This is a genomic window from Azospirillum griseum, from assembly GCF_003966125.1.
In the GTDB taxonomy this organism is placed as follows: Bacteria; Pseudomonadota; Alphaproteobacteria; order Azospirillales; family Azospirillaceae; genus Azospirillum; species Azospirillum griseum.
The window spans coordinates 1-112,059 of the sequence record NZ_RXMA01000002.1 but is presented as its reverse complement, the minus strand read 5'-3'; the positions used below and the strand labels follow the sequence as shown (position 1 = coordinate 112,059).

Below are 112,059 nucleotides of genomic sequence, written 5' to 3'. Positions count from 1 at the left end.
CCTGGGGTCTGCATCCCGTGCCTTTGGCTCGGGGAAATGGCATTTTTTCCAGAATTATTAAGATGATTGGCGACGAATGATCGGTTAATCTGGCCTTAAGGTTCCGGTCACGTCCTTGCGCGGGGATCGGCCGGATCGAGCCAAAGGAGACCGCGGTGCGCAAACCCTATTACGAAAGCATCCTGCTGATTGAGCGGCTTCACCGCCATTTCCTCGAGGTGCTTAAGACCGAACTGGATCGCTTGGGGATCCAGGACATCAACAACGTCCAGAGCCTGATTCTCTACAACATCGGCGAAGACGAGATGACGGTCGGTGAATTGACCGCGCGCGGCTACTATCTCGGCTCCAACGTGTCCTACAATGTGAAGAAGATGGTCGAGAACGGCTATCTTGGGCAGGAGCGTTCGCCGCACGACCGTCGGTCGGTGCGCGTCCGCCTGTCGGAAAAGGGTTTGGATCTGCGCGAAAAGATCAGCCAGATGTTCGAGCGTCAGTTGACCGCCCTGGAAAAGGCCGGTTTCAGCGACGAGGAACTGAACAAGGCCAACGAGACGATGCGCAAGCTGGAGCGTTTCTGGTCGGCGTCGCTGGATTACAGCGGTTTTCCGATGACGTCGGCGGCCTGACAGGTTCAGGCGTGGATCGGCCAGCCTCCGGCTCAGGCGGTGATGCGATCCAAAGGGCCTAGGCCCAATGATGGCTCGATTGAGAACGCCCCCGTGCACCCCGGTGCCGGGGGTGTTTTCGTTTCCGCGCCTTTTGCGACAGCGGGCATGGCGAAAGCCGTTCACCATACACCTGCGGATGCAAAAGGACAGGGGCGATGATTGGCTGAATGAATTTTGTTGTGATGACTGAAATTCCGCTTCGCTTACAAGGCGATACCCCTGCATAGTGATGTGTGGAAGGGGGGCGCGCCGGGCTGAACCCGTTTCGTCTGAAACCGGTTCGCCGCGTCGGATGCCCTCCCGGTGTTTTCGAAGTTTGCCGTCAACGGTTGCCCAGGAATCACACCCAAGAATCGCGAAGGGGGAGAACACGTCCATGAACGCACGTCTTTTGGCCGGAGCCGCTTTGACCGCCCTGACCATCGGGACCGCGCTGTCCGCCGGATCGGCGTCGGCCCAAGGGGTCTCTGGTGATGCGGTCAAGATCGGTGTGTTGAACGACCGCTCCGGTCTCTACACCGACCTTGGTGGCGAGGGGTCGGCCGTGGCCGCCCGCATGGCGGCGGAGGAGTTCGGCGGCAAGATCCTCGGCAAGCCCATCCAGGTCATCACCGCCGACCACCAGAACAAGCCGGACATCGGCTCCAACATCGCCCGTCAATGGATCGATCAGGACGGCGTCGATGTGATCGTGGACGTCCCCAACTCCGGCGTGGCGCTGGCGGTGCAGGAGGTGACGCGCGACAAGAAAAAGATCTTCCTGATGGAAGGCCCGGCCACCTCGCGCCTGACCGGCGACGCCTGCTCCCCGACCGGCTTCCACTGGGCCTATGACACCCGCGCTCTGGCCGTCGGCACCGGGCGCGCCATGGTCAAACAGGGCGGCAGCAGCTGGTATTTCCTGACCGCCGACTACGCCTTTGGTCATCAGCTTGAGGCCGACACCGCCGCCGAGGTCAAGAAGGCGGGCGGGCAGGTGATGGGGGCGGTGCGCCACCCGCTCAACACCTCGGACTTTTCGTCCTTCCTGCTGCAGGCGCAATCGTCGGGGGCCAAGATCGTCGCGTTGGCCAACGCGGGCGGCGACACCATCACCTCGATCAAGCAGGCGTCGGAATTCGGCCTGACCCAGAGCGGTCAGCAAAAGCTCGCCGGTCTGCTGCTGTTCATCTCCGACGTCCACGCGCTCGGCCTGTCGGTGGCGCAGGATCTTGTCCTGACCACCGGCTTCTATTGGGACATGGACGACGAGAAGCGCGCCTGGTCGAAGAAGTTCTTCGACAAGTTCGGCAAGATGCCGACCATGGTCCAGGCGGGCAGCTACTCCGCCGTTCGCCATTATCTGAAGGCGATCGAGGCGGCCGGGACCGACGACGGCCCGACCGTGGCCGCGAAGATGAAGGAGATGCCGGTCAACGACATGTTCGCCAAGAACGGCAAGATCCTGGCGAACGGCCGCATGGTGCATGACATGTATCTGGCCCGCGTCAAGAAGCCGTCCGAATCGAAGGGGCCGTGGGATTATTACCAGATCCTGGCCACCATTCCCGGCAACGAGGCCTTTGCGACCGTCGAGGAAAGCGGCTGCAAGCTCGCGAAGTAACCGCCGCAGTCTGGCTGTGACGAGGCGCGATCCGCCCGGTGGCCCGCACAACAGCGGCACCGGGCGGATCCGCGCGGGGGAGATCGACGGTGATGATGGGAACCATATTCGGCATTCCGCCACAGGCGCTGTTTGGCCAGCTTTTGCTGGGGTTGATCAACGGATCCTTTTACGCGCTGCTCAGCCTGGGGCTGGCGGTGATCTTCGGGATGTTGAACGTCATCAATTTTGCGCATGGCGCGCTGTACATGATGGGGGCCTTCGTCTCCTGGCTGCTGCTGACCCAGCTTGGTGTCGGCTATTGGTGGGCGTTGCTGATCGCGCCGATCATCGTCGGGCTGTTTGGCATCGCGCTGGAAAAGACGCTGCTGTCGCGGCTGTACAAGCTTGACCACCTCTATGGGCTGCTGCTGACCTTCGGCTGCGCGCTGATGATCGAGGGTGGGTTCCGGCATTTTTACGGCGTGTCCGGTCAGCCCTATCCGATTCCGGAGGCGCTGCGCGGCGGTCAAAATCTCGGCTTCATGTTCCTGCCGAATTATCGCGGCTGGGTGGTGGTCGCCTCGCTGATCGTTTGCCTCAGCACATGGTTGGCGATTGAGAAAACCAAGCTGGGGGCCTACCTGCGCGCCGCCACGGAAAACCCGGTGCTGGTCCAGGCCTTTGGCATCAACGTGCCGGTGATGGTGTCGCTGACCTACGCGTTCGGCGTGGCGCTGGCCGGGTTGGCCGGGGTGCTGGCGGCACCGATCTATCAGGTCAGCCCGCTGATGGGATCCAACCTGATCATCGTGGTGTTCGCCGTGGTGGTCATCGGCGGCATGGGGTCGATCCTGGGCGCGGTGCTGACCGGCTATGGCCTGGGCCTGCTGGAAGGCTTGACCAAGGTCTTCTACCCCGAGGCGTCCAACATCGTGGTGTTCGTGATTATGGCGGTGGTGCTGATGATCAAGCCCGCCGGTCTGTTCGGACGGGAGAGGTAAGCCATGAGCGTTCCTACGCAAGGTGCCGCGACCGTGGCGGTTCAGGCCGGTGGCTCATCGCTGGCCCGGATCGTCGGGCTGGTGGCGTTGGCGGTGCTGCTGGTCGCGCCTTACGCGCTGTACCCGGTCTTTTTGATGAAGGTGCTGTGCTTCGCGCTGTTCGCCTGCGCCTTCAACCTGCTGATTGGCTTTGGCGGGTTGTTGAGCTTCGGCCACGCCGCCTTTTTCGGCAGCGCTGCCTATGTCACCGCCCACACGGTGAAGGTCTGGGGGCTGTCACCGGAGTTGGGCATTCTGCTGGGGACCGTTGCGGCGGCGGGCATGGGCGTTCTGTTCGGGTCCATCGCCATCCGGCGGCAGGGGATCTATTTCTCCATGATCACGCTGGCGCTGTCGCAGATGGTCTATTTCCTGGCCCTGCAATTGCCCTTCACCCACGGCGAGGATGGGATCCAGGCGGTCCCGCGCGGTGTTCTGCTGGGCGTCATCGACCTCAACCAGCCCTTTGCCATGTATTACTTTGTGCTGGTGGTTTTCCTGTTCGGTTACGCGGTGATCTGGCGCACGGTGCATTCCCCCTTCGGGCAGGTTCTGAAGGCGATCCGCGAGAACGAGCCGCGCGCGATTTCGTTGGGCTACCGCACCGACCGTTACAAGCTGATGGCCTTTACGCTGTCGGCGGCGCTGGCGGGCATGGCGGGCGGCACCAAGGCCATCGTTTTCCAGCTCGCCACCCTGACCGACGTGCAATGGCAGATGTCGGGCGAGGTGGTGTTGATGACCCTTCTGGGCGGCATGGGGACCCTGTCCGGTCCGGTGGTCGGCGCGGCGCTGGTCGTTGCTTTGGAAAATTATCTGGCGGCGACCAACCTGCCGGTTCCCGTGGTCATCGGCGCGATTTTTGTGGCCTGCGTGCTGCTGTTCCGGCGCGGCATCGCCGGCGAAATCCTGGCCCGCTTTGGTGGCGGCGGCCGGTAAACGGTTCGCCTTTCGATTCACAACAAAACGGCGCGGCGGTGATGTCACCCCGCGCCGTTGCTGTTTGATCGTCCCGCAGACGGGGCGCGTCAGGCCTCTGGGACCAGCCAGGACACGGACACGCCGCCGCCGGAGGTCGGCAAGGCGTCGTGCAGGGTGTGCAGAAGGTCGCGCGCCGTCTCGTCCAGCTTCCAGGGCGGGTTGACGATCAGCAGGCCGGAGCCGTTCAGGCGCAGATGGGTGTCTTCCGGGTGCCAGGTCAGTTCCGCCAACAGGATTTTGCGGATGCCGGTTTTCTCCACCGCGTCCTGAAAACGCCAGACCGCCGCCCGTTCCTTGATCGGGTACCACAGGGCGTAGACGCCCGTCGGCCAGCGCCGGTGCGCGGCGGCGAGACCGTCGGCCATGCGCGCGAACTCATCGGGCTGTTCAAAGGGCGGGTCGATCAGGACCAGCCCGCGCTTTTCCTTGGGCGGCAAATGGGCCTTGAGCGCGACATAGGCGTCGGTCTCGTGAACGGCCACCTGCGGGTCGTCGCGGAACTCCCGGCGCAGGGTGCGAACGTCCTCCGGGTGCAACTCGCTCAACACAAGCCGATCCTGTGGGCGCAGCGCGGCGCGGGCGATGCGGGGGGAGCCGGGATAGGCGCGCAGCACCCCATCGGGGTTGATCGCCGCCACCGCCTCCAGATAGGGCGTCAAGGCCGGGTGGGGGGCGGGCGCACCGAACAGCCGTGCGATGCCGTCCTCATGCTCCAGCGTCTTTTGCGCAGCCTCGCTGGTCAGGTCGTAGCGGCCGATTCCGGCGTGGGTGTCCAGCACGCAAAAGGGGGCGGGCTTGACGCGCAGATGGTCCAGGATCAACGCCATGATGGCGTGCTTCATCACGTCGGCCGGGTTGCCCGCGTGAAAGATGTGACGGTAATTCATGAACCGGGATCTACCCGATCACGCCGATCCGCGCCAGATGGGATGATGGTTGCGCGGTTGTCGTGCCTGATGTGTTGGCCCCTGATTGTCAAAAGACAGGCCGCAACCGTCGGCCTCAATCGATCGACGCCACTTGCTGGGCGTTGCGGAAGCTGCGGCGGGTCTTGGGCGACACGCTGACCGGTTCGCTGTCCTCGCACCGGGTGGAGGCGAGCAGCTTGGCGCTCTGCGGGTCAAGGCCGCTCAGATTCTGCCAGATTTTGCAGACATAGGCCTGGGAACTGCGGGTCGAACCGCCGTTGTAGCGGGCCACGGCGGATTTCCAGTTGCCTTCCTCGCCGTGCAGACGGACCAGCAGACGACCCGCGTAAAAGACGTTGTCGCGCGGCTCGACGATGCGTTCCATCGGCTGGAACTGGCTGCGGTGCGACGCCAGCGACAATTGCATGCAACCGACATAGACGTTGGAGCGGATTTGCCCCTTGCGGTCGCGGAGTTGTTTGGCGGCGTCGTTGACACCGCGGGCGAAATAAGCGCGGCCCTGAAGGCTCATCGCGAAGGGGTGGGGGGCACCGTCCTGCCCGCTTTCCACCAGGGCTATCGCCACCAACAGACCCGAGGGGATGTCCAGTTGCTGTTCAGCGTCGACCGCGTGGGTCACGCAGCTTTCTTGCGCCTGGGCTGACGTTGCGGTCAGCGGAGCCATCAAGAGTCCGGTTGCCAGTGCGAGTGCGCCACCAAGCGTGACGTGTACGCGCTGTTTTCGTCCTCGCATCTCCGACCTCCTCAGTCTGGTGCCCCGTGTGTGACGGTGGCTGTTGACCCCCCGCGCGGGGTCCAAGTTCCGGTCGCCGAGTCGCTTACGGCAACCGCCTCCTCACCAAAATTCGACGTCTCCCAATCGGACGCCGGGGCAACATTTCCAAAAATTTGAGGCATCGTCAACCCAATTACGCCCCGGTAATACCCCGCCCCGCCGTCACGGGTGGCCAAAAGCGGAATGCGCTGGGACCGTTGCCCTTGGGTCAAGACACGCTAAATTATTGCAAATAATGAAATATTCAAAATGAGCACAAGGGCGTGCAACCCCTTAATTTTTCCCTGATAAAAATCCCCCGGCTGCGACGGTGTGTCGCCTGAATCACACGGCGGATTCATTTTCAGGCCCCTCTTGCGCGTTGCAGCACGATGGGGCAGTAAGCTGAGCCGCTTTTTTTGCGGCGTTTGAGGTGCGGACGCCACCGGTTCCATCGCCTGCGGATCGGGCGTTCCACTCCGGCGCTCCGCTCTCCCTGATTGCTTCCACGAACGAGGAACCCGGTCTTGTCCACGCCACCGTCCAACGGCGGAACACCGCCATTTGCCGCGCTGGACAGGATGATTGAGGTCCTGTTTGAACGCGGGTACGAGCGCCTTTACGCCGCCGATCCGACGGGCGCGGTGGGCGCCTTTGTCCGGGTGGTTCTGCTCGATCCCGGGCATGGGGAGGCCTGGGCGGTGCTGGCGGACGCCCTGAGCGACTCGACCATCGACTCGACCGAAAATTTTCGCAGTGCGAAAGAAACACCCACCTCATCCCCTGTGCTGGCCTATGCGCGGGCTGTTGCGGTCGATCCGCAACAATGGATGTGGCGTTTGGGATGGGCAGAGGCGCTGCGCCGGTCCGGCGACCTTCCGCGCGCGCTGGCGCTGTTCGCCGATCTGGCGCGGGACCGCGCCGATTCAGCACCGGTCCGGCTGGGCCACGCCCGCGCGCTCAACGCCGCCGGGAAGAGTGACGCCGCTCTGGCCGAATACCGCGAAGCGGTGTCCCTGCGGCCCGATGACACCGAGGCCGCCTTGGAGTTGGCGGACGCGCTGATCGCCAGCGGCGACGCCCTGGCGGCGGTGGAGTTGCTGCAACCCCTGGCGCGGCGGCACGCCGAGGACGCGGCCCTGCACCACGCCATCGGTCAAGGCTGGATCGCCCTGCGCGAGCCGGACAAGGCGCTGGTTGCGCTGCGCCGCGCCCGCGATCTCGACCCCGACGACCGGCTGGGCAGCGCGGCCGCCATCCAGGCGTTGGAAGCCGGGGAGGGGGCCGATCTGTCGGCGGCCTATGTCCGCGCCCTGTTTGATCGCTACGCCGACCGCTTCGACCGGGATTTGCTCGGCAAGTTGGGCTACGCCGCCCCGGACCTGCTGCGCGCGGCGGTGGATCGGGTGTCTCAACCCACCTCAGAGGCGGGGTTGCGGATCCTGGATCTGGGCTGTGGCACCGGCTTGGCGGGCGTGACCTTCCGGCCACTCGCCGGATTTCTCGCCGGGGTCGATCTGTCGCCGCGCATGGTGGACAAGGCGCGCGACCGGCGGATTTATGACGAGCTGGCGGTGGGTGACGTGGTGGCGGCGATGGACGCGGCTCCGGCGGCCTGGGATTTGCTGGTCGCGGCCGACGTGCTGGTCTACATCGGCGATCTGGCCCCCGTGTTCCAGGCGGCGGCGCGCGCGTTGGTTCCGGGCGGGCGGTTCGCCGCCACGGTCGAGCGCGCGGCGGAGGGAGAGGGGTTTGTCCTGGGGCCGACGCGGCGCTACGCCCACGCCGAATCCCACCTTTGCGCCCTGGCCGAGGCCGTCGGCCTGACGATCCGTCTGCTGGAACCCTGCACCCCACGCCGGGAAAAGGGTGTGGGCGTTCCCGGCCTGCTGTTCATCGTGGAACGTTGAGGGCGCATCCCCTCAAATCGCTTGCTCATAGCGTCGGGAATCGGCTTCGGCGAACCACCGCGCGTGCAATTGGTCCTTCTCGTCCAGGGCCAGCGTCACCCAGCCGCGCCGGGCGATGGTTCGCTGCCCGCTGTCGCGAAAGCGCGGCATGTCCAGCCAATGGCCGGGCAGGGGCTGTTCGCGTTGGGCGGCCAGGCGCTCCGTCGCGAAGCGGCGCAGGCCGGTGGGGGGTGGGCTGGTCAGGGACGGGGCCAGCACCTGCCACAGCTCCACCCCCTCGCCGCGCAAAACGCCGCGCGCGCCGACACCGGCCCCGTTCGACAGCACGGTGACGCGGCAGCCGGAACGGCGGGAGAAGTCGCCCAGCGCGCCGATCAGGCGTTCCCATTCGGCCACATGGCTGCGGCTGCGCCATTGATCGCCCAGGCGCTTGGTCAGATCGGTCAGTCCGGGAATCCAACCGGTCACGCGCTCCAGCCCCGCCGTGGCGGGAATCAGCAGCGGCGTTCCGGTCATGACGATGAGATGGCGGGAGTCCTCAAAGCGCGCCAGCCAGTCCGGCAGCAGCGCCCAACTGCGGTCGGACAGCACGCGCCGCCGCGTCCGTTCGCTGCGCAGATCGAGCGCCAGAAGGCCGACATTCCCCAGATGAAAGCCTTGCGTCATGGTGGCGCGCGGTGCCCCCCACACGCAATCGGGCGGCGATTCGGCCAGCGCGCCCAACTGGAACAGGGCGTAATTGCGCCGCGCGGTCATGAACACCCCGCGCATCACCTTGCTGGTTGCCTCGCTGTCCGTTCCGGTTCCCCAACCGTCGGCGATGTCGGCGTCGTCCCACATCATGACCGACGGGATGCGGGCCAGCGCCTCCGCCACCTCCGCCCGCCGCCACTGGCGCAGATGCTGGTCGATGGCGGCGTCCATCAACTCTTCGGCCAGCGCCGGGGAAAAGGGCTGTGCGGCGCGGGTTGCGGCGGTTCCCGTGCGCCATGCGCTCATCAGGGGGGACGCGGCGAGCACCGCCTCGCCGTCGATCTGACCGCCGCCCTGGACCAGCAGGTGATATCGATCCTGGTCGTGCTGGCGCAACAGATCCGGCCACAGGCTGGACGCGGGTGGGGCGCTGTCTTTCTGGGAGGCTTGGCTTGGCGGCGGTGTCAATCCGCCTCCGCAGACGAAGGCGATGCGCGGTCGGGAAAAACGCCCGGGAACGACCAGGCTCCAGGACGGGCCGTCGGCGAAGCCATAGGACGCATCGGTGTCCTGGACACCGCGCGGCACGGCGAAATCAAAGCGCCAGAGATGGCGGCGACGCCAGACGGTGACGTGACGCGGCGGGACGGGCAGGGTGACGCCATCCACGCGCAGGTCGTCCGGCTCCACCTCCCCATCCAGAACGAACAGAGCTGACAGCCACCAGCGATCCCGCTGCTCCCCCCGGAAATAGAGAACCGGCCCCAGCAGCAGGCTCGGTTCCGCCCGATTGCGCGCCATGCCCGTCCGTCTTGCCCCATGCTCGTCCGCGACGACCGGATCCGATACCCGATACGCTGTTGCGGCGCATTCAAAATCTGACCAAACCGGATTTGGTTGAACCGTTGTCCGTCCGTCATGTCGATGTGACAACGACACACTCTATATATGGGATCAGACGCAAGTCGGAACGATGGCCGGAACGGTGTCACGCAACGGAAAACGCCGCTCCAACCGCAGGGCCGCCATGCCGTCCTCGTAATAATCCTCATACAGCCCGAATGGCGTGTAGCCGCTGCGCAGATACAGCGCCAACGCGGCGGTGTTGTCACGCCGCACCTCCAACCGCACACGGTCGCACCCCAACGCCTGCGCAGCCTCTTCCAACGCGGTGAGCAGGGCGCGGGCGACGCCGAAACGCCGATGATCCGGGTGGACCGCCAGCGAGGTCAACCGCCCGATGGGCGTGCGCGCGTGCGTGGCCACCTGACCATAGCCGACGACCACCGCGTCCCGCAGCGCGACCAGACAGACCCCCTTGGCCTTGGTGATGGCGTGGCGGAACTGGCGCGCGGTCATCTGGTCGGTGGGGAAGCATGCGGCCTCAATCGCCAGCAGATCGGGGAGATCGGGCAACACCGCACGACGAAACGCGCGGGCTGTTGCAGCGCAGTAGACAGGAGCGATCAAGTGACGCATCGTTGTGACATCGAAAGCGGGACACGGCTGCAACCTTACTCCCTTTGCGTCAGAGGGGAAGAGCCGCCGTTTCCGGTTTTGGAAAGCATTGGTTAACCAACATCACCCGCTCGTTTCACCCACTCGTGTCACCGTCAAGGAGCGTCGTCCCGCAGCCGTTCGCTCCGGTTGGCCTTTCAACGCAGAAAGTCAAGACATGGACGCTCGGTACAAATCCCGTGACATCGAACGCCGCAGTCTGGATGTCGACAGCCTGAAGCGGTCTTTCTTGGAATGGTTGGTCTATTCCGTCGGCAAGGACGCCCGCGCCGCCACCCGGCGTGACTGGTTCCACACCTGCGCGCTGGCTGTGCGCGACCGGGTGGTCGATCGCTGGATGGACACGACCCGCACCTATTATCACGAGGACGCCAAGCGCGTATATTATCTTTCTCTTGAATTCCTGATCGGTCGCCTGCTGACCAACAGCCTGTCCAACCTGGGCATCATCGACGAATGCCGCCAGGCGCTCGACCGGCTGGGCCTGTCGATGGACGATGTGGTGGATTCCGAACCGGACGCGGCGCTGGGCAACGGCGGCCTTGGCCGTCTGGCCGCCTGCTTCCTCGACAGCATGGCCTCGCAAGGGCTGCCGGGCTACGGCTATGGCATCCGGTACGAGTTCGGCCTGTTCGAACAGCGTTTTGAAAACGGGTGGCAGATCGAGCATCCCGAACAGTGGCTGCAATTCGGCAACCCGTGGGAGTTCGCCCGGCCGGAGGTGCTGTACCCCGTCCAGTTCTATGGCCGGGTCGAAGAGTTCCGCGACAGCGTGGGCGAGCGCGCCTATCGCTGGGTGGACACCGAACGGGTGCTGGCGATGGCCTACGACACCCCGGTCGTCGGCTATGGCGGCGACACCATCAACACGCTGCGCCTGTGGTCGGCGCGCGCCACCAGCGATTTCAACTTCGGGCACTTCAACGAAGGCGCCTATATGAAGGCGGTGGAGCAGAAGATCCTGTCGGAAAACCTCAGCCGCGTCCTCTACCCCAACGACGCGACGGAGATCGGCAAGGAGTTGCGCTTCAAGCAGGAGTATTTCTTCACGTCCGCGTCCTTGCAGGACATCCTGCGCCGCTACCTGCAACACCACACCACCTTTGACAATCTGCCCAGCAAGGCGGCGATCCAGCTCAACGACACCCATCCGGCCATCGGCATCGCCGAGCTGATGCGTCTGCTGGTCGATCACCATGGCCTGCGCTGGGACAAGGCGTGGGAACTGACGCAGGCGACCTTCGCCTACACCAACCACACCCTGCTGCCCGAGGCGCTGGAAGCCTGGCCGGTGCGGATGGTGGAGCGGATTTTGCCGCGCCACATGCAGATCATCTACGAAATCAACGCCAAGTTCCTGAACCGGTCGAAGGCGCGGGCGGCGGGCGACAACACCCGTCTGTCGCATCTGTCCTTGATCGACGAGCGCGGCGACCGCCGCGTGCGCATGGGCAACCTCGCTTTCCTTGGCTCGCACAAGATCAACGGCGTGTCGGCCCTGCACACGGAGCTGATGAAGGAAACGGTCTTCGCCGACCTGCACGCCGAATTCCCCGACCGCATCAACAACAAGACCAACGGCATCACCCCGCGCCGCTGGCTGAAGCAGGCCAACCCGGCCCTGTCGGAGTTGATCTCCACGCGCATCGGTGAAGGGTGGATTTCCGACCTTCAGCAGATCAGTGCGCTGAAGGAGAAGGCCGACGACGTGGTGTTCCGCGAGGAGTTCCGCCGGGCCAAGCGCAAGAACAAGAAGCGTCTGGCCGCCTACATCGCCCGTCAGACCGGTGAAGAGGTGCAGGTGGACAGCCTGTTCGACGTGCAGGTCAAGCGCATGCACGAGTACAAGCGCCAGCTTCTGAACGTTCTGCACACCGTCGCCCTCTACAACGAGATGCGCGACAACCCGACCGTGTCGTGGGTGCCCGTGACCAAGATTTTCGCGGGCAAGGCGGCACCCTCCTACCACATGGCCAAGCTCATCATCAAACTCATCAACGATGTGGCCAAGGTGGTGAATCACGACCCGTCGGTGCACGACAATCTGAAGGTCGTCTATCTGCCCAACTACAACGTCACGGCGGCGGAAATCATCATTCCGGCGGCCGATCTGTCCGAACAGATCTCCACCGCCGGGATGGAGGCGTCGGGTACGGGCAACATGAAGCTCGCCTTGAACGGTGCCCTGACCATCGGCACGCTGGACGGGGCCAACGTTGAAATCCGCGAGCATGTCGGGGCCGACAACATCTTCATCTTCGGCCTGACCGCCGAGGAGGTGAACGATCTGCGCGCCAACGGCGGTTTCAACCCGCGCGAGGTCATCGCCTCCAACCCCGCGCTGAAGCGGGCGTTGGACATGATTTCGACCGGGGCCTTCTCGCCGGACGACCGCAACCGCTACCACCCGATCCTCCAGGCGCTGACCGACGGCGGCGACCATTTCCTGGTGACGGCGGATTTCGCCGATTACTGCCGGGCGCAGGACGCGGCGATGCAGCTCTACCGCGATCCGGAGGAATGGACCCGCCGGGCCATCCTCAACACCGCCAACATGGGCTGGTTCTCGTCCGACCGCACGGTCAACGAGTACGCGACGGAGATCTGGGACGTTCATCCGGTGAAGCCGACCCACGACGGGGAGGGGTTCCGGTAAACCGGCCCCCTGCAAAAGACAGACCCGGCAAAAAAGACAAAAAACGACCGCGCGGGCGCTTTACAAGCCCCGCGCGTTTCGTTATCACAGCATCATGATCCGCATCGCGACCACCACCATGACTACGAAAAAAGCGACTCGCTTCGGCGGGCTGCCTCGTGGCATGGGCTGATCGGTTCGACCAGCGTTTCACCCACGAGCAAGGCCCCGCCGGACACGGACGGGGCCTCGTCGTTTCGGGGTCTGCGGTCCGGTCCCACACCTGGACAGATGAAAGACGGAACCCCGAGATGAGCAACAGCAGCAACCCCGCCTCCCGTCGCGTCGCCATCGTTGGCGCCACCGGTGCCGTTGGCCGCGAAATGGTCAATGTTCTGCATGACCGCAAGTTCCCGGTCAGCGAACTGGGCCTGTTCGCCTCTGAACGCAGCGCGGGCAAGGTGCAGGACACCCCTTATGGCCCCAAGACGCTCCAGGCCTTCGACGCCGAGGTCGTGAAGGGCTATGACGTCGTGCTGCTGGCCGTGTCGGGCGATTTCGCCAAGGCGCACGCCCCGGCGCTGGCCTCGGCGGGCGCGCTGGTCATCGACAACAGCTCCGCCTTCCGTTACGACGACAACATCCCGCTGATCGTGCCGGAGATCAACGCCCATGCCTTCCAGGGCGGCGGCCGTCTGATCGCCAACCCGAACTGCACCACGGCCATCGCGGTGGTGGCGCTCGGCCCGCTGCACAAGGCGTTCGGCCTGAAGCGCGTCATCGTCTCCACCTATCAGGCCACCAGCGGGGCCGGGGCCGAGGGCATGGCCGAGCTGGAAGAGCAGACGCGCAACCGTCTGGAAGGCCGCCCGGTGACGAACAGCGTGTTCCGTCACCCGATCCCCTTCAACCTCATCCCGCAGATCGACGCCTTCCAGGAGAACGGCTACACCAAGGAAGAGATGAAGGTGACGTGGGAGACGCGCAAGATCCTGGGCGTGCCCGATCTGGCGCTGAGCTGCACCGCCGTCCGCATCCCGACCTACCGCGCCCATTCCGAAGCCATCACCATCGAAACGATCCAGCCGGTCACGCCCGACGCCGCCCGCGCGGTGCTGGCCGACGCCCCTGGTGTGAAGGTGGTGGACGATCCGGCCAACGGTGCCTACCCGATGCCGCTGAACGCCACCGCCCAGTACGATGTCGAGGTGGGCCGCATCCGCACCAATCTGGTGTTCGGCGACCATGGCCTTGACCTGTTCGTCTGCGGCGACCAGCTGCTGAAGGGCGCGGCCCTGAACGCGGTGCAGATCGCCGAGTTGGATCTCTGATTGATCGGCAACCGATCCCGGCGGGTGAGAAAATTCACCCACCGGGATCGGTTGTGTTGAAATGTCGTTTATTGTCGCTTGTTGTTGGTTGATTGTGCGCATCCAACGTGCGTGAATCGCGCGGGTAGAAAATTATTTCTGCCAAACAAAAAACAAGGATTCCGATTAATGCTTGATAGCTTTTTTGGTCAAATTGCACTTCTTGCCTTTGATCGTGTTCCGAAAGGTTTTATGAAGTGCGAAGGTCAGGTGCTTAATTATTCAATCGATAAAAAATTTATTCCTCTTTATTCTCTTATAGGGAACAGGTTTGGCGGAAATTCTGCACGACACGAGTTCAATCTTCCGGATCTGCGCGGGAAATCTCCTGTTCCTGAAATGTGCTACATGATCTGCGTAGATGGCATCTACCCGGAATTCGACCACTAAACAGGCATGAAAGGGCGCTTGCTCCGGCCTCGATCCGATGGAACCAGCGCCAAAGCTCTGGAAAGCCGGTGCGTCCGCTGCTATGAAGAACGCCAAGGGGCCAGACGGGCGCGTACCGCCTGTCGGCCCCTTTCGTTCGTTTGCCTCTTCAGTTATGGGAATCGCGCATGTCCGAGCTTCAGGACGCTGTTTCCCGGCGTCGGACCTTCGCCATCATCGCGCACCCCGACGCCGGTAAGACCACGTTGACCGAAAAGCTGCTGCTGTTCGGCGGTGCCATTCAGATGGCCGGCGCGGTGAAGGCGCGTGGTGAGCAGCGCCGCGCCAAGTCGGACTGGATGAAGGTGGAGCGCGAACGCGGCATCTCCGTGACCGCGTCGGTCATGACCTTCGATTACGATGGCCGCACCTTCAATCTGCTCGACACGCCGGGCCACGAGGATTTCTCGGAGGACACCTACCGGACGCTGACCGCTGTCGACAGCGCGGTGATGGTGATCGACGGCGCGAAGGGCATCGAAGCCCAGACCCTGAAGCTGTTCGAGGTCTGCCGCCTGCGCGACGTGCCGATCATCACCTTCTGCAACAAGATGGACCGCGAGGCCCGCGATCCGTTCGAACTGATTTCGGAGATCGAAAGCTCCCTGGCGCTGGAGGTGACTCCGGCGAGCTGGCCCATCGGCATGGGCCGCGATTTCCTGGGCTGCTACGACCTGATCCGCGACCGGCTGATCCTGATGGACCGCAGCAAGGGCGACGAGATCGACGACGGCATCGAGTGCAACGGCCTGGACGACCCGCGCCTGGACGAGCTGCTGCCCGCCCACGCGGTGGCCAAGCTGCGCGAAGAGGTCGAGATGGCGCGCGGCCTGATGCCGGAATTCGATCTGGAGGCCTACCGCGCCGGTCACTTGACCCCGATCTATTTCGGATCGGCGATCAACAATTTCGGCGTGCGCGAGCTGCTGTCCGGTCTGGCCGAAAACGCCCCGCCGCCGCGCCCGCAACCGGCGGATCCCCGCGTGGTTCAACCGGACGAGGACAAGGTCACGGGCTTCGTGTTCAAGGTTCAGGCCAACATGGACCCGAACCACCGCGACCGGATTGCCTTCGTCCGCCTGTGTTCGGGCCGCTACAAGCGCGGGGCCAAGCTGAAGCATGTCCGTTCGGGCAAGCTGATGGCGGTCAACAACGCCGTGCTGTTCCTGGCCCGTGACCGCGAGGTGGCGGAAGAGGCGTGGCCCGGCGACATCATGGGCATTCCCAACCACGGCAGCCTGCGCATCGGCGACACGCTGACCGAGGGCGAGGATCTGCGCTTCACCGGCGTGCCCAGCTTCGCGCCGGAACTGTTGCAACGCGTGCGCCCGGAAGACCCGATGCGGGTGAAGCATCTGCGCAAGGCGCTGGAGCATTTCGCCGAAGAGGGGGCCTCCCAGGTGTTCAAGCCCCTGACCGGGGCCGATTGGGTGGTCGGCGTCGTCGGCCAGCTTCAGTTCGAGGTGCTCGCCGCCCGCATCGAGGCCGAATACAGCATCTCCGCCCGGTTCGAAGGGGCGGGGCTGGACGCGGCCCGATGGGTGGAGACCGACGACGAGGAGCAGTTGAAGAAGTTCATCGATCTGAACCGGTCGGCCCTGGCCGAGGATCACGACGGTGCGCTGGTCTTCCTGGCCCGCAACGCCTGGCACCTGAACCGCTCGCAGGAGGATTATCCGGCGCTGCGCTTCCTGAAGACGCGCGAGCAGAACAAGAAGGTTCACACCGGGGCGTGAATCGGCTGGACCAATCAAGACCCAGGCAAGGCCCAGGCAAGGCCCAGGGCATCGCGCGCAATTCTGTGTTGAGCGCGCGGTGCTCTGTCGGGTTGCGTGTGTTGGGTCCCGCATGAAAACGCCCCGCCGACGGTCTGTCGGCGGGGCGTTTTCCATCTCTGCCGTGACGACACATCCCGATGTGGCGGTCAACGCCTCAACGCTCAGGCCCCTGTTGCAAGCGCTCGGGCGGCCAACCTCTGGCGGAAATCAGGCGTGCCCGGCCTCGCCCGACAGCATGGAGACGCTGACGCCGAGCTTGCCGATGGCGCGTTCCCATTTGGCGTCCAGGTCGGTGTCGAACAGCAGCTTTTCGTCGCACGGCACGTTCAGCCAGCCGTTGGCCTGGAACTCCGCGTCCAATTGCCCCGGTCCCCACCCGGCGTAGCCCAGCAGCAGCAGGTTGCGGCGTGGTCCCCGGTTTTCGGAAATGGCGCGCAGGATGTCGATGGTGGCGGTCAGCGCCACCTCGTCGTTCACCACCAGCGTGCCGTCGCGCACGTAATCGGTGGAGTGCAGCACGAAGCCGCGCCCCGATTCCACCGGGCCGCCGTAATGGACCGGCGGGTTTTGCGCCGGGTGGTCGATGTTCATGTCGAGCTGGTCAATCAGATCCTCGAACGTGATGGATCCGAACAGCCGGTTGACCACCAGCCCCATCGCCCCATCCTCGTTGTGCGCGCACATGTAGATGACCGTGCGCTGGAAACGGGGATCCTCCATTCCGGGCATGGCGATCAGGAGCTGGCCGGTCAGCGAATCCGTGGACGTGGTCAGTCTCGGCATGGGCGTCTATCCTTGATCGTCGATCCAGGATGGGCGGTGATGACCATGCCTGTCCGAACGTTCGGTTGTTTGTGTGTTCGTGCGACGCTATCACCGGATTGTGACAGCACAGGGCGAAGTTTGTCACCTATATATGGGTTGCCGCGCCCGCTTGGTGCAATAGGCCGGTTGCCGGATGCCCTCGCCCCACTGGGGAGAGGGAGGGGACCCGCCGCAGGCGGGGAGGGTGAGGGGGCGGTCGTGGAGGGATGTGATCCTGTGGTCACGGAACGGACGGCGGAACGGCGTAACCAGAGAACCGTCGCAAACAGCCCGAATGTTCGCCCCGCCATTGCCCCGTCGCACCGCAGGCGATAGGATTTTTCACCGTTCCGTCGGAGTCTTCGGATGCCACCCGCTGTTTGCTCATCCCGCCCGATCCTGTCAGTCGGCCGTTGCGGTCATCCGGTCGGTGGTCTTCGCGCGTCCGGTGGCGGTGGTGAAACCGGTGAACAGGCTCCTCAAAACTGTTTCACGGTGTTTCAAACGTTCCACGCGCCCGGTTGCGCCGCGCGCCCGGTGGTCGTCATGACACCGGTGAACAGGTCTCTGAAAAGCGTTTCACGGTGTTTCAAACGTTCCATTCGCCCGCTGGCGCGCGCTCACCGCGCGGCTGGTTCACGAGTGGATTTTCCACGCGGTGACGGGAATTTTTCCCGCTCCGTCAGCGTCTTGCAGAGACAGCGGCGGAGCGGATCGGGGTTTTTCGGCGGGGTGTCGCGGTGAACGGGAAACGGAACGGCGTGCGGACGATGAACGGCCTGATCGGGCGGATGGGCGCAGCGGTTGCGCTGGTGGCGGCCTCGCTGGTTGGCGGCGCATCGTCCGCGCGGGCGCAGGACGCCGGGCAAGGCGCCTGGGCCAAGGCCGGGCCGCTGGAGGCGCGCTTGGTGTCGTCGGTGCGCGCGGTCGGCGATCTGGCGACCGTCCCCTTGGGCCTGGAACTGCGGCTGGAGCCGGGGTGGAAGACCTATTGGCGCTCCCCCGGCGATGCGGGCTATCCGCCGCGTCTGGACTGGTCCGGGTCCCGCAATCTGAAGGAGGCCACGCTCGCCTATCCCGCCCCGCACCGCTTCTCCGTCCTGGGGTTCGAAAGCGCGGGGTATGATGTGGAGGCGCTGTTCCCCCTGCGCGTCCAGCCGGTCGCGCCGGGTCAACCGCTCGACCTGTCCTTGACCGCCGATCTGCTGGTCTGCTCCGACATTTGCGTGCCGCAGATCGTCACGCTGTCGCTGGCGCTGCCGACCGGTCCGGCGCTGCCGGGGGACTCGGCCAACAACATCGCCCGCGCGCAATCGCTGGTCCCGCGCGTGGGGGCGTTGGGCGGGGAGGGGCTGGTCAGCGTTGCCGCCGTGCGCGGCAGCGGCGACGCGCTGGAGGTGGAGGCGACGGCCCCGGATGGCTTTGTTTCCCCTGATGTGTTCATCGAGACCGACCCGCCCCTGAGCTTCAGCGCGCCCAAGGCGGTGTTCTCCGACAGTGACCGGCGGGTGCGCCTGTCGCTGAAGGTCCCCGACGCACCAAAGGACCTCGACCTGTCGGGCCGGGCCGTCACCGTCACGCTGGTGGACGGCGCGCGGGCGGTGGAAACCCCGGCCACGGTCGCGCCCCTGGTGGGCGCAGGTGCATCGGGTAATGGCTTGGTTGCCATGCTGGGGGTGGCGCTGCTGGGCGGCCTGATCCTGAATCTGATGCCCTGCGTGCTGCCGGTCCTGTCGCTGAAGCTGCTGTCGGTGATCGCCCATGGCGGGCGGGCGACCGGGGCGGTGCGCGCCGGATTCCTGGCCAGCGCCGCTGGAATCGTCACCTCCTTCCTGGCGCTGGCCGCCGCGCTGCTGGCGGTGAAGGCGGCGGGCGGGGCGGTGGGCTGGGGCATCCAGTTCCAACAGCCGCTGTTCCTGGTCTTCATGGTGGTGCTGGTGACGCTGTTCTCGGCCAACCTGTGGGGGCTGTTCGAGGTGCCGTTGCCCCGCGCGCTGGCCGACCGGCTGGAGGGCGATGGGTTGGCCGGTCCCTTTGCCACCGGGGCCTTTGCCACCCTGCTCGCCACCCCCTGCTCGGCCCCCTTCCTTGGCACGGCGGTCGGCTTTGCGCTGGCGCGCGGGCCGGTCGAGATTCTGGCGATCTTCGCCGCGTTGGGCGTTGGTTTGGCCGCCCCCTATCTGCTGGTGGCGGCGTGGCCGCGCGTGGCGGCGTGGCTGCCGCGCCCGGGCCGCTGGATGCTGCGCCTGCGGGCGTTGATGGGGGTGGCGCTGGCGGGGACCGCGCTGTGGCTGTTGTCGGTGCTGGTGGTGCAGGTCGGGCCGGTGGCGGCGGGCGGCATCGGCGCGCTGATGGTGGGTTTGGTGCTGGCCCTGTGGGCCGGGCGGCGTTTGCCGTCCCGCTCCGGTTGGGCCGGTCCGGCTCTGGCCGCCGGGTTGGCCTTTGCCGCCTTCGCCTTGCCGTCGGTGGTGGGGCCGACCATGGGGGTGGCGTCTGCCACGGGAGTGGCCACGGATGGGGCGGGCAAGCCGGTGGCCGACCGCTGGGTTCGCTTCGACCCGACGGCGATTCGCGAGCGGGTGGCGGCGGGCCAGCTGGTCTTCGTCGATGTCACCGCCGACTGGTGCATCACCTGCCAGGCGAACAAGAAACTGGTGCTGACGCGCGGCGCGGTGGCCGATCGCTTCACCGACCCCGCCCTGATCGCCATGCGGGCGGATTGGACGCGGCCCGACGACTCCATCGCCCGTTTCCTGGCCGATCATGGCCGCTACGGCATCCCGTTCAACATCGTGTACGGCCCCGGCGCGCCGCAGGGCATCGCCCTGCCGGAGCTGTTGAGCGAGGCGGCGGTGATCGACGCCTTGAACCGGGCGTCGAATCGGGCGTCGGGGCGGTCCTAATCCGCTGATTTTTCAACGGAGCGTCGGGGCGGGCTTGCGATTGTCATGGTGGGGCGCTAGGTCTTTCCCACTGGAACGCGGGGCCACCACGCCGCGCCACAAAAACCCGGAAAGGTTTAGAGACATGAGCATCCAAGTTGGCGATCGCATCCCGTCGGTTGCGCTGAAGCACCTGACCGACAACGGCATGCAGGAGGTCACGACCGACGCGCTGTTCGCCGGCAAGACCGTCGTCCTGTTCTCGGTCCCCGGTGCCTTCACCCCGACCTGCTCGGCCAAGCATCTGCCCGGCTTCATCCAGAACGCCGAGGCGCTGAAGGCCAAGGGCGTCGACAGCATCGTCTGCGTCGCCGTCAACGACCCGTTCGTGATGCGCGCCTGGGGCGAAAAGGCCGGGGCCGGTGACGCCGTGTTCCTGCTGCCCGACGGCAACGCCACCTTCTCGACCGCGCTGGGCCTGACCATGGACGGGTCGGGCTATGGCCTGGGCACCCGTGGCCAGCGCTTCGCCCTGGTCGCCAAGGACGGCGTCGTCTCGCACGTCGCCGTCGAAGCGCCGGGCCAGTTCGAGGTCTCCTCGGCGGAAGCGATCCTGGCGGCTCTCTGAGCCTCGCCAACGGTTTGGAACGCGCGATGAGGGGCTGGGAGCGATCCCGGTCCCTTTTTGCGTCAATGTGTCAAAAAGGGGAGAAGCGCTGAGCCTACGCCCGTCCCTCGCGGATGTCGGCCACGCCCCGGCGGGCCAACGCGTCGGCCCGTTCGTTTTCCGGGTGGCCGTCATGGCCGCGCACCCAATGGAATTCAACGGTGTGAGGCTTGCGCGCCGCCTCCAGCCGCTGCCACAGGTCGGTGTTCTTCACCGGCTTGTTGTCGGCGGTTTTCCAGCCCTTGGCCTTCCAGCCATGGATCCATTTGGTGATGCCGTTCTTCACATACTCGCTGTCGGTGTAGAGCCGCACCGTCACCGGGCGTTTCAGCGCCTCCAGCGCCTGGATCGCCGCCATCAGCTCCATGCGGTTGTTGGTGGTGTCGGCCTCGCCGCCATACAGTTCCTTTTCCACCGTGCCAAAGCGCAGGATCGCCCCCCAGCCGCCTGGGCCGGGGTTGCCGCTGCACGCGCCATCGGTGAAGATCTCCACCGCCTTGGCGGCGGCGGGGGCCGACTCGTCGCTCATGCCGGGTCCGCCGCGCTGGCCGTGCCGTCCTCATCATCGATGAAGTAATCGCGCAGGCTGCGGGTGGATTGGTGGAAGCGCAGCTTGCGCAGATACTCCACCGGATCCTTGGGCTGCACGAAGGCCCCCGGCGGGCGGTTCAGCCAGTCATACAGGCGGGTCAACAGGAAGCGGGTGGCGCTGCCCCGGCACAGCCAGGGCAGGGCGTCCAACTCGGCGCGCGACAGCGGGCGGACCTTGCGGTAATTGGCCAGCAGCAGCCGGGCCTTGGTCGCGTTGAACGAGCCGTCGATCTCGAAGCACCAGGCGTTGATGCAGATGGCGACGTCGTAGGCAAGGAAATCGTTGCAGGCGAAATAAAAGTCGATCAGCCCGGACAGAGTCTCGCCACGGAAGAACACGTTGTCGGGGAACAGGTCGGCGTGGATGACCCCGGTCGGCAGATCGGTCGGCCAATGGGCTTCCAGCGCGTCCAACTCCGCCCGCAGCGTGTCGCGCAGGCCGACGGCCACCTCGTCCGCCCGGTCGGCGGATTTGGCGAACAGCTCGTGCCAGCCCTTGAGCGACAAGGCGTTCGGGCGGGTCATGGTGAAGTCGGCGACGGCCAGATGCAGCCGGGCCAGCGCCTCCCCCAATTGGGCGCAATGCATCGGTTGAACCCGGCGCGGCCACATGCCCGCCAGGAAGGTGACGATGACCGCCGGACGCCCGCACAGCTCCCGCAGCGCCACCCCGTCGCGCCCCGCCACCGGCAGGGGAGAGGCCACGCCCTTGACCGCCAGATGCTCCATCAGCCCCAGGAAGAAGGGCAGATCCTCGCGCTTCGTCCGCTTTTCGTACAAAGTCAGGATGTAGGGGCCGCGTTCCGTCACCAGCAGGAAGTTGGAGTTTTCCACCCCTTCCGCGATGCCTTTGCACGACAGCACCGCGCCCAAATCATATTGGGCGACGAACGCGCTGAGATCCTCGTCGGAGACTTCGGTGTATACGGCCATGATGTCCTGGGCCTTAACGGGTTTCGGGCTGCCGGTCAACCGGCGGGCGGGCGGGACGGGGTGGCAAGACCGGGGTGATCGGCTCGTAATATTCCGGCCCGAACCCGGCGAGCGTCCGGCTTTCGGTGTTGAAGGGCCGCTTCAGCCCACCCCGGAAATGGCGCGTCACCAGTTCCTGCCACAGCGCCACCGGTTCAACTCCCCGTTGGGCGCAGAGGTGGTTGAACCAGCGCCGACCGGCGGCGACGTGGTGGATTTCCTCGTCGTGGATGGTTTGGAGCAGGTCGGCGCTGTCGTCGTCGCCAAAGGCGCGCAGGCGGCGCACCGTGTCGGGGGTGACGTCGAGGCCGCGCGCCTCCAGCACCATCGGGACCACGGCCAGACGGGCGGCGAGGTCGTGGGCGGTTTCCGTCGCCGCCTGCCACAAGCCATCGTGCGCGGGAAGGTCGCCGTAGGAGGCCCCCAGCGCGTTCAACCGCTCCTCCAGCATCTGGAAATGCCGGGCCTCGTCGTCGGCCACCCGCACCCAATCGTCGGTGAAGCCCTTGGGCAGGCCAGCCCCGGCGAAGCGGCTGACCAGATCCCAGGCCAGATCGATGGCGTTGAGTTCGATGTGGGCCAAGGCGTGCAGCAGGGCGACGCGGTTTTGCGCGTTGCCGCCGCGCCCGCGCTTGGGCATGTCGCGCGGCAACAGCAGCTCCGGCCGGTCGGGCCGGGCCGGGCGGTCGGGCGGCATCACCGGCACATCCGGGCTGAGCCGACCTTCGGCCCAGGCGGCGGCGTGGGCGCGGGTCAGCCGCACCTTGTCCATCGGCGCGGCGGTGGTCAGCACCGCGCGCGCCGCGTCACCCAAACACGTCACCATCCCGCCATCACCAGCCATAGGCCACGAAGTGCGGGTTGCGAATGTCGGCCTTGCCATAGACCAGTGGGGAGCCGTCGGGCTGTTCCACTCGGCCGCCGGCCCCGATCAGCACGGCGTGACCGGCGGCGGTGTCCCATTCGCTGGTCGGGCCAAAACGCGGGTAGAGGTCGGCCTTGCCGCTCGCCACCGTGCAGAATTTCAGCGAGCTGCCGCAGGACACCCGCTCCTTGACCGGGTAGGCGGCCAGAAACTCATCGAGCGTCGAACCGTTGCCGTGGGAGCGGCTGGCGACGACGGTCAAGCCATCGGCGGGGCGCGGGCGGACGGCGATGGCATGGTCGTGCCGCCCCTCGGCCCAATGGATCGCCGTGCCCGACCCGGCGGCGGCGTAGAGATCGCCGGTGGCCGGAGCGTAGACGACGCCCAAAACCGGAACGCCCTGGTCGATCAGGGCGATGTTGACGGTGAACTCCCCGTTGCGGGAGATGAACTCCTTGGTCCCGTCGAGCGGATCGACCAGCCAGAACCGCCCACCGGAGATGTCCGGGCGATGACCGGCGGCACTCGCCTCCTCCGACACCACCGGGATCGAGGGGGTCAGATGGTGCAGGGCGGGGAGGATCACCGCCTCCGCCGCGTTGTCGGCCAGCGTCACCGGGCTGCCGTCAGCCTTGGTGGAGACATCCACGCCGCTGTTGTAATAACGCAGGATGACCTGACCCGCTTCGTGGGCGATGGTGCGGACGAACGGCAGCAAGGTCGCCGCAGCGGTGTCGGGCATGATGATGGCTCCTCCAACATGGGGGACTCACCATAGCGCGCGGAACGGGCAAACCGGAAGCAGCAGAACGAAAAAAGGGCGGAGGGAAAGCATGGTGGCGCGGTGGCGACCGATGACGGACACGGATTTGGACGCGGTGATGCGCATCGCCGATGTGGTTCACCCCGATTACCCGGAGGATCGTGCGGTGTTTGCCGAGCGTCTGGCGCTGTTTCCCGACGGCTGCCGCTTGGCCGAGCGGGACGGGGTGGCGGTTGGGTATGGCGTCATGCATCCGGGGCGGTTGGGCGTGCCGCCGACGCTCGACGCGCCGTTGGGGGCGCTGCCGGTGGGGGCGGATTGCCTGTATCTGCACGACATCGCGCTGTTGCCCGCCACGCGTGGCCTGGGGTTGGGGGCCAGCGTTCTGGATTACGCCCACGGTCTGGCGGCGCGTTGCGGCTTTGCAGCGCTGGCGCTGACCTCGACGCCGGGAGCGCGAAGCTATTGGCACCGCACCGGATTCCGGCCCTATGAGGGTGGCGGGGCGGCGTTGGCGGCCAAGCTGGCGAGCTATGGCGTGGGCATGGCCTACATGATCGCTCCGGTGCACCCGGTGCCGGTGGGGGCGTGAGCGGTCAGGTCAGGGCGGGCATGACGGGGTCGTTGCAGACGCTGCGGAAGGCGGGCTTGGCGAACAGGTAGCCCTGCATCAGCTCAACGCCCAGATCGCGCAGCGCCTTGGCTTCGCCCACCGTTTCCACCCCTTCGGCCAGCGGGACGATGCCCAGATCGGTGCAGATCGACAGGATGCCCTTGACGATGCCGCGCCGAACCCGGTCCTGGTCGATGTTGCGGGTCAATTCCATGTCGAGCTTCAGAATGTCGGGCTGGAACTGGGCCAACAGATTGAGGCCGGAATAGCCCGCGCCGAAATCATCGATGGCGGTCATGAAGCCCTGGCGGCGGTATTCCACGAAGATGGCGGTCAGATGCTGCTGGTTCAGCACCCGCTCGCCTTCCGTCACCTCGAAAATGATGCGGTTGGTGGGAAAGCCGGTGCGGGCGGCGGCGGCCAGGGTCGTGCGGATGCAGGCTTCCGGCTTGTAGACCGCGTTGGGCAGGAAGTTGATCGACAACCGGGCGTCCTGAAAGGGCAGGGCGGCGGCCAGTTCGATGGCCTTCACCCGGCAAGCCTGATCGAAGGCGTAGCGGTTGCCGTCGTTGACCTGATCGAGAATCCACCCGGCCCCCTGACCCTCCACCCCGCGCACCAGGGCCTCATGCGCCCAGATCGCGCCGGTCTGGACGTTCACGATGGGTTGGAACGCCATGGTGAAATCCAGGGCGAAACGCTCCGCGCATTGGCCGCCGCAGGGTGTTTTGTCCGTCATGCCGGTCGCTCCTTCTCCCCAAACCATCCGCTGACGCGAACAGCATCGGGAGCATTGCACAGTTTGGGCGCTGCGGCGACGGGTTGCGCCGCCGCACGCGTCGTCACCCTCACGCCGCCGCTTGCGCCTTGGCCGCCTGGATCGCCGACCACACCGCGTGCGGGGTGGCGGGCATGTCGATGTGGGTGATGCCATACTCCGACAAGGCATCAACGAGCGCGTTGATGATGGCGGGCGGCGCGCCGATGGCCCCGGCCTCGCCCGCGCCCTTCATGCCCAGCATGTTGGTGGTGCTGGGCACGCAGTTGAGCTTCACCGAAATCGGCGGCATGTCGGCGGCGCGCGGCAGTTGGTAATCCATCAGCGAGCCGGTCAGCAACTGGCCGCTGTCGGGGTCGAACACCACCCGTTCCTGCAACGCCTGCCCCAGCCCCTGGGCAACGCCGCCGTGGATCTGGCCCATGACGAGCATCGGGTTGATGACCGTGCCAAAATCATCGACGACGCTGTAGCGCAGCACCTCGACCACCCCGGTGTCGGGATCGACCTCCAGTTCGGCGACGTGGCAGCCGTTGGGGAAGGTGCTGGCGGGTGGGGTCCAGCGCGCCATTTCGGAAAAGGCGATCACGGCACCGCCATCACCGACCGCGTTCGTGGTGGCGGCGGCCTTGGCCGCGACCTCCTTCAGCGAGACGCTGCGGTCGGTGCCGACCACGGTGAAGCGGCCCTGGTCGAACTCCACATCGACGGCGGCGGTTTCCAGCAGGTCGGCGGCGATGGGGGTGGCGGCCTTCACCACCTTGGCCGCCCCCTCCGCCAACGCCGATCCGCCGACCGGGACGGAGCGCGACCCGCCGGTGCCCGATCCCCAGGTGACGCGGTCGCTGTCGCCCTGCACGACCTCGACATCCTCCGGGGCGACGCCCAGACGGTCGGCGAGGATCTGCTTGTAGGCGGTTTCGTGGCCCTGGCCGTTGGTTTGGGTCCCGATCAGCAGCACGACCCGCCCGTCGGCGTTGACCTGGACGGTCGCCTGTTCGGGGCCACCGCCGGAGCACGCCTCGATGTAGGTGGACAGGCCCAGGCCGCGCCGCTTGCCGCGCGCCTTCGAGTCGGCCTTGCGCGCGGCCAGCCCGGCGACGTCGGCCAACACCAGACCGTCTTCCAGATTCTGCACGAAATCGCCGGTGTCATAGACCTGCCCCAGGGGGGTGGCGTAGGGCATGGCGCTGCTGGGGATGAAGTTGCGGCGGCGGATTTCGGCGGCCCCCAGCCCGGTGACGCGCCCGGCATGGTCGATCAGCCGTTCCAGCAGATAGGCGGCTTCCGGCCGGCCGGCCCCGCGATAGGCGTCCACCGGCTGGGTGTTGGTGAACACGCCCTTGACCCGGACATAGAGCGCCGGAGTCGTGTAGGAGCCGACCAGCATGGCCGACCCGGCGTCGGTCGGGATGAAAGGGCCGTAGTTGGACAGATAGGCCCCGAGATTGGCCACCGTGTCCACCCGCAGACCGAGGAAACGGCCATCGGCGTCGAGCGCCAAGCGGGCTTGGCTGACATGGTCGCGGCCATGATCGTCGGTGAGGAACGCCTCCGTCCGTTCCGACGTCCATTTCACCGGGCGGTTCAGGCGGCGGGCGGCGAACAGGCAGGCGACGTATTCGGGGTAGTTGAACAGCTTCATGCCGAAACCGCCGCCGACGTCGGTGGTCAGGACGTGGAACTGGCTTTCCGGCAGGTTGAAGATTTTGGCGAACTGCTTGCGCAGGGAATGGACGCCCTGGCTGGTCACGTAAATTTGCAGGCGACCGCTGTCGGCGTCCACCGCCGCCAGACAGGCGCGGCCCTCCATCGGGGTGGCGACGACGCGGTTGTTGACGATCTCCAGATCGACGATGCGGTCGGCCTTGGCGAAGGCGACCTCCACGGCGGCCTCGTCGCCGGTGTCCCAATCAAAGCACAGGTTGTTCGGCGCGGTGTCCCAGACCAGCGGCCGGCCCGGTTCCAGCGCGGCGGTGGTTCCGGTGACGGAGTCGCGCTCGCTGTAATCGACCATCACCCGTTCGGCCCCGTCGCGCGCGGCCTCCGGCGTTTCGGCCACCACCATCGCCACCGGATCGCCGACATGGCGGGCAAAGCCCTTGCACAGCGCCGGGTGCGGCGTGCCGACATAGGGGGAGCCGTCGCGCTGCTTCAGGCCGGACAGGCAGGGCAGCAACCCCAAACCATCGGCGTCGAGATCCGCGACGGTGTAGACGGCCAGCACCCCCGGCACGGCCAGCGCGTCGGCGCTGTCGATGGCACCGATGGCGGCGAACGCGTAGGGCGAACGCACAAAGGCGGCGTGGGTCTGGCCGGGCAGCGACACATCATCGGTGTAGCGGCCGCCCCCGGTGAGAAGGCGCGCGTCTTCGGTGCGCGGAACCGCTTGGCCAATGCCGAACTTCATGGTCGAACTCCCGCTGTCCGCGTTGGTTTGTTGGCAACCCCCGCGAAGATAGAGCGCGATCCGCCAAAGGGAAACCCCGTGGCTGCGAATGGCAGGGCACCGAACTCAGGCTCATGCGAGACGGAATCCGCAGCGAAAAGCCCTCTACCCCCCGGGGAGAGGGTTGGGTGAGGGGGCGAAACGCCCGGCAGGGCGGAGACCGAGTCCTGCACAGCGCACGTGGTGTGCCTTCGGCACCCCCTCATCCTAACCTTCTCCCCAGGGGGGAGAAGGGATGGGCTTCGCTTCCGAAGCGGCATCGGGGGGCAAGTGGAACGTTTGAAACACCGTGAAACGGTTTCAAGCCCCCTGTTCCACGGCGGCCGGCTGTGGGAGGCGGCTGGGAGTGGAACGTTTGAAACACCGTGAAACGGTTTTTGGCGCGCTGTTCACCGATGACCACGCCGCAAGAGCGTGGGCGCGGGGGTTCCGCTTGGGTGGTGGTGGGGACGGATGCTGTGGGGGCGGACCGGTGGGGGAGCATCGGCGACGGGGTTGGGATGGTTGTAGGTATTTTTACCTATAATATACGCAAGGGTCCTGGCAACGCCAGGGTGGGCGAAGAACCAACGCTTGTCGCTGGCGCGGGGGCGGCAAGCTCGCCATAGTGCGGGCATGTGCGGACGAACGATGCTCACCAGCCCGGTCAGTGCCCTGCAACGGATCTTCGGCGTGCCGGAGCGGCCGAACCTGAAACCGCGTTGGAACATTGCGCCAACGCAGGAGATCGCGGTGGTTCGGCGCAATGGGGATGGGCGGCGCGGCAGGGATGGCTGGTCGCTGGCCCTGCCGCGTTGGGGGTTGGTGCCGGGATGGGCGCGGGCGCTGCCGACCGGCGCGCCGCTGGTCAACGCGCGGTCGGAATCCGCCGCCGAGAAGCCCGCCTTCCGTGACGCGTTGCGGGCGCGCCGTTGCCTGATTCCAGTGGACGGCTTTTACGAATGGACCGGCACAGGCGGGCGCAAGCAGGGCCACGTCATCCGCCGCCGCGACCGCGCGCTGTTCGCGCTGGCCGGGCTGTGGGACCGCTGGAACGGACCCGCCGACGGACCGCCGCTCGCCGCCCCGCTGGAGAGCGCTGCCGTGTTGACCACCGCCGCGAACGGCTCCCTGTCGGCGCTGCATCATCGGATGCCGGTGGTGCTTGATCCCGCCGATTGGGCGGCGTGGCTGGATCCCGCCACGCCGATGCCGGACATCGCGGCGCTGATGCGCCCCGCCCCCGACGAGTGGCTGGATCACACCCCGGTCGGGCCGCGCGTGAACGCGGTCGCCAACGACGATCCGTCCTGTCTGGATCCGCCCACTCTGGATCCGTCCACTCTGGATCCGTCGGCGCGCACCGACCTGCGCGCCGACGCGCCCCCGGAACCGCCCCATGCGCAACTCAGCCTGTTCTGAGCGGCCTTACGCTGTGCGGCACCGTTTCGGTGAGACGGTTGGTGCCGCGCTGCTCACCCTTGCCGTGATGATGGGCGGTGCGGGCGATGCCTTGGCGCAGACCGCCGGGAAGGCCGCACCCAACGGCAAAATGCCGGGCATGCCCAATGAATCGATCAAAGGCCGCGCCACAGCGCCCGAAGGCGATCTGTTGGTCATCGACGGCACACCGATCCGCCTGATGGGCATCGACGCCCCCGATCCCGGTCAGAAATGCAAGAACCGCTACGGTCACGAGCTGGATTGCTTCAAGGTCGCCACCGCCGTGCTCGCCAACATGGTGAAGGATGAGGAGGTGAGCTGCACCATCGCCGACAAGGACCGCAACGGCGAAAAGAAGGGCGAATGCCGGGTGCGTGGCGTCGATCTGGGCATGAACATGGTGGCCATGGGCTGGGCCTTTCATTACGCCGGTCTGTCGATGGCCTATCAGCGGGCCGAAACCTACGCGCAAAGCAAGAAAATGGGCCTGTGGGCCGGGCAGGTGGAAAAGCCCTGGCAATGGCGGTCCCGGATGCAGCGCGAGAAGGGGCGTTGAGGGATCGGGACTTGCGTTCCGCCGCCGGTCGTCAGCCGCGTGCGGCGTTGCGGAAGGCGGCGGCCAGCGCCGCCAGCGCGGCGCGCGAGCGGTCGTCGCGCACCCGGCTGTGCAGCAGAACCGGAAGGCGCGGCAGCAGCGGCAGGCGCAGCCGCTCCCCGACCTCCACCGCGCCGAAGGGCAGCATGCGCGGGGCCAGCGCCGACACCCCCATCCCGGCCATCACCGCCGCCGCCACGGCGGTGACGCCACCGCCGACGAAGATCTCGGTCCAGGGGATGCCCGCCGCGTCCAACAAGCGCCCGGCCATCACCCGCACGCCGCAGGGTTCGGCCAGCGTGGCCAGCGGCAGCGGTTCGTCGGGGCGGTGCTGCCAACCCGGACCGGCGAACCAGCCGAACGGCTCGTCCACCAGCAACTCCCCATCGCTGCGCCCGGATTGCAGGCGGACGATCACGCTGTCGAGTTCGCGCCGGTCGTAGCTGTTCAGCAACGGGCCGGAGGAGCCGATGCGGATTTCGATGACCAGTTCGGGATCCTGCGCGTTCATCCGGGCGATCAGAGCGGGCAGTTCCGGCCCGGCCACATGATCGCTGATGCCGATGGTCATCCGCCGCCGGGCGGTGGTGACGGCGCTGATGGCGCGGTCGTGCGCGGCCAGCAGCTCCCGCGCGTGGTCCAGGAACGCCGCCCCGCGCGCCGACAGTTCGACCGAACGCGGTGTGCGTTCGATCAGGCGGCAGCCCAAACGCTCCTCCAACCGCTTCAGCTTCAGGCTGACAGCGGCCTGGGTCGTGCGCGTCGCCTCCGCCGCGCGGGTGAAGCTGCCCAATTCGGCGATGTGGAGAAAGGCGCGCACCGCGTCGAGGTCGAGGGGGCGTTCAGCCATTTCCAACCCTTATCACTGAAATGAACATTCATAGCGTACCAGAATGATTCGCCGCTGCGTAGGGTGGAGCGCGCCGGGCCTCGCGCGTCGATCCAACCCACACCGACAGGACACGCCAATGCCGCTTGTTCACATTTCCATGCGTGCCGGAAAGCCGGACAGCCACCGTCAGGCGATTTGCGACGGGCTGTACCGGGCCATGCACGAGACGTTCAACGTGCCGGAGGACGACCAGTTCATGGCGGTGACGGAGCATGAGGCCGCCAGCTTCCGCTACAGCCCGTCCTATCTGGGGGTGGCGCGCAGCGACGATCTGCTGTTCATCCAGATCACCGCCAACAACACGCGGACGCTGGAGCAGAAAAAGGCGCTGTACCGCCGGATCGTCGAACTGCTGGGTGAGTCCCCGGGCGTGCGGCCGGAGGATGTCTTCATCAATCTGGTCGAGGTCGCCAAGGAAAACTGGTCGCTCGGCAACGGGGTGGCGCAGTACGCGTGAGGACAGGCTGCCCGGACGGCCCCCGCGCAGGCGGTGGGGCCGTCCGGGCGGTGGTGATCAGCGCAGGGCGCGGATGTTGGCGGCGTAATGGTCCGGGCCGCCGGTGAAGGTGGCGGTTCCGGCGACCAGCACGTCGGCCCCGGCGTCGATGGCCAGACGGGCGGTTTCGGCGTTGATGCCGCCATCGACCTCCAAGTCAATCGTCTTGCCCAGCGCGTCGATGCGGGCGCGCAGGTCGCGGATCTTCGGCAACTGGTTCATGATGAAGCTCTGGCCGCCGAAACCGGGGTTGACGGTCATCACCAGCACCAGATCGACGTCGTCCAGCACATGTTGGATCGCGTCCACCGGGGTGGCGGGGTTCAGCGCCACACCGGCCTTTTTGCCCAGCGACTTGATGAGCTGGATGGTGCGGTGCAGGTGGGGACCGGCCTCCGGGTGGACGGTGATGATGTCGGCACCGGCCTTGGCGAACTCCGCGACGAAGGCGTCGATGGGGGAAATCATCAGATGGACGTCAAACAGCTTGGCGCTGTGCGGGCGCAGGGCCTTCACCACGCCGGGGCCGATGGTGATGTTCGGCACGAAATGGCCGTCCATCACATCGATGTGGATGTAATCGGCACCCGCCGCGTCCACGGCGCGCACCTCCTCGCCCAGCCGGGCGAAATCGGCGGAAAGAATGGACGGGGAGATTTTGACGGCGCGCATGACGTGGGTTCCCTGGCAAACGGATGAAACGGGGGCTTGGGCGACGCGAATCGACGGTGCGAAACCGGCGGGGCGAAACGCGCCCTCCCATAGCACGCCCGCCCGCGCGCGGCCATGCCCGCTTCGGCGGAGTGGCGATGCGGCATTTGCGCTTTGACCGTCGCCATCCTGCGCTGTATCTGTTTGGATATAGAGTGACGGAGCGGATGGAGAACGCGATGGCGGTCAAACGGTGGGTGTCGGCGCTGGTGGTCGGGGTTGGCTTGCTGGCCGCCGCCCCGGCGGCGATGGCGCAGGATGTGCTGGTGCTGGCCGCCGCCTCCACCAAGAACGCGGTGGACCTGCTGGCGGCCCAGTTCAAGGCCAAGTCCGGCGTGGGCGTGACCAGTTCCTTTGCCGCGTCCTCGGCGCTGGCCAAGCAGATCGAGAACGGCGCGCCCGCCGATCTCTTCCTCTCCGCCGATCTCGATTGGATGGACTATCTGCACAAACGCAACCTGATCAAAACTGACAGCCGCATCAACCTGTTGGGCAACGCGTTGGTGGTGATCGCGCCCAAGGGATCGACGCTGAAACCGGAGCTGACGCCCGGCGGCAATCTGCCCGCCTTGATCGGCGACGGGCGGCTGGCGACCGGCGACCCCAGCAACGTGCCGGTCGGCAAATACGCGCAAGCCGCGCTGCAATCCCTCGGCCAATGGGCGCAGGTGGAACCGAAGCTGGCCCGCGCCGACAACGTGCGCGCGGCGCTGGCGCTGGTCAGCCGGGGCGAAGCGCCGCTTGGCATCGTCTACAGCACCGACGCGGCGGTGGACCCGGGCGTGACCGTGGTCGGCGTGTTCCCGGCGGATTCGCACCCGGCCATCGTCTATCCCGCCGCGCTGACGGCGACCACGACCAACCCCAACGCCGCCAAGTTCCTGGAATACCTGACGTCCGCCGAAGGGCAGGCGGTGTTCCAGCAATTCGGCTTCGTGCCGATGACCAAGACGCCGTAAGCTGACGGCCATGGACCTGTTGTCTCCGATGGAATGGACCGCCCTGCTGCTCAGCCTGCGGGTTGCCGGCTGGGCGATTGCGTGCAGCCTGCCGTTGGCGGTGCTGACCGCCTGGGCGCTGGGGCGTTATTCCTTTCCGGGAAAGACGCTGGTCGATGGGCTGGTGCATTTGCCGCTGGTCCTGCCGCCGGTGGTGGTCGGCTACATCCTGCTTGTCACCATGGGAACCAAGGGGGTGATCGGCGGCTGGCTGTTCCAGACCTTCGGCATCCGCCTGATCTTCACGGCGGAGGGGGCCTCGCTGGCCGTCGCCGTCACCTCCTTTCCGCTGATGGTGCGGGCGATCCGCCTGTCGGTGGAGGCCATCGACGGCGGGCTGGAGGCGGCGGCGCGCACGCTGGGGGCCGGGCCGGTGGACCGGTTTTTCACCATCCTGCTGCCGCTGATGGCGCCGGGCATCCTGTCCGGGGCCATCGTCGCCTTCGCCGCCGCGATGGGGGAGTTTGGCGCGGTCATCACCTTCGTGTCGAACATTCCCGGCCAGACGCAGACGCTGCCGCTGGCGATCTACGCCGCCACCCAGCAGCCCGACGGCGACGCGGTGGCCGCGCGGCTGGCGGTGATCTCCTTTTCGGTGGCGCTGGTGGCGCTGATGGCCTCGGAAATCGGCGCGCGTCGCCTGCGCCGCCTGATCGGGCAAGGGTAGGGGGGGCGTCATGCCGGAAACCGCGACTCTGGATGTGGCGATCCGCCGCCGCCTGGGCGATTTCACCCTGGATGTGGCGTTCCAGGCGGACGGGCGCGGCGTCACCGCGCTGTTTGGCCGGTCGGGGTCGGGCAAGACCTCCGTCATCAACGCCATCGCCGGGCTGTCGCGGCCGGACGAAGGGCGCGTTCAGGTCGGCGACACCGTCTTTTTTGACAGCGCCCGCCGCATCGATGTGCCGACGGAGCGTCGGCGGGTCGGCTATGTCTTTCAGGATTCCCGCCTGTTTCCCCACATGTCGGTGCGCAGCAATCTGGAATACGGCCTGCGCCGGGTTCCGGCGGCGGATCGGCGGATCGCGCTGGAGCCGGTGGTGGAGCTGTTGGGGCTGGGCGGCCTGCTGGAGCGGCGGCCGCGCGGCCTGTCGGGCGGAGAAACCCAGCGGGTGGCGCTGGGCCGCGCGTTGCTGGCGCAACCGCGCCTGCTGCTGATGGACGAGCCGATGGCCTCGCTCGACGCCGCGCGCAAGGCCGACATCCTGCCCTACATCGAACGGCTGCGCGACGAAATGAACATCCCCATCGTGCTGGTCAGCCACGCGGTGGACGAGGTGGTGCGGCTGGCCACCACCATGGTGCTGATCGCCGAGGGGCGGGTGGTGGCGAGCGGGCCGGTGGGCGCGGTGATGGGGCGGCTCGACCTGTCGGCGCAAAGCGGGATGCAGGACGCGGGCGCGGTGCTGGATTTGACCGTGAGCGAGCATTGCGAATTGGACGGCCTGAGCGTGCTGGCCTTCGATGGCGGGCGGTTGACCGTGCCGCGAGTCGCGCGCCCGGTCGGCGCGGCGGTGCGGTTGCACATCCACGCCCGCGACGTCATCGTCGCTCTGTCGCCGCCGAGTGGGATGAGCGTGCGCAACGCCCTGTCGGGGGTGGTGACGGCGGTGGCCGAGTCGGGACCTTCCTCGGCGGACGTGCAGATCGCCGTCGGCGGCTCCGTCCTGATCGCCCGCATCACCCGAGCGGCGGTGCGCGAGCTGGATTTGAGGCCGGGCCGCCCGGTGACGGCGCTGGTCAAGGGCGTGGCCTTCGAGTCCGCCGACGCGGCGGCGGCGGGACGCTCGCGGGTGGTGGATGTCTAGAAACCGATGGGTTTTTAGTGGCGTTTTTCCCAGACGGCACAACCGCTTGCGGTGCGACGACGCTGCAGGTCGGAGAAACCGAATCGGCTGTCTTTTTGTTTGACCGGCGGACGGCCTCTGTGGCTCCATCGACTCACCATGACGATGATGACCTCGCTCGCCGACTCCCTCGCCCGCGCCGCGAAAAGCGCGCTCCGCCAGGCCATTTTGCCGGGCGTGTGCGCCTGCATCACGGCGTATTTCGCCTATTACGCGGTGCATGGGGATCGCGGTCTGGTCGCCATGAAACAGATCAAGAGCGAGATCGCCCAGGCCGAAGCGGTGCTGCAACAGCTCCGCAACGAGCGGGAACGCATGGAACGACGCGCCCAACTGCTGCGCGGCGACAACCTGGACCGCGACATGCTGGACGAGCGGGCGCGCACGATGTTGAACCTGTCGAACCCGCGCGACGTGGTTGTGACGCTGCCCAAGCTGTACGACGCCGACGAGACGGCGGTGGAGAAGCGGCCCAAATCAGTCAATTAACCGAATATCGGTTAATCAGAAATCCGCCTTAAAAAACAGATGTTTGCGCGAGCGCCCAAGCTCGTGTACTGTGCGCGCCATAGCCGCTTCCGGTGCGGGATTTTGCACGCCCGCAACGTTACGGCGACGACGGTTGGTTCAAGACCGTCGCCGCGTGAACCCTGGGGAGGAAACATGGCCGCGTCCCGACGCCGTCCGAAGGCGCAAACCGAGTCTGCGCCCGCTCAAGCCGTCTCATCCGAAGAGCTGCTTCATTATTATCGTGAGATGCTGCTCATCCGCCGTTTCGAAGAAAAGGCGGGCCAGCTGTATGGCATGGGCCTGATCGGCGGTTTCTGCCATCTCTACATCGGCCAGGAAGCCGTCGTCGTCGGCATCCAATCCGCGCTGAACGAAGGCGACAGCGTCATCACCAGCTACCGTGACCACGGCCACATGCTGGCCTGCGGCATGGACGCCAAGGGCGTGATGGCCGAGCTGACCGGCCGCCGTGGCGGTTATTCGCACGGCAAGGGCGGCTCGATGCACATGTTCAGCCGCGAGAAGAATTTCTACGGCGGCCACGGCATCGTCGGCGGCCAGGTGCCGCTGGGGACCGGTCTGGCCTTCGCGCACAAGTACCTGAAGGATGGCGGCATCTCGGCGGTCTATTGCGGCGACGGCGCGATCAACCAGGGTCAGGTTTACGAGAGCTTCAACATGGCGGCGCTGTGGAAGCTGCCGGTGCTCTTCGTCATCGAAAACAACAAGTACGCCATGGGCACCTCGCAGGAGCGCGCCTCGGCCGGTGAACTGCATCAGCGCGGGGCCTCCTACGGGATCCCCGGCTATCAGGTGAACGGCATGGACGTTCTTGAGGTCAAGGCCGCCGCCGACCAGTGGGTGAACTACATCCGCGAAGGCAACGGCCCGGTCATCCTGGAAATGAAGACCTACCGCTACCGTGGTCACTCGATGTCCGATCCGGCCAAGTATCGGACGAAGGAAGAGGTCGAGAAGATGCGGTCGGAATCCGATCCCATCGACCAGCTCAAGGCCAAGCTTCTCGCCGGTGGCCACGCCGACGAGGACAAGCTGAAGGAAATCGACCGCGAGGTGAAAGCCATCGTGATCGAATCGGCGGAATTCGCCCAGCAAAGCCCTGAGCCGGACGCGTCGGAACTCTGGACCGACGTCCTCCTCTAATCCCAACGATCAACGAACAGCGGACGCGGCGTTTGAGGGACGGGAAACCGGAGACCCCACGCCGCCGGAGGTTGAGGAATGCCGATCGAAGTGCTGATGCCGGCCCTGTCCCCCACCATGACCGAGGGGAAGCTGGCGAAGTGGCTGAAGAAGGAAGGTGACTCGGTGAAGTCCGGCGAGGTTCTCGCCGAGATCGAAACCGACAAGGCGACGATGGAAGTCGAGGCGGTGGACGAAGGCCGCATCGGCAAGATCCTGATCGCCGAGGGCACCGACAACGTCGCGGTGAACACCCCCATCGCCGTTCTGCTGGAAGAGGGCGAGGACGCCAGCGCGCTGACCGCCGCCCCGGCTCCGGCCCCGGCTCCGGCCCCGGTTGCGGCTCCGGTTGCGGCCCCGGTTGCGGTTGAGGCTCCGGTCTCGGCTCCGACCGTTCCGGCCGCCCCGGTCGCCGAAGCGGACGCCGAGGAGGAGAAGTTCTTCGCCAAGACCACCAAGCGCACGGTGCGTGAAGCGCTGCGCGACGCCATGGCCGAGGAAATGCGCCGTGACGACAAGGTGTTCGTCATGGGCGAAGAGGTTGCCCAGTATCAGGGTGCCTACAAGGTCACGCAGGGCCTGTTGCAGGAATTCGGTGACGCGCGCGTCATCGACACCCCGATCACCGAAATCGGCTTCGCCGGTCTGGGTGTCGGTGCGTCCTTCAAGGGTCTGCGCCCGGTTGTCGAGTTCATGACGTTCAACTTCGCCATGCAGGCGATTGACCACATCATCAACTCCGCCGCCAAGACGCTGTACATGTCGGGCGGCCAGATGGGCAGCCCCATCGTGTTCCGTGGCCCGAACGGTGCCGCCGCCCGTGTGGGCGCGCAGCACTCCCAGTGCTACGCCTCCTGGTACGCCCATTGCCCGGGCCTGAAGGTCATTGCCCCGTGGTCGGCGGCGGACGCCAAGGGCCTGCTGAAGGCGGCGATCCGCGACCCGAACCCGGTCGTGTTCCTGGAAAACGAAATCCTCTACGGCCAGAGCTTCGAGGTTCCGGACGACGAGGAATTCGTGCTGCCGATCGGCAAGGCCAAGATCGAGCGCAAGGGCAAGGACGTCACCATCACCGCCTTCTCGATCATGGTCGGCCACGCGCTGGCCGCCGCCGAGATCCTGGCGCAGGAGGGCATCGACGCGGAGGTCATCAACCTGCGCACGATCCGTCCGCTCGACACCGCCACCATCGTCAACAGCGTCAAGAAGACCAACCGTCTGGTGTCGGTCGAAGAAGGCTGGCCGTTCGCCGGCATCGGCTCCGAAATGGCCGCGCTGATGATGGAAGAGGCCTTTGACTATCTCGACGCGCCGGTGATCCGCGTGGCGGGCGTTGACGTGCCGATGCCCTACGCCGCCAATCTGGAAAAGCTGGCGCTGCCGCAGGTGGACGACATCGTCAAGGCCGCCAAGCGCGCCTGCTACCGTTGAGAGGAGGGCTGACACGATGACCGTTCAGATTCTGATGCCCGCCCTCTCTCCGACCATGACCGAGGGCAACCTCGCCAAGTGGCTGAAGAAGGAAGGCGACACGGTGAAGTCCGGCGAGGTTCTCGCCGAGATCGAAACCGACAAGGCGACGATGGAAGTCGAAGCCGTGGACGAAGGCCGCATCGGCAAGATCCTGATCCCCGCCGGGACGCAGGGCGTGGCGGTGAACACCCCCATCGCCATCCTGCTGGAAGAGGGCGAGGACGAGAGCGCGCTGTCGGCTCCGGTGGCGGCTCCCGCCGCTGCCGCCGCTCCGGCCCCGGTTGCCGCCGCCGCTCCCGCCGCTGCCGCTCCGGCGGCGGTGGCTCCGGCGTCGGCCCCGCAGGCCGGTGGTGCGCGTCTGTTCGCCAGCCCGCTGGCCCGCCGCATCGCCGAACAGGCTGGAATTGACCTGAAGTCGGTTAAGGGGACCGGCCCGAACGGCCGGATCGTCAAGGCCGACGTGGAGGCCGCCAAGGCCGCCGGTCCGGCCAAGGCCGCTCCGGCCCCGGTTGCGGCGGCCGCCGCGCCGGTCGCCGCCGCCCCGGCTCCGGCCCCCGTCGCCGCCCCGGCCCCGAAGGCCGCCGGTGTGGACGCCAAGGAGCTGTCGGACAAGCTCGGCATGACCTACACGGCCATTCCGAACAGCGGCATGCGCAAGGTCATAGCCCGCCGTCTGGGCGAGGCCAAGCAGACCGTTCCGCATTTCTACCTGACCGTCGACATCGAACTCGACGCGCTGTTGAAGACGCGGACGGAGCTGAACAGCCGGTCGGACGCCTACAAGCTGTCGGTCAACGACTTCGTCATCCGCGCGGTCGCGCTGGCGCTGAAGAAGGTTCCGGCGGCCAACGCCGCCTGGACCGATGAAGCGATCCTGCAATACGACCACGCCGACGTGTCGGTGGCGGTCGCCACCCCGACCGGCCTGATCACCCCGATCATCAAGAAGGCCGAGGGCAAGGGTCTGGCCCAAATCTCGTCCGAGATGAAGGATCTGGCCAAGCGCGCCCGCGATGGCAAGCTGAAGCCGGAAGAGTTCCAGGGCGGCACCTTCTCCATCTCCAACCTCGGCATGTTCGGGGTGAAGGAGTTCGCGGCGATCATCAACCCGCCGCAGGGCTGCATCCTGGCGGTTGGTGCGGGCGAACAGCGTCCGGTGGTGAAGAACGGCGCGTTGGCCGTCGCCACCGTGATGAGCTGCACGCTGTCGGTGGATCACCGTGTGGTCGATGGCGCGGTCGGCGCGGAATTCCTTGCGGCTTTCAAGAAGCTGATCGAGGATCCGTTGTCGATGCTGCTCTGACCCGACCAAGGGAGCCGGATTGTGTCCACCAGCCTTGCCCCACTGCGCGCCGAAATCGACGCCATCGACGACGAGATCATCGCGCTGTTGGGAAAACGTCTGTCCGTCGTCCACCGGGTGGCGCGGGTGAAGCAGGCCGAAGGCCTGCCCGCCGTGTTGCCCGACCGCATCGAAGCGGTGAAGGCGCGGGCGGCGGAGCAGGGACGGGCTTATGGGCTGGATCCGGCTTTCATGGCCACCCTGTACCAGACGATCATCGACGAGGCGTGCCGGGTCGAAGAGGGCATCTTTGCCGCCGGAACCCAGGACGCGCCTCGCTCCTGAATGGGGAGAACACCCTTGGCCGACATGAATTACGACGTCATCGTCATCGGCGGCGGGCCGGGCGGTTACGTGGCGGCGATCCGCGCCGCGCAATTGGGCCTGCACACCGCCGTCATCGAGCGTGAAAACCTGGGCGGCATCTGCCTGAACTGGGGCTGCATCCCGACCAAGGCGCTGCTGCGCTCGGCCGAAGTGCTGCATCTGGCCAAGCACGCCGCCGATTATGGCCTGGTCGTGCAGAACCCGACCTTCGACCTGGAAAAGGTCGTGGCGCGCTCGCGCAAGGTCGCGGGTCAGCTCAACGGCGGTGTCAAGCACCTGCTGAAGAAGAACAAGGTCACGGTCATCGAAGGCTCCGCCAAGCTGGCGGGCAAGGGCGTGGTTGCGGTGTCGAAGGGCAACGCGCCGGTCGGCACCTTTGGGGCCAAGCACATCATCATCGCCACCGGTGCCCGCGCCCGCACGCTGCCCGGCCTGGAAGACGATGGCAAGCTGGTCTGGACCTACCGCAAGGCGATGACGCCCGACGTCATGCCCAAGTCGCTGCTGGTCATCGGCTCTGGCGCCATCGGCATCGAGTTCGCCAGCTTCTACAACGCGCTGGGTGCGAAGGTCACGGTCGTCGAGGTGATGGACCGCATCCTGCCGGTCGAGGACGAGGAAATCTCCGGCCTCGCCCGCAAGGCGTTAGAAAAGCAGGGCATGCGCATCATCACCGGCGGCAAGGCCGGGAACCTGCGCAAGGGGGCCGACAGCGTCACCGTGGCGGTCGAGCATGGCGGCAAGACGGAAGACATCACCGTTGACCGCGTGATCGTCGCCGTCGGCATCTCGCCGAACACGGAAAATCTCGGGCTGGAGAACACCAAGGTCAAGACCGACCGTGGTCACATCCAGACCAACCCCTATTGCGAGACCGACGAGCCGGGCGTGTACGCCATCGGCGACGTCACCGGCGCGCCCTGGTTGGCCCACAAGGCCAGCCACGAGGGCGTGATCGTGGCGGAGCACATCGCGGGCAAGCACCCGCACCCGCTGAACGTCCGCAACATCCCGGGCTGCACCTATTCCCACCCGCAGGTCGCTTCGGTCGGCCTGACGGAGAAGAAGGCCAAGGAGTTGGGGCATGAGGTGAAGGTCGGCCGTTTCCCCTTCGTGGGCAACGGCAAGGCCATCGCGCTGGGCGAGCCGGAGGGTCTGGTCAAGACCGTGTTCGACGCCAAGACCGGCGAACTGCTGGGCGCGCACATGATCGGAGCCGAGGTGACGGAGCTGATCCAGGGTTACGGCGTCGCCAAGACCATGGAAACCACCGAAGCCGAACTGATGCACACGGTGTTCCCGCACCCGACCCTGTCGGAAATGATGCATGAGTCGGTGCTTGATGCCTATGGGCGCGCGATCCATTTCTAATCCGGATCGCCGTTCCTGATCCTGTGATGCGTCATGCCCGGCCCCACAGCCGGGCATGACCGCATCGCGGGGTGCGTTTCAGCTTGACCGGGCGCGCGATCCGGCCTATCCGCCGGGGGCTGTCCGCCAATGTGGGCGGGCGCGCCGCTGTCACCGTTCCTTTCTTCGGGGCCGCCACGCGTCGGCGGTCGGGAGTCGTTCCGCCATGTCCCTCGTCGACCAGACCGATAAGCTGCGCCATCCCGAAAAGGCCCACAAGCCGGACAACCCGATCCAGCGCAAACCCGCCTGGATCCGCGTCAAGGCCCCGATGAGCCAGGAGTACAACGAGACGCGCAGCCTGATGCGCGGCTTGAAGCTCAACACGGTGTGCGAAGAGGCGGCGTGCCCCAACATCGGCGAATGCTGGAAGCAGAAGCACGCGACCTTCATGATTCTGGGGTCGATCTGCACGCGCGGTTGTGCGTTCTGCAACGTGGAAACCGGCCGCCCGGACAAGCTGGACCCGCATGAGCCGGAGAAGGTGGCGGAGGCCGTCGGGCAGTTGAAGCTGCACCACGTCGTCATCACCTCCGTCGACCGCGACGATCTGGAGGATGGCGGGGCGGAGCATTTCGCCCGCACCATCCGCGCGGTGCGCGCGGCCTCGCCCAGCACCACCATCGAAATCCTGACCCCCGACTTCCAGAAGAAGAAGGGCGCGGTTGAGGTCGTGGTCGAGTCCCGCCCCGACGTGTTCAACCACAATCTGGAAACCGTGCCGCGCCTGTACCCGACCATCCGTCCGGGTGCCCGCTATTTCACCTCGCTGCAACTGCTGGCGCGGGTGAAGGAACTGGATCCGACCATCTTCACCAAGTCCGGCATGATGGCCGGGCTGGGCGAGACGAAGGAGGAGGTCGGGCAGGTGATGGACGATCTCCGCGCCGCCGATGTGGACTTTTTGACGATTGGGCAGTATCTCCAGCCGACGCCCAAGCACGCGGCGGTCGATCGCTTCGTGACGCCGGAGGAGTTCGACGGCTATTCGACGATGGGCCGGGGCAAGGGCTTCCTGCTGGTGGCGTCGTCGCCGTTGACGCGCTCGTCCTACCACGCGGGCGACGATTTTGCGAAACTGCGGGAGGCGCGCCTGCGCAAGCTGGGGGCCACCGTCGGCTGATCGCAGCCGGACTGAGGGATTGGACAGGGTACGGGTATGCCGACGCACGCGGAAAAGAAGACACTTCCCTACACGCCGGAGCAGATGTACGCGCTGGTCGCCGATGTGGAGAAGTACCCGGAATTTCTGCCCTGGTGTCTGGCCGCCCGCATCCGCAAGCGCGAAGGCGCTGTGATGTTCGCGGACCTCATCATCGGATTCAAGATGGTCCGCGAACGCTTCACCTCGCGGGTGGAGCTGAACGAGGCCGAGCGGCGGATCAACGTCCAATACACCGACGGGCCGTTCCAGTATCTCAACAATCACTGGATTTTCCTGGATCATCCGGGCGGTTGCTGCGTCGATTTCTACGTCGATTTCGAATTCCGCTCCAAGATGCTCCAATCCATCATGGGCCTGCTGTTCAACGAGGCGGTGCGCCGGATGGTCCACGCCTTTGAAACGCGGGCGGAAAAGCTGTACGGCCCTGCCGCCGCGTCCAAGGTGTGAAGCTTGACGGCGTAACGGTTAGCGGAAACTGCCGGTCGGGCGGGCCAGACGCAGACGTTCCAGCGCGGCCTGCACCGTCGCCATGCGCACGGCGCTGCGGTCGCCGCTGAAGGTGTATTCCTTGGCCCGCGCGTCCGCCCCGCGCACGGCGGTGGCGATGTAGACGCGGCCAACCGGCTTTTCATCGCTGCCACCGTCCGGCCCGGCGATGCCGGTGACGGCCACCGTCACATCGGCGCGCGATCGCGCCAGCGCACCAACCGCCATCGCCACCGCCACCTCCGGGCTGACCGCGCCATGGGCGTGCAGCAGGCTGGCGGGGACGCGCAGCATCTCCGTCTTGGCGATGTTGGTGTAGGTGACGAAGCCACGATCCACCACCTTGGACGATCCGGCGATGTCGGTCAGCGCCCCGGCGATCAGGCCGCCGGTGCAGGATTCCGCCGTCGCGATCATGTAACCGGCCAATCCATACTCGGCGAGCGTCTGCGCGGCGAGATCACGGATGAGATCGGGGAACATCGGCACATTTCTCCCGGTGCAGGGTCGGACGCTGGCGCAGCTTAACCCGTTAACCCTTTCGGTTGGAAGAGATCCCGCGCGGGACTCCGGCGTCAACCGGGCAGGCGGACGGTGGCGGCGGCCTGGGCGGCGATGCCCTCGCCACGCCCGGTGAAGCCCAGCCGTTCGGTGGTGGTTGCCTTCACGCTGACCCTGTCCAGGGCGATGCCCAATATTTCGGCAATCCGTGCGGCCATGGCGGCGCGGTGCGGGCCGACCTTCGGGCGTTCGCAAACGATGGTCACATCGACATGGGCGATGATTCCGCCGCGTTCGGCCACCAGATCGGCGGCGTGGCGCAGAAAGCGGGCGCTGTCCGCGCCGCGCCATTGCGGATCGCTGGGGGGGAAATGGCTGCCGATGTCCCCGGCGGCGATGGCCCCCAGCAGCGCGTCGGTCAGCGCGTGCAGGCCGACATCGGCGTCGGAATGGCCGTCCAGCCCCTTGTCGTGCGGAACCCGCAGCCCGCAGAGGGTGACGAAATCCCCGTCGGTGAAGCGGTGGACGTCAAAGCCGGTGCCGGTGCGGACGTCGCCCAACCCGGCCATCAGAACACGGGCGGCGCGGGTCAGATCGTCGGGCGTGGTCACTTTGAAATTGTCCTCGGTGGCGGGAATGAGGCGGACGGACAACCCGGCCTGTTCGGCCACCGCCGCGTCGTCGGTCAAACCCAGACCGGCCGCCGCGCGGTGAGCGTGGAGGATGGCGTCAAAACGGAAGCCCTGGGGGGTCTGCGCCCGCCACAACCCGGTCCGCTCCACCGTGCTGGCGACCAGCCCGTCCGCGCCGCGCTTGAGCGTGTCGGTGACCGGAACGGCGGCAATCGCCCCCGGCGCGTCGTCGAGCGCGGCGATGACGGCGGTGATGGTCGCCGGATCGATCAGCGGGCGGGCGGCGTCGTGAATCAGCACGCGGGCGGGGGTGGGGATGGGAGTGGGCGAGTCGGCGGCCAGCGCCTCCAACCCGTTGCGCACCGAATCCTGACGGGTCGCGCCACCGGCCACCGGCTCCGGCAGGTCCAGACCGGCAACGGCGCGGTCATACTCGGCCCGCCACGCCGGATCGATCACCACACGGACGCCGCTGATTTGGGGATGACGCAGAAAGGCCAGCACCGTCCGTCGCAGGATCGGCGCGCCCAGCACATCCAGATACTGCTTGGGCCGCTCCGCCCCGAATCGTTGCCCGGACCCACCGGCGACGATCAGGGCGACGCAGGGGGAGGCCGGGACAGGCGGGGTGGAGCGGGGCAGGGGCGCGCCGGAGGGCATGGACATGACTCGTATGACCGAATGAAACGGTGAAAGACCGTCAAGGACCCTTGACGGGATCGCGGCGGAGCCTAGCCTGTCGCCGTGGTTCCGCCAAGACCCGCGTCCGGCCCTGTCAATGGATGGTGCAGCCGGGGCGCGGCGGCGGGGGACAGGAGCGCGGTCGGCCTGATGTCGCAGAATTTTCTTTTGAGTGTCACGGCGTTGCTGGCCCTGCTGCCCGCATCGGTCTACCCCTATCGCCGTGTGGCGGGCCGGGGGGAGGATGGGCGCGGCTGGGCCTTTTGGGGGGCGCTGCTGCTGGCCGCCGCCGGGCCGGGCATGTGGGCCATCCTCCAGGTGGCCGGGCAATGGCAAACCGGCTTTTCGACCGCGCTGTGGGTGACGGTCGCCGCCTGCATGGCGCTGTTCCTGCCGCTGAGCCGCCTGCACCGGGTGGCGTGGCGGCTGGCCCCGCTGCTGCTGCCCTATCTGTTCGTCGTCGGCGCGCTGGCGACGCTGACCGAGGACGCGCGCGCGCCGATCATGCGCGGCAACGCGCCGGGGCTGTGGATCGACCTGCACATCGCCGTGTCGGTCTTCACCTACGCCCTGCTGACGTTGAGCGCGGTCGCCTCGCTCGCCGCGTTTCTGCAGGAGCGGGCGTTGAAGCGCAAAAGCCCCACCCCCTTGACCCGCTTCCTGCCGCCGGTGGCCGAAAGCGAGCGGCTGCAACTGCGCCTGTTGATCGCGTCCGAAGCGGTGCTGGGCATCGGGCTGGCCACCGGGATGGCGGTGCTGCATTTCGAACAGGGAACCACGCTGCGTCTGGATCACAAGACGCTGCTGTCGCTGGCGACCTTCGTGGTGGTGGGGGCGCTGCTGATCGCCCAGCACCTCACCGGCATGCGCGGGCGCAGGGCGGCGCGGCTGGTGCTGATCGCCTATCTGTTGCTGACGTTGGCCTATCCGGGGGTCAAGTTCGTGTCCACCATCCTGTTGGGACATCCGGCCTGGAGCTGACGCGCGGGGCTGAAGCGGCCCGAAACGCGTTGAAGCGTCACCGGAATTCCTTGAAACGCCAATGCGACTCGGGCTTCGCACTTGCACAATGATGCATATTCGTGCTAGGGTGCCTAATTCCTCATCATACACCCGTTTTGCCCATCACACGGGCAGGTGCGAATGACCCTTCAAATCGGCCCCATCACGCTCGCCGGTCCCGTCATCCTGGCCCCCATGTCGGGCGTCACCGATCTGCCCTTTCGCCGGTTGGTGAAGCGCGCGGGCTGCGGCCTTGTGGTGTCGGAGATGGTCGCCAGCCAGGCGATGATCCGCGAGAATCGCGAAACCCTGCGCATGGTCCAGACCGAACCGGAAGAATTTCCGATGGCGGTCCAACTCGCCGGGTGCGAGCCGGAGGTGATGGCCGAGGCGGCCAAGCTGAACGAGGATCGCGGGGCCGCGCTGATCGACCTGAATTTCGGCTGCCCGGTCAAGAAGGTGGTGAACGGCAACGCCGGGTCGTCGCTGATGCGCGATGAAGTCCACGCCGCCCGCATTCTGGAGGCGACGGTCAAGGCCGTGCGCATCCCCGTCACCCTGAAGATGCGCACCGGCTGGGACGAAAGCAACCGCAACGCCCCGACGCTGGCCCGCATCGCGCAGGACTGCGGGATCAAAATGATCACGGTGCATGGCCGCACCCGCAACCAGTTCTACACCGGCTCCGCCGACTGGTCCTTTGTCCGCCGGGTGAAAGAGGCGGTGTCGCTGCCGGTCATCGTCAACGGTGACATCACGTCGTTGGAGGCGGTGGACGCGGCGCTGGCGCAATCCGGGGCCGATGGGGTGATGATCGGGCGCGGGGCCTATGGCCGCCCCTGGTTCCCCGCGCAGGTGATGCGCCATCTGGAGGGCGGCACGCCGCTGCCCGATCCGTCTTTGCCGGAGCGGATGGACACGCTGCTGGAGCATTTCGACGCCATGCTGACCCATTACGGGGTGGAGGGCGGCGTGCGCGTCGCCCGCAAGCATGTGGCCTGGTACACCACCGGCATCCGCGATTCCAACGAGTTCCGCCAGGAGGTCAACCGGTTGGGCGATCCCGAGGCGGTGCGCCGCTGCATCCGTGATTTCTTCCTGCCGGCAATCGAAAGGATGGCCGCCTGATGGACCCCCTGCCGACCGATGATCCGCCGCCGCGCGGCCGCAGCCGGAGCCGTTCCTCCGCCGCCCGTCCAACCAGCATAGACCCGTCGGTGGTTCTCAACGCGCTGCCCGACCCGGTGCTGGTGATTGATGGAGCCAACGAGATCCGCTTCGTCAATCTGGAGGCGCAGGAGTTTTTCGACCTGTCCTTCAATTCCATGGCCGGAATGGCTCTCACCGAACTGCTGCCGCCCGACAGCCCGGTTCTGGGCCTGATCGCGCAGGTGCGGCGCGGCAGCCGCCGGGTGTCGCAGGAAGGGGTGGTGATCGACACCCCGCGCATCGGCCCGCACCATGTGACGGTGCAGGTGGCGACCATGGGCGAACCATCGGACCATCTGTTGCTGACGGTGCATGAGCGGTCCATCGCCCGCAAGATCGACAATTCGCTGACCCACCGCCACGCCGCCCGCTCCGTCACCGCCATGGCGGCGATGCTGGCGCATGAGGTGAAAAACCCGCTGTCCGGCATCCGGGGCGCGGCCCAGCTTCTGGAAGAGAACGCGCACGAGCAGGACCGCGTGTTGACCCGGCTGATCTGCGATGAGGCCGACCGCATCGTCGCCCTGGTCAACCGGATGGAGGTGTTTTCCGACGAGCGCCCGCTGGAGCGCGCCGATGTGAACATTCACACCGTGCTGGAGCATGTCCGCACCATCGCCCAAAGCGGGTTTGCCCGAAAAATACGCTTTATTGAGCGCTATGACCCGTCTTTGCCCCCGGTTTATGGGAATCGCGACCAACTTGTGCAGGTTTTCCTAAACCTGATTAAAAATGCGGCAGAAGCTGCCCCCGAAACAGGCGGTGAGATCACGCTCAGCACATCCTATCAGCAGGGTGTGCGCATGGCGCTTCCGGGCGGCGACACCCGGTTGCATCTGCCGTTGCTGGTCTCCGTTCAGGATAATGGCGACGGCATCCCGGAAGACCTGCGCTCCAACCTGTTCGACCCGTTCGTGACCAGCAAGGTGAACGGAACTGGCCTTGGTCTTGCATTGGTGGCGAAACTCATTGGCGATCATGGCGGAACCATCGAGTTCGACAGCCAGCCGCGCCGAACCGTCTTCAAGGTGTCGCTGCCCATGTATGATGATTCGCAGATGTCCCAGGGTGTTTCGATGGTCCGGGGCGGTCGGGGGAGTCGTTGATGACTGCGGCGACCATCCTCATCGCGGACGACGACCGCGCCATCCGCACCGTTCTCACCCAGGCGTTGGGCCGGTTGGGGCACGAGGTGCGCACCACCGGCAACGCCGCCACCCTGTGGCGCTGGGTGGCCGACGGCCAGGGCGATCTGGTCATCACCGACGTGGTGATGCCCGATGAAAACGGCCTGGACCTGATTCCGCGCATCAAGAAGCTGCGGCCCGAATTGCGCGTCATCGTGATGAGCGCGCAAAACACGTTGATCACCGCGCTGAAGGCGGCTGAACGTGGCGCGTTCGAATATCTGCCCAAACCCTTCGACCTGAAGGAGCTGGTGTCGGTGGTGGAGCGGGCGCTGAACGCCAACACCCCCGCCGCGCCGATGGCGGGCGATCCGAACGACGGCGACGAGCAATTGCCGCTGATTGGCCGCTCCCCGGCGATGCAGGAAATCTACCGGGTGCTCGCCCGCCTGATGGGGACCGACCTGACGGTGATGATCACCGGCGAGTCCGGGACCGGCAAGGAGCTGGTGGCCCGTGCCCTGCACGATTACGGCAAGCGGCGCAACGGGGCCTTTGTCGCCATCAACATGGCGGCCATCCCGCGCGAATTGATCGAATCCGAACTGTTCGGCCACGAGAAGGGGGCCTTCACCGGGGCGACCAACCGGTCGACCGGGCGGTTTGAACAGGCCCAGGGCGGGACCCTGTTCCTCGACGAAATCGGCGACATGCCGCTGGAGGCGCAAACCCGCCTGCTGCGCGTGTTGCAGGAGGGCGAATACACGACGGTCGGCGGGCGCACCCCGATCAAGACCGACGTGCGCATCATCGCCGCCACCCACCGCGATCTGCGGACGCTGATCCGCCAGGGCCTGTTCCGCGAGGATCTGTTCTACCGGCTGTGCGTGGTCCCCATCCGTCTGCCGCCGCTGCGCGAGCGGACGGAGGATGTGCCGCTGCTGGTCCGCCATTTCCTGAATCTCGGCATCAGCCAGGGGCTGCCCGCCAAGAGCATCGACCAGGGGGCGATGGACCGGTTGAAGCGCTATCGCTGGCCGGGCAACGTCCGCGAGTTGGAAAATCTGGTCCGTCGTCTGGCCGCGCTCTATTCCCAGGAGGTCATCAGCCTGGATGTGGTTGAGGCCGAACTGGCCGACGCCACCCCCGCCGCCCAGCCGGTGGAGGAAACCCAGAGCGAGGGCCTGTCGGCGGCGGTCGAACGCCATCTGAAGGATTATTTCGCCGCGCACAAGGACGGCATCCCGTCCAACGGTCTGTATGACCGGGTGCTGCGCGAGATCGAGCGGCCCCTGATCTCGCTCAGCCTGTCGGCGACGCGCGGCAACCAGATCAAGGCGGCGCAGATGCTGGGGTTGAACCGCAACACCCTGCGCAAGAAGATCCGGGACCTCGACATCCAGGTGATGCGCGGCATCAAGTGAGCGGTCGTTGGCGGGCGCGCTTGTGACTTTTCTGCGACAGCGCTTCTGCCCCTTCGCCGCAACGGCGGGAAAGGGGCAGAATCCGCTTGAAAACGGGCTTGCGGTTGTCGCTTGGCAATGCGGCAACAGAGGTGTATCATTCCGGCAACAGAGTCGCGCCGGATCATGACCTCCACGACAGACAGTCAAACCCCTTTGTGGCAACGCGTTCTCCGCTGGTCGGCCCGCATGGGGTTGACCAAGCGTCTGGCGGTCGCGCTGTCGCTGGCAGCGCTCGCCGCCGGTTTTGCCACCTACGCGGCGATGACGGAAAGCGCGCCGTTCGGTCAATCCAACCCGCGCACTGTCACCCTGCTGCTGACGCTGGATCTGGCGCTGCTGCTGACGCTGGGCGTGTTGATTTCCCGCCGGATCGTCGGAATCTGGATGGGGCGGCGGCGTGGACTGGCCGGATCGCGGCTGCACACCCGGCTCGTTCTGGTGTTCAGCCTGCTGGCGGTGGCCCCGGCCATCATCATGGCGGTGTTTTCCACCATCTTCTTTTACGTGGGTGTGCAAAGCTGGTTCAGCGACCGGGTCCGCACGGCGGTGAATGAATCGTTGGTGGTCGCCAGCGCCTATCTGCACGAACATCAGCAGAACATCCGCGCCGACGCGCTGGCCATGGCCAACGATCTGTCGCAGGAAGCCCGGCTGTCGAGCGACCCGCAGCGGTTCGAGCAGATCGTCGCCACCCAATCCATGCTGCGCGCGCTTTCCGAAGCCATCGTGTTCAACGGGACCACCGGGGCGATCATCGCGCGGTCGGGATACACCTTCACCCTGGAGTTCGATCCGATTTCCGAAGAAAAGCTCCAGATCGCCCGGCGTGGCGACGTGGTGCTCATCATCAGCCAGAACGACGACCGCGTCCGCGCGCTGGTGTCGCTGGAACGGGGATCGGACACCTTCCTCTATGTCGGGCGGATGGTGGAACCGCGCGTGCTGTCGCACATGGCCGCCGCGCAAGGCGCGGTGCGCGAGTATGACGACCTGGAAAACCAGCGCGGCAGCCTGCAAATCACCTTCACCCTGATTTTCCTGGTGGTGGCGCTGCTGCTGCTGCTGGCGGCGGTGTGGGCCGGGCTGAATTTCGCGACGCGGTTGGCCCGCCCGATCAGCGCCTTGATCGGCGCGGCGGAACGGGTGCGCGCCGGTGATCTGACCGTGCGCGTTTCCGAACCGCCGGGGGATGACGAGTTCGTCCTGCTGTCCCGCGCCTTCAACCGCATGACGACGGAAATCGAGGGGCAGCGGCGTGAACTGCTGTCGGCCAACCGGCTGCTGGACGAGCGGCGGCGCTTCACCGAAACCGTGCTGTCGGGCGTGTCCGCCGGGGTGCTCGGCCTGGACGGCAACGGCTGCATCAACCTGCCCAACCGGTCGGCCGCGCGCCTGCTGGGGGTGGAGGATCCCGAAACCCTGATCGGCGTCGCGCTGACCGATCTGTCGCCGGACATGGCCGATCTGCTGGACAACGCGCCCAAGCGACCGGGCCGGGTGGTCCAGGATCAAATCCAGCTCCGCCGCCCCGGCTCGCCCACCCTGACCCTGCTGGTCCGCATCGCGGCGGAGGGGCGCAGCGGCGAGGTGCGCGGCTATGTCGTCACCTTCGACGACATCACCGAACTGGTGTCCGCCCAGCGCAAGGCGGCCTGGGCCGATGTGGCCCGGCGCATCGCCCACGAGATCAAGAATCCGCTGACGCCGATCCAATTGTCGGCGGAACGGCTGCGGCGGAAATATTTGAAGGAAATAACCAGCGACACCGAGGTGTTCACCCTGTGCACGGACACCATCGTCCGGCAGGTGGACGACATCCGTCGCATGGTCGATGAGTTTTCCGCCTTCGCCCGCATGCCCCAGCCGGTGATGAAACCCTGCAACCTCAACGATCTGGTGCGGCAGGCGGTGTTCCTGCAATCCAACGCCCACAGCGGCAGCATCCGGTTCGACACCCGGCTGTCCAACGGGCCGCTGACCGTGGTGTGCGACAGCCGCCAGATCTCGCAGGTGCTGACCAACCTGTTGCAGAACGCCGCCGACGCCATCGAAGGCCGCAGCCCATCGGCCGACGGCAGCCCGCTGCCCGGCGGGGAGGTGTCGATCAGCGTAGCGAACGACGAGGACAAGGTCACGCTGACCATCGAGGACAACGGCAAGGGTCTGCCGACCGACGAGCAGCGCGACCGGTTGACCGAACCCTATGTGACGACGCGGGCCAAAGGGACCGGCCTGGGGCTGGCGATCGTCAAGAAGATCATGGAGGACCATGGCGGCGTGCTGAGCCTGAACGACCGCGACAGCGGTGTCGGCGCGCGCGTCACCCTGGTCATCCCACACCCGGTTGCGGCCATGGCGGACGCCGCCGGACGCGACGACAGGCCGGCGGAGACCGGCGGAGAGACGAGGCAAGCGGCCCATGGCGCATGACATTCTGATCGTCGATGACGAAGCCGACATTCGGATGCTGATCGCGGGCATCCTGAACGACGAAGGCATCAAAACGCGCGAGGCCGCCGACGCCGATCAGGCCTTTGCCCAGGTGTCGGCGCGGCGGCCCAGCCTGGTGGTGCTCGACATCTGGCTTCAGGGCAGCCGTCTGGACGGTTTGCAGATCCTGGAACAGTTGATGCGCGACCACGCCAACCTGCCGGTCATCATGATGTCGGGCCATGGCAACATCGAAACCGCCGTCCAGGCGATCAAGATCGGGGCCTATGACTTTGTCGAAAAGCCGTTCAAGGCTGACCGCCTGCTGCTGATGGTCGAGCGCGCCATCGAGGCGTCGCGGCTGAAGCGGGAGAACCAGGAACTGAAGCTGCGGGCGGGCGGCGACCTGGAGATGATCGGCCGCTCCCCCGCCGTCAATCAGGTGCGCCAGAGCATCGACAAGGTGGCCCCCACCGGCAGCCGCGTGCTGATCACCGGCCCGGCCGGGTCGGGCAAGGAGGTGGTGGCCCGCCTAATCCACGCCCGTTCCCGCCGCAACGACGGCCCCTTTGTCGGCCTGAACTGCGCCACCATGCGGCCCGAGCGGCTGGAGATGGAGCTGTTCGGGACCGAGTCCGGAGTGGATGGCCATGGCCGCAAGATCGGCACCTTCGAACAAGCCCATGGCGGCACGCTGCTGCTGGACGAGGTCGCCGACATGCCGCTGGAAACCCAAGGCAAGATCGTGCGCGCCCTGCAGGAACAGGTGTTCGAGCGGGTCGGCGGCGGCCACCGGGTCGAGGTCGATGTCCGGGTGATCGCCACTTCGAACCGCGATCTGCAAGCGGAGATCGAGCAAGGCCGATTTCGCCAGGATCTGTTCTACCGTCTGTCGGTGGTTCCGATCCGCGTTCCGTCCCTGACCGAACGGCGGGAGGACATCCCGCATCTGGCCCGCCACTTCATGCAGCGGTCGGCCGAAGCCGCCGGTCTGCCGGTGCGCGAGTTCGGCGAGGACGCGATGGCGGCCCTCCAGGCCTATGACTGGCCGGGCAACGTGCGCCAACTGCGCAACGTGGTGGATTGGCTGCTGATCATGGCGCAGGGCGACCCGAAGGAACCGATCCGCGCCGACACCCTGCCGCCGGAAATCGGCGCGATCACCCCGACCGTGCTGAAATGGGACAAGGGCGGCGAGATCATGGGCCTGCCCCTGCGCGAAGCCCGCGAGGTGTTCGAGCGGGAGTATCTGTTGGCCCAGGTCACGCGCTTTGGCGGCAACATCTCCCGCACCGCGTCCTTTGTCGGCATGGAACGCTCCGCCCTGCACCGCAAGCTGAAGTCGCTGGGCGTGCACGGCAGCGAAAAGGGCAAGCTGTTTCTGGAATGAGGGAAACGGGGGTGGTGTTTGCCACCCCGCTTCCTTGCCTTTCAGCCGTCCGCCAGCGCCATATCTGGCACCGAATGACGTTGTCGTTGTGGCTGGGGCTGTTCACACCAATCATGCGGTCGCCCGTTGTGTTGAGACGGCGGAACGCGGGCCATGAACGACCAGTCGTCAAGCTCGCTCAGGTGATAGTCGAAATTGATGCTGTGGAAGGCCGCTTGCAAATCCATGGTTGGTGACGGGAACCGGTCGCCGAAGGCCTTATGGTATTTGCCGGTGAAGGTTTTAAAGTCATTCACCAACGATGTGGATTTGTGGGTGGATTCCGTCTCCGGGTCCTCGGCTGGATTTTGAAGCAACCGATGCCCCGGCATCAGTTCGCACCGGCCACCCGCCGCCCAGACACGCAGAGCCAGATCGGAATCGCCGAAATGGGCGCGGTAGTCGGTTGAAAACCATCCCCCCACCGCTTCGACGCTGCGGCGGGACATCACAGGAAAGTAAGCGTAGTACAGGCCGTACACTGTCCCGAAATACGGGCAGTATGGGCGATGAATACCACCGAGAAACGGAAAATCAAGAGACTCTTTCTCGTTAATAATGTTCTCAACTCCATCCAACCAACCTGGCATTGGAAGGTGGTCGTCGGTCATTGCAACGATGATGTCTCCGGTTGCGCGATTGTATCCGCTGGCGTGCGCGGTGCAGTTTCCCTTTTGCTCAAACTCCAGAACATTGACGATGTCATCACCGTCCGTCTCAAACGGGGATACAACAACCATTTCAATTTTGTGAGATCCACTGCTCTCCCGGATGCAATGGATGGTTTGCGCCAATAACTCACGCCGAAGCGTCGGAAGTATGATTGAAAATTTTGCCATTTCTGATCCACCATCGAAGAATTTACTTCGAAAATGAATGGTTCGAAATCTAATGATTTTGATTTTCTTAGTTCTCGAACCATTTTTCGACAGCATTGATGGGAGAATTTTACAGCAATTAATAAGACTAATGAAAGGTTGAAACTCTCATTTTTGGATCTTAAACTTTAAATGATTATTGTTTGCAAAAAATCTGGACAAGCACAGGCTGTATCAGAGCGACGCTGTGGACAGGCGACGGTGTTTCCTCAGGTCACGGGACCAGAAGATCGACGCCATCAGGCTGGAGAAAGGAGGGAGTGACGATGTCCGACGCCGCGTTACCACACGACGCGCGGGACCGACGCCACCTTCAGCGGGCCGAGAAACAGGGCGTGGTCCTGCACCTTCACCGGGGTGGTGATGACTGGCGCGCCGCCGGGGCCGGTCGGGCGGGACAGCATGGCGACCACGGTGCGGGCCATCGCCGCTTCGTTCGGGCGCATCATCGGTTTGGCGGCGTTCAAGGCCGCTGGCGCGCCGTGAATCTCCGCTGTCAGATCGGCCAAGGGCTGCAGCTCCGGATCCAGCGACAGGGTTCCGTTCAGCGCGATGGCCAGCGGCCCCCAATCCAGCGCCAGACGATCCACCTGCACCGTCCCGCCCTCCCGGCTCCAACTGGACAGGCTGACCGGTTCGGGTTGAGGCAGGCGGCCCATCACACGGGCGGAAAACTCGGCCCGCTTCACGTCGCGCCCCAGGGAGGGCGGGGCGTTGTCGGGCAGGGTCAGGCCGTTTGCCGTCACGCCGATCGTCAAAGCGGTGTCGGTGGCGGCTCCCGGCGGTTGGCTGGGCTGGGCGGCGCTGAGGTCGAGCGAGGCGATGGGCAGCGGTTGGTTGAGCGCCTGGGCGGTCAGATCGGTGAAGGTCAGGCGCAGCGTCTCCAGCGTGCCGTTCAACGCCCACACCGCCCGCCCGCCGCCGCCGCCGTGGGCGGTCACGTCCAGCGGCGGTTGACCAGCCTGAACCAGGGTCAGGCGCTGTTCGCCCGGCAGGCTCAGATTCACCTCGGTCGGATTCCACGGGGTGGCTTCGGCCACCAGTCGGGTGCCACGCCATTCCGCACCGCGTGTGGCGAGGTGCGGCTGTTCCAGCGCGGCGCGCAGGGCAAAGGGGAATCCCTCCACCGACAGGCCGGCGTGGTTGGCCAGGCCACCGTTTGCCCGTTGCTGCTCGATCCAGGTCAACACCCCGCGTTCGACGGCGCGCGCGGCCTGCCACCACCACAGCCCATAACCAACGGGTGGCAGGGCGACGAGAAGGGCAAGACCGGCGATCAGGCGATTGCGGAGTTTGGGAAAGCGCATCGGTGGCATGTCCGTTCCGTGTCGGTCCATTTATAGCGACGCTCCCGCCACCATGCTAGGCTTGCCCCTGGGATTCTTTGCAACATCCGTTGGTTTTCAACGAGTCGGATCCGTTTTCAGCCCAACCATGCCCCTTCAACCGTTCGCCCCCCCGCCCGATTGGTCGCAGGACATCACGCTGCATCCTGGTGCGGATCTGTGGGTGTTCGCCTATGGCTCGCTGATGTGGAATCCCGGCTTTCCGTTCGTCGAGCGCCATTTGGCGCTGCTGAACGGGTATCATCGGCGATTTTGCGTGGCCTCCCACCGCTATCGCGGCACGCCGGAGCGGCCCGGTCTGGTGTTGGGGCTGGACCATGGCGGCTCCTGTCGGGGCATTGTCTTCCGCATCGCAGCGGCGGAGGTTCCCGGCGCGCTCGATTACCTGTGGGACCGGGAGATGACCAACCGGGTCTACCGCCCGCTGCTCCGCCGTCTGCGTTTGCAGGATGGCCGACGGGTGGAGGCTTGCTGCTTTGTGGTGGATCGACGGCACCAGCAATATTGCGGCGGGTTGGATGAGGCGTCGGTGATCCAGCGCATTGCCCGTTGCTGCGGCCAACGCGGCCCGAACGTCGAGTATCTCGCCAACACGGTCCAGCAGCTTGACGCGCTTGGCATTCCCGACGCGCGGTTGCACCGGATTTACGCCGGGGTCCGGCGCAACCTCGGTTGACCACGCGAGGGGAGCCGGTCGGGTGCGATCACCGCCGCAATCCAAATCGCTGATGACGTCGACAGGTAGCCTCGGGGGCCTGGAGTCTCGGGCAACAACACTGGACCGGCGGTGGGGCCGCCGGTCCAGTGTTGTGGACGCCGTGTAAGGGGGGACGGCGTCCGGGGGAGCCACTGTCGTGATGCTTCGTATGCCCAACTCAAAGCCAGAAGTCGTTAATGCATCCTAAATGCCATCTTTTGTGGGCGTCAGTGATGGCCGTCACACCGGTGGGGGCGGAGTTTCATTCGGTTGAAACACTGGACTGCGACGCTTGATCGCAGACGACGAAGGCTTGACGGAGGTCTTGCGGAGTGGAGTGATGGACCGGCTGTCATAACCGTGCATCGACGGCCAAACTCAGGCGACCCGACAGGTCGCAAACGACAATCAGGCCAGGCCCATCGGGGGAGGATCGTTATGTCTTACAAACACATCCTGGTTCATCTGGATTCCAGCCCGCACGTGGGCGCCCGGCTTGATGCCGCCATCACCTTGGCGCAGCGCCACGGTGCCTTTTTGCGCGGGCTGTTCGCCCAGAACGACCGCAACGCCACCAGCGTGATCGCCCGCCGGTCGAGCGATCATCTGGCCGAGGCGGCGGTGCGCAGCCAGGCCCTGTTCAGCGAAAAGCTGGCGGCGGCGGGCGTGAACGGCCAATGGCACGGCCTGACCCACGGCGAGCACAATCATGTGATTCGCGAGGCCATCATCTGGTCGCGCTTCGCCGACCTCACCATCCTGGGCCAGTATGACCGCGAGGTCGGGTCCGATGGCGCGCCGGAGGAGTTGAACGAACAGGTTGTGCTGAATTCGGGCCGCCCGGTTCTGGTGATTCCCTACGCGGGCAGCTTCCCAGTGATCGGCAAGCGGGTTGCCGTCGCCTGGAACGCGGAGCGGGAGGCGGCGCGTGCGTTGGCTGATTCGTTGCCGCTGCTGGAAAAAGCGGATGAGGTGACGGTCATCACCGTGCTGACCCAGGCTGCCGCCGGTGCGCCCGAATCGCCGCGTGTCGGCCTGCTCGACCATCTGGCCTTCCACGGCATCACGGCGGAGCAGACCCACTTCACCGTGTCGGACATCGGGGCGATGGACGCGCTGCTGGCCCGCACGATGGACACCGGGGCCGATCTGCTGGTGATGGGCGCGCACGGCCATTACGGCTTCCCCTTCCTGCACCGGGGCAGCGGGACCCGCCATGTCCTGCGCACCTGCCCGGTGCCGATCCTGCTGTCGCACTGAGTCTTGCCATGCAAAAGGCCCCGCCACCGGGTTGCGATCCGGTGGCGGGGCCTTTTTGCGTCTGCGACTGTGCGTCTGTGAACGGTCAGATGCTGTAGTTGTCGGCGATTTCCAGCCGCAGTTTTTCCACCTGATCGCGGAAGACCGCGCCGTCGCGTCCGGCGTCGTTCTTCACGTCGCGCACCACCCGCGCCGGGGTTCCGCCCAGCACGATGATGCGGTCGGCCAGATGCACCGCCTCTTCCAGATCATGGGTGACGAACAGGATGGTCTTGCCGGTTTCCCGGTGGATCCGCCGCAACTCGTCCTGAAGGTTGTTGCGGGTGATGGCGTCGAGCGCGCCGAACGGCTCGTCCATCAGCAGGATGTCGGGATCGACCGCCATGGCGCGGGCGATGCCCACGCGCTGGCGCTGCCCGCCCGACAACTCATAGGGCCAGCGGCGGGCGTAGCCGTCCAGACGGACCAGCTTCAACGCGTCTTCGGCCCGGCGCAGCCGGTCGGCGGCGCTGATCGGCAGACCTTCCAGGCCCAGTTGGACGTTCTTCACCACCTTGCGCCAGGGCAACAGGCGGGCGTCCTGGAACACCAGACCGACCGGGCGATGGGCCGGGCGCTGGTCCTGGTGGATGGTGACGCCGCCGGTCCGGGCCTTGTGCAGACCGGCCACCACCCGCAGCAGGGTGGATTTGCCCACGCCCGACGGGCCAACGATGGCGACGAAGCTGCCGCGTTCAACCGACAGGGTGACGTCCACCAGCACCGGCGGCGCGCTGTCGCCGTAGCCGATGGAGACGCCGTTGAGATCAATCACCGCTGCCATGACAACACCCGTGCTTGCACCTGCATGAACAGGAAATCCGACACGCCGTAGAGCAGCGCGATCGTGACCATGTAGAGAACGACGATGTTGGTCGCCAGCAGGCCCGAGGCCTCCATCATCCGCATGCCCAGGCCGGAGATGCCGAACAGCTCCGCCGCCACCACGGTCATCCAGCCTTGCCCCAGACCGGCGCGCAGGCCCGACAGGATGCCGGGCAGGGCACCCGGCAGGATGATCTTGAACAGGCGGGGGATCAAACCGCCCTGGCCAAAGGCGTGCCCCAGCTCGATCAAATCCTTGTCCACCCCGCGCACGGCGGAATAGCTGGCGTAATAGTTGATCCAGAACACCGTCAGCGCGATCAGGAAGGACGCCGCCCCCTCGCTGACCCCGAACCAGATGATGGCGAAGGGGATCCAGGCGATGGCCGGAATCGGGCGCAGCATGCGCACGACCCAGGATTGGAAGGCGTCCCACACCCGCCACAGCGCCGCCGCCGTGCCGAAGGCCACGCCGAGGAAGGTCCCCAGGGCCAGGCCGACCGCGTAGTGCGACAGGCTGGCCACGACCATTTTTTGCCAAATCCCGCGTTGGACCTCGGCCAGGAAGGCGGTGGGGACCGCGCTGGGGGAGGGCAGCAGCCCGGCGGGAACGACGCCGCTGCGCGCCACCGCCTCCCACCCGAGCAGGAAGGCGACGACGCCCAGCGCCGACAAGGACAGAGAGGTGCGGGTGTTCATCGCGGGGCCGTGTCCGGGTTACTTGGCGACGGCGGCGTCGTAGAAGCGGAAGTCAAAGGCCTCCGCCACCGGGATCACCCCTTCGGCGGAGCCGATTTCCTTGGCGAAGCCCATCATCTTTTCCACCGCCGGAACCACGCCGTGCGGGTCGGCGACGAATTTGGATCCCGGACCCCGGAAGGCGGCCTCCAGCGTCTTCGGTTCCATCAGGCCCTTGCCGAGATACTCGTTGACGATCTTGGACGCGGCGGCCGGATCCTTGGCGATCAGATCGACCGCGCGCAGATGGGCCTTGACCAGCGCCTGGATGGCGTCGGGGTGCTTCTTCAGCACCTCCGCACGGGCGGACACCACGGTGCCGGGCTGGTCGGGGAACATCTGCGCCCCGGTGGCGAGCAGGGTCACGTTCGGGTCGAGCTGCTGAGTCACCGTCACCGTCGGTTCACGGATGGTCGCGGCGTCGAGCGCGCCCGCCAACAGGGCCTGTTGGGTCTTTTCGATGCCCATCGGCACCAGCTCGACATCGGCGGGATCGACCTTGATGACCTTGAACAACCAGTGCTTCAGCACCGTGTCGGGAACCGAGCCGGGCGGCTGGGTGCCGATCTTCGGCTTGCGACCGGTGTCGGCGAAGAATTTCTTGAAGGTGTCCGGCGTCGGGTTGGCCCCCAGCGCCTTGGCGAAGGCCCCGCGCCCGGCGACGACCATCTCCTCGACCGCCGAATTGGCGATCACGGCCACATCCACACCCTTGGTGCGGGCGACCAGAACCGGGGCGACACCGGCGTAGAGCAGATCAATCTGCCCGGCGGCCATCGCCTGGATGGCGTGCGGGCCGGATTCAAAGCGGGTCAGCTTCAGCGCGATGCCCGCATCCTTCGCCCAGCCCTGGCCATCGACGATGAACAGCGGCGAGGCGGCGAGAATGGGGATGTAGCCGATTTCCAGCTTCACCGGATCGGCGGCGCGCGAGACACCGGGGGTCAGGGTGGCCAAGGACGCGAAGGCGGCCATCGCAACGACGGCGGCGCGGCGGGACATGCGGAGCATCGGATCATCCTCAACAGGGTTCTGCTGTTATTTAGCACAGAATCTCCGAAGTGGAAGACCCATTTCAACAGTAGGAGACGAGGGAATTGTGAATTTCACACATTGATCCGTTGATTGACCGGGTGGTTTCCGCACATCGCTCGCGGCGCGGTCCCGTGTGTTTCCCACGAAAGGCTCCGCAGAAAAACACAGCAGGGGAGCGTGAAAACGCTCCCCCGCTGCGCAACGGTCGGATGGGGTTGGATCACACCCGGCCAGATCACACCCGGCTGGATCAGATCACGTAGGTCAGTTCCTTGCCGGACTTCAGGCTGTTCTTGCCAAAGGTCTCGTCCACGTAATCCAGCAGTTGGGCCAATGCCTCGCTGCGGTCCAGGTTGCCGGTGTCGACGACCAGTTCCGCCGCTTCCGGCGACTCGTAGGGGGCGGACACCCCGGTGAAGTCGGGAATGTCACCGGCGCGCGCCTTTTTGTAGAGGCCCTTGGGGTCGCGCTCCTCGCACACCGCCAGATCGGCGGCGACGTGGATTTCGTGGAAGCGGTCGCCACCGATCACGCGCGCCCGCGCCCGGTCGGCCCGCAGCGGCGAAATCAGCGAGGCGATGACCAGAACACCGGCGTCGGCGAACAGCTTGGCGGTTTCAGCCACCCGGCGGATGTTCTCCGCCCGGTCATCCGGCGAGAAGCCCAGACCGGCGTTCAGGCCGTTGCGCACGTTGTCGCCGTCCAGAACGAAGGTCTGCCAGCCGCGATCGAACAGCGCGCGTTCCAGCGCCATCGCCAGGGTGGATTTGCCCGCGCCCGACAGGCCGGTCAGCCACAGGATGCCGCCCTTGTGGCCGTTGGCCGCCGCGCGTTCGTCCAACGAGACGGTGTGCGACACCTCGGTCAGGTTGCTGGCGGCGGAATCCTCCGCCTCGATCACCAGGCAGCCGCCGACGACGTCGTTGCCGTCGATCAGCACGCCGCGCCCGGTGCGGGGCAGGTCGCCCGCCAGATCCACCGCGATGGGCGAGCGGGAGCGCAGAACGACCTCCGCCACCTCGTTGCGGTGCACCGCCTTGCCCGGCGTGCTGGACAGATCCTCCACGTCGATGACCGCCGTCACCTGCTCCACCGTCACCCGGTGTTCGGCGGTGGCGATCTTCAGCGTGTAGGTCTTGCCCAGGGCCATCGGCTCCGACACCAGCCAGAACAGGCGGACGCTGAGCTTGTGGGTCAGGGTCGGCGCGCTGTCCGCGTGGTGGGCGATGTGGCCGCGTTCGGCGAAGATGCGCTTGTCGAGTGTGATGCCGATGCTCTGGCCCGCCTGGGCGTCCAGCACCGTGTCCGGGTTGTTCCACGCCTCGATGCTGACCACGGTGGCGCTGGCCCCGCCGGGGGCAAAGCGCAGGGTGTCGCCGACCTTCAGACGGCCGCTTTCGATGCGGCCGGCCAGGATGCGGCGGTCGCCCGGCTTGTAGACGTCCTGCAGGGGGAAGCGCAGCGGCTGGTCGGGGGAGACCTGCTGACGGCGGAAGCTGTCCAACTGCTCGATCACCGTCGGGCCGAGGTACCACGGGGCCTGATCGGTGCGGGTGACGATGTTGTCGCCGTGGCGGGCGGAAATCGGGATCACCGCCTTGGGGAACAGCCCCAACTCGGCCAGATACTCCTTGATCTCGTGCGCGACGGTTTCGTAGCGGGATTGCGAGAAATCGACGCGGTCCATCTTGTTGATGACCACGGCGACCTGACGAACCCCCAGCAGATGCAGCAGGAAGGCGTGGCGGCGCGATTGCTCCAGCGCGCCTTCCCCGGCGTCGATCACCAGCAGGGCGGCGTCGGCCTGCGAGGCCCCCGTCACCATGTTCTTGAGGAACTCGGTGTGGCCGGGGGCGTCGATGATGACGTAGGGGCGCTGCGTGGTCTTGAAATGGATCTGGGTGGTGTCGATGGTGATGCCCTGGTCACGCTCGGCCTGGAGCGCGTCCATGACGAAGGCCCATTCGAACGGCATGCCGCGCTTGCGGCTCATCTCCTGGACCTGTTCGACCTTGCCGTCGGGCAGGCTGCCGGTGTCGTTCAGCAGACGGCCGATCAGGGTGGATTTGCCGTGGTCGACGTGACCGACGATGACGATGCGAAGCTGTGAATTCGGCATGTTACATGTACCCCACGCTGCGCAGGCGTTCGAAGCTGTCCTCGGATTCGTTGTCCATCGCCCGGCCGGCGCGTTCAGGAACGCGCGTGACCTGCAACTCCTCGATGATTTCATCAATGGTCGAGGCGGTCGAATCCACCGGGAAGGTGATGTTCTTTTCCCCCAGTGAGCGATAGCGCTTGCCGTCGCGGGCAAAATACAGCGGAACGATGGGAATCCCCTCGCGCTTGGAATAGCGCCAGATGTCCAGCTCGGTCCAGGCCAGCAGCGGATGGATGCGGACGTGGACGCCCTCCGGGAAGCGGGTCTTGTAATGGTCCCAGAACTCGGCGGGCTGGTCCTTCACGTCCCAATCGCCTTCCAGCGAGCGGGGGGAGAACACGCGCTCCTTGGCGCGGGTCGCCTGCTCGTCGCGGCGGATGCCGACCATGATCCCCTGATAGGCGTTGCCACGCAGGAGGTTTTTCAGACCTTCGGTCTTGCGGGCGGCCGCGCGGGTCAGCGGCGGCAGGGTCTGGTCCATCTCCTCTTCCGGCGGGCATTGCTCGACGATCAGGTCGAGATCCCATTCCTTGGTGATGCGGTCGCGGAACTCATAGACCTCCGGCAACTCCATCGCGGTGTCGAGCTGGACGACGGGGAAGGGGATGCGGCCAAAGAACGCCTTGCGGCAGAGCCACAGCAACGCGTTGCTGTCCTTGCCGATCGACCACAGCATGGCGAGCTTGTCGATGCGGTTGTAGGCTTCGCGAAGGATGTAGATGCTCTGGCTCTCAAGTTGGTCGAGATCGGCGCTCATCGGGCGGTTCCAATCATGGTCATGTGTATGCCGCATTCGGTTTTGTCGGTTCCGGCCCAACGGCCGGACCGTGGATCGGCACCGGCCGCCACGCGTTCGGTGCAGGTGTAACAGCCGATCGACAGGAACCCGTCGGCTTCCAGCGGGTGGCGCGGCAGATCGCGCCGGGTGAACTCTTCCTCCAGCCGGTCCTTGTCCCAGTTGGCCAGCGGGTTGACCTTGATGCGGTCGCCATCGGCTTCGAACAGGGGCAGGGCGGCGCGGGTCGCGGCCTGGAAACGCTTGCGCCCCGTCACCCAGCCGTCAAACCCCTCGAGGGCACGGTTGAGCGGGATGGTCTTGCGCAGGTTGCAACAGGCGTCGTAATTTTTGGTAAAGAGCAGGCCGTCGGGATCGTCGGCGGCCAGATCGGCGGCGGTCGGGCCGACCTCCCGCAGATTGGTCAGTCCAAGTCGGGCGACCAGCGTGTCGCGGTAGCGCAGGGTTTCACCGAACAGCTTGCCGGTGTTGACCAGGATCACCGGGAAATCCGGGGTCACTTCAGCGGCCAGCGCCAGAAGCACAGCGGATTCGGTGCCAAACGAAGACACCAGCGCCAGCCGTCCATCCAAGGCCTCGCGAACGGCGGCGAGCAGCGTCGCGCCTTCCAGCGAGCCGTAACGGTCGGTCAGCTCCTTGATCTGTGTCGTTCTGTCCATGGGGAATGCTGTCCTCAACCGGTTTGCGTCGCCGCTTTATCTCTACTTATTAAGTAGATTAAATGATCTGATTTGCACATTATCACCGGTTCTGCCGGGGCGCAACGGAAATACATTATCTATCTGTTTAATAGGATTGTGTGGTTAGTGTGAAATGTGTTGATTGTCTCCTTCATGCGCGGCTAAATACGGCCATGGACGTGAACACCATCATTTTCCGTGGAAATCCGTGCGGCTCCGCTTTGCGGGGGACGCCGTGATTCCGCTGGCGCTCGATCCCGCGCGGGTTCCCATCGCGCTGGCTGGAAACGGCCCGCTGGCGGTGCGTCGCCTCACGCAACTGCGCGAGGGTGGCGGGGATCCGGTGGTCTATTCACCCGAACCGGATGGGGAATTGATCGATCTGGCGGGCGAGCGTCTGGTGCGCGCGCTGCCCTTCACCAGTGATTTGGACGCGGTGCGCGTGTTGTTTGTCATGGGTCTGGAACCGGCTGTGGAAAAGACGCTGGCGGAAATGGCGCGGGCGCGCGGCGTTCTGGTGAATGTGGAAGACGTCGTTCCCTTGTGTGATTTCCATTCGCCATCGGTGGTGCGGCGCGGCGATCTGCTGCTGACCGTGTCGACCGGCGGGCGCAGCCCGACGCTGGCCAGTCTGGTCCGCCAACGGCTGGAAACCCTGTTTCCCGAGGCGTGGGCGGAGCGGGTGAGCGCGATTGCGACGCTGCGCGACCGGCTGCGCGGGGAAAAGGCGTCGATGTCCGCCATCGCCAAGGCCACCAAGGAGCTGATTGCGCGGGAGGGATGGCTGCCATGACCCCCGAGATGATCCCGGAGATGATTCCGGTGTTGGGCGGGGCCGGGCGTCTGGCCCTGCCGGATTTCACTCCCGGCACGGTGTGGTTGGTCGGGGCCGGGCCGGGCGATCCCGGCCTGTTGACCCTGCTGGCGGCCAAGGCGCTGGCCGACGCCGACGCGGTGGTTTACGACGCGCTGGTCGATCCGGCGATCCTGGATCTCGCCAACCCGGCGGCCCGCCTGATCGATCTGGGCAAACGCGCCGGGCGGCCGTCGCCGACGCAGGAGGCGATCAACGACCGCTTGGTGGCCCTGGCGCGTGAGGGGTTGCGGGTGCTGCGGCTGAAGGGCGGCGATCCGTTCGTGTTCGGGCGCGGCGGCGAGGAATGCCTTGCGCTGGCCGACGCGGGCATCGCCTTCCGCGTGGTGCCGGGCATCACCGCCGGGATCGGCGGGATGGCCTATGCCGGGATCCCGGTCACGCATCGCGGGATGGCGACGACCGCAACCTTCGTCACCGGCCATGACAAATCCGGCGCGCTGCCGGACAATCTGGATTTCGGCGTGCTGGCGGCCTTGCCGGGCGCGCTGGTGTTTTACATGGCGCTTGGCACGCTGGACGAGATCGCGCGCCGTCTGGTTGCGGCGGGCAAGCCGCCGATGACGCCGGTGGCCATCGTGTCGAGCGCCTCGACCGCCGCGCAAACGGTGATCGAAAGCAATCTTGCCCGTTGCGCGGAGGACGCCGCCCGGTCACAACCCAAACGCCCGGCCATCATCGTGGTGGGCGAGGTGGTGCGGCTGCGCGGTTGGATCGCGTCGCTGCAACAGACCGGACCCGTTCAGACCGGATGCGGGTCCAAGGCGGCGCAATCATTGTGCGCCTGATGTGTGTGTGACGCCGTTGTTTGTTTTGAGATTGATGCACCGCTGATGCGAGGAGAGCCAGACATGCCGTCCCCCGATGGAACGCTGCACGCCATCACCGCCAACCGCCTGCGGGACGGCGTCGTCGTCTTTCTGGCGGCGGGCGGCGCGTGGGTGGAATCCTTCGCCGACGCCGCCCTGCTGACCAAGGCCGAGGCCGAACCCGCGCTGGCCGCCGCCAAGGCCCAGGCCGACGGCGATCAGTTCGGCGTTGATGTCTACGCCTTTGAGGTGGAGCGCGCCGACGGAACCGCCCAGCCGGTGAAGATGCGCGAGCGCATCCGCGCCCTTGGCCCGTCCGTCCGCCTCGATCTCGGCAAGCAGGCGGCGGCCTGACCGGCCCCGCCGCGCTTCTTGTTGTGTTCGCGCCCTGACAGCCCCCCGCCCTTGGGAACCGTGATATGAACCACATCGCGCCCGGCGCCCGCGCCGGGATCTACCATTACGACGCGATCGACCGCCGTTTCGTTGGCGAGCGTGTCGAGCAATTCCGCAAGCAGGTTGACCGCCGTCTGGCGGGCGAACTGACGGAGGAGGAGTTCAAGCCGATCCGGCTGATGAACGGTCTCTACCTCCAGCTTCACGCCTACATGCTGCGCATCGCCGTTCCCTATGGCGTGATGAGCGCGGTGCAGCTGCGCAAGCTGGCCGAAATCGGGCGCACCTACGACAAGGGCTATGGCCATTTCACCACGCGCCAGAACCTGCAATACAACTGGATCAAGCTGGAAGACACCCCGGCGATCCTGAACGCGCTGGCCGATGTGGACATGCACGCGCTGCAAACCAGCGGCAATTGCGTGCGCAACGTCACCACCGACCAGTTCGTTGGTGCCGCCAAGGACGAGGTGGTGGACGGCCGCGTCTACGCCGAAATCCTGCGGCAATGGACGACGCTGCACCCGGAATTCACCTATCTGCCGCGCAAGTTCAAGATCGCCATCTCCGGTGCCGTCAGCGACCGCGCGGCGGTGCGCGTCCACGACGTCGGCCTGCTGGCGCGCCGCAACGAGGCGGGCGAGGCGGGCTTCACCTTCTACGTCGGCGGCGGGCTGGGGCGCTCGCCCTTCATCGGCAAGCTGGTGCGCGAGTGGGTGGCCGAAGAGGATTTCGTCGCCTATCTGGAAGCCATCCTGCGCGTCTACAACCAGTATGGCCGCCGCGACAACATCTACAAGGCGCGCATCAAGATCCTGGTGCACGAGCTTGGCCTTGAGAAGTTCAAGGCGGAGGTCGAGGAGGAGTTCGCCCGGCTGCGCGGCCCGAAATACCGCCTGGATCCGGCCATCGTCGCCGAGATCCGCACGCATTTCGCTCCACCTCCGTTCGAGGAGCTGCCGGAGACGTCCGAGGCGCTGGCGCGCGCCAAGGCCGAAAACCCGGCCTTCGCCAATTGGGTCGCGGTGAATGTGGCGGAGCACAAGGCCCCCGGCTACGCCATCGCCACCATCTCGCTGAAGCCGCCCGGCGGCATCCCCGGCGACGCGACCTGCGACCAGATGGATCTGATCGCCGATCTGGCCGAGCGCTACAGCTTTGGCGAACTGCGCGTCAGCCATGTGCAGAACATCGTTCTGGCCCACGTCAAACAGGATGATCTGTTCGCGCTGTGGCAACAGCTTGACGCCGCCGGTCTGGGCACCGCCAACGCCGGGTTGATCGGCGACATCATCGCCTGCCCCGGTCTGGATTATTGCGCGCTGGCCAACGCCCGTTCCATCCCGCTGGCGCAAGCGCTGTCGGCCCGCTTCGCCGACCCGGTGCGCCAGCGCACCATCGGTGAGCTGGGCATCAAGATCAGCGGCTGCATCAACGCCTGTGGCCATCACCATGTCGGGGCCATCGGCATCCTGGGCGTGGACAAGAAGGGGACGGAGTTCTACCAGATCACCGTCGGCGGCGACCCGACCCTGACCACCGCCATCGGCGACATCCTCGGCCCGGCGCTGACGGAAGAGGAAACGGTGGACGCCATCGAAGCCATCGTCGAGGTCTATCTTGCCCACCGGACGGAGGGCGAACGCTTCCTCGACACGCTGGCCCGCGTTGGCCACGGCCCGTTCAAGGAGAGAATCTATGCCGCTGATTGAGAATGGCCGCATCGGCGAGGACGCCTGGAGCTTCATCCCCGATGGGGAGCCGGTCCCCAACGACCGCCCGGTCATCATCAGCTATGAACGCTGGCAGTCCGACCGCGCCAGCTTCGACGGGCGGAACGCCAGGCTGGGCGTGCGGCTGAAGAGCGGCACGCTGGCCGGGGCGATCGCGCCCGATCTCGACCGCTTCGCGCTGGTGGCGTTGGAATTCCCCAAATTCCGCGACGGGCGCGGCTTTTCCACCGCGCGCGAATTGCGGGAGCGCTATGGCTACACCGGCGAGATCCGCGCGGTCGGCCATGTGATTCCCGACCAGTATCAGTTTCTGGTCCGCACCGGCTTCACCTCGGTCGAAGCGCCGGAGGGAACCAACCCGACGAGCTGGGCCAACGCGCTGAGCGAAATCACAGTGGCGTTTCAACCCAGCCTGGACGAGACGGAGCCGCTGTCGCTGCTGCGCCGCAACCTGGGGTTGGCCGGGTAAAGCCTCTCCCCGAGAGGACGCACGAAAAAGCCCCGCGCGCCGGTGAAACGGCGCGCGGGGCTTTTTTTTGACTGCTTTTTTCGTCGACCGGGTGGCTTACGACACGTCGGTCATCAGCGCCGTCGGGAAACCGGCCTCGCGCATGCGGGCCATCAGGCTTTGGACGTGGGTCTGATCGCGGGTTTCCAGCACCACATCGACCTCTGCCATCTTCACCGGCACATTGTGGAACAGGCGCTGGTGATAGACCTCGACGATGTTGGCCCCAGCCTCGCCCAGCAGGCGGGTGACGCGGGACAGGGCACCGGGGGCGTCGGTGATGCCGATGCGCAGGCGGACGATCCGCCCCTCATAGACCAGACCGCGCATCAGCACTTGCGCCAGGATGCGGGAGTCGATGTTGCCGCCCGACACGACGATGCCGACCTTGCGCCCGGCGTAGCGGGCGGGATCGTCGAGCAGCGCGGCCAGCCCCGCCCCGCCAGCGCCCTCCGCCACCAGCTTCTGCATGGTGGACAGGCGGTAGACCGCCTCCTCCAGCCGGGTTTCACCGACCTCGACCACCTCATCGACCAGGGAGCGGACGATGGGCAGGGTCAGGCCGCCGGGGGCCTTCACCGCGATGCCTTCGGCGATGGTCGCCCCGCCGCAGTCGATGGATTGCCCGGCCAGCGCCTGGATCATCGCCGGGTAGAGCGCGCATTGCACGCCGACGATGCGGATGGCCGGGTTCAGCGCCTTGGCCGCCGTCGCCATGCCTGCAATCAGGCCACCGCCGCCGATGGGGATCAGCAGCGTGTCGAGATCGGGCACCTCGGCCAGAAACTCCAGCGCCGCCGTGCCTTGCCCGGCGGCGACGAAGGGATCGTCGTAGGGGTGGACGAAGGTCAACCCCTCCCGCGCCGCCAGATCATGGGCGAAGCTGGCGGCGTCGCTCAGGGTGTCGCCGTGCAGAACCACCCGCGCGCCCAGGCTTTCCGTCCGCTCCACCTTGGTGAAGGGGGTGAAGCTGGGCATGACGATGGTCGAGCGGATGCCCAGCCGCGTGGCGTGGCAGGCCACCGCCTGGGCGTGGTTGCCCGCCGACATGGCGATGACGCCCGCCGTTTTTTCCGCGTCGGCCAGCGACAGCAGCTTGTTCAGCGCCCCCCGCTCCTTGAAGGAGCCGGTCGTGTGCTGGTTTTCGAGCTTCAGGTGTATGCGGCAGCCCGCCATGTCCCCCAGGCGGGTGGCCGCAACCACCGGAGTGCGTGCCAGATGGCCTTCGATGCGCGCCGCTGCGGCGCGCACGTCCTCCAAACCAATGGTCATTGTTGTTGTGCCCCGGTGTTGCGTGGTGTGAGTGTCAGCACCTCCGCCCCTGCCGCGAGCAACGTGCCACGGTCGCCGGTCAGACGCAACGAACCGCCGTCGCGCCAGGTGGAAACAAGGTCGCCCCAATGCGGCGACAGCGGATTCCCGGATTGTCCGGTGGCAATCACAAATCTAGAGTTGTCCAAATCCGCCAGATCATACACCCCTCGGTAGCCAGCGCCGTGCACATGGGCAAAGGGTGCGGCGGAATCGCGCAGGCGGGTGGAGCCGCGATTGACGGTGAAATACCCGCCATCGGTCTCGATGGACAGATCGGTCATCGACCCCAGCAACGGCACCTTGGACAGGATGCGGTGGCTGAGAACGGCGCGGTGCTCGTCGCCCCAGCGCCAGCGGCTGGGGGTGCTGCCGTTGCGCTTGGACAGATCGTCGAGCGCGGTGGTCAGCGCCTTGGCCACGATGTCGGCGCAGCTTTCGGTTTCCGGTGTCGTGGCGTCGTCGCACCAGCGCGGGGCGTGGGCGAAGACATGGCGCAGCGCGCGGCTGCGCAGCTCCCAATAATGGGTGAAATCGGGGCCGAGTTCGTCGGCGAAGACGGCGCGGGTCAATTCGCGCAGCCACGCTTCGAAGATCAGCGGTTCGGGCCGGTCGCGCGCCATGCTGCCATCCCACCCGCGCAACAGCGCCGTGGCGTCGGTGGCGATGCCCTTGGGCACGGGGTATTTCAGCAGCTCCGGCAGGAGATCGCGGGCGGGCAGGGACACGATGTCCATCTGCTGGCGCGCGGCGTCCTCCACCGAATGGCGGCGGTCGCCCAGCATGTCGATGATGCGCTGGGCGCGCGCGGGGTCCGTCCAATCCATCGCCAGACGGTAGGGGTAATCGCGCCCGACGATGGCGTTGTTGGCGTTGACGAACTGGCCGTTGGGCGGGTTCACCGCCTGGGGCAGGGTGTAGCTGGGCAGGAAGCCGGTCCAATCATACTCGCCGGTCCAGCCCGGCACCGGCACGCGCCCGTCGCCCTTGCGGCGGATCGGCACCCGGCCGGGGGAGATGATGCCCACCTCGCCCGCGCGGTCGGCGTAGACGATGTTCTGCTGCGGGGCGACGTGCAGGCGGACGGCGCTGCGCACCGCCTCGGCGTTGTCGGCGTGGTTCAGGCGGTAGAGCGCCTCGGGCGTGTGGTCATCGGCGGCCAGACCGGGGAAGGCCAGCGCCAGAACGTGACCGGCGGGCGGGACGTCAGCGCCCTCCAGATCGGAGATCACCGGGCCGTGGCGGGTTTCGCGCACGGTCAGCGTCTCGTCGGACTGTCCGGCGACGCGGATGGTCTCGTTCCGGCTGTCGAAGGGTTGGAATCCGTCCGGCGCGGCGTAGCGCTTGGCATCCTGGCCGTCGATCTTCTCGACGAACAGGTCCTGGGTGTCGCTGTGGGTGGTGGTGAAACCCCAGGCGACCTTTCCGTTGTGCCCCAGAATGTGCAGCGGAACCCCCGGCACCGTCGCCCCGGCGATGGTCCCCTCCGGCGTGACGATGCGGGCGAGGTACCACAGGATCGGCGCGTCCAACGCCAGATGCGGATCGTTGGCGATGATCGGCTTGCCGGTGGTGGTGCGGGCACCGGTCAAGGCCCATTCGTTCGACGCGGTGTCGGGGCCAAGGTCGGGCAGGGCGGCCAGCAGCCGCCCGACGCCCGGCCCGAGATCGAGGTCGCGCAGCTCGGCGGCCAGCGTCACCGGGGCGTTGGGCGGGTCGGCGGGGAACAGATCCTCCACCTGCTGCGACGACAGGCGTTTCAGCAGGCGGGCGCGCAACAGCTCGTCCCGGTAATTGCCGGACAGTTGCAGCGCCATCAGCTTGCCCCACACCAGGGAGTCGGCGATGGTCCAGGGTTCTGGCCGGTGGCCGAGAAGCTGGAATTCGATGGGCAGCGCCTCGCGCCGCCGCTCCAGATAGCTGTTCACCCCGTCGGCGTAGGCGTCGAAGGCGGCGCGGGCGTCGGGCGAGAGCAGGACGGTCATCTGCTCGGCGGCGCGGTAGAGGCCCAGCGTGCGCATCAGCCGGTCGCTTTTCAGCGCGGCGTCGCCATAGCGGGTGCCGACGACCTCCGCCAACCGCCCGGCCCCCAGGCGGCGCATCATCTCCATCTGCCACAGCCGGTCCTGCGCGTGGACGAAGCCCAGGGCGCGGTAGCCGTCGCGTTCGTTGGCGGTGAAGATGTGCGGCACGCCCTTGGCGTCGCGCAGCACCTCCACCTTGGCCTCCAGGCCGGGCAAGGTCAGCTCGCCGGTGGTTTGCGGCTGCTGGCCGCGCATCCAGCCATACCAGCCGCCCACCAGCAGGGGCGGGGTGGCCAGCACGACCGCCAGGGCGATCCCGACCCGAACCAGAACCGGGCGCGACAAGGGAATTCGTTGAAGAAGCATCACGATCCGTACAACCCGAAACGAAGGCAAACCGACGACGGCGGCACCATTACGCCGCTGTGCAAAAAAAGTCGCGTGCGATCCACCGCATCGCTGAACTGCACCGTTGCCAGCGGCGGCGTGCCATGGGGTTGGTGGCCGCGCGTGGCGTTTTCATGGTAGGAACCGATCCGATTGTTGCGTGCAAAGGCGACCATGATGAGCGAATCATCCAACACCCCCGACATTCCACCCGGTGCGCCCCGGTCCTGGATCGGGCGGCTGTTGCGCCCGGTGGTGACGCTCGCGGCGCTGGTCTATTTCCTGATCGACGCGCTGGTCTATTGGATCGTACGACCCTTGGCCCGCTGGGTCGGGGCGTTGCCGGTCTTTGCCGGTTTTGCCCGCTGGCTGTCCGGTCTGGCCCCCTATCCAGCCTTGCTGGTGGTGCTGTTGCCGCTGGTCCTGCTGGAACCGGCCAAATGGGCGGGGGCGTGGCTGCTGGCCAGCGGCCAGACCACCACCGGGCTGGTGGTGCTGACCGTGGCCGAATTGCTGAAAATCACCCTGGTCGAGCGGCTGTTCCACCTGACCCGCGACCGGTTGATGACCATCGGCTGGGTGGCCTGGATCCTCAACCGGGTGTCGGGCTGGCTGGCGTGGTTCAAGGATCTGCCGCCCTGCCGCGCCGCGCGGCGCTTGGTCGTGCGGATCAAGGACACCGCCCGCACCGCCGCCGGGGCGGTGCGCCGGTGGGCGCGCGCGGTTCTGGGCTGACAAGGGAGACGGAGCGGGTTACGCCACCACCGGCGCATCCCACTCCGGCGCGCGCCAGGACAGGCGGGTGGTCCCGACGGTGAGCGGGGCCGTGGCGTCCTCCAGATCGGCCAGCCGCAACAGGGCGAGCGCGTGGCCGTCCACGCCGCCGCGCAACTCCCCAACCTCCTTGTCGCCCAGCGTCACCGGGGTTCCGGGTTCGGGCAGCGGGCCGTCGAGCGTCACCGGGAACAGCTTTTTCTTGATGAGCGCGCGGTATTTGGTGCGTGCGGTCAACTCCTGCCCCATGTAGCAGCCCTTGGTCCAGGACACGGCGTTGAGCGCGTCCAGCCGGTTTTCCAGGGGAATGGCCTTGTCGGGGATCATGTCGGCGCTGCCGTCCGGCACGCCCAGCGTCACGCGGAGACGGTCGTAATCGGTGACCGTGCGGCGGGCCAGCCCGGCGGCGTCGAGCGCGGCCAGGGCGTCGTCAAAGCCATCCACCGGCAGGATCAGGCGGGCACCCAGGGCGGGCAGGCGCGGATCGGTGATCGCCACCCCGCCCGCGAAGGGGCGGGCGGCCCCGGCCTCCTCCGGCAGGCCCAGCGCGGCGAGCGCTCCGGAGCCGAAGGCAACGACGATGCGCAGCGACTCGGCGCGGTCCTCCAGCGCGATCTTGGAGCGCAGCTTGTACATCTTCAGCCGCTTGAGCAGATCGGCCCGGCGCTCCGTCTCGGGGTCGAGCAGCAGGGCACCGCCGAACCCGATCAGGATAAAATCATGCAGGAATTTGCCCTGCGGGGTCAGGAACAGGCTGTAGGCGGCGCGCTGGTCGGTGACGGCGGTGACGTCGTTCGACACCAACCCTTGCAGGAAGACCGCGCGGTCTTCGCCCGACACCGCCACCACGCCGCGCCGTTCCAGCACCGCATACCCCGCCGCGTCCACCGTCATGATCGTCCCTGCTCCCTCGTTCGTGTGCGGGTGAATCCTGTGCGGGTGAAAAATGGTGTGGGGTGGGTGGGCTGGCAAGGCTTTGCGCGGTCCGCAGGCGGCGATGGCCCATGCGCCGGGTGAATTGGGGGGCGTTATGTGGCATCTCTGACATTGCCGCGCCGGTGTGGCACGGTGGAGGAGGACGCATGACCCCTACGATCACCGTCACCGACATCCCCGCTGGCAGCGCCCTTCGCGCCGGGCTGGAGCGTGCCGATTTCTGGGACGCGTATGAAGCGCCCTTGCGCGATCCGGCGCTGATGCCGTTGGAAATCGCCTTGAAAAGCTTTGGCACGACACCGGGCTGGGTGTCGGCGCTGATGGCGCTGCGCAACGGGCTGGTGCGGTTGGTCGGGTTGAAATCGGTGGGCGCGATCCGGGTGGTCGGTGGCAAGCCCGCCGCCGCCTATCGCGTGGGGGATCGGCTGGGCATTTTCACCATCCGCGCCATGGACGACCATGAAATCCTGATGGGCATCGACGACCGCCATCTGAACGTCCAGGTGTCCATCGTCAAACCCATGGTCCAATCGGGGGAGGATGCGCCGCGCTATGTGGTGTCGACCATGGTCCACATCCACAACGCGCTTGGCCGTCTTTACATGCTGCCGGTCGGGCGCATCCATCCGCTGGTGGTGCGGGCGGTGATGCGGCGGGCGGCCCCCTGAAGTGGTGGCCTCCTGATGCGGTAGTGTGTGCCGCAAATTTCAGCACCTGCATTCGCTTTGGGCGGTTGATCGGCTGTTGACGGGTGGTGTGCCCGCCGCGTTACTCTGTTGACCGGTGTGGCATGGCTTTGGCATTGCCGCTTGGCTCTTCACTTTTTCGGATCCGCGCCCCTTGGAGTCCTCCCCCCCTGCCGATGCGCCGCCGCCCCGCCTGGAGCTGCGCGGCATCACCAAGCGGTTTCCCGGCTGTCTGGCCAACGATCACGTGAATCTCGTCCTGCAAGGGGGCGAGATCCACGCGCTGTTGGGGGAGAACGGGGCCGGCAAATCGACCCTGGTGAAGATGATCTATGGGGTGCTGCACCCCGATTCCGGCTCCATGCTGTGGCAGGGGCAGGAGGTGCGCGTGCCCGATCCCGCCGGTGCCCGCCGCCTGGGAATCGGCATGGTGTTTCAGCATTTCTCGCTGTTCGACACGCTGACGGTGACGGAGAACATCGCGCTGGGCCTGGACAATCCGGGACCGATGGCGGCGTTGGCCAACCGGATCCGCACGGTGTCGGAACGCTATGGGCTGGCGCTCGACCCCGACCGCCACGTCTTCCATCTGTCGGTCGGCGAGCGGCAGCGGGTGGAGATCGTCCGCTGCCTGCTTCAGGATCCCAAGCTGCTGATCATGGACGAGCCGACCTCCGTCCTGACCCCGCAGGAGGCGACCAAGCTGTTTGAAACCCTGCGCCGTCTGGCGGCGGAGGGCTGCACCATCCTCTACATCTCGCACAAGCTGGAGGAGATCCGCGCCCTGTGCAGCCGTGCCACCGTGCTGCGCGGCGGCCGGGTGGTCGGGGCCTGCGATCCCCGGCAGGAAACCGCGCGCGGTCTGGCCGAGATGATGATCGGCAGCGAGCTGTCCACGCCGGAACGCCCGCCGCAGGGGGCCGCCGGGGCGGCGCGCCTGTCGGTGCGCAACCTGTCCACCAGCTCCGACAACCCGTTCGCCACCAACCTGAAGGACGTGACGTTCGAGGTCCGCGCCGGGGAGATTCTGGGAATCGCCGGGGTGGCGGGCAACGGACAGGCCGAACTGATGGCCGCCCTGAGCGGGGAGGCGTTGATCGCCGACCCCGCCGCCGTGCAGATCGAAGGCTTGCCGTCCGGCCATCTCGGCCCGCGCGCGCGCCGGGCGCTGGGGCTGGCCTTCGTGCCGGAGGAGCGGTTGGGGCGCGGGACCGTGCCGGAACTCAGCCTGTCCGACAACGCGCTGCTGTCCGGTTACGCCAGCGAAACGCTGGTGACGGGCGGCATGGTGCGCTTTGCCAAGGCGCGGGCCTACGCCGAGACGATCATCAAGGGATTCAACGTCGTCACCCACGGGCACAAGGCCGAAGCGCGGTCGCTGTCCGGCGGCAATCTGCAAAAATTCATCATCGGTCGCGAGATCCTGCAACGGCCCAAGCTGCTGATCGTCGGGCAACCGACCTGGGGCGTGGACGCGGGCGCGGCGGCGGCGATCCATCAGGCCCTGATCGGGCTGGCGCGCTCCGGTGCCGCCGTTCTGGTCATCAGCCAGGATTTGGACGAGCTGTTCGTGTTGAGCGACCGGATTTCCGTGCTGTTCCATGGGCGGTTGTCCGACAGCCGACCGACCCATGAAACCAGCGTGGAACGGATCGGGCTGTTGATGGGCGGGCTGTTCGCCACGCCGCCGGACGAAGACGGGGAGATTGCGCGTGCGCTGTGACGATGCGAAGGGGTGCAACGCATGAGCCTCATCCGACTGGAACCGCGCGGTCAGGCCTCGCAGGCCATGGTCTATCTGACCCCGCCGCTGGCGGTGGTTTTGACCCTGATGAGCGGCTTTGTCCTGTTCCTGCTGCTGGGCTTTGACCCGATGAAGGCGCTGCACGCCTTTTTCATCGACCCGGTGTCGTCCAAGCGCGGGATCGGGGAGCTGATCGTCAAGGCCACGCCGTTGACGCTGTGCGCCATCGGCCTGTCCATCGGCTTCCGCGCCAATGTGTGGAACATCGGGGCGGAGGGGCAATTGACCGTCGGGGCGATTGTCGGCGGCGGTCTGGCCCTGGCCTTTTACGGGCATGGCGGCTGGTGGCTGCTGCCGCTGATGGTGATCGGCGGGGCGGTGGGCGGCATGGCCTGGGCGGCGATCCCGGCCTATCTGCGCCTGCGCTTCAACGCCAGCGAGATTTTGACCAGCCTGATGCTGACCTATGTCGCGCTGCTGCTGCTGAATTTCCTGGTGCATGGGCCGTACCGCGACCCGGACGGCTTCGCCTTTCCCGAATCCCGGCTGTTCGAGGCTGACGCGGTGATGCCGATCCTGTGGTTGGGAACCCGCGTGCATCTGGGGGCTGCCCTGGCCCTGCTGGCGGTGGCCGGTGGCTGGGTGTTGATCGCCCGGACCTTCATCGGCTTCCAGATCAAGGTGATCGGGCTGACTCCGGCGGCGGCGGGCTATGCCGGGTTCGACCAGAAGCGCATCGTCTGGCTGGCCTTGCTGCTGTCGGGCGGGTTGGCAGGGATCGCCGGGATGGGTGAAGTCGCCGGACCCATCGGCCAGATCACGCCGAACGTGTCGCCGGGTTATGGCTTCACCGCCATCATCGTCGCCTTTCTCGGCCGTTTGCACCCGGTGGGCATTCTGCTGGCCGCACTGCTGATGGCGTTGTCCTTCATCGGGGGCGAGGCCGCGCAGATCGCGATGGGCCTGCCCAAGGCGATCACCGGGGTGTTTCAAGGGATGCTGCTGTTCTTCCTGTTGGCGAGCGACGTGCTGATTCGCTACCGGGTCCGATTCGGCGCGCGGAGGGCTGTGGCATGAGCGCGGAACTGTCACTGATCGGCCCGATCCTGGCCGCAATGCTGGCGGCGGCCACCCCGCTGCTCTTTGCCGCACTGGGCGAGCTGGTGGTGGAAAAGTCCGGCGTCCTCAACCTGGGCGTGGAGGGCATGATGCTGGTCGGGGCCGTGTGCGGCTTTGCCGTGACGGTGAAGACCGGCAGCGCCCCGATGGGCCTGCTGGCGGCGGCGACGGCGGGGGCGGCCACCGCCGCGCTGTTCGGTCTGTTGACGCTGGGCCTGCTGGCCAACCAGGTTGCCACCGGGCTGGCGCTGACCCTGTTCGGGGTCGGGCTGTCGGCGCTGATCGGGCAGGCCTTCGTCGGCATCCCGCTGAAGGGGCTGCCCAAGCTGAACATCCCCGGCCTGACCGACCTGCCGGTGATCGGGCAGGCGCTGTTCGGCCAGGATCTGTTGGTGTATCTGGCGATTCTGGCGGTTCCGCTGGTCCATCTGTTCCTGTACCGCACCCGCGCCGGTCTGGTGCTGCGCGCGGTGGGGGAAAACCACGCCGCCGCCCACGCGCTGGGCTACAAGGTCATCCGCATCCGCTTTCTGGCCGTGCTGTTCGGCGGGGCGATGAGCGGGCTGGGCGGGGCCTTCCTGTCGATGGATTACACGCCGATGTGGGCGGAGAACATGACGGCGGGGCGCGGCTGGATCGCGCTGGCGCTGGTGGTGTTCGCCACCTGGAAGCCGCTGCGCGTCATGCTGGGGGCGTGGCTGTTCGGCGGCGTCACCATCGCGCAGCTTCACGTTCAGGGTTTGGGGGTGGACGTGCCCTCGCAACTCTTGTCGATGCTGCCCTATCTGGCTACCGTTCTGGTGTTGGTGCTGATTTCGCGGGATGTCGCCCGCACCCGATTGAACGCACCGGCCTGTTTGGGCAAGTTGTTCCACCCGGACGCCTGACCCGGACATTTCCGTTTCTTGGGCCGAATATTTCTTTCGCCGCAAACCGACAACCGAAACACAAAGAAACAAGGAGCTTTGACGTGAACAGAAGGACGATGGGCAAGACTCTGCTGGGGTTGGCCGGGGCTGCTGCGGTCGCGCTGAGCGTCGGCACGGCGGCGGCGCAGGACAAGTTGAAGGTCGGTTTCGTCTATGTCGGCCCGATCAGCGATCACGGCTACAGCTACCAGCACGACCAGGGCCGCTTGGCGGTTGAAAAGGCGCTGGGCGACAAGGTCGCCACCACCTATGTCGAAAATGTGCCGGAAGGGGCCGACGCCGAACGCGTGATCGAGCAGTTGGCGGCCAGCGGCCACAAGCTGATCTTCACCACCTCTTTCGGCTTCATGAACCCGACGCTGAAGGTGGCCCAGCGCTACCCGGATGTGAAGTTCGAGCACGCGACCGGCTACAAGCGCGCCGCCAACGTCGCCACCTACTCCGCCCGCTTCTACGAAGGCCGCACGGTGGTCGGGGCCATCGCCGGCAAGATGACCAAGTCGAACGTCATCGGCTATGTCGCGTCCTTCCCGATTCCCGAGGTGGTCAGCGGCATCAACGCCTTCACCATCGCCCTGCGCGAGCAGAACCCGAAGGCCGAGGTCCGCGTCGTCTGGGTGAACAGCTGGTACGATCCCGGCAAGGAAACCGAAGCGGCCATGGCGCTGATCGACCAGGGTGCGGATGTGATCGTCCAGCACACCGACAGCCCGGCCCCGATCCAGACCGCGCAGGACCGCAACCTGTGGTCGGTTGGCCAATCGTCGGACATGACCCGCTTCGGGCCGAAATCGCACCTGACCGCCATCGTCGATGACTGGAACGGCTATTACATCGACCGCGTCAAGGCGGTGCTGGACGGCTCGTGGAAGGCCGTGGACACCTGGGGCGGCTTCAAGGACAAGATGCTGTTCCTGGCCCCTTACAACCCGGCGATTCCGGCGGACGTCGTGGCGCTGGCCGATCAGATCAAGGCCGACATCATGTCGGGCAAGCGCCATTCCTTCCAAGGTCCGGTGAAGGACCAATCGGGCAAGGTGGTGATCCCCGAGGGCAAGAGCGCCACCGACGAGCAGATCCTGAAGATGGACTGGTACGTCGAAGGCGTGCAGGGCAAGGTTCCGAAGTAAGCCTTTGGGCGTCGGCGGGCCGGGGGCAAGTCTCCGGTCCCGCCGACGCCCATTGACGCCCATGATGGCGGGTGTGAGTGAGGAGGCCAGCGATGGGGCACACCCTCTACGACCGCGACTTTTACGCCTGGGCGAACGAACAGGCGGCGTTGTTGCGCGCGGGAAAACTCGACGCGGCGGACATCGCCCACATCGCCGAGGAGATCGAGAGCATGGGCCGCAGCGAAAAGCGGGAGTTGGTCAATCGCTTGGCCGTTCTGCTGCTTCATCTGCTGAAATGGCGCTTTCAGCCCGGTCTGCGCGGCAACAGTTGGCGTCTGAGCGTGAAAGAGCAACGCTATCGGTTGGCCAGCCACATGGCGGACAACCCCAGCCTCAAATCCAAATTGGACGAGGCGGTGGCCGACGCCTATCGGTTGGCGCTGGTTGAGGCGGAGCGGGAGACGGGGTTGAGCGAGTCAACCTTTCCCGCCGCCTGCCCCTGGAGCTACGCGCAGATGATCGACCATGATTTCTGGCCGCAGCCCTGATTTTACAAAGACGCCTGATTTTACAAAGACGGCGGCCCTTACAGATACGGACCCAGCAGCTTCAGAAACGGCCGCGCCTCTTGCAGCACCAGGACGGTCTGGTGGAACAGATCCTCCGGGGCGGCGTGGTGGTCCAGCGTGCTTTCGGAAAAGAGGATGATCTTCTGACCGCCCTGGACGATGAACTTCACATGCTTCAGCCCATCGATGCCGCGCAGCAGCGACAGCAGCGTGCGGCGGCGGTCGGGGGCCTGGGCGGTGAAGGGAACATGGCCGACATCCGCCCAGATCTGGCAGATCGACCCGTCGCCCTCGTGCCGCACGGCGATGTTGAAGGGCAGGCCATCGGCCATGAAGGTCAGCTTGCAGGGCTTGGGCGGCTTGGCGATGCCCAACACCCCTTCCGGCGTCATCACGATTGATCCCGGCGTGATGGGCAGCGCGCCGTCCGGCACCTCGGCCAGGGATTGGATGGTCTTCAGATCGGGAACGGTCACGGGGCGGCGCTCGATTCGTCGGTTGCGTGTGCGGTTAGCATGGTGTCTTGCCGCTAAAATTCTGTAAAGGGCTTGATCGGGCGTCTACAATGGCCGCTCGTTGTTGGATGAACTGTGAAGACCGAGGCGATGTCCGCCATCAATACCGTTGTCGTTCCGATCCACCGCGCTGGCTGGCCCTTCATCGCCGCTTTCGCCGTCGTTTCGTTGATCCTGGGGCTTGCCGTCTGGACCCCGCTGGGCTGGGCCGGTCTGGTTCTGACCCTGTGGTGCGTCTATTTCTTCCGCGATCCCGACCGCGTCACTCCGACGCGGCCCGGCCTGCTGGTCAGCCCGGCCGATGGGCGCGTGACGATGATCGTCCAGGCCGTTCCGCCCCCGGAACTGGGCATGGGTGACAAGGCGCTGACGCGAATCAGCGTCTTCCTCAACGTGTTCAACGTCCACGTCAACCGCGTCCCCGCCGATGGGACCATCGTGGCCGCCGAATACCACAAGGGCAAGTTCCTCAACGCCGCCTTGGACAAGGCGAGCGAGGAGAACGAGCGCATGGCCTTCCGCCAGCGCCTGCCCGACGGGCGCGAGATCGCCTATGTCCAGATCGCCGGGCTGGTCGCCCGCCGCATCCTGTGGTGGGTCAAGGCCGGGCAGCCGGTGAAGGCGGGCGAGCGCTTCGGCCTGATTCGTTTCGGCAGCCGCACCGACATCTATCTGCCCGATGGCGTCGCCCCGCTGGTGTGCGTTGGCCAAACCGCCATTGGCGGTGAAACCATCCTGGCCGACCTGAACGGCACGGAAGCGCAGCGTTACGGGGATGTGCGCTGATGAAACGCCCGCCCGTGTTCAAACAGCCGATTTTCCGCTCCAACCGGACGCGCCGCCCGCGCCGCCCGCACCCCCGGCTGAAAGGGTTGTCGATCAACCATCTGCTGCCGAACGTGCTGACGGTGCTGGCGCTGTGTTCCGGTTTGACGGCGATCCGATTCGCCATTCTGGAACGCTGGGAACCGGCGGTGATCGCCATCGTGATCGCCGCGATTCTCGACGCGCTGGATGGGCGGATCGCCCGGCTGTTGAACGGGCAGAGCAAGTTCGGGGCGGAACTGGACAGCCTGTCCGACGCGATCAGCTTCGGCGTCGCCCCGGCCTTCATGATGTATCTGTGGGGGTTGAAGGGGGCGGGAACGCTGGGCTGGATCGCCGCCATGGCCTACGCCGTGTGCTGCGCCCTGCGTCTGGCCCGCTTCAACTCGCGCCTGGGCGTGGTGGATCTGCCGCCCTGGGCCTACAACTACTTCACCGGCGTTCCGGCCCCCGCCGGGGCTGGTCTGGTGCTGCTACCGATGACGCTGGGGTTCGAGGCCGGTCCGTCCATCGTTGGGCATCCGGTGGTCATCGTGCCCTGGACGTTGATGATCGGCGGCCTGATGGTCAGCACCCTGCCGACCTTCTCCTTCAAGGGCGCGCGGGTTCCCGCCCAATGGGTGGTTCCGGCGCTGGCCGGAGTCGGGCTGGTCGCGGCGATGCTGGTCAACCAACCCTGGTGGACCCTGTCGCTGATCGGCTTTGCCTATCTCGGCACCTTGCCCTTTTCGACCCGGCAGTTCCGCCGTTTGCAGAGCGCGGCCGAACTGATGCAGACCGACGCGCCGGAGGATGACGGCGACGGAGCCGACAAACGGCCACCGTCGGTTCCGGTCTGATCCCAGTCGAGTCCGTCTATCCCTTTGAAAGCCGCGCCCCGACCTGTCCGGGCGCGGCTTTCGTTTGGACGGGTTGGTCTTGGGCCGGTTATTCGGCGGCGGCGGCCAGCGCGCTGGCCTCGGCGACCACAACCTGGGCCACCATCGGGATTTGGCGCAGGCAATTGCCAACGTGATCGGATTCGGCCCGAACCATGCCAACCACCTCCAGGTCGATGAGCAGGCTGTCGCCGGTCAGGCGGCTGGCCAGCGTGTGCGGGACCAGCCCGCGCTTGGCGACCAGCTCCAACACGCGGGGCAGGGTTCCGGGATCGGCGTCGGCGGTGACGGAAAACACCACGCGGCGGGCGGGATCGCAGGGGCGCGATTCGGCGGCGGGCGGCGTCAGGGTCGGGGCGGTGGATGCGGCGGTGGTGCTGGACATGATGCGTCGGTGCCTTGCGTGTGCGGATTCTGCGGTGTGGGCGCGCGTTTACCCGGCTCTCAAAGGAGAACCGGGCCGCTAATTCGCAGAATGCTGGCAAACCGATGCGTGTTCATGGACGCTACGCTACACAGATGGCCCCGCGCCCGTCAACCCGCCTGTCAGAAGGGCGGCCTTGCCGGTGCGCGCCGCGCTCCGATTTTGGGATGCCCCTTCCGATGCCCGCGACCATGATCGACGACCGCCTGATTCTCCGCCCCGCCTGCGCCGACGACGCGCCGGATCTGGCCCGCCTGATCGATGTGGCGGGTGGCGGGGTCTATGGGTTTCTGCTGGATGGGCTGGTTCCCGGCATGACGGTGCCGGAGATGTTGATGCCGGGGCTGGCCGGGCGCACCGGATCGCTGTCGCACCGGCAGAGCGGCGTGGCGGAATGGGAGGGGCGGGTCATCGGCGTCGCCCACGGCTATCCGGTCGATTGGATTCGGACGGAGGATTACAGCGGCCTGCCGCCCGACCGGATCGACCATCTCGCCAGCTTTTCCCAAACCCACGATTGGGGCAGCTATTTCCTGTCGGCCCTGGCGGTGGACGAGGCGTTCCGCCACCAAGGCGTGGCGGCCCGGCTGCTGGGCGGCTTCTATGAGCGGGCGCGCGATCTTGGCTTTGACCGCGTCACCCTGCATGTCTGGGCCGACAACGCCGCCGCCCAACGGCTCTACGCGAAGGAAGGCTTTGTCGAGGCCGGGCGCGCCGCCATCCCCTGGCACGAGCGGTTGCCGCACCAGGGGGGAAGCGTGCTGTTGCGCCGTTCGGTGTGACCGGCCGAAAACGGGGGAGGGGCGTTGCCCCTCACTTCACCCCCTTCAACTGGTCGCGGGTCAGCCAGAACACCTCGCCGAAGCTGTTGGCGGTTTCCAGCCAGAAGAAATCCAGGTTGGGATAATCGGCCTCCAGAATCTCGCGCCCGGTGCCGAACTCGCAGATCAGGCCGCCGTCCGGGGTCAGATGCTTGGCCGATTCCTTCAGGATGCGGCGGATAATGTCCAGCCCGTCATTCCCGCCCGCCAACGCCATCGCCGGTTCGTGGCGAAACTCGGTCGGCAGCGCGTCCATCGCCTCCTGATCGACATAGGGCGGGTTGGTGATGATGACGTCGTATTTCCGGGACTTCAGCGGGGCGAAGAGATCGCCGTGGTGCAGGGTGATGCGGTCGGCAAAGCCGCTGTCGGCGACGTTGCGCTTGGCAACCTCCAGCGCGTCGGCGGACAGATCGACGGCGTCCACCTGCGCCTCCGGGAAGATGCGGGCGGCGAGGATGGCCAGACAGCCCGACCCGGTGCACAGATCCAGCACCCGCTCGACCGAGGTCGGATCCTCCACCAGGGTGAAATCATCGCCGCCGAACAGATCGGAGAACAGCAACTCGCCGATGAAGGAGCGCGGGACCAGAACCCGTTCGTCCACGTAAAAGGGGATGCCCTGGATGTAGGCCTTGTTCAGCAGATAGGGGGCCGGTTTGCGGGTGTCGACGCGGGCGTGCAGGATGTCCGCCACCGTCTTGCGCTCGGCCAGCGTCAGGCGCGCGTCAAGGTAGGGTTCCAACTGGTCGATGGGCAGATGCAGGCTTTCCAGCACCAGGAACACCGCCTCGTCAAAGGCGGTGGTGGTTCCGTGGCCGTAATCCAGATCGGCTTCGTTGAAACGGCTGACGGCGTAGCGCAGGAAATCGCGGATGCTGACCAGCTCGGCGGCGGCGGTCGCGGCGGTGTGTTCGGTCACGGGCGGACTCTCCGGTGGCGGAAGGGCGGGAAAGGGGCGGCGGCGTTACAGCAGGTCGAGCACCGCGTCGGGCGGCCGCCCGACCCGCGCGCGGTCGCCCTTGACCACGATCGGGCGTTCGATGGCGCTGGGATTGGCCGACAGGGCGGCGATCAGCGCCTCGCCGTCCAGATCGGCGGCAATCCCCGCCTCGGCGGCTTCCTTGGCGCGGCGGATGTCGCGCGGCCCCATCCCCAGCTTGGCCAAAATCGCCGCCAGTTCGGCGGGCGAGGGCGGGGTCTTCAGATACTCGACCACCACCGGCTCGACACCCCGTTCGCGCAGCAGCTCCAACGTCTGCCGGGATTTGGAACAGCGCGGGTTGTGATAGAGGGTGACGTCGCTCATCGGAAATCCTGTGTTGCGGTTCACCGACAGATACACCCGTCCCCCCGCCCACGCCAAGCCACCCGCGCGCTTGCCCGGTGTTTGGCTATGTTATAACGTTGTCACGCCTCGTGACGGTGGGGGCGGTCTATCGTCGCGCCACCAACCGTTCGCGGTGGCGATGCGAAGCCAAGCCAAGCGACGCGACGCACGAATCAAGAGGGGTCCCCTATGGCCGGACAGGATCACACGGCACGGCAGCGTTGGACATCACAGCCTCAGACGTCGCGGCGTCGGCTGCTGCGCGGTTTGGCGCTGGGTGGTCTCGGTCTGGCGCTGGGACATGCGGGAGCGGCGCAAGCCTTCACGGTGCGGTCGGGGTCCGATTACGGCGCGATGCTGGACGGGGCGTGTGGGGCCTCCGCCGATCATCGCCGCCAGATCGCGGAGCTGGAAAGCGCGCTGGGCGGAACCGCCGCCGACCCGCGCATCCTCGCGGTGATCCGGCAAACCGCCTGCCCATCCTGCGGCTGCCCGCTGCTGCTGGCCCCGACCACCGCGCCCACCCCCTTCTGAATGCGGCGCTTGGGCGGTTTCATCGGCGGCCTGTGCGCGCTGGCATTGATCGCGGTCGCCCGACCGGCGGCGGCGCACCCCCATGTCTTCGCCGAAGTGTCCTTTGGCTTGCAGTTCGCCGACAAGGGGCTGGAAGCCATCGATGTGACCTGGCGCTTTGACGAGATGTATTCGCAGGCGATGCTGCCCGACTATCTGAAAAAGGGCGAAAAGCAGCTCTCGGCGGCGGGCGTCCAAGGGCTTTACAACGACGTGTTCCGCTTTCTCGGCGACTACCGTTATTACACCGACGTGACGGTGGGCGGAAACCTGATGAAGAAGGTCAACGCCGGTGGATTCACCGCACGGTCGGAGCGCGGGGCGTTGGTGTTTCATTTCATGATACCGCTGGATCAGCCGGTGGCCTCGGGCACCGTCGATCTGCTGGGCTTCGATCCGGACTATTTCATCGAATACACGCTGGCAGGGGCAGCGAAGGCGCACGGCAAGCCGTTCCGCCATCAATGCAAAACCCAGCGATTCCAGCGCGAAACCGACATCACCGGCCCGATTGGGGTGGCCGGTCTGTCCTGTGTGATCGGGTGAGGGCGATGCGGACAACGGCACGGGGGCTGTTGGCCCTGGTCCTGACGCTGTGGCTGACACTGGTTGGAGCGGACGCGCAGGCGGCCAGCCCGCTGGCCGGTGGGCGCGCCGCCGCTCCGGACGAGGCCGCCGCATCGCTGTCCCTGCTGCCCGAACCGCTGCGCGGGGCCGCACAGAGCCTGAACCGCCTGCAAGCCGACCTCAGCCGTCAGATGACCCGGCGGCTGCAGGAGATGCGCGACGCCGACGACGGCGGGTCCCTGGTGGCCGGGGCGTGGCTGTGCCTGATCGCCTTTGTCTATGGCGTGCTCCACGCCGCCGGGCCGGGCCATGGCAAGCTGGTGGTGTCGTCCTATTTTCTGGCCAACCGGGCGGCGTGGTGGCGTGGCGTGCGGCTGTCGGTGGGGGCGGCCTTGACCCAGGCCCTGGCGGCGATCCTGCTGGTGGGGATCCCGGTCCTGCTGCTGGACATGACGCGGGCGAGCACGCTGGGGTCGATCCGCTATCTGGAATTGGCGAGCTATGGCCTGATGACGCTGGTCGGGTTGATCCTGCTGGTGCGCGCCGCGCGCGGGCAGACCGGTTGCGGGCATGACCATTCCGGTGGGGACGCCACCGGTCATGCCCATGATCACAATGCCCACGGCCCGGCCTGCGGCCACGCGCACCATCATGACCATCATCACGGCCATGGCGGTCACACGCACGCAGCGGCACCGGACCGACGCGGCTTTCGCCTGCTGGCCTTGGCGGTCGGGTGTCGGCCCTGTTCGGGGGCGGTGCTGGTGCTGCTGTTCGCGCTGGCCAACGACATGGTCGCCGCCGGGTTGATGGCGGTTCTGGTGATGGCCGCCGGGGTGGCGCTGACCACGTCGGCGGCGGGATTCGTCGGCATCGGCGCGCGGCGCGGGGTGGAACGGCTGCTGTCCGCCCACCCGCGCGCCACCGATCTGGCCGAACGCGGGTTGGCCTTTGCCGGGGCCGGGCTGGTCACGCTGCTGGGCGGCGCGCTGTTTTTGGCGGCTCTGGGCGGGGTTTGACGACGGGGACACGCCGCAATCGTTGCGGTGGGTGGTTCCGGGTGATAGCTTCCGCCCCAATTTCCAATGTTTTGGCAGAGAGTACAGGCATGTCGCTCGACAAGGCCACGGTGGCCAAGATCGCGCATCTGGCCCGCATCAAGGTGCCGGACGGAGAACTGGAATCTCTGGCCGGGGAACTGAGCCAGATCCTGACCTTCGTGGAACAACTCAACGAAGTGGACACCACGGATGTTCCGCCGATGACCAGCGTGGCCGCGCAAAAGCTGCGCCGCCGCGTGGACGCGGTGACGGATGGCGGCTACACCCCGCAGGTTCTGTCCAACGGCCCGGAAACGGCCGAAGGCTTCTACGTCGTTCCGAAGGTGGTCGAGTGATGACGGCGCTTACGAATCTGACCATGGCGTCGGCCCTGGATGGCCTCGCCAAGAAAGAATTCACGGCGGTGGAACTGGCCGAGGCGCATGTGCGCGCGGTCGAATCGGCCCGCCCGTTCAACATCTTCATCACCGAAACCCCCGACGCCGCCCTGTCGATGGCCAAGGCCAGCGACGAGCGCCGCGCGAAGGGAGAGGCCGGGCCGATGGACGGCCTGCCCATCGCGGTGAAGGATCTGTTCTGCACCAAGGGCATCGCCACCACGGCGGGCAGCAAGATCCTCGACGGCTTCATGCCGGAGTATGAATCGACGGTGACGTCGCAGCTGTGGCGCGACGGGGCCGTGCTGCTGGGCAAGGTGAACCTCGACGAATTCGCCATGGGGTCGGCGACCATCACCGCCCACCAGGGCGAAACGGTCAGCCCCTGGAGTCCCGGCCAGCCCGGCCAGTGGGACCGCAAGATCGTGGCGGGCGGCTCGTCCGGCGGCTCGGCGGCGGCGGTGGCCGCGCGCGTGGCGTTGGGCGCGACCGGGACCGACACCGGCGGCTCGATCCGCCAACCGGCGGGCTACACCGGCACCGTCGGCATCAAGCCGACCTATGGCCGCTGCTCGCGCTGGGGCATCGTCGCCTACGCCTCCTCGCTGGATCAAGCCGGGCCGATGACCCGCACGGTGGAAGACGCGGCGATCATGCTGCGCTCGATGTGCGGCTTCGATCCGAAGGATTCGACCTCGGTCGATCTGCCGGTTCCCGATTTCCGCGCCGCCCTGACCGGTGACATCCGTGGCCTGCGCATCGGCATTCCCAAGGAATACCGGGTCGAAGGGCTGTCGGCGGAAATCGACGCGCTGTGGACCCAGGGCATCGAATGGCTGAAGGACGCGGGCGCGGTCCCGGTGGAGATCAGCCTGCCGCACACCAAATACGCCCTGGCGGCCTATTACATCATCGCCCCGGCGGAGGCTTCCTCCAACCTCGCGCGCTACGACGGCGTCCGTTACGGCCTGCGGGTCGAGGGCGGCAGCCTCGCCGAGATGTACGAGAACACCCGTGGGGCCGGGTTCGGCAAGGAAGTGCAGCGCCGCATCCTGGTCGGCACCTATGTGCTGTCGGCGGGCTATTACGACGCCTATTACAACAAGGCCCGTCAGGTGCGCACCCGCATCAAGTGGGACTTTGACGAGGCGTTCAAGAGCTGCGACGTCATCCTGACGCCGACCGCCCCCAGCACCCCCTTTGCCATTGGCGAGAAGATGGACGATCCGGTGCAGATGTACCTGAACGACGTCTTCACCGTGCCGATCAACCTCGCCGGTCTGCCCGGCCTGTCGGTCCCCGCCGGTCAGGGGGCCGATGGCCTGCCGCTGGGCCTGCAACTGATCGGCCGCCCGTTCGACGAGGAAACCCTGCTTCGCGTCGGCCAGGTGGTGGAAAAGGCCGCGAACGTCACGGCGCTGCCGCCCTTCATGGCGTGACGCTGGCCCGTTCTGGTCCGTAAGAGCACAAAGGCCGCCCCATGGGGCGGCCTTTGTGTGTTTGGGCGTGTGTGTTTGGGCGATGGCCACAGGGGTGATCGCGGATCTGCGTGGAGCGGCGCGTCAGCCTTTTCCAGACTTGCGCCGTCCACGCTCACGCGCGCCGCCCGCTTCCCCCTCCTTGCGTTGAACGAACAACCGCCCAGCCTGCATCGCGGCGGCGCGGCTGATGTAGTTGCCACAATCAAAGCGCTGACCATCGAACGTCACCGCCAGAACAAAGGTCTGGGGGCCGGTTTCCTCGATGTGAATGGACGACGCGGAGGGCGCGGGCTTCATGTGTGGGGCTGCCTCAACAGGTTTGCGCGATCACCGGGCCTTACGGTCTCGGCCGGGATGGGATGATCCAACAGCGGGGCAGGGGCGCGCATCAACAGGAAACGCGCATCAATGCGCGCTCTTGTGTTTGAACCGGACTGTATGAAGGGGTTGGTGGCGGATGGGGTGGGATTCGAACCCACGGTAGGCTCACACCTACGGCGGTTTTCAAGACCGCTGCCTTAAACCACTCGGCCACCCATCCGTCGGGCGCTGCGCGCAACGCGGATGATCCGATTAACGAATGTGACGGGCCGGGTCAAGCGTTCCGAGACAAAAAAGCTGACGGGAAAGCCGTCAGTTGCGGATGGGGCGGCCCAGGGTGCGCAGGCGCTTGACCGGGCGGGGTGCCGACGGGCTGTCGGAGAAGTCGGGCAGGCTGGGCGCGCGGACGATGGTCTTGCGGATCAGATCGGCGGTCACGGTCAGATCCTCCAGAACCTCCGGTGCGATGCGGCCCTCGTAGCGGGGGTGGGAGAGTCGTTGACGGGTCTGTTCGATCGCCCGCAATTCCGGTTCGAACAGCTCACGCGCGCCGATGGGCAGCACCTGATCGTCGCGCATGGTGGCGAAATAGCTGCGGGTCACGCGGGCCAGCATCCCGGTCAGCAGCATGTCCATGCGGTCGAACTCGGTCCGCAGGTCCGACAGCTTGCCGTGGTCAACGCCCTGCAACCGCTCCTCGGTCAGGGCGAAGAGGGCACGGATCTCCTCCACCTTGCGGCGGAAATCCAGGAAGGAGGCGAAACGGTCATCGCCGATGTCGCGCTGCGCCCGTTCCGCCAGCCGGGCGGCGTCGATGGCCTGCCGCTCGATGGCGGTCAGAAGCTCGCGAACCTCTTCCCGGCTGTACCCCTTGCCCCACACCATTCCGCCCTGTTCCTCCGTCCGGCCGCCGGGCGGCGGCGTGGCCGGACCCGAAGGGATGATCTTAACGGTGAAACTTTTAACAAAATGCTCTTCAACCACCAAGCCCCGGTTGGGTCAGGCGTCGCGCAGCTCCAAAATCACCGGGGTGTGGTCGGACGCCTTTTCCCCGCCGCGCGGGCCACGGTCGATGACGCACCCGGCCAACCGGTCGGCGGCCTGCGGCGACAGCAGGAAATGGTCGATGCGCAGACCCTTGTCGCGCGGCCAGCAGCCGGCCTGATAATCCCAGAAGGTGTAAGCCCGGTCATCGTCGTGCAGGGCGCGGTAGGCTTCGGTCAGGCCGAGATGGAGCAGCGCGCGGAACTTGGCGCGGGTTTCCGGCTGGGTCAGCGCATCACCGGCCATGTCGGCGGGGGAATAAACGTCGCGATCCTCCGGGATCACGTTGTAATCGCCGCCCAGCACAAAGGGGATCTCGCGCGCCAGCAGATCGGTGGCGTGGGCGCGCAGCCGGTCCATCCAGCGGAGCTTGTAGGCGAACTTCTCCCCCGGAATCGGGTTGCCGTTGGGCAGATAGAGCGAGGCGATGCGCACGCCCGCCACCGTCGCCTCGATGTAGCGGGCCTGTTCGTCCTCCGGCTCGCCGGGAAGGCGGGTGATGACGTCGCTGGCCGGGGCCTTCGACAGCAGGGCAACCCCGTTGTAGGATTTTTGCCCTACCACGGCGACGTGATAGCCCAGCTCCTCAAAGGCGGGGCCGGGGAAGGCGGCGGTTTCGCATTTGATTTCCTGGAACAGCACGACGTCGGGGGAGGTCAGACGCAGCCAGTCGGTGATTTGCGGCAAACGGGCCTTGACGGAATTGACGTTCCAGGTGGCGATCTTCACGAAGCGGTTCCGTCTGTTCAGGCGGCGAAGGAGTTGCCACAGCCGCAGGACGCGGTGGCGTTCGGATTCTTGATCTGGAAGGACGCGCCCATCAGATCCTCGACGTAATCCAGCGTCGCCCCGGCCAGCAGGTCGAGCGAGGAATCGTCCGTCACCACCTTCACCCCGTCGCGTTCGAACACGAGGTCGTCGTCGTTCACCGTGGCGTCGAAGCGGAAGCCATACTGGAAGCCGGAGCAGCCGCCGCCCGACACGGTCAGGCGCAGCATCAAGGCCGGGTTGCCTTCCAGCGTGATGAGATGGGCGACGCGCTTGGCGGCGCTTTCGCTGACAATCAGGACGCGGTCGGTCGCGACGGGAAGCGCGGTGTCGGGCATGGCAAGGTCGCCTCTGGTGCGATGCGGGAAGCTGTGACCATGAATGTAGGGTGGAAAGGCCCCCGCGTCAAAGTTCCGCCGCCGCATGGCACGCCTTCGCCGTTGCGCGGGCGCTGGCGCGTGGGTAGTGTCCGCCCATGACGGCGGATATCCCCCTGGATCTGACTTTGGGTCGGTTGGCCCCTTACGCCTGCGCCCCGGCGGGCACGCGCGGGCGGCTGGTGGCCGAACCGGAAAGCCCGACGCGGTCGTGCTTTCAGCGCGACCGTGACCGGATCGTGCATTCCGGCGGGTTCCGCAAACTGAAATACAAGACGCAGGTCTTCGTCTATCACGAGGGCGATTATTACCGCACCCGGCTGACCCACAGCCTGGAGGTGGCGCAGATCGCCCGCTCCATCAGCCGCGCGCTGGGGCTGAACGAGGATCTGGCCGAGGCGGTGGCCCTGGCCCATGATTTGGGCCACACCCCCTTTGGCCACGCTGGGGAAGAGGCGCTGAACACCTGCATGGCCCCGTATGGCGGGTTCAGCCACAACGACCAGACCCTGCGCATCCTGACGCGGCTGGAGCGGCGTTACGCCGACTTTGACGGCTTGAACCTGACCTGGGAAACGCTGGAGGGGGTGGTCAAGCACAACGGCCCGCTGCTGCCGACGCGCGCGGGAACCACGCTGCCCACCACCATCGCCGCCTTCCAGGGCGCATGCGATCTGGAACTGCACACCAACCCGGGGGCGGAGGCGCAGGTCGCGGCCCTCGCCGACGACATCGCCTACAACAACCACGACATCGACGATGGCCTGCGCGCCGGGCTGTTCACCGTGGAAGAGGTGGCCGAGCTGCCGCTGGTCGGCCCGGTGATCCGCGAGGTGATGGACCGCTATCCCGGCCTGGAACGCCCGCGCCTGATCCATGAGACGGTGCGGCGGATGATCAACGTGATGGTCAGCGACCTGCTGGCGGAAACCCGCCGCCGTCTGGCCGAACATCAGCCCGGCAGCGCGGCGGAGCTGCGGGCGCTGCCCATCCCGATGGTCAGCTTCACCCCCACCATGTGGGAGGCGCACGGCCCCGTCCGCGCCTTTCTGCGCCAACGCATGTACCGCCATTTCCGGGTGAACCGGGAAATGAGCAAGTGCAAGCGGGTGGTGCGGGCGCTGTTCGACCTGTTCATGAACGAACCCAACACCCTGCCGACCGAATGGCAGCGCGACATAACGGCGCGCGGTGGCGACACCGACGCGACGGTGCGGGCGCGCCACGTCGCCGACTACATCGCGGGCATGACCGACCGCTATGCGCTGGCCGAGTACGGCCGTCTTTTCGACATGGATGCCAAGACCTAAGACGATGAATATTTTCAAGGCCTTCGAGAACGATATTCGCAAACTGCTGGAAGAGCTGGCCGCCGACGGTGCGATCCCGGCGGGCCTGGACAGCAGCCGTCTGACGGTCGAACCGCCGCGCGAGGCGGCCCATGGCGACCTGTCCACCAACGCGGCGATGATCCTGGCCAAACCGGCCCGGATGGCCCCGCGCGCGCTGGCCGATCTGCTGGTGGCCAAGCTGAAGACGCGGTCCGATGTGCAATCGGTGGAGATCGCCGGACCCGGCTTCGTCAATCTGCGCCTGACGGCGCAGGTCTGGCGCGACCGCGTGCGCGACGTGCTGACCGCCGGAACCGCCTATGGCGACAGCGCCATGGGGCAGGGCGAGGCGGTGAACGTCGAGTATGTTTCGGCCAACCCGACCGGCCCGCTGCACGCCGCCCATGGGCGCGGCGCGGTGTTTGGCGACGCCCTGGCCGCGCTGCTGCAAAAGGCCGGATACGCCGTTTGCCGCGAATATTACATCAACGACGCCGGGGCGCAGGTCGATGTGCTCGGCCGCTCCACCTACCTGCGCTATTGCGAGGCGCTGGGCGACGACATCGGCGAGATTCCCGCCGGTCTCTACCCCGGCGAGTATCTGAAGGAGGTGGGCGAGGCCCTGGCCAAGCGCGATGGCACCGCCTGGAAGGGCAAGGACGAGGCCGAATGGCTGCCCGCCTGCCGCGATTTCGCCATCGCCATGATCCTGGACTGGATCAAGGAGGATCTGGGCGTGCTGGGCGTCACCATGGACGTCTACAGCAGCGAACGGGCGCTGGTGAAGGCCGGGGCGGTGGACACCGCGTTGACCACGCTGGAACAGCGCGGCCTGATCTACACCGGCGTGCTGGAGCCGCCGAAGGGCAAGAAGCCTGATGATTGGGAGCCGCGCCCGCAGACCCTGTTCAAGTCCACCGACTTCGGCGACGACGTCGACCGGCCGCTGAAAAAGTCGGATGGCTCCTTCACCTACTTCTCGAACGATATCGCCTATCACTTTGATAAATATCGCCGAGGTTTCGCCAACCAGATCGACGTCTGGGGGGCTGACCATGGCGGCTACGTCAAGCGGATGCAGGCGGCCACCGCCGCCGTGACCGAGGGCAAGGCGTCCCTGGACGTCAAGCTGTGCCAGCTGGTGCACCTGATGCAGAACGGCCAGCCGGTGAAGATGTCCAAGCGGGCCGGGACCTTCGTCACCCTGCGCGACGTGATCGAGCAGGTGGGCAAGGACGTCGTCCGCTTCATCATGCTGACCCGCCGCAACGACCAGACGCTGGATTTCGACTTCGCCAAGGTGACGGAGCAGTCGAAGGACAACCCGGTGTTCTACGTGCAGTACGCGCACGCCCGCTGCCGGTCGGTGCTGCGCCACGCCGCCACCGCCCTGCCGCAGGTCGATCTGTCGCCGTCCGCCCTGGCCGCCGCCGCCAACCTGAACCGCCTGGAGGCGGAGGAGGAAATGGCGCTGGTCAAGCGGATGGCGGTGTGGCCGCGTCTGGTCGAATCGGCGGCCGAAGCGCACGAACCGCACCGCGTCGCCTTCTACCTCTACGATCTGGCCAGCGATTTCCACGCCCTGTGGAACCGGGGGCGCGACGACGCGTCGCTCCGCTTCCTGATCGACGGGGATGAGGAGGTGACGGTCGCCCGGCTGGCCCTGATCGCGGCGGTGTCCACCGTGATCGCGTCCGGTCTGGCGGTGATGGGCGTGGAACCGGCGGAGGAATTGCGTTCATGAACCAGATGGGCCACGGCATGGGCAATGGCGTGGGCGAGGGGCCTTACGCGCCCCCACCCTATGGCGCGCCGCCACAGCCATCCTCCCATGGGGTGAGGGTGGGCTATCGCCCGCCCAACCGCTTGGGGGTCGGCTTTGCGGCGTTTGGCCTGATTGCCTTTGCCGGTGCCCTTATGATCGGTTTTCGCGGCGGCGACCGGCTGTCGGGCGATGGCCCGCCGCTGATCACCGCCGACAAGACCGCGACCAAGTCGCGGCCGGAGCAACCGGGCGGCATGGACGTGCCGCATCAGGACAAGCTGGTCTATGACCGGTTGCATGATCGCGGTGGCAAACCCAACGTCGAACGGCTGTTGCCGCCGCCCGAAGCGGCGTTGCCGCGACCGGTCGTCACGCCGCCGATGCCGTCCTTGCCGTCTCTGCCCAGCGTGCCGGTGATCGGGCAATTGCCGACGGCTCCCGGTGGAACGACGACTGTTCCGCGCGACACGGTGGAAAGCGCGGCCTTGTCCTCCAGCGCGGCAGCGGTGACTGCCCCGGTTGCGGCGGCCCCCTCGGCGTCGGGGGCCAAGCCCGGCGCGCAACCTCCGGCCAAACCGGCAGCCACGGCCAACACCCCGGCCGCTTCGGCCAAAGCGCCGCAGCCGACCACTCCGCAAACCACCGCCACGACACCGCCCAAACCGACAGCGTCCACGAACGCGGCCTCTTCCGCCGCCAAACCGGTGGCAACGTCGCAAGCCAACCCGCCGCAAGGTGGCGCAACCCCGGCGGCGAGGCCTGCGGCCAACAGCCAACCGTCCGCCGCGCCGACCCCGGTTGCAGCCCCGCGCACAAGCATCGCCGCCGCGCCGATCGCGCCCCCGCCTCCGGCATCGGGAGCCACCGCATCGACGGCGGCCAAGCCGGTTCCGCCCGCGCCGACGACCCCAGTCCCGGCGGCGGCCACTCCGGCCAATCCGGCCAAGGCAACCCCCGCCGTGGTGGGCGGGGCCGGTCAATGGCGGGTGCAGTTGGCCTCCGTCCGCAGCGAGGCCGAAGCCTCGGCGGAATGGAAGCGGTTGGCGGGGCGTCATCCCGAAGCGCTGGGCAGCTTGTCCTTCCAGGCGGCGAAGATCGACCTGGACGGCAAAGGAACCTTCTACCGCGTGCAAGGCACCGGCGCTGACGAGGCGCGGGCCAAATCCATCTGCGCCCAGTTGCGCGCCCAGAATGTGGGGTGTGTGGTTGTCCGTCCGTGATTCCGCTGCCCGCGCGTCGGCCGCAAAGCCCACCGCGTCGGCCAACCGCCCGCGCGCCGTTGTCTTCGGTTGCGCGGGCACGATGCTGGGGGCCGATGAGGCCGCGTTCTTTGCCGCCTCCGATCCGCTGGGCTTCATCCTGTTCCGGCGGAACTGCGACACGCCCGATCAGGTCGCCACTCTGGTCCGCGATCTGCGCGCCAGCGTCGGGCGGCCCGACGCGCCGGTCCTGATCGACCAGGAGGGCGGACGCGTGGCGCGCCTGCGCCCGCCGCACTGGCCCGCCCATCCGCCCATGGGGGTCTTTGGCGCGTTGGCCCAGCGCGACCGCGCCGCCGCTCGGGAGGCCGCCTGGATCAACGGTCGGTTGCTGGCCCATATGCTGACCGAGGTCGGCGTGACGGTGGATTGCGCCCCGGTCTGCGACGTGCCGGTCGATGGCGCGCACGACATCATCGGCGACCGCGCCTTTGGCCGCGACCCGGAGCTGGTCGCCGATCTGGCGCGCGCCACCGCCGAGGGGCTGATGGCGGGCGGCGTTCTGCCGGTCATCAAACACATCCCCGGCCATGGCCGCGCCCTGGCCGACAGCCACGCCGAACTGCCGGTGGTGGACGCCCCGCGCGAGGCGCTGGAGGCCACCGACTTCGCCCCGTTCCGCGCCCTGGCCGATCTGCCGTTGGCGATGGTCGCCCATGTCGTGCTCAAGGCCATCGACCCGACAGCCCCGGCCAGCACGTCGGCCATCGTCATGCGCGAGGTGGTGCGCGGCCCGGCCATCGGCTTTGACGGTCTGCTGTTCGCCGACGACCTGTCGATGAACGCCCTGGCGGGCGATGTGCGGACGCGGGCAAAAGCGGTGGTGGCGGCGGGCAACGACATCGTGCTTCACTGCAACGGCGTGTTGGACGAGATGCGCGCGGTGGCGGAGGTGGTTCCACCGATGAGCTACGCGGCGGCCCAGCGTTGGGCGCGCGCGCAGGCGATGCGCGGCACCCCCAAGCCCGCCGACATCGGCGCGCTGAAGGAACGCATGGATGATTTGTTGCGTCTGATCAAGGCGTAACAGGGTTGTTTTAACAAAGTGGTTTGAGAACAGGAGAGCGGGCGATGGAGGAATGGATCTTCCGCGTGACGGCGGTGGCCCTTCCGGCCATCCTGGCGATCACGCTGCACGAGGCCGCGCACGGCTTTGTCGCCTGGCGGTTGGGCGACGACACCGCCTATCGGTTGGGCCGCGTCACCTTCAACCCGCTGCGCCACATCGACCCGTTCGGCACGGTGCTGCTGCCCGCGCTGATGTATTTCACCACCGGATTCGTGTTTGGCTGGGCCAAGCCGGTGCCGGTGAATTTCGGCCGTCTCGGCCATCCGCGTCGCGACATGGTGTGGGTGGCGCTCGCCGGGCCGGGGGTGAATTTCGCCTTGGCCGTGCTGTCGGCCCTCTTGTGGGGGTTGGTCGATCCGCACAGCGGGACGGTGGGGCAATGGCTGAAGGCGGCGACGGAGGTGTCGATCCTCGTCAACGTCATCCTGATGGTCTTCAACCTCATCCCCCTGCCGCCGCTGGACGGCGGGCGGGTGGCGGTGGGCATTCTGCCCGACGCCCTGGCCTTCCCGCTGGCGCGGCTGGAGCGGTTCGGCATGCTCATCCTGCTGGGGGCCGCCTTCCTGCTGCCGACCATCGGGCGGCAGATCGGCGTCGATCTGAACGTGATGAGCTGGGTTCTCGGACCGCCGGTTGATGCGGTGATCGACCTGATCCAAATCCTGACCGGAAACGACTAAGGTCAAGGCCATGACCGCCGATCTGTTCGGAGCGGACCCGGGGCCGGAGGTTGATCCCGGCCAATTGTTGCTGGTGCTCGACGGGTTCGAGGGGCCGCTGGATGTTCTGCTGGTTCTGGGCCGCGACCAGAAGGTTGATCTGACCCGGATCTCGATCCTCGCTTTGGCCGACCAGTATCTCGCCTTCATCGACGAGGCCCGCGAATTGCGGCTGGAACTGGCCGCCGATTATCTGGTGATGGCGGCGTGGCTGGCCTATCTCAAATCGCGCCTGCTGATCCCGGAACCGGAGGATGAAGAGCCGTCGGGCGAGGACATGGCCGCCGCGCTCGCCTTCCAGCTTCAGCGCCTGGAGGCGATGAAGACCGCCGCGCAAGCCCTGTTCGCCCGTCCACGTCTGGGGCAGGACGTTTTCGCGCGCGGCGCGCCGGAGGACATCGACATCCGCCGCAAATCGGTCTACGAGGTGACGCTCTATGATCTGCTGCGCGCCTATGGCGATCACCGCAAGCGGCAGGAAGGCGGGGTGTTGCGCATCCAGCCGGTGCGGCTCTACTCGCTGGAGGACGCGGTGCGCCGCCTGTCCGATCTGTTGGGCCATATGCCGGACTGGGCGACGCTCGCCAGCTTTCTGCCCGCCGAGGAGGGGAGCTTGCTGACCCGCTCGGCGATGGCGGCCCATTTTGCCGCCACCCTGGAACTGGCGAAGGCGGGGCAGGTGGAGTTGCGCCAGGATTCGGCCTTCGCCCCCATTTTTCTGCGCCGCGCCACACGCGACGGCAGCGACTGACGCAAAACGACCGACACACAGGCACACACGGTATGACAGAGGATGTGACCAGCGCGGACGAGGTTCGCCAGGGCAAGCTGCGGCTGTTGGAAGCCCTGCTGTTCGCCTCGGCCGATCCGCTGGATGAAGAAACACTGGCCGGGCGGATCGGACCGGAGGTGGGGGCGCTGCTGGAGCGTTTGCGCGCCGATTACGCGCCGCGCGGCGTCCATCTTGTGCGCACCGGGGCCGGGTGGGCGTTTCGCACCGCCGCCGACCTCGCCCCCATCCTGCGGCAGGAGGAGGAGGTTTCGAAGAAGCTGTCGCGCGCGGCCATCGAAACCCTGGCGATCATCGCCTATCACCAGCCGGTGACGCGGGCGGAGATCGAAGCGATCCGGGGCGTGGTGACGAGCAAGGGCACGCTGGACATCCTGATGGAGCATGGCTGGATCCGGCCGGGCCGTCGGCGTGAAACGCCGGGCCGTCCGCTGACCTGGATCACCACCGACCATTTCCTGGATCATTTCGGCCTGGAAAGCCTGCGCGACTTGCCCAGCGTCGAGGATCTGCGCGCCGCCGGCCTGCTGGATTCCCGCCCGGTTCTGCTGGGGCTGGGGGCGAGCCAGGACGACGCGCCCACGCCCGGCGCGGCGGACAGCCAGGACGAATAACGGTTTTTTCCGTCCTTATGAACGCTTTGTGACCAAAGGTTAATCCGGGCGGGGGGAGCGTTGCGACCCCACCCCCTTTCTGCCATAGTGCCGTCCCGTCTGCGCGGCCATCATTTGGGATGCACGAGTCATGGGTTTTTCCAGCATCTGGCATTGGGTCATCGTTCTTCTCATCGTGCTGTTGCTGTTCGGCGCCGGCAAGCTGCCGAAGGTGATGGGCGATCTGGCCAAGGGCGTGAAGTCCTTCAAGGCCGGTTTGAAGGACGGGGAGGACGCCGACCCGGCGGCCACCGCCAAGGTCATCCCGAACCAGTCGGCCAACAGCGCCGACCTCACGGCCAAAAAGGACGAAGCGGCGCGCGGCTGAGGGCGGCGTGTTTGACGTCTCCCGGCTTCCCCGTTTTGCAACTGCCGGATCATCATGTTTGATATTGCCTGGTCGGAACTGATGCTGATTGCGGTCGTGGCCCTGGTGGTCATCGGCCCGAAGGATTTGCCGAAGGCGATCTTCACCTTGGGGAAATGGGTGCGGAAGGCGCGCGTCGTCGCCCGTGAATTCCAGACCCACATCGACGACATGATGCGTGAAACCGAGTTGGACGAGCTTCGCCGCGAAGCCCTGAAGACCCGCGACATGAACATCAAGAAGATGATGGAGGACACCATCGACCCCAAGGGCGAGGTGTCCAAGGCGTTCGAGGTCGACCTGAACGGCCATCCCGGCAGCCCGCCGGAGGGAGAGGCGGACACGACCACCGCTGTTTCTCCGGCACCCGTCCCCGCCTTGACAGCGGCGGCGGAGGGCACGCCCGCCCCGACCACCACCGTCTCCTCCCCGGCACCCGTGCCGGTGGCGACCACCCCGACCGACAAGCAGGCGTGACACGGCCATGAGCGGCGACACCCAGGACGAGCTTGACGACAGCAAGATGCCGCTGATCGATCATCTGATCGAGCTGCGCAACCGGCTGATGTACGCCATCGCGGCGATCTTGATCGCGTTTCTTCTGTGTTACGCGGTGTCGGACAAGATCTACAATTTCCTTGTCCAGCCCTTGGCCGACATTCTGGCCGGGCAGGGGCGACGGATGATCTACACCGGGCTGACGGAAGCCTTCTTCACCTATGTGAAGGTGGCCTTCTGGGCGGGGTGCTTCATCTCCTTCCCCGTGGTGGCCAGCCAACTGTGGATGTTCATCGCGCCGGGCCTGTACAAGCACGAACGCCGCGCCTTCCTGCCATTCCTGGCGGCCACCCCGGTGCTGTTCCTGCTGGGCGCGTCGATGGTCTATTACTTCATCTTCCCGATGGCGTGGCGCTTCTTCCTGGGGTTTGAATTCCACCCCGGCGGCGATGCGGCGGCGCTTCCCATCGAGTTCGAGGCGCGTGTCGGCGAATATCTCCATTTGGTGATGTCGCTGATCTTTGCCTTTGGCATCGCCTTCCAGTTGCCGGTGCTGCTGACCTTGCTGATCCGCGCCGGTCTGGTGACGACGGAAGCCCTGGCGACAAAACGCCGCTACGCCATCGTCGCCGCCTTTGTGGTCGCCGCCGTGCTGACCCCGCCGGACGTCATCAGCCAGGTGAGCCTGGCGATTCCGCTGCTGGCGCTCTACGAAATTTCGATCCTTGTGGGTCGTCGTATCGAAAAGAGCCGTAACGACGCGGCGGATCGCGGCGACGAGGAATGACGCAAGCCCCCTCTCCATGACCTTGATGGAGAGGGGCCATTCCCGCCGGTGGTGTGTCCGCTGTGTGGACAGAGTGGGAAACTCGCGCTAAAAGCAGGGTCCGGCTGATCTCTGGCCGCCTTGCCTTTTCGGAGCCACGACCGTCCTATGCAGACCGCCAACGACATCCGCCGCACGTTCCTGGACTATTTCGCCAAGCAGGGCCACCAGATCGTTGAATCGTCGCCGCTGGTTCCGCGCAACGATCCGACGCTGATGTTCACCAACGCCGGCATGGTGCAGTTCAAGAACGTGTTCACCGGGGCGGAACAGCGGCCCTATTCGCGGGCGACGACCTCGCAGAAATGCGTGCGCGCAGGCGGCAAGCACAACGATCTCGACAATGTCGGTTACACGGCGCGCCATCACACCTTCTTTGAAATGCTGGGGAACTTCTCCTTCGGCGATTATTTCAAGGACGACGCCATCCATTTTGCCTGGACGCTCGTCACCAAGGAATTTGGCCTGCCCGCCGACAAGCTGCTGGTGACGGTCCACAGCAGCGACGAAGAGGCCGCCGGGATTTGGCGCAAGGTCGCCGGTTTGTCGGACGACCGCATCATCCGCATCCCGACCGATGACAATTTCTGGCGCATGGGCGACACCGGCCCCTGCGGCCCCTGCTCTGAAATCTTCTACGACCACGGCCCGTCGATCGCCGGTGGCCCGCCGGGCAGCCCCGACCAGGACGGCGACCGTTTCATCGAGATCTGGAATCTCGTGTTCATGCAGTACGAGCAGTTGGGGCCGGACAATCTGGTCGCGCTGCCCAAGCCGTCCATCGACACCGGCATGGGGCTGGAGCGCCTGGCCGCCGTTCTGCAAGGCCAGCACGACAATTACGACATCGACCTGATGCGCGCGCTGATCGTCGCCTCGGCCGACGCGACCAAGACCTCGCCGGACGGCGCGCACGCGGTTTCGCACCGCGTCATCGCCGATCACCTGCGCTCCTCCTCCTTCCTGATCGCCGACGGCGTGCTGCCGTCCAACGAAGGCCGGGGCTATGTGCTGCGCCGCATCATGCGCCGGGCCATGCGCCACGCCCACATGATCGGCGCGACCGAGCCGCTGATGCACCGTCTGGTGTCGGCGCTGGTCCAGCAGATGGGCGACGCCTATCCCGAACTGATCCGCGCCCGCGCCCTGATCGTGGAGACGCTGAAGCTGGAGGAAACCCGCTTCAAGCAGACCCTCGACCGTGGCCTGCGCCTGCTGGGGGACGAGGTCGGTCGCCTGGGCGAGACTCAGCCGCTGGCCGGTGAGGTGGCGTTCAAGCTGTACGACACCTACGGGTTCCCGCTGGATCTGACGCAGGACGTGCTGCGCAGCCAGGGCCGCACCGTGGACGAGGCCGGTTTCAAGGCGTCGATGGACGAGCAGCGCCGCAAGGCCCGCGAATCCTGGGCCGGGTCGGGCGAGGTTGGCACCGAAAAGCTGTGGTACGAAATCAAGGACGAGCTGGGGGCGACCGAGTTCTTCGGTTACGACACCGAAGTCGCCGAGGGCAAGGTCACGGCCATCGTCAAGGGCGACGCGCGGGTGGACAGCGCCACGGCCGGTGACGAGGTTCTGGTCGTCGTCAACCAAACCCCCTTCTACGGCGAATCGGGCGGTCAGGCGGGCGACACCGGCGTGATCTTCTCCGCCGAGGGCACCGAATTCGCCGTGTCGGACACGCAAAAGAAGCTGGGCGCGGTGTGGGCGCATGTCGGCACCGTGACCAAGGGCGCGCTGAAGGTCGGCGACGTGGTGGAACTGCGGGTGGACAGCGTCCGCCGCTCCGCCATCCGCGCCAACCACTCTGCCACACACCTGCTGCACGAGGCGTTGCGCAACCGTCTGGGCGACCATGTCACGCAAAAAGGCTCGCTGGTGGCCCCGGAGCGCCTGCGCTTCGACATCAGCCAGCCGGTCGGCCTGACCGCCGAGGACATCGCGGCGGTCGAAAACGAGGTCAACCGCCGCATTCTGGGCAACAGCGAGGTCATCACCCGCCTGATGTCCCCGGACGAGGCGCGGGCCGAAGGTGCCATGGCGCTGTTTGGTGAGAAGTACGGCGACGAGGTCCGCGTGGTGTCGATGGGCGGCGCGCACGACAGCGCCGACCGCACCTATTCCGTCGAGTTGTGCGGCGGCACCCACGTCCGCCGCACCGGCGACATCGGTGTGTTCAAGATCGTGTCGGAAGGGGCCGTTGCCGCCGGTGTCCGCCGCATCGAGGCGCTGACCGGCACCGGGGCCAAGGCGTGGCTGTCGGAGCGCGATCAGTGGCTGTCCGAAGCCGCCACCGTTCTGAAGGTCAAGCCCGACGAGGTTCCGGCCCGCGTGGCGGTTCTGGTCGAGGAACGCCGCAAGATGGAACGCGAACTGGCCGACCTGCGCCGTCAGGTGGCGCTGAGCGGTTCGGCGGGTCCGAAGAGCGACGGCGCGGGCGACGCCAAGGACGTTGCGGGGGTGAAGGTTGCCGCCCGCGTCATCGATGGCCTGCCCGCCAAGGATCTGAAGCCGATGGCCGACGCGCTGAAGGCGCAGATCGGCTCCGGTGTGGTCGTGCTGATCGCCGGGAACGAGGGCAAGGCTTCCATCGTCATCGGCGTCACCGACGATCTGACCGCGAGCCTGAGCGCGGTGGAGCTGGTCCGCGTGGCGGCGGAAGCGCTGGGCGGGAAGGGCGGCGGCGGTCGCCCGGATATGGCCCAGGCCGGCGGCCCCGACGTGGCGCTGGCCCCGGCGGCCATCGCCGCCATCGAACAGGCGATCACCGCCAAGCGCGCCGGTTGATCCCATCCGGCCCGGAAAAGGCCCGCTCCCCACAGCGGGCCTTTTTTGTGACCGGCGCACAGGGTTGTGAGCAGCGCACCCCGCATCATCAGGAGCGTGACCGATGAAATTGCCGACGATGCCCTTCACCATCACCGATTGGTCGAAGGTTCCCGTCACCGAACATCCCGGCGAAACCGGCATGGCGCTGTGGCGGACCTTCACCGCCGGGGATCTGCGCGTGCGGATGGTGGAATACACGCCGGGCTATCTGGCCGATCACTGGTGCGACCGGGGCCATGTGCTGTTCGTGTTGAGCGGTGAACTGGTGTCGGAGCTGAAGGACGGTCGCCGCTTCACCCTGTCCGCAGGGATGAGCTATCAGGTGTCGGATTTCGGCGACGCCGCCCATCGGTCCTTCACCCAAACCGGGGCCACGCTGTTCATCGTCGATTGATTGATGGCAGAGACAAAATGAAGGTTTGGCATCGGGCACGACTGATGCCCGATGCCCTGTGATCAGGTCGACTGGATGAAGTTCTGGAGATTGCCTTTCATATCCGTCGCCAGATTGGATACGGAGGTGGCGATGCTGCGGACGGATCGAGCGGCTGCATCCGTGTGTTGCGTGGCGTCGCTGACACCAGCAATGTTGCGGGAAACCTCCTGCGTTGCGGATTCCTGCATTTCCATTGCACCCGCGATGCTTTGTGCAATGCTTTGCACATCACGGATGGCTGTACCAATGCGATCAAACGCATCCACAGTTCCGGTTGCCGTCTCTTGAATATCCTTGATGCGGAGGGCGATGTCGTCGGTGGCTTTCGCTGTTTGACTCGCCAAATTTTTGACCTCCTGAGCCACCACCGCAAACCCCTTTCCGGCCTCTCCCGCCCTGGCGGCTTCGATTGTGGCATTGAGCGCCAGCAAATTGGTTTGACCGGCGATGGATGCGATGATCTGCACAATTTGCCCGATGGCCTGCGCGCTCTGGGACAAGGATGCAACCAGCGCATCGGATTGCTCCGCCTCCGTCACCGCCTTGACCGTCATCGTCGATACGGTTGACATTTGTTGACGGATTTCACTGACGGACGCACGGATTTCCTCGATGGCAGACGACGCGTTTGCCGCGAGCGCACTCGCGGTTCCCCCGGATCCAACCAACTGTTCAGCCGCCGCGCTCATGCGTATGGCGGAATCGTTCAGCAAGTCCGCCGCGTTGGTGATGCTTTCCGCCATCTGGTGGCTTGCGGTCACAACCGACCAGGACAGCATGGCGGCCTGGTAATGTCCCTTGGCATCGTGAATAGCGGAAATGCGCAGATTGAGGTACTCATCACCAAGGCGGATTGTTGTGTTGAATGGAAGCTTTCTAGGATCACTGAGGATGCGACGCTGATGCGTTGGATTTTTATGAAAGACATCAACGGATTGTCCGACGATTTTTTCAATTTTTACAGGAAGGTAACTTTCGATTGACTGCAATGTTTCCTTACTTTTGTTATTGATGTATGTGATTTTGAAATCATCATTTGGATCGCACAACATGACGGCCGTTGGCATTTCATCCAACATATGCAACAGTTTGTCCGTCTCCTGGTCCAACCGGACTTTTTCGGTGATGATGCTCCAAGTCAGCATGGCGGCGTTGTAGCGCCCTTTCTCAAACACCGCCGTCACATGAAGATCAAGCACTTCATCGCCAAGAACAATCTTGGATCGAAAGGGAAGGTTTTTGGAGTCTGATAGAATGGCTCTCTGCCGTTCCGGGTGTTTGTGGAAAACATCAATCGATGTGCCAACGATGGAGTCCGGGGATATTTTCAAGAGATGACCAATCGATTTGAGAAGGTCGATCGATTTTTTGTTGGCAAACGTGATCTGGAAAGACCGGATGTCGCACAGCATGATCGCAACCGGAACATGATCAAGCAATGATGTGCTAACCGAGTCAAAAACCCCAGGGGTTTGAAAGCTCCGAGTTAGACTGGCAAACATGATCGTGATCTCCCTGCAGCGCGACATTCAGGCAACCTTGATTTCAAAAAAGCAAAAGTCGGGCCAATTATGTCGGTCATCAGAATTTCCTCATTAGCGTTGGTCTTGCTGATGTTCCGTTATTCCATATTTTGTTATGGTCGAGATTGCTCGCAATTTGCGGGGCATTCTGAAAATCATTTTGTCGTGGACCCACCACCATTGCCCTTCATCCCTCCACTCCAGGCCCAAGAGGATGCCTATGCGCTTCACCGGAACCGACTCCTACGTTGCCACCGACGATCTGATGGTGGCGGTCAACGCGGCGATCACGTTGGAACGCCCGCTGCTGGTGAAGGGCGAACCTGGCACCGGCAAGACCGTGCTGGCGGTGGAGGTGGCGCGCGCCCTGAACCGGCCACTGCTGTCCTGGCACGTCAAATCCACCACCAAGGCGCAACAGGGCCTGTACGAGTATGACGCGGTCAGCCGCCTGCGCGACAGCCAACTGGGCGACGCCAAGGTGCAGGACATTGGCAACTACATCGTCAAGGGCAAGCTGTGGGAGGCGTTCGAGGCCCCGACTCCGCCGGTTCTGCTGATCGACGAGATCGACAAGGCCGACATCGAGTTTCCCAACGATCTGCTGCTCGAACTCGACCGTATGGAGTTCCACGTCTACGAGACACGGCAGACGATCAAGGCGGCGCAGCGGCCCATCGTCATCATCACGTCGAACAACGAAAAGGAGCTGCCGGACGCCTTCCTGCGCCGCTGCTTCTTCCACTACATCCGCTTCCCCGACCGGGCGACGATGGAGCGGATCGTCGAGGTGCATCACCCCGGCCTGAAACAGGCGCTGCTGCGCGAGGCGATGGCGCTGTTTTACGATCTGCGCGAGGTGCCGGGGTTGAAGAAAAAGCCCTCCACCTCCGAATTGCTGGACTGGATCAAGCTGCTGATGGTCGAGGACATCGACCCGGAGACCCTGCGGGCCAAAGACGCGCGCACCCTGATCCCACCGCTGTGCGGTGCCCTGCTGAAGAACGAGCAGGACGTGCACACGCTCGAACGTCTGGCCTTCCTGGCCCGGCGCGAGGGACGTTGAGGCGTTGCGAACGGCGTTGCGAACAAAAATCACGGCGGTGGCGTTTGGTGGGTTGACGCCACGCCACCGCAACGGGTAAGCAAGACATATGACCTATGCCCTCACCATGCGAATGCGAATTACCGGCCCGGCGCTCTGACAGCGCCGGTTGTGTGCCGTGTTCGTGGTCCATGTGTGTGGGAGTGTGTGGCGTGTCGCTGCACCATCGGGTTTCTGGAACCCTCAATCCAGTCTCCAACAGCGCTTTGAATGAACGCCCTGCGTCGGTCCGGCTTTGTGGCCGCCGCCTTGGCGAGCGAATGCGTGGGTTTGCGCGAATTCTTCACCCGGTCCGCTGAGGCGGTCCGGGCACGCCAAACCACACCCACGCCATTCCGTTCCCAAGGATTTGCCCGATGCTCACCGCGCATTGCGATGCCGCGCGCCCGTTTTCCGTCTGCGCCTCCTCCGAAGACCGTCTTCCCGCCTGGCTGCCACTGCGCGCCGTCACCGACGCGGCGGAGCGGCTGCACGGCCACATCGTCCGCACGCCGCTGCTGCACGCCCCGGCGCTGGGCCGCGATCTGTGGCTGAAGGCGGAAACCTTCCAGGCCACCGGGGCGTTCAAGGAGCGCGGCGCGCTGAACCGGTTGCTGCGGTTGTCGGCCCCTGAACGGGCGGGCGGGGTGGTCGCCATGTCGGCGGGCAACCACGCGCAAGGGGTGGCGCTGCACGCCCGCCGTCTGGGGGTGAAGGCGACCATCGTCATGCCGGAGACGGCCCCGCGCTGCAAGGTGGAGCGCACGGCGGAGCTGGGGGCGGAGGTGGTGTTGCACGGCGCGACGGTGGGCGAGGCCAAGGGCAAGGCGCTGGAGTTGGCCACCGAACGGCGCTTGACCTTCGTCCACCCCTATGACGATCCCGACGTCATCGCCGGTCAGGGGACGGTGGGGCTGGAGGTTCTGGCCGACCGCCCGGATCTGGACACGCTGGTGGTCCCGGTGGGCGGTGGCGGCCTGCTGGCTGGAATCACGGCGGCGGTGAAGGCGGTCAAGCCCGGCGTCCGCGTCGTCGGCGTGCGGCTGGCCCAGCGCGGTGGCCGGACCCTGGCCGACGGCATCAACGTCCACGCCCTGGGCAAGCTGCCGCAGGAGGTGGTCGCCACTCTGGTTGATTCGGTGGTCGAGGTGTCGGAAGGGGAGATCGCCGCTGCCATGCGCGCCCTGCACGGCTCCTTTGGCGTGGTGGCCGAAGGGGCCGGGGCGGCGGCGGTGGCGGCGCTGCTGGCCGGACGGTTGGGCCGCACCGGGCGGACGGTGGCGGTTCTGTCGGGCCGCAACGTCGATGGCGACACGCTGGCGCGGACGCTGGCGGCGGCCTGAAGAGTGTCGGGAATGGGCGGGAATAACCCCGCCCGGATGGGGACGGGCGGGGTTATTCCCGCCCCAGCACCCGGTCCACCACGGCGTCGGCCCATTCGCGGGAGCGGAAGCTCGCCTTGGCCTCCACCGGGTCATACACCCGCTCCACCCACTCCCAAAAGGGGGTTGGGCGCTTCTCGTTGTAGGCGGCGTAGAGTTCGAAGAAGTAATCGAGGATGCCGGTCTTGGCCTGTTTGAAATGGCCGTATTTCCAGGACAATTGCCCGGTTGCCTCGGCCAGCGGGCGTTGCTCGTGCACGAACATGAACAGGGCGGCCATGAAACCGGCGCGGTCCGCCCCGGATTTGCAATGCATCAGCGCCGGATAGGGCATGGTGGCGAACAGCTCCCGCGCCTTCAGCAGCGTTTCCTTTTTCGGCATGTCGCGGGAATTGACCGGAAAATCGATCAGCTCCAGCCCATGCGCCCGGCAGGCTTCCGCCTCCAGAATGTAGGAGGCGCAATCACGGCCACCGCGCAGGTTGAGGATGCTGCGCACCCCATTCCGCGCCGCCGCCGCGATGTGCGAGGGCGAAGGCTGGCTCGCCCGGAACATGTTGGGCGAGATGCGGTGTGTGTTGGAATAGATCAGCCGGAAACAGGCGTGATCGATGAACACGCTTTCAAAATGGCCGAGCGCCCGTTGCCAAGGCGTCGCCATGCGACCCCGCCCGCGCTTGATCCCATCCGCGAGCGCCGTGGTGATGCGGCGCAGGAACCATTTCTTGTTGGCCAAGATGCTGCCTTCCAACGGTCATACGCGGGCCAACATAGGGACGGATCGGCCAACGTCAAGCGCGCATCAAAGCGTTCCCCTTACGCCACCGCGTCATGCACGGGCTGCAGACGCTGGTAAATGCCGTGATGGGCGGCCAGCGCCAGCACGATTTCCATGTAGAGGTTGATCAGGCCGTTGGCGTAGAAGGCCGGGCAACCGGTGTAATGGCGTTCGCCCACCATCGCCGTCGGCTCGATCAGGGCGCTGTTCAACAGGATGATGTCCTGATCCGCATCGTAGAGAAAGGCGGTCTGGTCGGGGCGCAACGGGTGGATGGCCTGATGGTCGTCAGCCTCGATCCCCCCCGCCGTCATGAATTGGCACAGCATGCCCAGGCTACCCATCGCCAGCGGCAGCATCTGCTTCAGGCTGCGGCGGGCAAGGTCGTCGTAGCGTGGGGTGTCGAGGCCCGGACGCAGCAACGGGGCCGATTCCACCAGATTCCAGCAGACATGCAGCGCGGTGTGGCTGCCGGTCTTGGTGATCGACAGCATGTCATAGCCCGACGGCGAATGCAGGACGGAGCTGTTCAGCGATTGCGACAGCACAAAGCAGGCGGCGGCCAGCTCGGTGATCGTCCCCTCCGTCCGGCAGCGGTCCTCCTCCAGCATCACCTTGACCGCCCAATCGCGGATGATGGCGTCGAGGAGATGGCAGACGGCGTCACGCAAAAAGGCAATCAGCCGCAACGGCTCGGCGGCGGCCAGACCGGCGGGGTCGGCAAAATCGAGGCCGTGCGGCGACTCCGGCGGGTTTGACAGCACGATGTGGCCGTCCTCGTCCAGCGGCAGCCGGTTCATGATGTGGGCGCGCAGATCGGCGTAGAGCAGGGCCAGCAGAGCGTTGATGGCGACCTTCTCGTAATCCTCTTTGCGGGTGTCGCCGTGGACCGGGCAATGGCCGCCCAACTGGTGCAGCTCCTGCCCGAACAGATAATTCGGATCCTCGGCGATCCGGTGGAGAAGGGGGGCCAGATTGATCCGGGTCATCCCCGCCGTGTCATGAGCGGCCAGATAGGCCAGGGCGAAATCATTCGGGCGCGCCATCGCAATCACCCCTCCTGCACGCGGTCATAGACGCTGTAATCAATGGCCAGCGCCGCCACCATGTCCATGTACAGCTTGATCAGGCCGGTGGTGTAGAAGGCGGGGCAGCCGGTGTAATAGCGCTCGCCCGGCTTGGCAAAGCGCGCGATGGGGTCGGCGTTCAGCCGGATCAGGCCGGACTCGTCCAGAACGAAGGCGGTCTGGTCCTTGGGCAGGCGATGGACGGCCAAGCCGTCATGCGGCTCGATCCCGCTCTGCTCCATGTAATGGACCAGCATGCCCAGGCTGGCCATTGACAGCGGGATGATCTGTTTCAGGCTGCGGCGGACGAGATCATCGTAAAAGGCGGCGCCCTTGCCGGAAACCAGCAGAGGGGCGGCCTCCACCAAGGCCCAACAGATGTGGATGGCGGTGTGGCTGCCGGTCTTGGTGATCGACAGCATGTCGTACCCGGCGCGCTGGTAGAGGGCCGAATTGTCCAGCGTCGTCCGCAAGACGAAGGTGGCCGCCGCGTCCATCGAAATCTCGCCGGAGCCAAGGGCGCGGTAATGCTCCTCCTCCAGCAGCAACTCCTTGACCCAGCCGGTGATGAGCGCGTCGAGCAGGTGACAGGTGGCGTCGCGCAGCACGGAACACATCGCGTCCGGCACCGCCGCCGCCATGGCCCCACGGTCCGCCGGGTCCAGCCTGTGCTGCGACAGCGGCGGCAGCGGCAGCATCAGGCGGCCCGACTCGTCCAACGGCATCTTGGCGGCGATGTGGTCGCGCAACCGGTTGAACAGCAGCGACAACAGGCTGTTGACGACGATCTTGTCGGCGTCGTCCTGCGGCAGGCCGGGAGCGGCTTCCCCCTCCGCCGGGTGCGGCTCCTCCTCGGGCGCAGCGCCAGCGGGGACGGTGGCCTCGGCTGGGGCTGGGGCGGGGGCGTGGAACGGGCATTGCCCGGCCCCGCGCCGCAGCTCCGCCCCGAACAGATAGGCCGGGTCGGCCTGGATCCGTTGCAGGATGTGGGCGACCGACACCCGCGACAGCCCAACCTCGCCATGGGCGGCGTTGAAGGTCTGGGCGAAATCGTTGGAGCGGGCGGGCGGGGTCTGGGACATCGGCGGCGGCTTCTGCGGTGGTTTCGTCGCGGTCAAGGGGCAAACCATCACCGAACGGTGAGCAAGCCCATCGCCGTCAACGCGATTACTCTCCATCGCCGTCAAGGCGATCAAGCATCTGCACCGTAAAGTGAAACGGCCGCCGCTGGCAACGAAACCACCGCACGCTGAGCGAATATGACGCGTTATGCGCTCATTTCGCCACGATGCGCCCCTCGATCCCGACCGACAGGGTTTTCTGCGCCTCGGCGTGGTTCATCACGATGGTGGCGAGCAGCACCGCGCCCGACGCGTCGACCAGCACCTTGGCGCGCGAGAAGGCGTCGTAACCGTCGCCGCCCTTCAGCAGATAATCGTTGGTCGCCACCCGGTAGACGGCCTTCGGATCCAGCGGCTTGCCCGCCACCGCCACCGTCTGCACGCGCTTGCCCGCCGGGGCCTTGGGGTCATAGGTCATGGTCAGGCCCGACACCTGGGGGAAGCGCCCGGCCTTGTCCTCCACCTTGCTGACGCCGTGTTCCAGCGAGGCCAGCAGGTCGGCCCCGTTCATCTCCACCAGCACACCGACGTTGCCAAAGGGCAGTTCGGCGAAGAAATCCTTGCGGGTCAGGGCGGTCCCCGCCGGGCGCAGGGCGTCGGCCCGGATGCCGCCGCCGTTGGTGATGGCGACGTCGGCCTTCAGCGTGCTGCGCAGGGCGTCGGCGATCAGGTTGCCCATGGTCGCTTCGCGCGTGCGCACGCTGTCCTTGCGGCTGTCGAGGTCGGTCGTGGTGGTGGCGATGACGGCGGCCAGATCGTCGTCCAGCTTTTTGGTGTAGCCGCTGACCACCTGCTCGACCATCGGATCCGGAGCCACCCCGGCGGTGGAGACGAAACGCCATTCGGTGGGCAGCGTGGTGGTGGCCGGTCCCTTGTCGGTTGTCTTGGTCGAGACCTGCAGCTTGATCACCCCGAGATATTGGGCGTCGTGCCCGGCCTTCAGGATCAGGGTGGAACCTTCGTAAAAGCTGATGGGGTCATGGTCATGGCCGCCCAGGATCAGGTCGATGCCCTTGATCGCGTTGGCCAGTTCGCGGTCCTCCTCGATCGTCAGATGGGTCAGGGCGACGATGACGGCGGCCCCGTCCGCCTTCAGCGCCTTGATCGCGGCGGCGGCGCTGGCCTGCACCGGGGCAAAGGACAGGCTCGGCCCACCGCTCGACAGCCGGGCGCTTTCCGGGGTGATGAGGCCGAGGAACCCGACCTTGATGTCGCCCACCGTCTTGGTCCAATGCGGAACGGTGGTGGAGAAGGCCGAACCGTCGGCGGACGCGACGTTCGTGCCGATCCAGGGGAAGGTGGCCTCGGCCATCCGCTTTTTCAGCGGCTCGACGCCGAAATCGAATTCGTGATTGCCGAAGGTGACGGCGTCCACCTTGATGGCGTTGAACAGGGCAATCATCTGCTCGCCCTGCGTGGTTCCCGACAGCAGGGAGGGAGAGAGGAAATCGCCGCCCACCGTGGTGATCGCCTGCCCGTCGCGCTGGCGTTCCTGGCGCAGCAGGGTCATCAGCGGGCCGAAGCCGCCCTGGCCCTTCACCGGCGCGATTTCATACACATCGTTGATGTGCAGAAAGGTCAGGGTGCCGTTCTGCGCCCAGGCGGGAAGTGCCGCGATGGCCAGAGATCCAACAAAAACCGATGCTGTGAGCAGGGAGCGAAGCGGGGAGACCATGCGGGGCATCCTATGTCTGAGCCAAACGTCATACGACCGCAGTCTAGGGCCTGTTGACATTCAGCGTGTTGCCAAGACGGTAGCGACGAGGTTGATGGCAGCGGCGAAGCTTGTGTCTGTTTTGTCGTATC

At 66.2% G+C, this 112,059-nt stretch carries 108 protein-coding genes and 1 tRNA gene; 68 read left to right on the top strand and 41 right to left on the bottom strand.

The window, feature by feature from the left end; translation table 11 throughout:
- Positions 1-155: 155 nt before the first annotated feature.
- The 4 genes from EJ903_RS03115 (at position 156) to EJ903_RS03100 (ending at position 4,235) form a co-directional block, all read left to right on the top strand.
- A complete protein-coding gene (locus EJ903_RS03115; RefSeq protein WP_126612036.1) occupies positions 156-629 on the top strand; it encodes a MarR family winged helix-turn-helix transcriptional regulator in 474 nt (157 codons plus the stop codon).
- Positions 630-1,047: 418 nt separating this feature from the next.
- Positions 1,048-2,274, top strand: a complete 1,227-nt coding sequence (locus EJ903_RS03110; RefSeq protein ID WP_126612034.1) for an ABC transporter substrate-binding protein — start codon at positions 1,048-1,050, stop codon at positions 2,272-2,274.
- 95 nt (positions 2,275-2,369) lie between these two features.
- On the top strand, positions 2,370-3,257 hold the full coding sequence (locus EJ903_RS03105; RefSeq protein WP_126612541.1) for a branched-chain amino acid ABC transporter permease: 888 nt from the start codon (positions 2,370-2,372) through the stop codon (positions 3,255-3,257).
- Between the two features lie 3 nt (positions 3,258-3,260).
- Entirely contained in the window at positions 3,261-4,235 is a 975-nt protein-coding gene (locus tag EJ903_RS03100) for a branched-chain amino acid ABC transporter permease (protein WP_126612032.1), read from the top strand.
- Between the two features lie 89 nt (positions 4,236-4,324).
- On the opposite strand, the gene EJ903_RS03095 is transcribed toward EJ903_RS03100, so the two are convergent.
- Both EJ903_RS03095 and EJ903_RS03090 read right to left on the bottom strand, forming a co-directional pair.
- Positions 4,325-5,164 (bottom strand): 23S rRNA (adenine(2030)-N(6))-methyltransferase RlmJ, encoded by an 840-nt coding sequence (locus EJ903_RS03095; protein ID WP_126612030.1) that lies wholly within the window; start codon positions 5,162-5,164, stop codon positions 4,325-4,327.
- 115 nt (positions 5,165-5,279) lie between these two features.
- The gene (locus EJ903_RS03090) at positions 5,280-5,870 is read right to left on the bottom strand and encodes a transglycosylase SLT domain-containing protein (protein ID WP_246015142.1); all 591 of its coding nucleotides are present in this window, start codon (positions 5,868-5,870) and stop codon (positions 5,280-5,282) included.
- Positions 5,871-6,541: 671 nt separating this feature from the next.
- Between EJ903_RS03090 and EJ903_RS03085 the strand changes: the two genes are divergently transcribed.
- Complete coding sequence (locus tag EJ903_RS03085) at positions 6,542-7,870, top strand: tetratricopeptide repeat protein (RefSeq protein ID WP_126612026.1); 1,329 nt, start codon at positions 6,542-6,544, stop codon at positions 7,868-7,870.
- A gap of 12 nt (positions 7,871-7,882) precedes the next feature.
- Here the strand turns inward: EJ903_RS03085 and EJ903_RS03080 are convergent, their stop codons facing one another.
- Positions 7,883-9,364, bottom strand: a complete 1,482-nt coding sequence (locus EJ903_RS03080; protein WP_126612024.1) for a metallophosphoesterase family protein — start codon at positions 9,362-9,364, stop codon at positions 7,883-7,885.
- 153 nt (positions 9,365-9,517) lie between these two features.
- Positions 9,518-10,033, bottom strand: a complete 516-nt coding sequence (locus EJ903_RS03075) for a GNAT family N-acetyltransferase (RefSeq protein WP_158627866.1) — start codon at positions 10,031-10,033, stop codon at positions 9,518-9,520.
- A 205-nt stretch (positions 10,034-10,238) separates the two neighbouring features.
- On the opposite strand from EJ903_RS03075, the gene EJ903_RS03070 reads away from it, so the two are divergent.
- The 4 genes from EJ903_RS03070 (at position 10,239) to EJ903_RS03050 (ending at position 16,251) form a co-directional block, all read left to right on the top strand.
- Positions 10,239-12,737, top strand: a complete 2,499-nt coding sequence (locus tag EJ903_RS03070) for a glycogen/starch/alpha-glucan phosphorylase (protein WP_126612020.1) — start codon at positions 10,239-10,241, stop codon at positions 12,735-12,737.
- A 290-nt stretch (positions 12,738-13,027) separates the two neighbouring features.
- Positions 13,028-14,047 (top strand): aspartate-semialdehyde dehydrogenase, encoded by a 1,020-nt coding sequence (locus EJ903_RS03065; protein WP_126612018.1) that lies wholly within the window; start codon positions 13,028-13,030, stop codon positions 14,045-14,047.
- Positions 14,048-14,215: 168 nt separating this feature from the next.
- Positions 14,216-14,476, top strand: a complete 261-nt coding sequence (locus EJ903_RS03060) for a phage tail protein (RefSeq protein WP_126612016.1) — start codon at positions 14,216-14,218, stop codon at positions 14,474-14,476.
- Positions 14,477-14,643: 167 nt separating this feature from the next.
- On the top strand, positions 14,644-16,251 hold the full coding sequence (locus EJ903_RS03050; RefSeq protein ID WP_126612012.1) for a peptide chain release factor 3: 1,608 nt from the start codon (positions 14,644-14,646) through the stop codon (positions 16,249-16,251).
- Positions 16,252-16,500: 249 nt separating this feature from the next.
- On the opposite strand, the gene EJ903_RS03045 is transcribed toward EJ903_RS03050, so the two are convergent.
- Positions 16,501-17,076 (bottom strand): YqgE/AlgH family protein, encoded by a 576-nt coding sequence (locus EJ903_RS03045; protein WP_126612010.1) that lies wholly within the window; start codon positions 17,074-17,076, stop codon positions 16,501-16,503.
- 761 nt (positions 17,077-17,837) lie between these two features.
- On the opposite strand from EJ903_RS03045, the gene EJ903_RS03040 reads away from it, so the two are divergent.
- Both EJ903_RS03040 and EJ903_RS03035 read left to right on the top strand, forming a co-directional pair.
- Entirely contained in the window at positions 17,838-20,000 is a 2,163-nt protein-coding gene (locus tag EJ903_RS03040; protein WP_246015140.1) for a protein-disulfide reductase DsbD family protein, read from the top strand.
- A gap of 124 nt (positions 20,001-20,124) precedes the next feature.
- Positions 20,125-20,607: a peroxiredoxin gene (locus EJ903_RS03035; protein WP_126612008.1), complete on the top strand. Its 483-nt coding sequence runs from the start codon at positions 20,125-20,127 to the stop codon at positions 20,605-20,607.
- Positions 20,608-20,701: 94 nt separating this feature from the next.
- Here EJ903_RS03035 and rnhA read toward each other — a convergent pair whose 3' ends face one another.
- From rnhA to cysQ, 4 genes are read right to left on the bottom strand one after another with little or no spacing between them, the layout of a single operon-like run.
- Entirely contained in the window at positions 20,702-21,175 is a 474-nt protein-coding gene (gene rnhA / locus EJ903_RS03030) for a ribonuclease HI (protein ID WP_126612006.1), read from the bottom strand.
- Entirely contained in the window at positions 21,172-22,170 is a 999-nt protein-coding gene (locus EJ903_RS03025) for a homoserine kinase (protein WP_126612004.1), read from the bottom strand. The genes rnhA and EJ903_RS03025 overlap by 4 nt, the downstream gene beginning before the upstream one ends.
- Positions 22,171-22,183: 13 nt before the next feature.
- Entirely contained in the window at positions 22,184-23,035 is an 852-nt protein-coding gene (locus EJ903_RS03020) for a ferritin-like domain-containing protein (RefSeq protein WP_126612002.1), read from the bottom strand.
- Between the two features lie 7 nt (positions 23,036-23,042).
- Positions 23,043-23,816 (bottom strand): 3'(2'),5'-bisphosphate nucleotidase CysQ, encoded by a 774-nt coding sequence (cysQ, locus tag EJ903_RS03015; RefSeq protein ID WP_126612001.1) that lies wholly within the window; start codon positions 23,814-23,816, stop codon positions 23,043-23,045.
- Positions 23,817-23,928: 112 nt separating this feature from the next.
- Here cysQ and EJ903_RS03010 point away from each other — a divergent pair, with 112 nt between their 5' ends.
- A complete protein-coding gene (locus EJ903_RS03010) occupies positions 23,929-24,429 on the top strand; it encodes a GNAT family N-acetyltransferase (protein ID WP_246015138.1) in 501 nt (166 codons plus the stop codon).
- A 4-nt stretch (positions 24,430-24,433) separates the two neighbouring features.
- On the opposite strand, the gene EJ903_RS03005 is transcribed toward EJ903_RS03010, so the two are convergent.
- Both EJ903_RS03005 and EJ903_RS03000 read right to left on the bottom strand, forming a co-directional pair.
- Positions 24,434-25,189 (bottom strand): EAL domain-containing protein, encoded by a 756-nt coding sequence (locus EJ903_RS03005; RefSeq protein ID WP_126611997.1) that lies wholly within the window; start codon positions 25,187-25,189, stop codon positions 24,434-24,436.
- Positions 25,190-25,298: 109 nt separating this feature from the next.
- Positions 25,299-27,638: a xanthine dehydrogenase family protein molybdopterin-binding subunit gene (locus EJ903_RS03000; protein ID WP_126611995.1), complete on the bottom strand. Its 2,340-nt coding sequence runs from the start codon at positions 27,636-27,638 to the stop codon at positions 25,299-25,301.
- Between the two features lie 654 nt (positions 27,639-28,292).
- Between EJ903_RS03000 and EJ903_RS02995 the strand changes: the two genes are divergently transcribed.
- The gene (locus tag EJ903_RS02995; RefSeq protein ID WP_126611993.1) at positions 28,293-29,078 is read left to right on the top strand and encodes an SOS response-associated peptidase; all 786 of its coding nucleotides are present in this window, start codon (positions 28,293-28,295) and stop codon (positions 29,076-29,078) included.
- Positions 29,056-29,655: a thermonuclease family protein gene (locus tag EJ903_RS02990; RefSeq protein ID WP_246015134.1), complete on the top strand. Its 600-nt coding sequence runs from the start codon at positions 29,056-29,058 to the stop codon at positions 29,653-29,655. The genes EJ903_RS02995 and EJ903_RS02990 overlap by 23 nt, the downstream gene beginning before the upstream one ends.
- Positions 29,656-29,686: 31 nt before the next feature.
- Here the strand turns inward: EJ903_RS02990 and EJ903_RS02985 are convergent, their stop codons facing one another.
- Positions 29,687-30,544, bottom strand: coding sequence for a LysR family transcriptional regulator (locus EJ903_RS02985; protein ID WP_126611991.1), 858 nt, complete (start codon positions 30,542-30,544; stop codon positions 29,687-29,689).
- 118 nt (positions 30,545-30,662) lie between these two features.
- Between EJ903_RS02985 and EJ903_RS02980 the strand changes: the two genes are divergently transcribed.
- Positions 30,663-31,043: a tautomerase family protein gene (locus EJ903_RS02980; protein WP_126611989.1), complete on the top strand. Its 381-nt coding sequence runs from the start codon at positions 30,663-30,665 to the stop codon at positions 31,041-31,043.
- Between the two features lie 57 nt (positions 31,044-31,100).
- Here the strand turns inward: EJ903_RS02980 and rpe are convergent, their stop codons facing one another.
- A complete protein-coding gene (gene rpe, locus EJ903_RS02975; protein ID WP_126611987.1) occupies positions 31,101-31,754 on the bottom strand; it encodes a ribulose-phosphate 3-epimerase in 654 nt (217 codons plus the stop codon).
- Positions 31,755-31,972: 218 nt separating this feature from the next.
- Here rpe and modA point away from each other — a divergent pair, with 218 nt between their 5' ends.
- The 11 genes from modA to EJ903_RS02920 all read left to right on the top strand — a co-directional run bounded on the left by modA (position 31,973) and on the right by EJ903_RS02920 (position 42,515).
- The gene (gene modA, locus EJ903_RS02970; protein WP_210211366.1) at positions 31,973-32,752 is read left to right on the top strand and encodes a molybdate ABC transporter substrate-binding protein; all 780 of its coding nucleotides are present in this window, start codon (positions 31,973-31,975) and stop codon (positions 32,750-32,752) included.
- Positions 32,753-32,762: 10 nt separating this feature from the next.
- Positions 32,763-33,458, top strand: a complete 696-nt coding sequence (gene modB / locus EJ903_RS02965; RefSeq protein ID WP_174237237.1) for a molybdate ABC transporter permease subunit — start codon at positions 32,763-32,765, stop codon at positions 33,456-33,458.
- Between the two features lie 10 nt (positions 33,459-33,468).
- Complete coding sequence (gene modC / locus EJ903_RS02960) at positions 33,469-34,599, top strand: molybdenum ABC transporter ATP-binding protein (protein WP_126611985.1); 1,131 nt, start codon at positions 33,469-33,471, stop codon at positions 34,597-34,599.
- Between the two features lie 138 nt (positions 34,600-34,737).
- Positions 34,738-35,127 carry an FtsB family cell division protein gene (locus tag EJ903_RS02955; RefSeq protein WP_126611983.1) on the top strand — a complete coding sequence of 130 codons (390 nt, stop codon included), beginning with the start codon at positions 34,738-34,740 and terminating at the stop codon, positions 35,125-35,127.
- Between the two features lie 174 nt (positions 35,128-35,301).
- Positions 35,302-36,312, top strand: coding sequence for a pyruvate dehydrogenase (acetyl-transferring) E1 component subunit alpha (gene pdhA / locus EJ903_RS02950; RefSeq protein ID WP_174237236.1), 1,011 nt, complete (start codon positions 35,302-35,304; stop codon positions 36,310-36,312).
- A 78-nt stretch (positions 36,313-36,390) separates the two neighbouring features.
- On the top strand, positions 36,391-37,782 hold the full coding sequence (locus EJ903_RS02945; protein ID WP_126611981.1) for a pyruvate dehydrogenase complex E1 component subunit beta: 1,392 nt from the start codon (positions 36,391-36,393) through the stop codon (positions 37,780-37,782).
- A gap of 16 nt (positions 37,783-37,798) precedes the next feature.
- The gene (locus EJ903_RS02940; RefSeq protein WP_126611979.1) at positions 37,799-39,127 is read left to right on the top strand and encodes a pyruvate dehydrogenase complex dihydrolipoamide acetyltransferase; all 1,329 of its coding nucleotides are present in this window, start codon (positions 37,799-37,801) and stop codon (positions 39,125-39,127) included.
- Positions 39,128-39,148: 21 nt separating this feature from the next.
- On the top strand, positions 39,149-39,451 hold the full coding sequence (locus EJ903_RS02935) for a chorismate mutase (protein ID WP_126611977.1): 303 nt from the start codon (positions 39,149-39,151) through the stop codon (positions 39,449-39,451).
- Between the two features lie 15 nt (positions 39,452-39,466).
- On the top strand, positions 39,467-40,864 hold the full coding sequence (gene lpdA / locus EJ903_RS02930; RefSeq protein WP_126611975.1) for a dihydrolipoyl dehydrogenase: 1,398 nt from the start codon (positions 39,467-39,469) through the stop codon (positions 40,862-40,864).
- A 205-nt stretch (positions 40,865-41,069) separates the two neighbouring features.
- Positions 41,070-42,026: a lipoyl synthase gene (gene lipA, locus EJ903_RS02925; RefSeq protein WP_126611973.1), complete on the top strand. Its 957-nt coding sequence runs from the start codon at positions 41,070-41,072 to the stop codon at positions 42,024-42,026.
- Between the two features lie 36 nt (positions 42,027-42,062).
- The gene (locus tag EJ903_RS02920; protein WP_126611971.1) at positions 42,063-42,515 is read left to right on the top strand and encodes a type II toxin-antitoxin system RatA family toxin; all 453 of its coding nucleotides are present in this window, start codon (positions 42,063-42,065) and stop codon (positions 42,513-42,515) included.
- Positions 42,516-42,533: 18 nt separating this feature from the next.
- Here the strand turns inward: EJ903_RS02920 and EJ903_RS02915 are convergent, their stop codons facing one another.
- A complete protein-coding gene (locus EJ903_RS02915) occupies positions 42,534-43,037 on the bottom strand; it encodes a CinA family protein (protein ID WP_126611969.1) in 504 nt (167 codons plus the stop codon).
- 92 nt (positions 43,038-43,129) lie between these two features.
- A complete protein-coding gene (locus EJ903_RS02910; protein ID WP_126612529.1) occupies positions 43,130-44,347 on the bottom strand; it encodes a bifunctional 2-C-methyl-D-erythritol 4-phosphate cytidylyltransferase/2-C-methyl-D-erythritol 2,4-cyclodiphosphate synthase in 1,218 nt (405 codons plus the stop codon).
- A 171-nt stretch (positions 44,348-44,518) separates the two neighbouring features.
- On the opposite strand from EJ903_RS02910, the gene EJ903_RS02905 reads away from it, so the two are divergent.
- The 6 genes from EJ903_RS02905 to ntrX all read left to right on the top strand — a co-directional run bounded on the left by EJ903_RS02905 (position 44,519) and on the right by ntrX (position 52,992).
- Positions 44,519-45,349 (top strand): cytochrome C assembly family protein, encoded by an 831-nt coding sequence (locus EJ903_RS02905; RefSeq protein WP_126611967.1) that lies wholly within the window; start codon positions 44,519-44,521, stop codon positions 45,347-45,349.
- Between the two features lie 162 nt (positions 45,350-45,511).
- A complete protein-coding gene (dusB, locus tag EJ903_RS02900) occupies positions 45,512-46,498 on the top strand; it encodes a tRNA dihydrouridine synthase DusB (RefSeq protein WP_126611965.1) in 987 nt (328 codons plus the stop codon).
- On the top strand, positions 46,498-47,685 hold the full coding sequence (locus EJ903_RS02895) for a two-component system sensor histidine kinase NtrB (RefSeq protein WP_126611963.1): 1,188 nt from the start codon (positions 46,498-46,500) through the stop codon (positions 47,683-47,685). The genes dusB and EJ903_RS02895 overlap by 1 nt, the downstream gene beginning before the upstream one ends.
- Positions 47,685-49,130 carry a nitrogen regulation protein NR(I) gene (gene ntrC / locus EJ903_RS02890; RefSeq protein WP_126611961.1) on the top strand — a complete coding sequence of 482 codons (1,446 nt, stop codon included), beginning with the start codon at positions 47,685-47,687 and terminating at the stop codon, positions 49,128-49,130. Before EJ903_RS02895 ends, ntrC begins: the two co-directional genes overlap by 1 nt.
- A gap of 165 nt (positions 49,131-49,295) precedes the next feature.
- Positions 49,296-51,602, top strand: a complete 2,307-nt coding sequence (locus tag EJ903_RS02885; protein ID WP_126611959.1) for a sensor histidine kinase NtrY-like — start codon at positions 49,296-49,298, stop codon at positions 51,600-51,602.
- Positions 51,592-52,992 (top strand): nitrogen assimilation response regulator NtrX, encoded by a 1,401-nt coding sequence (ntrX, locus tag EJ903_RS02880; protein ID WP_126611957.1) that lies wholly within the window; start codon positions 51,592-51,594, stop codon positions 52,990-52,992. Before EJ903_RS02885 ends, ntrX begins: the two co-directional genes overlap by 11 nt.
- 41 nt (positions 52,993-53,033) lie before the next feature.
- On the opposite strand, the gene EJ903_RS02875 is transcribed toward ntrX, so the two are convergent.
- Positions 53,034-53,966 carry a glycosyltransferase family 2 protein gene (locus EJ903_RS02875; RefSeq protein ID WP_126611955.1) on the bottom strand — a complete coding sequence of 311 codons (933 nt, stop codon included), beginning with the start codon at positions 53,964-53,966 and terminating at the stop codon, positions 53,034-53,036.
- A gap of 224 nt (positions 53,967-54,190) precedes the next feature.
- Complete coding sequence (locus EJ903_RS02870) at positions 54,191-55,225, bottom strand: DUF2125 domain-containing protein (RefSeq protein WP_126611953.1); 1,035 nt, start codon at positions 55,223-55,225, stop codon at positions 54,191-54,193.
- A gap of 118 nt (positions 55,226-55,343) precedes the next feature.
- Here EJ903_RS02870 and EJ903_RS02865 point away from each other — a divergent pair, with 118 nt between their 5' ends.
- Positions 55,344-55,931, top strand: coding sequence for a gamma-glutamylcyclotransferase (locus EJ903_RS02865; protein ID WP_126611951.1), 588 nt, complete (start codon positions 55,344-55,346; stop codon positions 55,929-55,931).
- A 459-nt stretch (positions 55,932-56,390) separates the two neighbouring features.
- Positions 56,391-57,212 carry a universal stress protein gene (locus tag EJ903_RS02860; RefSeq protein ID WP_126611949.1) on the top strand — a complete coding sequence of 274 codons (822 nt, stop codon included), beginning with the start codon at positions 56,391-56,393 and terminating at the stop codon, positions 57,210-57,212.
- An 85-nt stretch (positions 57,213-57,297) separates the two neighbouring features.
- On the opposite strand, the gene EJ903_RS02855 is transcribed toward EJ903_RS02860, so the two are convergent.
- The 6 genes from EJ903_RS02855 to EJ903_RS02830 all read right to left on the bottom strand — a co-directional run bounded on the left by EJ903_RS02855 (position 57,298) and on the right by EJ903_RS02830 (position 63,465).
- Positions 57,298-58,035, bottom strand: coding sequence for an ABC transporter ATP-binding protein (locus EJ903_RS02855; protein ID WP_126611947.1), 738 nt, complete (start codon positions 58,033-58,035; stop codon positions 57,298-57,300).
- Positions 58,023-58,775: an ABC transporter permease gene (locus EJ903_RS02850; protein WP_126611945.1), complete on the bottom strand. Its 753-nt coding sequence runs from the start codon at positions 58,773-58,775 to the stop codon at positions 58,023-58,025. The genes EJ903_RS02855 and EJ903_RS02850 overlap by 13 nt, the downstream gene beginning before the upstream one ends.
- 18 nt (positions 58,776-58,793) lie before the next feature.
- Positions 58,794-59,825 carry an ABC transporter substrate-binding protein gene (locus EJ903_RS02845; protein WP_126611943.1) on the bottom strand — a complete coding sequence of 344 codons (1,032 nt, stop codon included), beginning with the start codon at positions 59,823-59,825 and terminating at the stop codon, positions 58,794-58,796.
- Positions 59,826-60,099: 274 nt separating this feature from the next.
- Positions 60,100-61,968, bottom strand: coding sequence for an adenylyl-sulfate kinase (gene cysC / locus EJ903_RS02840; RefSeq protein ID WP_126611941.1), 1,869 nt, complete (start codon positions 61,966-61,968; stop codon positions 60,100-60,102).
- Between the two features lies 1 nt (position 61,969).
- A complete protein-coding gene (gene cysD, locus EJ903_RS02835; RefSeq protein WP_126611939.1) occupies positions 61,970-62,767 on the bottom strand; it encodes a sulfate adenylyltransferase subunit CysD in 798 nt (265 codons plus the stop codon).
- Entirely contained in the window at positions 62,764-63,465 is a 702-nt protein-coding gene (locus tag EJ903_RS02830; protein WP_126611938.1) for a phosphoadenylyl-sulfate reductase, read from the bottom strand. The genes cysD and EJ903_RS02830 overlap by 4 nt, the downstream gene beginning before the upstream one ends.
- Positions 63,466-63,694: 229 nt before the next feature.
- Between EJ903_RS02830 and EJ903_RS02825 the strand changes: the two genes are divergently transcribed.
- The 5 genes from EJ903_RS02825 to EJ903_RS02805 all read left to right on the top strand — a co-directional run bounded on the left by EJ903_RS02825 (position 63,695) and on the right by EJ903_RS02805 (position 67,767).
- Positions 63,695-64,279, top strand: coding sequence for a precorrin-2 dehydrogenase/sirohydrochlorin ferrochelatase family protein (locus EJ903_RS02825; RefSeq protein ID WP_246015132.1), 585 nt, complete (start codon positions 63,695-63,697; stop codon positions 64,277-64,279).
- Positions 64,276-65,148: a uroporphyrinogen-III C-methyltransferase gene (gene cobA, locus EJ903_RS02820; protein WP_210211365.1), complete on the top strand. Its 873-nt coding sequence runs from the start codon at positions 64,276-64,278 to the stop codon at positions 65,146-65,148. Before EJ903_RS02825 ends, cobA begins: the two co-directional genes overlap by 4 nt.
- Before the next feature lie 63 nt (positions 65,149-65,211).
- Complete coding sequence (locus EJ903_RS02815) at positions 65,212-65,523, top strand: DUF2849 domain-containing protein (protein WP_126611936.1); 312 nt, start codon at positions 65,212-65,214, stop codon at positions 65,521-65,523.
- Between the two features lie 65 nt (positions 65,524-65,588).
- Positions 65,589-67,277, top strand: coding sequence for a nitrite/sulfite reductase (locus EJ903_RS02810; RefSeq protein WP_126611934.1), 1,689 nt, complete (start codon positions 65,589-65,591; stop codon positions 67,275-67,277).
- Positions 67,264-67,767: a DUF934 domain-containing protein gene (locus EJ903_RS02805; protein ID WP_126611926.1), complete on the top strand. Its 504-nt coding sequence runs from the start codon at positions 67,264-67,266 to the stop codon at positions 67,765-67,767. The genes EJ903_RS02810 and EJ903_RS02805 overlap by 14 nt, the downstream gene beginning before the upstream one ends.
- 96 nt (positions 67,768-67,863) lie before the next feature.
- Here EJ903_RS02805 and EJ903_RS02800 read toward each other — a convergent pair whose 3' ends face one another.
- From EJ903_RS02800 to EJ903_RS02790, 3 genes are read right to left on the bottom strand one after another with little or no spacing between them, the layout of a single operon-like run.
- Positions 67,864-69,078 carry a threonine ammonia-lyase gene (locus EJ903_RS02800; protein WP_126611924.1) on the bottom strand — a complete coding sequence of 405 codons (1,215 nt, stop codon included), beginning with the start codon at positions 69,076-69,078 and terminating at the stop codon, positions 67,864-67,866.
- Positions 69,075-71,507, bottom strand: coding sequence for a penicillin acylase family protein (locus tag EJ903_RS02795; RefSeq protein ID WP_126611922.1), 2,433 nt, complete (start codon positions 71,505-71,507; stop codon positions 69,075-69,077). Before EJ903_RS02795 ends, EJ903_RS02800 begins: the two co-directional genes overlap by 4 nt.
- On the bottom strand, positions 71,507-71,704 hold the full coding sequence (locus tag EJ903_RS02790) for a hypothetical protein (protein ID WP_126611920.1): 198 nt from the start codon (positions 71,702-71,704) through the stop codon (positions 71,507-71,509). The genes EJ903_RS02795 and EJ903_RS02790 overlap by 1 nt, the downstream gene beginning before the upstream one ends.
- On the opposite strand from EJ903_RS02790, the gene EJ903_RS02785 reads away from it, so the two are divergent.
- A complete protein-coding gene (locus tag EJ903_RS02785) occupies positions 71,703-72,263 on the top strand; it encodes a hypothetical protein (protein ID WP_158627865.1) in 561 nt (186 codons plus the stop codon). The two genes, EJ903_RS02790 and EJ903_RS02785, sit on opposite strands and share 2 nt — an antisense overlap.
- Positions 72,264-72,281: 18 nt before the next feature.
- Here EJ903_RS02785 and ygfZ read toward each other — a convergent pair whose 3' ends face one another.
- A complete protein-coding gene (gene ygfZ / locus EJ903_RS02780) occupies positions 72,282-73,196 on the bottom strand; it encodes a CAF17-like 4Fe-4S cluster assembly/insertion protein YgfZ (protein WP_126611916.1) in 915 nt (304 codons plus the stop codon).
- 188 nt (positions 73,197-73,384) lie between these two features.
- Here ygfZ and EJ903_RS02775 point away from each other — a divergent pair, with 188 nt between their 5' ends.
- From EJ903_RS02775 to EJ903_RS02750, 6 genes are all read left to right on the top strand, one after another.
- Positions 73,385-73,906, top strand: a complete 522-nt coding sequence (locus EJ903_RS02775; protein WP_126611914.1) for a DUF2867 domain-containing protein — start codon at positions 73,385-73,387, stop codon at positions 73,904-73,906.
- A 172-nt stretch (positions 73,907-74,078) separates the two neighbouring features.
- Positions 74,079-75,647 (top strand): ABC transporter ATP-binding protein, encoded by a 1,569-nt coding sequence (locus EJ903_RS02770; RefSeq protein ID WP_126611912.1) that lies wholly within the window; start codon positions 74,079-74,081, stop codon positions 75,645-75,647.
- A gap of 21 nt (positions 75,648-75,668) precedes the next feature.
- Positions 75,669-76,745 carry an ABC transporter permease gene (locus tag EJ903_RS02765; protein WP_126611910.1) on the top strand — a complete coding sequence of 359 codons (1,077 nt, stop codon included), beginning with the start codon at positions 75,669-75,671 and terminating at the stop codon, positions 76,743-76,745.
- On the top strand, positions 76,742-77,674 hold the full coding sequence (locus EJ903_RS02760; RefSeq protein ID WP_126611908.1) for an ABC transporter permease: 933 nt from the start codon (positions 76,742-76,744) through the stop codon (positions 77,672-77,674). Before EJ903_RS02765 ends, EJ903_RS02760 begins: the two co-directional genes overlap by 4 nt.
- Positions 77,675-77,772: 98 nt before the next feature.
- Positions 77,773-78,846 (top strand): BMP family ABC transporter substrate-binding protein, encoded by a 1,074-nt coding sequence (locus EJ903_RS02755; protein WP_126612523.1) that lies wholly within the window; start codon positions 77,773-77,775, stop codon positions 78,844-78,846.
- Positions 78,847-78,938: 92 nt separating this feature from the next.
- A complete protein-coding gene (locus tag EJ903_RS02750; protein WP_126611906.1) occupies positions 78,939-79,376 on the top strand; it encodes a DUF29 domain-containing protein in 438 nt (145 codons plus the stop codon).
- Between the two features lie 38 nt (positions 79,377-79,414).
- Here EJ903_RS02750 and EJ903_RS02745 read toward each other — a convergent pair whose 3' ends face one another.
- Positions 79,415-79,873 (bottom strand): hypothetical protein, encoded by a 459-nt coding sequence (locus EJ903_RS02745; RefSeq protein WP_126611904.1) that lies wholly within the window; start codon positions 79,871-79,873, stop codon positions 79,415-79,417.
- A gap of 129 nt (positions 79,874-80,002) precedes the next feature.
- Between EJ903_RS02745 and EJ903_RS02740 the strand changes: the two genes are divergently transcribed.
- Both EJ903_RS02740 and EJ903_RS02735 read left to right on the top strand, forming a co-directional pair.
- Positions 80,003-80,698 carry a phosphatidylserine decarboxylase gene (locus EJ903_RS02740; protein WP_126611902.1) on the top strand — a complete coding sequence of 232 codons (696 nt, stop codon included), beginning with the start codon at positions 80,003-80,005 and terminating at the stop codon, positions 80,696-80,698.
- Positions 80,698-81,576, top strand: a complete 879-nt coding sequence (locus tag EJ903_RS02735) for a CDP-alcohol phosphatidyltransferase family protein (protein ID WP_126611900.1) — start codon at positions 80,698-80,700, stop codon at positions 81,574-81,576. The genes EJ903_RS02740 and EJ903_RS02735 overlap by 1 nt, the downstream gene beginning before the upstream one ends.
- An 88-nt stretch (positions 81,577-81,664) precedes the next feature.
- Here the strand turns inward: EJ903_RS02735 and EJ903_RS02730 are convergent, their stop codons facing one another.
- Entirely contained in the window at positions 81,665-82,000 is a 336-nt protein-coding gene (locus EJ903_RS02730) for a hypothetical protein (protein WP_126611898.1), read from the bottom strand.
- A 218-nt stretch (positions 82,001-82,218) separates the two neighbouring features.
- Between EJ903_RS02730 and EJ903_RS02725 the strand changes: the two genes are divergently transcribed.
- Positions 82,219-82,821, top strand: coding sequence for a GNAT family N-acetyltransferase (locus EJ903_RS02725; protein ID WP_126611896.1), 603 nt, complete (start codon positions 82,219-82,221; stop codon positions 82,819-82,821).
- Between the two features lie 31 nt (positions 82,822-82,852).
- Here the strand turns inward: EJ903_RS02725 and prmB are convergent, their stop codons facing one another.
- The gene (gene prmB, locus EJ903_RS02720; protein ID WP_126611894.1) at positions 82,853-83,782 is read right to left on the bottom strand and encodes a 50S ribosomal protein L3 N(5)-glutamine methyltransferase; all 930 of its coding nucleotides are present in this window, start codon (positions 83,780-83,782) and stop codon (positions 82,853-82,855) included.
- Positions 83,783-83,827: 45 nt separating this feature from the next.
- On the bottom strand, positions 83,828-84,169 hold the full coding sequence (gene arsC / locus EJ903_RS02715; protein WP_126611893.1) for an arsenate reductase (glutaredoxin): 342 nt from the start codon (positions 84,167-84,169) through the stop codon (positions 83,828-83,830).
- A gap of 210 nt (positions 84,170-84,379) precedes the next feature.
- On the opposite strand from arsC, the gene EJ903_RS02710 reads away from it, so the two are divergent.
- The 5 genes from EJ903_RS02710 to gatA all read left to right on the top strand — a co-directional run bounded on the left by EJ903_RS02710 (position 84,380) and on the right by gatA (position 88,207).
- Positions 84,380-84,724 carry a hypothetical protein gene (locus EJ903_RS02710; protein ID WP_126611891.1) on the top strand — a complete coding sequence of 115 codons (345 nt, stop codon included), beginning with the start codon at positions 84,380-84,382 and terminating at the stop codon, positions 84,722-84,724.
- Between the two features lie 9 nt (positions 84,725-84,733).
- Entirely contained in the window at positions 84,734-85,309 is a 576-nt protein-coding gene (locus tag EJ903_RS02705) for a DUF1007 family protein (protein WP_158627864.1), read from the top strand.
- Between the two features lie 5 nt (positions 85,310-85,314).
- Positions 85,315-86,349 (top strand): nickel/cobalt transporter, encoded by a 1,035-nt coding sequence (locus EJ903_RS02700; RefSeq protein WP_158627863.1) that lies wholly within the window; start codon positions 85,315-85,317, stop codon positions 86,347-86,349.
- A gap of 89 nt (positions 86,350-86,438) precedes the next feature.
- Positions 86,439-86,726 (top strand): Asp-tRNA(Asn)/Glu-tRNA(Gln) amidotransferase subunit GatC, encoded by a 288-nt coding sequence (gatC, locus tag EJ903_RS02695; protein WP_126611886.1) that lies wholly within the window; start codon positions 86,439-86,441, stop codon positions 86,724-86,726.
- Positions 86,726-88,207, top strand: coding sequence for an Asp-tRNA(Asn)/Glu-tRNA(Gln) amidotransferase subunit GatA (gatA, locus tag EJ903_RS02690; RefSeq protein ID WP_126611884.1), 1,482 nt, complete (start codon positions 86,726-86,728; stop codon positions 88,205-88,207). The genes gatC and gatA overlap by 1 nt, the downstream gene beginning before the upstream one ends.
- 123 nt (positions 88,208-88,330) lie before the next feature.
- Here the strand turns inward: gatA and EJ903_RS02685 are convergent, their stop codons facing one another.
- From EJ903_RS02685 to erpA, 5 genes are all read right to left on the bottom strand, one after another.
- The gene (locus tag EJ903_RS02685) at positions 88,331-88,546 is read right to left on the bottom strand and encodes a hypothetical protein (protein WP_126611882.1); all 216 of its coding nucleotides are present in this window, start codon (positions 88,544-88,546) and stop codon (positions 88,331-88,333) included.
- A 154-nt stretch (positions 88,547-88,700) separates the two neighbouring features.
- Positions 88,701-88,790 (bottom strand) — tRNA-Ser (locus EJ903_RS02680).
- 92 nt (positions 88,791-88,882) lie between these two features.
- The gene (locus EJ903_RS02675; protein ID WP_126611881.1) at positions 88,883-89,455 is read right to left on the bottom strand and encodes a hypothetical protein; all 573 of its coding nucleotides are present in this window, start codon (positions 89,453-89,455) and stop codon (positions 88,883-88,885) included.
- Between the two features lie 114 nt (positions 89,456-89,569).
- Positions 89,570-90,343: an exodeoxyribonuclease III gene (locus EJ903_RS02670; protein WP_126611880.1), complete on the bottom strand. Its 774-nt coding sequence runs from the start codon at positions 90,341-90,343 to the stop codon at positions 89,570-89,572.
- A 17-nt stretch (positions 90,344-90,360) separates the two neighbouring features.
- On the bottom strand, positions 90,361-90,720 hold the full coding sequence (erpA, locus tag EJ903_RS02665) for an iron-sulfur cluster insertion protein ErpA (protein WP_126611879.1): 360 nt from the start codon (positions 90,718-90,720) through the stop codon (positions 90,361-90,363).
- A gap of 137 nt (positions 90,721-90,857) precedes the next feature.
- On the opposite strand from erpA, the gene EJ903_RS02660 reads away from it, so the two are divergent.
- From EJ903_RS02660 to EJ903_RS02605, 12 genes are all read left to right on the top strand, one after another.
- The gene (locus EJ903_RS02660) at positions 90,858-92,069 is read left to right on the top strand and encodes a deoxyguanosinetriphosphate triphosphohydrolase (protein WP_126611878.1); all 1,212 of its coding nucleotides are present in this window, start codon (positions 90,858-90,860) and stop codon (positions 92,067-92,069) included.
- Between the two features lie 4 nt (positions 92,070-92,073).
- Positions 92,074-93,834 carry an arginine--tRNA ligase gene (gene argS / locus EJ903_RS02655; RefSeq protein ID WP_126611877.1) on the top strand — a complete coding sequence of 587 codons (1,761 nt, stop codon included), beginning with the start codon at positions 92,074-92,076 and terminating at the stop codon, positions 93,832-93,834.
- Entirely contained in the window at positions 93,831-95,075 is a 1,245-nt protein-coding gene (locus EJ903_RS02650; protein ID WP_246015130.1) for an SPOR domain-containing protein, read from the top strand. The genes argS and EJ903_RS02650 overlap by 4 nt, the downstream gene beginning before the upstream one ends.
- On the top strand, positions 95,062-96,141 hold the full coding sequence (gene nagZ / locus EJ903_RS02645; protein WP_246015128.1) for a beta-N-acetylhexosaminidase: 1,080 nt from the start codon (positions 95,062-95,064) through the stop codon (positions 96,139-96,141). Before EJ903_RS02650 ends, nagZ begins: the two co-directional genes overlap by 14 nt.
- A gap of 44 nt (positions 96,142-96,185) precedes the next feature.
- Positions 96,186-96,863 carry a site-2 protease family protein gene (locus EJ903_RS02640; protein ID WP_126611875.1) on the top strand — a complete coding sequence of 226 codons (678 nt, stop codon included), beginning with the start codon at positions 96,186-96,188 and terminating at the stop codon, positions 96,861-96,863.
- Between the two features lie 10 nt (positions 96,864-96,873).
- Entirely contained in the window at positions 96,874-97,653 is a 780-nt protein-coding gene (locus EJ903_RS02635; protein ID WP_126611873.1) for a segregation and condensation protein A, read from the top strand.
- 32 nt (positions 97,654-97,685) lie between these two features.
- A complete protein-coding gene (scpB, locus tag EJ903_RS02630) occupies positions 97,686-98,306 on the top strand; it encodes an SMC-Scp complex subunit ScpB (protein ID WP_126611871.1) in 621 nt (206 codons plus the stop codon).
- A 130-nt stretch (positions 98,307-98,436) separates the two neighbouring features.
- Entirely contained in the window at positions 98,437-98,673 is a 237-nt protein-coding gene (locus tag EJ903_RS02625; protein ID WP_126611869.1) for a twin-arginine translocase TatA/TatE family subunit, read from the top strand.
- A gap of 54 nt (positions 98,674-98,727) precedes the next feature.
- The gene (tatB, locus tag EJ903_RS02620) at positions 98,728-99,189 is read left to right on the top strand and encodes a Sec-independent protein translocase protein TatB (RefSeq protein WP_126611867.1); all 462 of its coding nucleotides are present in this window, start codon (positions 98,728-98,730) and stop codon (positions 99,187-99,189) included.
- 7 nt (positions 99,190-99,196) lie between these two features.
- Positions 99,197-99,997: a twin-arginine translocase subunit TatC gene (gene tatC / locus EJ903_RS02615; RefSeq protein WP_126611865.1), complete on the top strand. Its 801-nt coding sequence runs from the start codon at positions 99,197-99,199 to the stop codon at positions 99,995-99,997.
- Positions 99,998-100,144: 147 nt separating this feature from the next.
- The gene (gene alaS, locus EJ903_RS02610; protein WP_126611863.1) at positions 100,145-102,820 is read left to right on the top strand and encodes an alanine--tRNA ligase; all 2,676 of its coding nucleotides are present in this window, start codon (positions 100,145-100,147) and stop codon (positions 102,818-102,820) included.
- 103 nt (positions 102,821-102,923) lie between these two features.
- Positions 102,924-103,256, top strand: coding sequence for a DHCW motif cupin fold protein (locus EJ903_RS02605; RefSeq protein WP_126611861.1), 333 nt, complete (start codon positions 102,924-102,926; stop codon positions 103,254-103,256).
- A 62-nt stretch (positions 103,257-103,318) separates the two neighbouring features.
- On the opposite strand, the gene EJ903_RS02600 is transcribed toward EJ903_RS02605, so the two are convergent.
- Positions 103,319-104,800, bottom strand: coding sequence for a methyl-accepting chemotaxis protein (locus EJ903_RS02600; RefSeq protein WP_158627862.1), 1,482 nt, complete (start codon positions 104,798-104,800; stop codon positions 103,319-103,321).
- 241 nt (positions 104,801-105,041) lie between these two features.
- Between EJ903_RS02600 and EJ903_RS02595 the strand changes: the two genes are divergently transcribed.
- Positions 105,042-105,887: an AAA family ATPase gene (locus tag EJ903_RS02595; RefSeq protein ID WP_126612519.1), complete on the top strand. Its 846-nt coding sequence runs from the start codon at positions 105,042-105,044 to the stop codon at positions 105,885-105,887.
- 395 nt (positions 105,888-106,282) lie between these two features.
- Positions 106,283-107,248: a threonine ammonia-lyase gene (locus EJ903_RS02590; protein ID WP_126611857.1), complete on the top strand. Its 966-nt coding sequence runs from the start codon at positions 106,283-106,285 to the stop codon at positions 107,246-107,248.
- 52 nt (positions 107,249-107,300) lie between these two features.
- On the opposite strand, the gene EJ903_RS02585 is transcribed toward EJ903_RS02590, so the two are convergent.
- The 4 genes from EJ903_RS02585 to EJ903_RS02570 all read right to left on the bottom strand — a co-directional run bounded on the left by EJ903_RS02585 (position 107,301) and on the right by EJ903_RS02570 (position 111,928).
- The gene (locus EJ903_RS02585) at positions 107,301-108,023 is read right to left on the bottom strand and encodes a protein tyrosine phosphatase family protein (protein WP_246015126.1); all 723 of its coding nucleotides are present in this window, start codon (positions 108,021-108,023) and stop codon (positions 107,301-107,303) included.
- An 80-nt stretch (positions 108,024-108,103) separates the two neighbouring features.
- Entirely contained in the window at positions 108,104-109,111 is a 1,008-nt protein-coding gene (locus EJ903_RS02580; RefSeq protein WP_126611855.1) for a hypothetical protein, read from the bottom strand.
- Positions 109,112-109,116: 5 nt separating this feature from the next.
- Complete coding sequence (locus EJ903_RS02575; protein ID WP_126611853.1) at positions 109,117-110,214, bottom strand: hypothetical protein; 1,098 nt, start codon at positions 110,212-110,214, stop codon at positions 109,117-109,119.
- 193 nt (positions 110,215-110,407) lie between these two features.
- Entirely contained in the window at positions 110,408-111,928 is a 1,521-nt protein-coding gene (locus EJ903_RS02570; RefSeq protein WP_126611851.1) for a bifunctional metallophosphatase/5'-nucleotidase, read from the bottom strand.
- Positions 111,929-112,059 lie beyond the last annotated feature (131 nt).

Bases quoted from the DNA above. Each gene is read 5' to 3' on its own strand.
- EJ903_RS02600 (WP_158627862.1), bottom strand. From the start codon at position 104,800: ATGTTTGCCAGTCTAACTCGGAGCTTTCAAACCCCTGGGGTTTTTGAC.
- tatB (WP_126611867.1), top strand. From the start codon at position 98,728: ATGTTTGATATTGCCTGGTCGGAACTGATGCTGATTGCGGTCGTGGCC.
- EJ903_RS02860 (WP_126611949.1), top strand. From the start codon at position 56,391: ATGTCTTACAAACACATCCTGGTTCATCTGGATTCCAGCCCGCACGTG.
- EJ903_RS02675 (WP_126611881.1), bottom strand. From the start codon at position 89,455: ATGGTGTGGGGCAAGGGGTACAGCCGGGAAGAGGTTCGCGAGCTTCTG.
- argS (WP_126611877.1), top strand. From the start codon at position 92,074: ATGAATATTTTCAAGGCCTTCGAGAACGATATTCGCAAACTGCTGGAA.
- EJ903_RS02955 (WP_126611983.1), top strand. From the start codon at position 34,738: ATGACGATGATGACCTCGCTCGCCGACTCCCTCGCCCGCGCCGCGAAA.
- EJ903_RS03070 (WP_126612020.1), top strand. From the start codon at position 10,239: ATGGACGCTCGGTACAAATCCCGTGACATCGAACGCCGCAGTCTGGAT.
- EJ903_RS02945 (WP_126611981.1), top strand. From the start codon at position 36,391: ATGCCGATCGAAGTGCTGATGCCGGCCCTGTCCCCCACCATGACCGAG.
- EJ903_RS02625 (WP_126611869.1), top strand. From the start codon at position 98,437: ATGGGTTTTTCCAGCATCTGGCATTGGGTCATCGTTCTTCTCATCGTG.
- EJ903_RS02755 (WP_126612523.1), top strand. From the start codon at position 77,773: ATGGGCAAGACTCTGCTGGGGTTGGCCGGGGCTGCTGCGGTCGCGCTG.
- EJ903_RS02865 (WP_126611951.1), top strand. From the start codon at position 55,344: ATGCCCCTTCAACCGTTCGCCCCCCCGCCCGATTGGTCGCAGGACATC.
- lipA (WP_126611973.1), top strand. From the start codon at position 41,070: ATGTCCCTCGTCGACCAGACCGATAAGCTGCGCCATCCCGAAAAGGCC.
- EJ903_RS02815 (WP_126611936.1), top strand. From the start codon at position 65,212: ATGCCGTCCCCCGATGGAACGCTGCACGCCATCACCGCCAACCGCCTG.
- ntrC (WP_126611961.1), top strand. From the start codon at position 47,685: ATGACTGCGGCGACCATCCTCATCGCGGACGACGACCGCGCCATCCGC.
- cysQ (WP_126612001.1), bottom strand. From the start codon at position 23,816: ATGCCCGACACCGCTGCGGCGACCTTGCTGCCGTTCGTCCGCACCATC.
- EJ903_RS03020 (WP_126612002.1), bottom strand. From the start codon at position 23,035: ATGGTGACGTGTTTGGGTGACGCGGCGCGCGCGGTGCTGACCACCGCC.
- EJ903_RS03105 (WP_126612541.1), top strand. From the start codon at position 2,370: ATGGGAACCATATTCGGCATTCCGCCACAGGCGCTGTTTGGCCAGCTT.
- EJ903_RS03095 (WP_126612030.1), bottom strand. From the start codon at position 5,164: ATGAATTACCGTCACATCTTTCACGCGGGCAACCCGGCCGACGTGATG.
- modB (WP_174237237.1), top strand. From the start codon at position 32,763: ATGGACCTGTTGTCTCCGATGGAATGGACCGCCCTGCTGCTCAGCCTG.
- EJ903_RS02660 (WP_126611878.1), top strand. From the start codon at position 90,858: ATGACGGCGGATATCCCCCTGGATCTGACTTTGGGTCGGTTGGCCCCT.
- EJ903_RS03090 (WP_246015142.1), bottom strand. From the start codon at position 5,870: ATGGCTCCGCTGACCGCAACGTCAGCCCAGGCGCAAGAAAGCTGCGTG.
- EJ903_RS02640 (WP_126611875.1), top strand. From the start codon at position 96,186: ATGGAGGAATGGATCTTCCGCGTGACGGCGGTGGCCCTTCCGGCCATC.
- EJ903_RS02595 (WP_126612519.1), top strand. From the start codon at position 105,042: ATGCGCTTCACCGGAACCGACTCCTACGTTGCCACCGACGATCTGATG.
- EJ903_RS02920 (WP_126611971.1), top strand. From the start codon at position 42,063: ATGCCGACGCACGCGGAAAAGAAGACACTTCCCTACACGCCGGAGCAG.
- EJ903_RS02875 (WP_126611955.1), bottom strand. From the start codon at position 53,966: ATGCTGTCGAAAAATGGTTCGAGAACTAAGAAAATCAAAATCATTAGA.
- scpB (WP_126611871.1), top strand. From the start codon at position 97,686: ATGACAGAGGATGTGACCAGCGCGGACGAGGTTCGCCAGGGCAAGCTG.
- cobA (WP_210211365.1), top strand. From the start codon at position 64,276: ATGACCCCCGAGATGATCCCGGAGATGATTCCGGTGTTGGGCGGGGCC.
- EJ903_RS02605 (WP_126611861.1), top strand. From the start codon at position 102,924: ATGAAATTGCCGACGATGCCCTTCACCATCACCGATTGGTCGAAGGTT.
- EJ903_RS03100 (WP_126612032.1), top strand. From the start codon at position 3,261: ATGAGCGTTCCTACGCAAGGTGCCGCGACCGTGGCGGTTCAGGCCGGT.
- gatC (WP_126611886.1), top strand. From the start codon at position 86,439: ATGTCGCTCGACAAGGCCACGGTGGCCAAGATCGCGCATCTGGCCCGC.
- EJ903_RS02580 (WP_126611855.1), bottom strand. From the start codon at position 109,111: ATGGCGCGCCCGAATGATTTCGCCCTGGCCTATCTGGCCGCTCATGAC.
- ntrX (WP_126611957.1), top strand. From the start codon at position 51,592: ATGGCGCATGACATTCTGATCGTCGATGACGAAGCCGACATTCGGATG.
- EJ903_RS02905 (WP_126611967.1), top strand. From the start codon at position 44,519: ATGTCGCAGAATTTTCTTTTGAGTGTCACGGCGTTGCTGGCCCTGCTG.
- cysC (WP_126611941.1), bottom strand. From the start codon at position 61,968: ATGCCGAATTCACAGCTTCGCATCGTCATCGTCGGTCACGTCGACCAC.
- EJ903_RS02740 (WP_126611902.1), top strand. From the start codon at position 80,003: ATGTCCGCCATCAATACCGTTGTCGTTCCGATCCACCGCGCTGGCTGG.
- EJ903_RS02845 (WP_126611943.1), bottom strand. From the start codon at position 59,825: ATGCTCCGCATGTCCCGCCGCGCCGCCGTCGTTGCGATGGCCGCCTTC.
- EJ903_RS02730 (WP_126611898.1), bottom strand. From the start codon at position 82,000: ATGTCCAGCACCACCGCCGCATCCACCGCCCCGACCCTGACGCCGCCC.
- erpA (WP_126611879.1), bottom strand. From the start codon at position 90,720: ATGCCCGACACCGCGCTTCCCGTCGCGACCGACCGCGTCCTGATTGTC.
- alaS (WP_126611863.1), top strand. From the start codon at position 100,145: ATGCAGACCGCCAACGACATCCGCCGCACGTTCCTGGACTATTTCGCC.
- EJ903_RS02735 (WP_126611900.1), top strand. From the start codon at position 80,698: ATGAAACGCCCGCCCGTGTTCAAACAGCCGATTTTCCGCTCCAACCGG.
- rnhA (WP_126612006.1), bottom strand. From the start codon at position 21,175: ATGAGCGACGAGTCGGCCCCCGCCGCCGCCAAGGCGGTGGAGATCTTC.
- EJ903_RS03050 (WP_126612012.1), top strand. From the start codon at position 14,644: ATGTCCGAGCTTCAGGACGCTGTTTCCCGGCGTCGGACCTTCGCCATC.
- EJ903_RS02885 (WP_126611959.1), top strand. From the start codon at position 49,296: ATGACCTCCACGACAGACAGTCAAACCCCTTTGTGGCAACGCGTTCTC.
- EJ903_RS03045 (WP_126612010.1), bottom strand. From the start codon at position 17,076: ATGCCGAGACTGACCACGTCCACGGATTCGCTGACCGGCCAGCTCCTG.
- ygfZ (WP_126611916.1), bottom strand. From the start codon at position 73,196: ATGACGGTGGACGCGGCGGGGTATGCGGTGCTGGAACGGCGCGGCGTG.
- EJ903_RS02775 (WP_126611914.1), top strand. From the start codon at position 73,385: ATGACCCCTACGATCACCGTCACCGACATCCCCGCTGGCAGCGCCCTT.
- modC (WP_126611985.1), top strand. From the start codon at position 33,469: ATGCCGGAAACCGCGACTCTGGATGTGGCGATCCGCCGCCGCCTGGGC.
- EJ903_RS02590 (WP_126611857.1), top strand. From the start codon at position 106,283: ATGCTCACCGCGCATTGCGATGCCGCGCGCCCGTTTTCCGTCTGCGCC.
- EJ903_RS02635 (WP_126611873.1), top strand. From the start codon at position 96,874: ATGACCGCCGATCTGTTCGGAGCGGACCCGGGGCCGGAGGTTGATCCC.
- EJ903_RS02940 (WP_126611979.1), top strand. From the start codon at position 37,799: ATGACCGTTCAGATTCTGATGCCCGCCCTCTCTCCGACCATGACCGAG.
- EJ903_RS02700 (WP_158627863.1), top strand. From the start codon at position 85,315: ATGCGGACAACGGCACGGGGGCTGTTGGCCCTGGTCCTGACGCTGTGG.
- EJ903_RS02830 (WP_126611938.1), bottom strand. From the start codon at position 63,465: ATGGACAGAACGACACAGATCAAGGAGCTGACCGACCGTTACGGCTCG.
- EJ903_RS02805 (WP_126611926.1), top strand. From the start codon at position 67,264: ATGCCGCTGATTGAGAATGGCCGCATCGGCGAGGACGCCTGGAGCTTC.
- EJ903_RS02710 (WP_126611891.1), top strand. From the start codon at position 84,380: ATGGCCGGACAGGATCACACGGCACGGCAGCGTTGGACATCACAGCCT.
- rpe (WP_126611987.1), bottom strand. From the start codon at position 31,754: ATGCGCGCCGTCAAAATCTCCCCGTCCATTCTTTCCGCCGATTTCGCC.
- EJ903_RS03085 (WP_126612026.1), top strand. From the start codon at position 6,542: ATGATTGAGGTCCTGTTTGAACGCGGGTACGAGCGCCTTTACGCCGCC.
- EJ903_RS02870 (WP_126611953.1), bottom strand. From the start codon at position 55,225: ATGCCACCGATGCGCTTTCCCAAACTCCGCAATCGCCTGATCGCCGGT.
- EJ903_RS02750 (WP_126611906.1), top strand. From the start codon at position 78,939: ATGGGGCACACCCTCTACGACCGCGACTTTTACGCCTGGGCGAACGAA.
- EJ903_RS02985 (WP_126611991.1), bottom strand. From the start codon at position 30,544: ATGGCTGAACGCCCCCTCGACCTCGACGCGGTGCGCGCCTTTCTCCAC.
- EJ903_RS02855 (WP_126611947.1), bottom strand. From the start codon at position 58,035: ATGGCAGCGGTGATTGATCTCAACGGCGTCTCCATCGGCTACGGCGAC.
- EJ903_RS02990 (WP_246015134.1), top strand. From the start codon at position 29,056: ATGCGCAACTCAGCCTGTTCTGAGCGGCCTTACGCTGTGCGGCACCGT.
- EJ903_RS02800 (WP_126611924.1), bottom strand. From the start codon at position 69,078: ATGACCATTGGTTTGGAGGACGTGCGCGCCGCAGCGGCGCGCATCGAA.
- modA (WP_210211366.1), top strand. From the start codon at position 31,973: ATGGCGGTCAAACGGTGGGTGTCGGCGCTGGTGGTCGGGGTTGGCTTG.
- arsC (WP_126611893.1), bottom strand. From the start codon at position 84,169: ATGAGCGACGTCACCCTCTATCACAACCCGCGCTGTTCCAAATCCCGG.
- tatC (WP_126611865.1), top strand. From the start codon at position 99,197: ATGAGCGGCGACACCCAGGACGAGCTTGACGACAGCAAGATGCCGCTG.
- EJ903_RS02725 (WP_126611896.1), top strand. From the start codon at position 82,219: ATGCCCGCGACCATGATCGACGACCGCCTGATTCTCCGCCCCGCCTGC.
- EJ903_RS02795 (WP_126611922.1), bottom strand. From the start codon at position 71,507: ATGCTTCTTCAACGAATTCCCTTGTCGCGCCCGGTTCTGGTTCGGGTC.
- EJ903_RS02810 (WP_126611934.1), top strand. From the start codon at position 65,589: ATGAACCACATCGCGCCCGGCGCCCGCGCCGGGATCTACCATTACGAC.
- EJ903_RS02785 (WP_158627865.1), top strand. From the start codon at position 71,703: ATGATGAGCGAATCATCCAACACCCCCGACATTCCACCCGGTGCGCCC.
- EJ903_RS03065 (WP_126612018.1), top strand. From the start codon at position 13,028: ATGAGCAACAGCAGCAACCCCGCCTCCCGTCGCGTCGCCATCGTTGGC.
- EJ903_RS03110 (WP_126612034.1), top strand. From the start codon at position 1,048: ATGAACGCACGTCTTTTGGCCGGAGCCGCTTTGACCGCCCTGACCATC.
- cysD (WP_126611939.1), bottom strand. From the start codon at position 62,767: ATGAGCGCCGATCTCGACCAACTTGAGAGCCAGAGCATCTACATCCTT.
- EJ903_RS03035 (WP_126612008.1), top strand. From the start codon at position 20,125: ATGAGCATCCAAGTTGGCGATCGCATCCCGTCGGTTGCGCTGAAGCAC.
- EJ903_RS02980 (WP_126611989.1), top strand. From the start codon at position 30,663: ATGCCGCTTGTTCACATTTCCATGCGTGCCGGAAAGCCGGACAGCCAC.
- EJ903_RS02765 (WP_126611910.1), top strand. From the start codon at position 75,669: ATGAGCCTCATCCGACTGGAACCGCGCGGTCAGGCCTCGCAGGCCATG.
- EJ903_RS02650 (WP_246015130.1), top strand. From the start codon at position 93,831: ATGAACCAGATGGGCCACGGCATGGGCAATGGCGTGGGCGAGGGGCCT.
- EJ903_RS02850 (WP_126611945.1), bottom strand. From the start codon at position 58,775: ATGAACACCCGCACCTCTCTGTCCTTGTCGGCGCTGGGCGTCGTCGCC.
- EJ903_RS03025 (WP_126612004.1), bottom strand. From the start codon at position 22,170: ATGGCCGTATACACCGAAGTCTCCGACGAGGATCTCAGCGCGTTCGTC.
- EJ903_RS02915 (WP_126611969.1), bottom strand. From the start codon at position 43,037: ATGTTCCCCGATCTCATCCGTGATCTCGCCGCGCAGACGCTCGCCGAG.
- EJ903_RS02685 (WP_126611882.1), bottom strand. From the start codon at position 88,546: ATGAAGCCCGCGCCCTCCGCGTCGTCCATTCACATCGAGGAAACCGGC.
- EJ903_RS02995 (WP_126611993.1), top strand. From the start codon at position 28,293: ATGTGCGGACGAACGATGCTCACCAGCCCGGTCAGTGCCCTGCAACGG.
- EJ903_RS03000 (WP_126611995.1), bottom strand. From the start codon at position 27,638: ATGAAGTTCGGCATTGGCCAAGCGGTTCCGCGCACCGAAGACGCGCGC.
- pdhA (WP_174237236.1), top strand. From the start codon at position 35,302: ATGGCCGCGTCCCGACGCCGTCCGAAGGCGCAAACCGAGTCTGCGCCC.
- EJ903_RS03080 (WP_126612024.1), bottom strand. From the start codon at position 9,364: ATGGCGCGCAATCGGGCGGAACCGAGCCTGCTGCTGGGGCCGGTTCTC.
- EJ903_RS02910 (WP_126612529.1), bottom strand. From the start codon at position 44,347: ATGCCCTCCGGCGCGCCCCTGCCCCGCTCCACCCCGCCTGTCCCGGCC.
- EJ903_RS02570 (WP_126611851.1), bottom strand. From the start codon at position 111,928: ATGGTCTCCCCGCTTCGCTCCCTGCTCACAGCATCGGTTTTTGTTGGA.
- dusB (WP_126611965.1), top strand. From the start codon at position 45,512: ATGACCCTTCAAATCGGCCCCATCACGCTCGCCGGTCCCGTCATCCTG.
- EJ903_RS02895 (WP_126611963.1), top strand. From the start codon at position 46,498: ATGGACCCCCTGCCGACCGATGATCCGCCGCCGCGCGGCCGCAGCCGG.
- EJ903_RS02760 (WP_126611908.1), top strand. From the start codon at position 76,742: ATGAGCGCGGAACTGTCACTGATCGGCCCGATCCTGGCCGCAATGCTG.
- EJ903_RS03005 (WP_126611997.1), bottom strand. From the start codon at position 25,189: ATGACGGACAAAACACCCTGCGGCGGCCAATGCGCGGAGCGTTTCGCC.
- gatA (WP_126611884.1), top strand. From the start codon at position 86,726: ATGACGGCGCTTACGAATCTGACCATGGCGTCGGCCCTGGATGGCCTC.
- EJ903_RS03010 (WP_246015138.1), top strand. From the start codon at position 23,929: ATGACGGACACGGATTTGGACGCGGTGATGCGCATCGCCGATGTGGTT.
- EJ903_RS02575 (WP_126611853.1), bottom strand. From the start codon at position 110,214: ATGTCCCAGACCCCGCCCGCCCGCTCCAACGATTTCGCCCAGACCTTC.
- EJ903_RS03060 (WP_126612016.1), top strand. From the start codon at position 14,216: ATGCTTGATAGCTTTTTTGGTCAAATTGCACTTCTTGCCTTTGATCGT.
- EJ903_RS02790 (WP_126611920.1), bottom strand. From the start codon at position 71,704: ATGGTCGCCTTTGCACGCAACAATCGGATCGGTTCCTACCATGAAAAC.